Here is a 111655-nt window from a genome sequence, read left to right as displayed (position 1 = left end):
TGGCGGAGTGAACAGCTGCGGCACCGAAATCTCCAACCCGATGGCCAGCTTTTTCAGCGCATCATAGGTAGGCGACATCTGCCCGTTTTCGATCTTGCTGAGGGTCGAGCGCGCCAGCCCGGCCTGCGTGGCGGCCTGTTCCAGCGTCCAGTTTCGTGCCTTGCGCAGTTCGCGGACACGCACGCCAAGGTCCAGAGGTTCAACCTCTGCCTCAACACCGGATTCGCGGGCAATGCGGATTAGGGACTTGGGATCTTGCGAGCTCATGGCCTTTCTATAGGACCAGCCAGCCCGGCTTGCAACGCAGCAGACGCCGCGTTAGCCAGACAGCATGTTATCGATCTTTGATCAGGGGTCACCCGCGCCCTGCCCTGCGCCGTTCAATCTGGCCGCCCATGTGCTGCGTCATGCGGATCGCTTGCCGGACAAAACCGCCCTGTCGGTTCTGGGCGCAAACAACACGGATGATTGGAGTTACAGCCGGTTGAAACGCGCCGTTCTGGGAACGGGCGCCGGCCTGTTGCAGGCTGGTCTGACCCCCGGAGACATCGCGCTGATGCGGTTGGGAAACACCGTCGATTTCCCCATCGCTTACCTTGGTGCGATCGCGGTGGGAATCGTGCCGGTACCGACCTCGTCGCAACTGACCGAACCGGAAACGGCCCGCATCTTTTCCGATCTTTCCCCGTCTGCCATCCTGCGTGATCCATCAGTAGCTTGCGCTGCACATCCGCATCAGATCGACCTGTCAGCGCTGAAAGCGATGCGCGACCTGCCCGCCGCCGAATTTGAATTGGGTGATCCCGAGCGGCTGGCCTATGTGGTTTACACCTCGGGCACCTCGAGCAAACCGCGCGCGGTTGCCCATGCGCATCGTGCCATCTGGGCGCGGCAGATGATGGTGGATGGCTGGTATGGGCTGACGCAGAAGGATCGCCTCTGCCACGCCGGGGCGTTTAACTGGACCTACACGCTGGGCACGGGGTTGATGGATCCGTGGACCATCGGCGCGACGGCTCTGATTCCGGAACCCGGCACCGATCTCGCCGCGCTGCCCGGATTGCTAAGGCGCAACCGCGCCACGATTTTTGCCGCCGCACCCGGCGTGTTCCGCAAGATGCTGCAAGGCCCGGAACAGATCGATCTGCCAGATCTGCGTCATGGGCTTTGCGCCGGAGAAAAGCTGTCTCCGCAGTTACATACGCGCTGGCAGTCCGCCACCGGCACTGACCTGTTTGAGGCCTATGGAATGTCGGAATGCTCGACCTTCATCTCCTCCAGCCCGGCGCATCCCGCACGTGGTGAAGCGCTGGGGCAGCCACAACCCGGTCGCCGCGTTGCGATCCTTGGGCCCGACGGTCCCGTTCCACAAGGACAGGACGGAACCATTGCTATCCATCGATCTGACCCAGGCCTGATGCTGACCTATCTCAACGCACCGGATGAGGTCGCGCAGCGTATGCAGGGCGATTGGTTCCTGACCGGCGATCATGGGGCCATGGCCGTGGATGGGCAGATCACCTATCTGGGGCGGGGCGATGATATGATGAATGCAGGCGGCTATCGCGTCTCACCGGTAGAGGTCGAATCCGTCTTGTCCAACTATCCTGGCATCACACAGGTCGGCGCCGCAGCGGTTGAAGTCAAACCGGACACATTTGTGATAGCAGCCTTCTATACTGGGCCCCAAAGGCTGGACGAGGACACTTTGCGCGCCTATGTCCAAGCCAATCTGGCACGCTACAAACAACCGCGTGCCTTCGTTCACCTTCCTGAGTTGCCGACCGGCGGCAACGGCAAACTCCTGCGCCGCGCATTGCCGGCCTATTTCAAGGCGACCACCGAATGACCCAGACCGTCAAGCTTGATATCCTGTCCGATCCGATCTGCCCGTGGTGCTACATCGGCAAAACCCATCTGGACAAAGCCTTGGCAAAGGTGCCGGACCACCCCTTTGTAATTGAGTGGCACCCGTTCCAGTTGAACCCCGATATGCCCGACGCAGGCATGGATCGGCGCGAATATCTGGAACGGAAATTCGGCGGCAAGGACAGTGCGGTGCGCGCCTATGCACCCGTGGTTGAACATGCCGAGAATGCGGGCCTCAAAATCGACTTTGAGGGGATGAAGCGCACGCCAAACACGCTGGACGCACATCGCCTGATCCACTGGGCCGGGATCGAGGGAAAGCAGAACGCCGTCGTCGATGCACTGTTCGACGCTTACTTCGTTCAGGCCCGCGATATCGGCGACCCGGAGGTTCTGTCTGACATTGCCGACAGTGCGGGTATGGATGCGGCAGTGGTGCTGAAACTGTTGAAATCCGACGCCGACCGCGAAGATATCCGCAACCGCGATACCCATTCACGCGAAATGGGTGTTGGTTCTGTTCCGACCTTCATCGTTGCCAATCAACACGCCGTTCCAGGTGCTCAACCCCCTGAAATGTGGGAGAAAGTGATTGGCGAGATCATGTCTCAACTTGAGGCTTCCTCTGCATAGAAGCACAGAGCTCTGTGCAAAATTCCGGTCTGGCGCAACCTGATCTGCCGTGATAGCGCGAACAGGTAAGGAGCGCCCATGGCCAATCGCATGTCCCGAGGGGAATTCATTGCGCTGATCGCAATGATGTTCTCGACCATCGCCTTTTCCATCGACTCGATGCTGCCCGCCCTACCCGAGATCGGCGCGCAGCTCAGCCCGGATGATATCAACCGCGCGCAGTTGATCCTAACATCATTTGTGTTGGGCATGGGGGTCGGGACCTTCTTCACCGGCCCTCTGTCAGATGCGTTCGGGCGCAAGCCGGTGATTTATGGCGGCGTCGCGCTGTATATCGCAGCTTCTGCCGTGGCTTGGGCCAGTTCGTCGCTCGAGCTGGTTCTGGCCGCCCGCGTGGCGCAGGGCCTTGGCGCCGCAGGTCCGCGCGTAGTGGCGATGGCGATCATTCGCGATCTCTATTCCGGTCGGATCATGGCTCGGATCATCTCGATCGCAATGATGATCTTCACGCTGGTGCCTGCCGTCGCCCCCATGCTGGGCGCAGGCGTTATCGCCCTGTTCGGCTGGCGCAGCATCTTTGCCCTGTTCATTCTGTTCGCCGTGATCGTGTGCATCTGGATGGGCAGCCGCCTGCCCGAGTCGCTGGCGAAAGAAAACCGCCGCCCGTTCCGCCTGCCGCTGATGGTTACTGCCACGAAAGAGATGTTTGCCCACCCCACTGTGCGCCTCTCGATCCTGGTGCAGACCCTCTGCATGGGCATCTTGTTCACTATGTTGACCATGGTGCAGCCTGTTTATGACGTGATCCATGATCGCGCGGACAGCTTTCCGTTCTGGTTTGGGTTTGTGGCATTGATCTCAGGTTCTGCCAGTCTGCTGAACGCCGCGTTGGTGGTGCGTATTGGAATGCGCCGCATGGTGACATGGGCACTTGGGGGGCAAATCCTGATCACGGCGCTTGTGATCGTACTCAGCGCAATCCCCATGTCACCCAATGCGTCCTTCGCGTTATTTGTGGCATGGCAAACAACTGTTTTCTTCATGGCCGGTGTGACCATGGGCAATCTCAACGCCATCGCAATGGAGCCGATGGGCCATATCGCGGGCATGGCCGCTTCGGTGATTGGATCGGTCGCCACCGTGTTGGCCGCCGCCATTGCCGCCCCGATCGGGTTGCTGTTCGATGGCTCGATCACGCCTTTGACAATTGGCATTCTGACCATGTGTATCACGGCCTTTGGCCTGATGGTTCACATGGGTCGGATCGAAAACAGATTTCCGCCTGACCCTGTGCAGACAGGTTAAATCGCGGTACCCTGCTGCCAAATTCGGGGGAGCTTCTGCAATGAGCTATGATTATGATCTAGGCAGCCATACCTGTCCTGTGACCACGTCCTCAACCGAAGCGCAACAATGGTTCGACCGTGGTCTGGTCTGGACTTATGGCTACAATCACACTGAAGCGGTGGCATGTTTCGAAAAGGCTGTCACGCATGATCCCAATTGCGCCATGGCCCATTGGGGCGTCGCTTATGCTGCCGGGCCGAACTATAACCTGCCTTGGGATTTGCAGGATGACCGAGGGCGGCAAGAAGCGCTGGCTAAGGCTTACGATGCCACACGGCAAGCCTTAGCGCTGATGGATGGATGCACCGAAGTTGAAAAGGCGCTGATCCAGGCTCTGCCCGCTCGTTACCCGCAACGGGACCCGGTCGAGGATATGCATCGATGGGATTTCGACTTCGCCGACGCCATGCGCGCAGCCTTCGCCACCCAGCCAGAACATCTGGACCTACGCACGATCTACGTCGAATCCCTGCTGAATCTGACCCCCTGGAAAATGTGGGATCTGAGCACCGGCAAACCCGCCGACGGGGCCGCCACACTAGAGGCGCAAGAGGCGTTGGAATGGGCGATGGAAAATGATCCCGCCGCGATGTCTCATCCCGGCCTTCTGCATCTATACGTTCATCTGATGGAGATGTCGCCAACCCCGGAAAAAGCGCTGAAAGCAGGCGACGTGCTGCGCACGCTGGTCCCCGATGCCGGGCATCTGGTGCATATGCCCACCCATATCGATGTGCTTTGCGGGCACTATCAGAATGTGGTGCACTGGAACGAAAAAGCCTCGGTCGCTGATCTTAAGTATTATGAGCGCGAGGGCGCGTTCAACATCTATACCGGCTATCGCCAGCACAACTATCACTTCACCATCTATGGCGCGCTGTTTCTGGGCCAGATGGAGCCCGCACTGCACGCCAATCGGGGGCTTTGGGACACCACGCCCGAAGAAATGCTGCGCGTCGAAAGCCCGCCCATGGCAGATTTCTTCGAAAGCTACATGTCGATGGGCCCTCATATCCTGATCCGCTTTGGTCGCTGGGAAGAGGCCAAGGCGCTGGAGTTGCCCGAAGACCCCGACCTGTTCCGCACGCTGACGGCAACCACGCATTACGCCCGCGCGATTGCCCATGCCGCAACCGGCGATGTGGCGCAGGCCGAGGCCGAGGAACAGCTGTTCCTAAGCGCCAAAGCCTGCGTGCCCGAGGCGCGGCGGCTGCACAACAACCGCGTGATCGACCTGCTGGACGTGGCAACGGAAATGCTGCGCGGTGAGATCGAATATCGCAAAGGCAATTTCGAGATGGCATTTGCCCATCTACACCGTTCGGTCGAGCTGGACGACACCCTGCCCTATGATGAGCCGTGGGGCTGGATGCAGCCCACGCGCCACGCCCTTGGGGCCTTGCTGTTCGAACAGGGCCATTTGGCCGAGGCAGAAGCGGTTTATCGCGAAGATTTAGGTCTGGGCGGCAACCTCAGCCGCGCCTCGATCCACCCCGACAATGTCTGGAGCCTGAAGGGCCTGCATGACTGCCTGAAAGCACGCGGCGAGACGGTTGAGATCATACAGATCAAACAACGGCTTGACCTCGCACTAGCAAGGGCTGACGGTGCTGTCGGCGCATCTTGTTTCTGCGCCCAAGCCGCGATGAGAGCTGCTGAATGAAATCACTGATTTTTGCGCTGGCCGTCCTGATCTGCGGGCCAGCCTGGGCCGACCGCCAAAGCTTCCCCCCCGTGGATCAGGCTGGCAATGACCCGTCGCTCGCCGCGTTCCGAGAAGACCTTCTGACCAAAGTCGCCGCCCGCGATACCGAGGCCGTGATCGCCGCCGCCTGCCCGGATTTCTATATCAGCCACGGCACAGAAAGCGGCCCCGAAGCCTTTCGCGAAAGCCTGACGGTGCCGCCCGAAACTTTGGAGGAGGAATACCGGGATCAGGCCGACGATATGCGTGCGGAATATTGGTCCGCACTAGAGAACACTTTGTCCCAACCCGGTTACTTCGACGATCAGGGCGAGTTCTGGATGCCGCATCAATGGCAGATCAGCCTGCCCGCTACGCTGGACCCGTTTCTGGCCTATTTTGTCACCGGAGACCGGGTCACTCTGCGTCGTTCACCGGCACGAAGCGGGGCCATCGTGGATTTCATCAGCCACGAGGTCGTCCTGATCCCCGACTATCTGGAAGGGGCCGAATACCAGCTGGTGCGACTGACCGATGGCACATTCGGCTACATACACAGCGATTTTCTGTGGTCCATGGTCGGCTACCGGGCCGCTTTTGTGAAATCCGACGCAGGCAACTGGCAGCTTTGCACCTTTGTGACCGGCGACTAGACTTTCGCCTTTTTCTTCTGGGCCATTAATTTCTCGGCCAGATCGCGGGCAATGGCGAAGGCCCCCTTGATCTTGTCACTGTCCTTCTTCCAGTCGCGCCGCACAACGATCTTGTTGTCCTTGACCTTGGCTAGACCGCGCTGGTTCTGGATGAACTCGACCAACCCCTCAGGAGAGGCGTATTTGTCATTGTGGAACTGGATGGTCGCGCCTTTTGGCCCGCCGTCCAGCTTGGCAATCCCGGCCCGTTTGCACATAGCCTTGATCCGCACGACCAACATCAACGTGTTGACCTCTTTCGGCAATTTGCCAAAGCGGTCGATCAGTTCAGCCGCAAAGCCTTCCAGTTCGACCTTGGTCGAGAGCGACGACAGGCGACGATAGAGGCCCAGACGCACGTCCAGATCGGGCACGTAATCCTCGGGAATCAGGACCGGGACGCCCAGATTGATCTGCGGGGCCCACTGGTCGTCGGCATCCGACAGCCCCTCCATCTCACCCGCTTTGATCTTGGCGATCGCTTCTTCCAGCATAGACTGGTAGAGTTCATAGCCCACGTCGCGCATCTGGCCGGATTGTTCTTCGCCCAACAGGTTGCCAGCCCCGCGAATGTCGAGATCCTGAGAGGCCAGAGTGAAACCAGCCCCTAGCGTATCCAGAGAGCCCAGAACCCGCAGGCGTTTTTCGGCGGTAGCAGTCAGTTTCTGGCGCGGCTTGGTGGTCAGATAGGCATAGGCGCGGGTCTTCGACCGCCCCACCCGGCCGCGAATTTGATAAAGCTGCGCAAGGCCGAACATATCGGCTCGGTGCACGACCATCGTGTTGGCCGTCGGAATGTCGAGCCCGCTTTCCACAATCGTGGTGGCCAGAAGCACGTCGTATTTGCCATCATAAAACGCGTTCATCCGGTCGTCGAGTTCACCTGCCGCCATCTGCCCATGAGCGACGACGTAAGTCAGCTCTGGCAATTGCTCCTTTAGAAACTCTTCGATCTCCGGCAGGTCCGAGATGCGCGGCACCACGTAGAAGCTTTGCCCGCCGCGATAGTGCTCACGCAGCAGCGCCTCGCGGACCGTCACTGCGTCAAACTCGCTGACATAGGTGCGGATGGCCAGCCGGTCGATCGGAGGGGTTCCGATGATCGAAAGGTCCCGCACACCGGTCAGGGACAATTGCAGTGTTCGTGGGATCGGCGTGGCGGTCAGGGTCAGGACGTGGATGTCGCTGCGCAGTTGTTTTAGGCGTTCCTTGTGACCCACACCGAAATGCTGTTCTTCGTCAATGATCAGCAGGCCCAGATTGTTGAACCGAATACCCTTGGCCAGCAACGCATGGGTACCGATCACGATGTCCACTGTGCCACGTGCCATCCCATCGCGGGTTTGTTGCGCTTCCTTCGTTGAGACGAAACGTGACAATTGTCGCACCTCCAGAGGGAAGCCCCTGAACCGATCCTTGAACGACGCCGCGTGCTGGCGCGCCAGCAACGTTGTTGGCGCAACAACAGCCACCTGCACGCCTGACATGGCTGCGACAAAGGCCGCGCGCATGGCGACCTCAGTCTTGCCAAAGCCAACATCGCCGCAAATCAAACGGTCCATCGGCGCACCAGAATGCATGTCCTCCATCACCTCAGAAATCGCACGCAGCTGGTCGTCGGTTTCCTGATAGGGGAAGCGGGCACTGAATTCGTCCCACGCATGAGGTGGTGGGTCCATAACCGGCGCTTTGCGCAAGGCACGCTCAGCAGCAATGCGGATCAGCTTGTCCGCCATCTCGCGGATGCGTTCTTTCAGCTTGGCTTTCTTGGCCTGCCAAGCGCCACCACCCAGACGGTCCAGCAGGCCTTCGTCATGGCCGTATTTCGACAGCAGTTCGATGTTTTCAACCGGCAGATACAGCTTGGACTGTTCGGCATATTCCAGCAGCAGGCATTCATGGGCCGCACCGGCCGCCGTGACGACCTCCATCCCCATATAACGCCCGATGCCATGGTCCACATGCACGACCAGATCACCAGGGGACAGCGATTGGGTTTCGGTCAGGAAGTTCTCGGCCTTGCGCCGTTTCTTGGGTTGCCGGATCAAGCGGTCGCCCAGCACATCCTGCTCGGCGATCACCGTCAGGTCAGGGGTTTCGAACCCGTGTTCCAGCGCCCAGACCGCCAGATGCAGCCCACGCTTGCCGACGCGAGCGCCGACGGTGACCGGGATGGCCTCGGCCAAACCTTCATCCTCGATCAGGCCTGTCAGACGTTCACGCGCACCCTCGGAGTATGACGCGATCAGGACCGGGCCTTTGGTAAGCTTGTTGGTGATATGGCTAGCCAGAGCGCCAAATAGGCTAATGCTTTCCTGCTGGCGTTCCGGGGCAAAGTTGCGCCCAATCCGACCGCCTGCATCTATGACGCCCGGCCCGCTGGCCTGCGGCAGCGGGCTGAACTGCATCACCCGACGGTCGCCTACGACTTGCTCCCATTCCGCGTCGTCCAGATAGAGCAGTCCGGGCGGCGTCGGCTTGTAAACCGTATCCATGCGCGAGCGATTTTCCAGCGCCAGACGCCGGGTTTCATATTGGTCCTCAATCGAGTCCCAACGCGCCAACCGCGCCGGTGTGACCTGATCGTCCAGCGAGATGGTCGCGCCGGGCAGATAGTCGAACAAGGTCTCAAGCTTCTCGTGAAAGAACGGCAGCCAATGTTCGATGCCCTGATGTTTGCGGCCCGCGCTGACGGCTTCATAGAGCGGATCATCCGTACCCGCCGCGCCGAATTCGATGCGGTAGTTCTGACGGAACCGGGTAATGGCCGCCTCGTCCAGAATGACCTCGGACACCGGGGCGAGTTCCACCACCTCCAACTTCTCGGTCGTGCGTTGAGAGACCGGATCAAACCGGCGCGCGCCGTCCAGAACGTCTCCGAACAGGTCCAGACGCACGGGGCCGGATTCGCCTGGTGGGAAGATGTCGATGATGCCTCCACGTATGGCGTAGTCACCGGGCTCCATCACCGTCGGGCTTTGAGTGAACCCCATGCGCACCAGAAACTGCCGTAGTGCATCCTCATCTACCCGGTGGTTCACACGCGCCGTAAACGCAGCCTCGCGCAGCACATCACGCGCAGGCACCCGCTGAGTCGCGGCATTCAAGGTGGTCAACAGCACAAACCGGTCGGGCATCTGGTGCACCAAGGCGGCCAAGGTCGCCACCCGCGCCGCTGCGATATCGGCGTTGGGCGAGACGCGGTCATAGGGCAGACAATCCCATCCGGGAAACACAAAGACGGGCATATCGGGCGCAAAGAAGGCCAATGCGGCGCGCATCGCCTCCATCCGCTTGTCATCCCGGGCGACGTGACAGACCGGCCCGCCGGAACGCGCAATCTCGTTCAGCACAAGCTGCGCGTCATACCCTTCCGGGGCGCCGCCGACTGTCACGTGGTTCGGAGCCTTCATCGCCTTGCCTTTCAGATTTCGCTATCCCAGAACGCCAATCGAGAGGTTCTGATACATGCCCCAGAGCGAAGTGACCAGTATCGAGATCATGCCGATGATCTGCGTGTACAAGCGACATCGCGACAGAGTCTTTGCGACCCTGTCCATGGTCAATTCATGCTGCCGTAAGCGGCGGGCGTGAAAGATGTTAATCAGCGTGACGATGGCCATTGGAAACATCAAAAGGAATAGGGCCTGCGCAAACTCGACCCCATAGTAAAAGCCCATCGTCGCCATGCCGGTAAATACAAAGCAAACCAACGCCAGCATAATAACCCCGGACATTTCAAGGAAATAGAGTAAACGATTGGTGTTGATCCGCACGATATCCAGCAAGTCAACTTCGACCTGGCCACCAACCCGACGCGCGCGAACGACCAGATCATAGGGCACCCCCATCACCCAATGGCTGGCCGTCGACCATATCACTGCAAGGACGATCCAGAACCACAGATTCGAAAAGCTGCGCATGTCGATGAGTTCGAAGATCGAGGTGTACCAGTCCAAACCCAGCCCTTTATTCAAATCCTCAGGGGGTTCTATCGCAGCGGCGCGTTCATTGGTACCCTTGAGCCCTTGGCGAATTCATGCCACCCAATGCGGCAATGTTCAAGGAGCACGCGCCATGAAACCAACCATCGCCCCCTACCCTCTGACCCGCTTTCGTCGGGCGCGGCAATCTGGTGCAATCCGGGCTTTGGTGCGCGAAAGCACGCTGACCACAGATGATCTGATCTGGCCCGTCTTCGTGCGCGATGGTGAAGGGATCGAAGAACCTGTCCCGTCAATGCCTGGCGTCATGCGCCGTTCGGTCGATCTGATTGCGAAGGCAGCAGTTGAAGCGCAAGCGCTTGGTATCCCTGCGCTTTGCATTTTTCCCTATACTGACGCGACGCTGAAAACCGAAGACTGCGCCGAGGCCTGGAACCCTGACAACCTGTCGAACCGCGCCATCCGCGCGATCAAGGCTGCGGCGCCGGACATCGCAGTCATGACCGATGTGGCGCTGGATCCGTACAACATCAACGGCCATGACGGCTATGTGGTGGATGGCGAGATCGTGAATGATCAGACCATTGAGGCACTGGTCAAGATGACCCTCGCTCAGGCAGAGGCTGGGGCCGATATCATCGGGCCGTCAGACATGATGGATGGCCGGATCAGAGCGATGCGTACAGCGCTGGAGGACGCAGGCCACCACAACGTGATGATCCTCAGCTACGCCGCAAAATATGCCAGCGCCTTTTACGGGCCCTTCCGCGATGCGGTGGGCGCATCTGGTGCGCTGACGGGTGACAAGAAAACCTACCAGATGGACCCGGCCAATTCGAACGAAGCGATGCGCCTGATCGAACGCGATCTGACCGAAGGGGCCGATATGGTGATGATCAAGCCCGGCATGCCCTATCTGGATATCTGTCGGCGCGTGAAAGACACGTTTGGCGCACCGACCTATGCCTATCAGGTCTCGGGTGAATACGCGATGATCCAGGCGGCAGCGCAAAACGGGTGGATCGATGGAGACAAGGTGATGCTGGAAAGCTTGCTGGCGTTCAAACGTGCCGGATGTGATGGCATCCTGACTTATTTTGCCCCACAAGTCGCGCGCATCATGCAGGGCTAAAACCCCAGTTTGTCGCGGCATTTCGCCGATCTTCGCTGGACAGACTAAAGCTTTCCCGTGACATGACGCGGCAATCGGCGTATTCTTGCACATAAGATCGGGATCACCCGACATATCAGGCACATAATACAAGAGACAGGAAACATGAGCAGTTCCCAATCCCCCCGACTGAGCCGTCGCGGCTTTGCCTTTGGCATGGCCGGTCTTACCGTGACCGCCGCTTGCGGCAACGGTGTAGGCAACTCGAACGCTGCGACGATTGATGCGCGCGTCGATGCAACCTTGACCGAAATGTATAGCCGTTACCCCAATACGGTTGAAATTGCCAACAAAGCCAATGGCTTGCTGGTCATGCCTTTGATCACCGAAGCCGGGTTTGTCTTTGGCGGTGGATATGGCCGCGGCGCACTGCGCATCAATGATGCAACGGTTGATTACTACTCGGCCGTCAAGGGCACAGCGGGTCTGCAGATCGGGGCCCAGCAATACGCCCATGTGCTGTTCTTCATGACCGAAGACGCTCTGAATGATTTCCGCCGTTCCAGCGGTTGGACCGCCGGGGCCGATGTGGGTTATGTGGTCAGTGATCAGGGTGAATCCCTGTCGACCGACACCACAACGCTGCGTTCACCGGTTCTGGCCGCCGTCTTCGGGCAAGCCGGTCTGCAAATCGGTGCCACGGTCGAAGGCACCAAGTACACCCGCATCATTCCCTGAACCAGTTACACCACCCCCCTTGGCCAACCCCGTCGTGATATTTGCGGCGGGGTTTGTCTTTGTCCGGGTTTGACGCAAGTTCCCTCCGCGTTCCTCTTTCGGTTGAGGGTCCCATCCTTTAGTCTTTGCGCAAACAGAAACTGAACGGGTAAGTGGGGCAACTATGGGTCTTGTTTTTCGCTGGCTGGTGCGCATCACCTCAGGCCTGATCCTGCTGGTGCTTGCAGCGATAGGTTTGATCTATTACCTGGCTAGCCAGTCCCTGCCCGATTATGATCAAACCCTTGAAGTACAAGGGTTATCCTCCCCTGTTGAGATCGTACGGGATACCGCAAACGTCCCCCATATTCTTGGGGAAACGGACCCGGATGTGTTCTTTGGCCTGGGTTTTGCCCATGCTCAGGACCGCCTGTGGCAAATGACGGTCATGCGCCGCACCGCGCAGGGCCGTTTGTCCGAGATCTTCGGGGCCCGTACCGTGCCCATCGACAAGCTGCTGCGCCGCCTTGATTTGTATGGCTTGGCCCATCGTTCGTTGGATGCCCAGGATGACTATACCAAAGCCGCGTTGCGCGCTTATGCGGCAGGCGTCAACGCCCGTCTGAGCCAAATCAACGAAGACGCGCTGGGGCGCGGCGCGCCCGAGATGTTCCTGTTCAACGCGCCGGTGTCGCCCTGGCAACCGGGCGACAGCATCGCTGTGATCAAGCTGATGGGACTACAGCTTTCCGGCCACTTGCAAGACGAAGTTCTACGCGCCCGCACGTCGTTGATGTTGAACGACCCAGCACGCCTAGCTGACATCTTGCCGGACGTTCCGGGTGCCGGCATCGCAGCCTTGCCGGAGTATGCCGAGCTGTTCCCCGGCCTGCCCCGGTACGCGGCCGGCACCGAGATGCCCGATACGCCCCTGTCGCCCTTCCCGAAACGCGGGCTAGCGGGAGCCTCAAACGCCTGGGCCGCAGCGCTCGCACGTTCAGCCAGCGGCGGCACCCTATTGGCAAACGACCCGCATCTGGGGTTCACCGCGCCCGGCATCTGGTATCTGGCCCATTTGGGGCTGGAAAACGGTGGCGTGATAGGTGCTACGATCCCCGGCATTCCCGCCGTCATGAGCGGACGCAGCGATCAACTCGGTTGGGGCCTTACTTCGTCCTATCTGGACGATCAGGACCTGCATATCGAGCAATTGAACCCAGACAACCCGGAAGAATACCTGACACCCGACGGACACAAGGAATTCCGCACTCGCCCCTCGATCATTGAGATCAAAGACGAGGCGCCAATCACCCTGACCTTGCGCTGGACCGAGAATGGTCCTGTGCTGCCCGGCAGCCATTACGATCTTGAAACCGTGACACCACCAGGTCATGTCGTCTCCTTGTCGTGGACGGCGCTAAGCCCCAACGACACTTCAATGACCGCATCGATGGGTCTGATGAACGCGAACTCGGTATCAGAGGCCATCGAAACCGCCGAACTGTTTATCTCACCCTCGCAAAACCTGTCACTGGTCGACACGGACACCATTGGCATGAAGCTTATCGGTGCAATGCCCCAGCGCGCCCTGCGCAATCAAAGCAAGGGTCGCATCCCTACACCTGGCTGGATCGAGGCCAACCGATGGCAAGGCCGCCTGCCTTACGCCAATAACCCGGAATTTGTGTCTCCGGTCGGCGGGCTGTTGGGCAACACCAACAACAAGATCATCGACCGGCCCTTCCCCAACCATGTCTCATACGAATGGGGCGACACCCAGCGCGTCCATCGTTGGGAACGCCTGATGCAATCGCGCGAGGTTCACACCCGCGACAGCTTTATCGAAGCGCAACTGGACACGGTCAGCTTTACGGCGCGGTCACTGCTGCCCCTGATCGGGGCTGACCTGTGGTTTACCGGCGAATCCGCCCCCGAGGGGACGCCGGAACGTCAGCGCCAAATCGCTCTGTCCCTGTTGGCCGACTGGAATGGTGAGATGAATGAACATCTGCCCGAACCGCTGATTTACGCCGCCTGGCTGCGCGCGCTGCAGATCCGTTTGATCGCCGATGAGCTTGGCCCACTAGCCAGCGAATACAAACATGTCGAACCTTTGTTCATTGAACGTGTTTACCGCGATATCGACGGCGCCTCTGTCTGGTGTGATGTGCGCCAAAGTGCGCCGGTTGAAACCTGTACAGACATGGCGCGACTGGCGCTGGATGATGCCCTGATCTGGATCGCCGAGAACTATGGCCGCGCGCTGGAAACTCTGCGCTGGGGCAATGCCCATCAGGCAACCCACGACCACCCCGTTTTGGGAGAGGTGCCGGTGTTGCGCTATTTTGTGAACATCCGCCAATCGACCAGCGGAGGGGACAATACATTGCTGCGCGGTCGCACCTCGGGCGAAGGGCCCGACCCGTTCCAGAACGTGCACGGCGCAGGCTATCGCGGTGTCTATGACTTCGCCGATCCCGACAGTTCGGTCTTCATCACTTCGACCGGGCAATCCGGGCATTTCCTGTCACGCTACTACGATGATCAGGCACAGCTTTGGCGGCGCGGTGAATACATCCCGATGTCGCTGGATATCGATCTGGCCCGCGCCGCCGCCGTTGGTGTGACAAATCTGATCCCGCAATAATCCGCCCATTCGGCGACTCCCCGCCCTGTTTGGCGGGGCGTCATGGAACGATTGACGAATTTCCCCTACCATCCCGACACCGATCTTCTGGGACCAAGGGGGCAATCATGGCCAGCATTCGGGACGTCCTGAACAACCTTGCGCGCGACTATGCCATCGCCTGGAGCTCTGGCGACGCTGCTGCCGTTGCAGCTTATTTCGCGGCGGATTGCCAGATGGTGATCAACGGCGGCGAACCTTTGGAAGGCCGCGATGCGATTGCTTCGATGGCGCAAGACCTGTTTGCCGAGATCCCCGATCTTGACCTGAGATGCGATATGCTGCGATGGGCCGGGCCCCGGGCCCTATTCGTCTGGACGCTGGAAGGCAAACATACCGAAACAGGCAATGCGGTCGTGACCCGCGGGTGGGAGGAATGGGAGCTGGACCCAAGCCACAAGATACGGTCCTCAAGCTGGTGGTTTGATCTGGCAGAGTATCAAAAGCAAGTTGGTCGGGACGGGACCTAGAGCCCCGCGTATTGCGCGGCCTGCTTCTCGGTCCACAAGACGGTGATTTCAAACCCGTCTTCAGTTTGCTCTTCAGATCGAACCACATCCTGACGGAACAGCCAGGCGCGCTTGTCGCCCTCGGAAAAGCCCAGAGACAGCGTGATCTGATGGCGCACGCCTTGCAGTTTCCGCGCAATCTCGGCCAGCAACGGGTCGACCCCTTCGCCGGTCACAGCGGAGATTGCGAAAATCGCCGGATCACGCTCGGCCCGGGCCAGCGTGGCCTCTTTCTCGTCAGTCTCCAGCAGGTCGGTCTTGTTCCAGACCTCAAGCATCGGGCGCTCATCATCAACACCCAGCGCGGTCAGAATCGCCAGCACATCTTCGGCCTGCGCCTGCGAGTCGTCATGGCTGATATCACGCACATGCACGATCAGATCTGCGCCCAGCACCTCTTCCAGCGTGGCGCGGAAGGCAGCGACCAACTCCGTCGGTAGGTTCGAGATAAAGCCCACCGTGTCCGACAGGATCACTTCGGGTCCGTCAGGCAGAACAACCCGTCGCATGGTGGGGTCCAGCGTGGCGAACAGCATGTCCTTGGCCATCACCTCGGCCCCGGTCAGGCGGTTGAACAGCGTCGATTTACCCGCGTTGGTATAACCAACAAGGGCCACGATCGGGTACGGCACCTTGGCCCGCGCCGCGCGGTGCAGGGTTCGGGTTTTAACCACTTTCTGCAATTGGCGGCGCAGCCGGACCAGTTGCTCATCAATGGCGCGCCGGTCGGCCTCGATCTGCGTCTCACCCGGACCACCGACAAAGCCCAATCCGCCGCGCTGACGTTCAAGGTGGGTCCAGGCCCGCACAAGTCGCGTCCGCTGATAGCTGAGCGCCGCCATTTCGACCTGCAACACCCCTTCGCGGGTGCGGGCGCGATCGCTGAAGATTTCCAGGATCAAACCGGTCCGGTCGAGTATTTTAACCTTCCACGCCTTTTCCAGATTGCGTTGCTGCACCGGAGTCACCGGTCCGTCGATCAAAACCAGCTCGACCTCGGCGTCATGCAGCCGTTCGGCCAGTTCCTCGATCTTTCCACTGCCGAACAGCAGCCCGGGTTGGGCGCGTTGCAGACGCACGACCTCGGACCCGATCACATCCAGATCGGGCAATGCGGCAGCCAGTGCCACCGCCTCTTCCAGCGCCGGTTCGGGAACGCGGCGCTGTTCATCTGATTTGATTTCAGGATGCAGCACCCAGGCCCGGGTGCGCGCCCTTTCATGTTCCATCAAGAGGCGTCTTCGCCCTCATACAGGCTGATCGGCTGCGATGGCATGATCGTCGAAATCGCGTGTTTGTATACCAACTGCGACTGTCCGTCGCGGCGCAACAATACGCAGAAATTGTCAAACCAGGTGATCACACCCTGCAATTTTACACCGTTGATCAGGAAAATCGTGACCGGGACCTTTGCTTTCCGTACATTGTTCAGGAACGCGTCCTGAAGATTCTGTCTGTCCGAAGCCATATTTTATTAACTCGCCGTTGTTCTTGCTACGCGCTGCGGACCAACGCGCTCCCTCCGGGGGAGTATGGAGTGCTGCGCTCAGATATTCCAGATTAAAAATCAGGCAGTAACGCCGCAACCGCGCATTGGCTTAATCCCGCCAGAGCGACGGGGTGATCAACGCGATGATGGCCAAAGCCTCCAACCGGCCAATTACCATTGCGGCGCACAGGGTCAGTTTCGCCCCCGCCGACAGATCGATCAGGCGGATCGGCACGTCGGTCGCCAGTTCGATCAACGGCCCGGTTGTACTCAGCGCGGCAACGCTGAGAACCATGGCCTGTTCAAATCCCGCCCCCATTGCGGCAAGCAACAGGTTGAAAACCGCCAGCGTCAGGGCAAACAGCATCAGGAAGATCCACGCAATAAAGGCGCCGTCACTCTGGATCCGCCGATTGCCGCCATCGGCGCCGCTGACCGATGAGGGATGTATTAGGCGGTCGATCTCGCGCGCGCCATTCAGGTACAGCGCAAAAACCCGCAACAGTTTGACCCCACCGGCCGTTGTAGCCACGCCGCCGCCAACCAGCGCCAAACCCATTAGGATCAAGCCTGGTGTCCCCAGCCCTGAAATTTGCTGTGCATCATTCCAATTGGCACTTTCAAACCCGGCGGTTGTCAGAAAAGACAAAGCAGTAAACAACATACCCCATATAACGTGAAGGGCTTGCAAGGGCTCCATCTGGCCCCCGATTTCACTCACACCAGCCCAGACGCGAACAAAAAGCAAAACGGCAACCCCAAGCACGATCATCAGGCCAATCCTGAATTCCGGGTCTTTGTCCAAGCGCGAAAAGCCGCTTGTCGCTGTGTCTGTCGAGAAAGTCAGCCGGGACAAGGCGAAGAACAGGAACAGAAACAGGATCGCCTCACCCGTGAAACCGGCCTGTGCGCCTTCAAGACCACCCACAGGAGAGATACCAGAAGTCGCCATAATCGACATTGCGTGGCAAATGGCGGTCAGTTCCCGCTCTCCGGCGATCAACAACAGCACGCAGATTACGGCGGTCAGCCCGGCATAGATCGGCGTCAGGGTCATGGTCACTCGGATCAAACGACCGCGCGGATCAATCTTCTCACTTTGCGCCACGCCCGAGACCGGGCGTCCGGGTTGGCCCTGCGCCGTGACTTCGAACCCGCCCAACGACAAGGGTGCCAGGATCGCAGCAGCCGAAACCCACATTAGCAAGCCGCCCATCCACCCCACAAGTGCGCGCCAAAGATGCAGCGGAGCACTCAGGCGATCCGGATTTGGAAACAAATCGGCGCCGGTCGTCGTCAGCGCGCTGACCATATCGAAATAGGCGTTCAGAAAGGTTGTGTTGCCAAGCGCGTCGTGAAACGGGATCGCCAGAAAGATCGGCAGGATCGTAAAACATCCCAAAAGCACCGCCAACTGGCCCAATGTACCTCGCCGAGGCACTCGGTTGGACGCCGCCAATGCGATAGTCGCCACGAGAAACAGGCCCAAGAGACCGGAATACAAAAAAGACCGGGACGTGGCGTGGTCGTCCAGCACCAATGCAAAGATCGCGGGTATCCACATCGAAACCGAAACGCATCCCCAGATCAGCAGAAACAGCGGCAACCGCCGCAATACCCCGACCCGTTGTGATTTAACGCGCGCCATCAGAAGAAATCGATCGAGACCTGCATCAGCCGTTCCACCTCGGGCACATCCTTGGCCATGGCAAAGATGGCGACCACATCCTTTTCGTCGATCCGCAGACTGCCGGTGGGGCGCAACAGCTCATCGCCTTTGCGAATTGCTCCAACCAAAACGCCTTCAGGGAAATCAATGTCGCGCAGTTTCTGTCCGGCCATGGGCGAGGTCGATAGAACCTCGGCCTCGATCACCTCGGCCTCGGCATCGCCGATGGAATAGACCTGCCGCACCCGGCCATGGCGAATATGGCGCAGGATCGAGCTGACAGTTGTCGCGCGCGGATTAATATAGGCGTCAATGCCTAGCGGCCCCATCAAAGCCACCATCGACGGATCGTTGATCAGCGCAATCGCCAAGGCACAGCCCTCGGCCTTGGCGCGTACAGCCGCCAGCATATTGGTGCGATCGTCATCCGTGACGGCCAGCATCGCATCTGCACGGTCAATCCCGGCCTCTCTCAGCAGGTTCGAATCCAGCCCATCACCATTCAGAACAATCGTCCGTTCCAGCGCCTCGGCGGCCTTTTCAGCACAGTGACGATCACGTTCGATGATCTTCGCGCGAACACGGCTTTCACGCTCTTCTAAGGTATGTGCGACTTCCAGACCAACATTACCCCCGCCAACGATCACCACCCGGTCCTGGCGTTTCTGCGACTTGCCGAACACCTCCATCGTACGATCCACGTCTTGTACGCTGGCAAAGACATAGCATTCGTCGCCGACAAAAAGCTGATCCTCGGATTCCGGAGCGAACAATGTTCCTTCGCGCCGAACACCCACAACAATCGAACTCAGGGTCGAGAACAAATCCGTCAGCTGGCGCAGGGGCGTATTAACAATAGGGCAATCCTCTTCGATGCGGATGCCCAACAGCTGCGCCTTGCCGTCCATGAACATCTCGGTGTCAAAGGCCGACGGGGCCGACAGGCGACGCATGGCGGCGGCAGCCACCTCGCGTTCTGGGCTGATCACAACATCAATGGGTAGGTGATCGCGGCGGTATAGGTCGGAATGGATCGCTTCGAGATAAGATTTCGACCGCAACCGCGCGATCTTGCGCTGGATGGCGAAAACCGAATGAGCCATCTGACAGGTGACCATATTCACCTCGTCCGAGTGGGTCGCGGCGATGATCATATCGGCATCACGAGCCCCTGCCCGCTCCAGCACGTCAGGATAGCTGGCGAAACCTGCGATACCCTGAACATCCAGTGTCTCGGTCGCGCGGCGCACCAGATCAGGATTGTTATCCACCACGGTCACGTCGTTCAATTCGCCGGAAAGATGCCGTGCGATCTGCCAACCCACCTGACCCGCACCGCAAATGATGACCTTCATGTTTCTGGCCCTTCTGCCTGAAATCTTTGAATGACAGATGCCCCCGATACGGTCAATTGAATTGTCATCCCCACCGGTGTGGGGCAAGATAAGCACATGAAAACGCTTGGTCCCCTTATGATTTCACTGATGGCGCTGTCCGCCTGTGGACCGCTGTCACTGTATTATCAAGAGGGCGAAAGCGTCTCGCGCATGCAGACCGAGACTACGCAATGTCAGGTTCAGGCGCTCAAGGATGCGCCGGTTGCAAATCAAGTCCGGCAAGGGCCGCCAACCTATTGGCCGGGCAGAACATATTGCGATGGGCGTGGGTCCTGCTATCGCTCGCCCGGCTGGTGGGAGCCCGGTCAGATCTACACGGTCGACGTGAACAAGAACCTGCGCAACAAGGTCGAGGCACAATGCATGGCCCAAAAGGGCTATCGCCCTGTGAGCCTACCACCCTGCAAACGGGCTGTGAAATCAGGAGTTCCCGTGCAGCGCACGACGACATTGCCACCGCTGACAACACAATCCTGTTTCGTCAAATTCGATGACGGCTCGTTCCAGATCATTTCGCCCGGTCAATCAGGCTGACCCCCTGTTAGCGGCACGCCCGCGGGCCAGCGCCCAGTGCGCCAAGATGGCAAGGGCGTAAATCGCGATCACGCTTATCAGCATACCGGCCTCATCGACCCGCCACAGAACCGCTAGCAAAACCGGGGTACCCAGCAAATTGCCCGCATTGCCCATCTGCGCCATCGCCCCGTAACCGAGCGCCTGCGTTTCAGCGGTTTGGTTCAGAATTGGCACAGCCGCAAAGCTACCGCCTTGCACAAGGCCCAACACCGCAAACAGTGCGATACAAGCCAACTCCAACGGCAGACCGGCAAAAACGCCCAAGATAGACAGGATCGCAAGCGCAAACCCCAGATTAACCACCGCAACGCCGGACATCAGGTTTAGCAAAACCGGCACCGCAACCAGACTCAGCGCAATTCCGGCCAGCGGCATCAGACCCGCAACTGTCGCGCTGATGTCATCCGGCAAGCGCCCCGGCAGGATCGCCAGCAGTGAAACGAACGTCAGGGTGTAGAAAAACCAGCCTATTGCCGGCGCCGATACGAAGGGAGAGCGATAGGTGCGCAGATGTACTGCCCAAAGCTCTCGCCAAAGCCACGGTGAGGGCTCGTCTGTCTGTATGACTTTTAGCCTAAGGATCGGGATCAATGCCGCGATTGCGATCATCAGGATGCCATGCAACGCAAAGTAGACGGACAGGCCATAGTTTTCGACCAAGGGCAGCCCAAGCCAGGCATTCAGCGCAAAGGCCACGCCGAAGAAGGTGCTCCACAAAACCATGGCCATGTTGCGCGCTTTGCCGGTTGTGATCTGCGCAATCAAGGTTGGTGCCGCCACAACAATTGCCAAATGGGACAGGCCCTCGACAAACCGGCTGGCGAGCATGATCTCAAACCCCGGCCCCGTCGCCTGAAAGATCGAAAGTGCGCCACCAAGTACAAGGCCGAATATCAACAGTTTGATCGGCCCCACACGGCCCACGATTGACCCGGATACGGCGCCAAGAACAGCTCCAAGCAGGCTGATGATCGACAGCAGCCAACCCATGGTTTCGGCGTGATCGGGGTAGAGTTGCAATACTTCTGGGAATGGCACAGCAATCTTGGCAAACTGCGTCGCCGCACCCAACCCGGCCAGCCAAAGTAAGAGAACCTGAAACAGCTGAATCATAAGGCGCTTCTACAGCGCCTCGTCACGCCCGGGAACGCATAAATTATGCGGCCTGGCGCCGCGACCCGCTGACCAGCCGCACGGGCGTTCCATCCGACAGATACAGCCTTTCCCAAATGATCTCTCCGGCGCTGATGCGAATGCGATCATGCACAGCCTCGGAGGTCAGAAAGGACTTTGGGGTTGGTGTGTGGGCCTCCCACCACCCTTCCTGGTCCAGCTCAGCCTCGGCTTGCTGGATTTCCTCGGTTGCAAACTGCCAAAGTGACACGCCTAACAACGCGTTCTGGCTGGTTTTCCAGTCCCTTGCCCGGCTGGCGGAATAGGCAAGGCATCTATGGCTGGCTTCCTCGACCAGATGAAGGCAATCCGATGAGGTCTCAACCAGTCGTCGCAGGGCGCTGTCATCTACGCGCGTCGGTCCGAACGAAGCAAAGACCGCCTGCTGCGTTTCCGGTGGCGGGGTTTGTCCGCCTCGCTCCCATCGGGAAATGGTCGCCTGATCGACCTGCAACAACTCGGCCAGATGAGATTGCTTAAAGCCAACCGATTGCCGCAGGCGTTTCAGGCGCTTGCCGAAACCCGGATACGCGCAAGACCTCAGGCTGATACCACCCGGTTTTGACGGAACTGTATGCATTGACCCCTGCCTTATGTGACCAGCAGATCACTCTGCCGGTTCCGGCTCATCTATTTGCGCCACCCGTGCCCCGGACTTGTTCGAGGTTACAACACCTAGCGATTTCAGCTTGCGATGCAGGGCGCTGCGCTCCATCCCGACAAAACTGGCGGTGCGGCTGATATTGCCACCGAAGCGATTGATCTGAGTCAGCAGGTATTCCCGCTCGAACGCCTCACGCGCCTCGCGCAGCGGCAGGGTCGCCAGAGCACCCGACAGGACAACCCGGCCTGAATCCTCGGTTTTGTCTTCATCGCTTGGCAGCTCGCGCGCCTCAATCGGGCCGGTGCCATCACCAAGGATCAGAACACGTTCGATCAGGTTCTTCAACTGACGCACATTGCCGGGCCAGGTCATGGTTTGCAGCAGGGCTACGGCCTCTTCCGACAGCTCACGCATCGGCAAACCTTGGGTTTCATTGCACATTTCGATGAAATGCTGGGCCAGAACCGGAATATCCTCGCGCCGGTCTTCTAGCGAGGGCACGTCTACTGGCACAACGTTCAGACGGTGATACAGTTCTTCCCGGAACCGTTCGGCTGCGATCTCTTCGTCCAGATCCTTGTTGGTCGAGGATATGACGCGCAAATCCACCCTTACCTTGTCGCTGCCGCCGACACGCTGGAACTGCTGATCCACCAGCACACGCAGGATTTTGGACTGCGTGCCTAGGGGCATATCGGCGACCTCATCGAAGTAGACAACGCCACCATGGGCCTCTTCCAGCAAGCCCGATTCCACCCCGCGTTCAGAGCTTTCGCGCCCGAACAACACCTCTTCGACCCGCTCGGGCTCAATCCCGGCACAGTTGACCGTCACAAAAGGCGCATTGGCGCGGTTTGAATGCGCGTGGATATAGCGAGCCGCAATTTCCTTGCCCGACCCGGCCGGGCCGCTCAGCATCACGCGACCATTCGATTTTGTGACCTTGTCCAACTGGCCCTGCATCGCCCGGAACGAGGCGGATTTGCCGATCATGTCCGAGCTGCTGACTTCTTTGCGCTTGAGCGAAGCATTTTCGCGGCGCAGGCGAGAGGTCTCCATCGCGCGGCGGATCACCACCATCAACTGGTCGATGTTAAAGGGCTTTTCGATAAAGTCATACGCGCCCTGTTTGATCGCGGCGACGGCGATTTCGATATTGCCGTGACCGGAAATAATCACCACCGGCACATCCGGGTTGTCACGCTTTACAGCTTTCAGGATATCGATTCCGTCCATGCGACTGTCTTTCAGCCAGATATCCAGGATCAACAGCCCCGGCGGCTCAGAATTGATTGAAGACATGCACTCATCCGAGTTTGCCGCCAGCCGGGTGGAATAGCCTTCGTCCTCCAGAATGTCGGACACCAGTTCGCGAATATCGCGTTCGTCATCTACGATCAGAATGTCGCTCATCTTTGGCCTGCTTTCAGTTTGTTGGTTTTAGTCGCCTGTTTTTGTGGCGCTGAATTTGGTGGGAGGTTTGCTCCCGGCAAACGGATCACTGCCATTGCGCCGAAATGGTCCTGTCCGTCGAATACGGGCGCGTCTTCCAAAGTCAGCGCTCCGCCATGTTCTTCGATTATCTTCTTGACGATGGGCAGGCCCAGCCCGGTCCCTTCGTCGCGCGTGGTCACATAAGGCTCAAACAACCGCGCACGATCCTCAGGAAGGCCGATGCCATTGTCGGCAATCGTGACAATCGTTCCCGCATCATCCGTGGAAACAGCCACTTTGATCTGTGGCTTCAGATTCTCGGGTGCGCCTTTTTCTTTCAAGGTTCCAATGGCTTCGCCTGCGTTCTTGATCAAGTTTGTCAAAGCCTGATTCAACATGGTTGCATCCAGATCAGCCGTGATCGGCTGTTCCGGCAGATCTGCATCTATTTGCACATCCGGTTGCCCTGCCTGCTGCAGCAAAACGGCCTCGCGTACCAGAGCAACCACATCCTCCTGTCGCCGCTCTGGTTCCGGCATACGTGCAAATTTTGAGAACTCGTCAACAATGCGCCGTAGGTCATTGGTCTGTCGAACGATCACATCAGTCATCGATTCTAGGGTGTCGCAATCTGCCTCATCCAGTTTGGACGAGAACTTGCGCTTGATTCGTTCCGCGCTCAATTGAATCGGCGTCAGCGGGTTCTTGATCTCATGCGCGATGCGCCGGGCCACATCGCCCCAGGCGGCCATACGCTGGGCGCTGACCAGATCGGTGACATCGTCAAAGGCCACCACGTAGCCCTCAAGCGTACCATCCTCGCCCCGCCGCGTGGACATGCGCACAAGCAGGTTCTCCAACTGCCCTTTGCGGGTTACCTTGATCTCACCCTGTACGGCCTCTTGCCCGCCCTCTTTCAGGCTTTCAAACAGCGGCAGGAATTCGGGCACTGCGATACCGATCGACAGATGCTGTTCGCCCCGCGACCAGTCCAGCAGACGCTCGGCTGAGCGGTTTACGAAGGTTACATCGCCTTCGGGGTCAACACCCACAACGCCCGATGTGACCGAACTCAGCACGGAATCGAACAATCGGCGGCGGCTTTCGATCTGGCGTGTGTTTTCCAGCAGCGTATCGCGCTGGCCTTTAAGCTGCCGGGTCATCTGGTTAAAATACCTGCCCAGCATCGCAATTTCGTCGTCGCTGGCCTCTTCAATGACCTGTACGCTCAGGTCGCCGGCGCCGACGCGTTGCGCGGCTGTAGTCAGACGGCCGACAGGTCGCGACAGGCGTTCGGCAAACCACATGCCCAAAGACATCGCGGCAAGGATAAGGATCAGGGCAAACCCCAAATATAGAAGGCCAAAGTTGAAAAGCACCCTGCCGCGTTCGCTTTCAAGCTGCTGGTAGAACTGCGCCGTTTCCTTGGTATCGTCCAGCAGGGTCAGTAGCTGACCATCGACCTCACGGCTGACATAGAGGTATCGGTCCAGATAGGCCTGCAGCGGCACAAGCGCGCGGAATTCGTTGTTCTCCCAATCGGCGATAATCAACAGACCGGTATCAGCCGCTTCGACCATCTGCTCGGGCGTGGGTTTTTCGTAGCTGAACAGGTAGGATCGATCCCCGCGCGACCGGATTTCGCCGCTGCCATCGATCACGTAAGCCTCGCGCAGCCCCCGTTGGATTTGCGCCTGCCCCTGCGCCAGAACCTCACGCAATTCCGCGTCCGAGATATAGAAATCGCGGGCCCGCGCATTGTCCAGAAACAGCGCCAGAACAGCGGCATCCTGCGTCAGGCCCTGCCGGTGTTCCAGCTCATACGCCTCAGCCGCGGTAAGCGATGACCCGACAACCTGACGCACACGGTCCGAAAACCAGCCCTCAAGACCGATATTCACGGTCAGACCTGCGAAGATGGCAACCGTGACCGTCGGCACCAGCGCCAAGAGCGTAAACGCCCCGATAAGACGCAAATGCAGGCGAGACCCCGCCGATTTCGCGCGTCTGGCTGCGATTAGCGAGCCAAGCTGGCTGAGCACCAGGGCCGCCACGACAAGGACGTAAACAAGGTCGGCAAGCAGAATCAGGCGCAGGGTCGGAGCGGTCGCGCCCAGGTCAAAGGGACCAATGACCAGATAAGTCGCAAGCGCCAGCACTGGCCCTAGAAGAACCAGCCCCAAGGTGCCGAAATTGCGCAGTTTTCGGGATTTTCGCCATCGACTAATCGATGGGATAATCCCGCTCTGTGCTCGGGTTGCCACCGTCTGCCCTCATCCTGATGTGTCGCTTGTGCGACTGACCGCCATATGTCGTGGTCGTTTCCCCGGAGATACCCGGATGCCACGGCTTGTGTGGCGATATTACATCAGTTTGCGACGGCGTGTCACCTGAATATCGAGGTCTGTGATCTTTTTCCGCAGCGTATTTCGGTTAATCCCAAGCAAATCAGCGCATTTTGCCTGATTGCCACCGGTTGCCTCCAATGCGATTTCGATCAGCGGGGCCTCAACCTCACGCAATATGCGCTGATACAGGCCCGGAGGCGGCAGCATATTGCCGTGCAAATCAAAATACCGCCGCAGATGCCGTTCCACCGAGGTGGACAGCTTCTCGCGCTCGCCCCCACCGAGCACAGGTTCAGCCTCGGGCTGGCTGCCCAGTACCATCTCAACCTCGGCTTTTGAGATTTCATCGGCCCGGCTGGTCAGGCTAAGGCGGCGGACCGCGTTCTCTAACTGCCGCACATTGCCGGGCCATGAGTAGCGACGGATCAGTTCAACCGCATCCGGGCTGAGCCAGCGCTTAGTGCCGCTATCACGCTCTTCGCGGGCCAGAAAATGCTCGGCCAGCAAGGTGATATCATCCACGCGCTCGCGTAGGGCCGGTACGTGGATCGTCGCGCCGCATAGGCGGTAGTAAAGATCCTGCCGGATGCGACCACCTTCCATACCTTCGGCCAGATCCGACTGGCTCGTGGCCATGAAACGCGGCACGTGATCGCCGGGGGTGTCCATCATGCGCACGATGCGCGCCTGAAGCTCATCATCCAGATCGGCGATCTCATCAATCAACAGCGTACCTCCACGCACGCGCGCCATGACACGGGCGGGCCCCTCCAAATCACGCAGGTCTGCGGCTGTGGCGGTTACAAAGGGCAATGTACGACGATCTGAGAAGTCGTGAATTGCCCGCGCGATCAGGGATTTACCGGTTCCACTTTCACCAGAAATCATGACCGACAGATCGGTGTTCATCACACGTGCAACTAAACGATACAGAGACTGCATGACGGATGTGCGCCCGACCAGAGGCAACTCATCCGGGCGTTCATTTGCTTCTGCCTCGGGTTCCGATTGCAACCGCTGCTTTTGTTCCAGTGCGCGCGCGGTGCGTTTCATCAAATCGGGCAAATCGAAGGGTTTGGGCAGGTAGTCATAGGCATCCGCCTCAGCCGCCTGGATCGCAGTCATGATGGTATTCTGGGCCGATATCACAATCACCGGCAAACCGGGGCGGTCTAGCGCGATTTTCGGGAGCATTTCCAACCCGTTACCATCCGGCATGACGACATCCGAAATCACCACGTCCCCCTTGCCTTCACCTACCCATCGCATCAGCGTAGTCAGCGAAGAGGTGGCATGCACCTTGCATCCGGCCCGTGTCAGGGCCTGAGTCAGTACTGTTCGGATCGTGCGATCGTCATCTGCAACCAGAACGGTGCCATCCATCAGGTGCTCTCCTTCGTTATGCTCTCTGCCGGTGCGCGGCGCAGCGACAGTTTAAAAACAGTGCGTCCCGGAATGGAATCGGCCGAGATCCAGCCGCGATGGTCCGAGATGATCTTGCTGACCAGCGCCAGCCCTAAACCCGTTCCATTTTCCTTGCCCGAGACAAACGGGTCGAAAATGTCGCTGCGAATGTCCTCAGGCAGTCCGGGGCCATCATCGATGATCTCAATCTGCAGCGGCAACGAATGACCCGAGCCGTCACTACGACGCAGGCGGAACGAATGCTCGAAATAGGTGCGCAGACGAATCGTGCCACCATTCGGGCCAGCGGCCTCGGACGCGTTTTTCAACAGATTCAGAACCACTTGCAGGATTTGATCGGGATCACCATAGGCCAGCGGCAGCGATGGATCATAATCCTCGATAATGGTCATGTCCGCACCGAACCCCAGCAAGGCCGAACGGCGCGCGCGGTCCAGAACGTCGTGAATGTTGACCGGTTTGAAATCAGGTTGCTGCAGGTTTCCGAATTGCTCAACCTGCTCCAACAGCTTCACGATGCGGCGGCTTTCGGCCACGATAAGATCTGTGAGTTCAAGGTCTTGCGCTGAGATATTCATGCTAAGAAGCTGCGCCGCGCCGGTGATACCAGCCAGCGGATTCTTGATTTCATGCGCCAGCATCTCTGCCATACCAATGGCGGATTGCGCTGCTGACTTAACCGTGTTGCCACGTGTCATGCGCCCCGCTAATTCGCGTGGCGAGATAATCATGATCATTGATCCCGGATGCCCGACCAGCGGCGCGATCTGTAGTGCGCATTGCAGCGGTGCGCGGTTACCCGACCCGACATCGACATCATTGACGAACAGGGGCGTGCCTTGATGACGCGCGCGCAGGAACGCCTCTTCCAGCGGGGCATCCACGGCGATCTGGTCCCAGACCGGATGACCGATCACCGATTTGCGCGACGCGTTCAGGAAACCCTCGCCCGAGGAGTTCACATCGGAAATCCGATCCTCCTGGTCGATGATGAAGGCCGGAACAGGTAGCGAGTTCCAGATGCTTTGATCCGAATTCATGCCGCCACCTCGGTTGTGCAATCGAGCGCATCGCCAAGCAGGCGCAGCACCTCTTGCGTATCACGTGAGGTCAAAACAGCCCGGCGCAGGGGCGCGGGTGTACCGGCTTCATCCATGTACCAGCCCAGATGCTTCCGCGCGACGCGCAGGCCCAGGTCGGTGCCGTAGAATTCGAGCATGGCTTGATAATGCGCGCGCACCATCGCGACCAATTCAGCGCCTTTGGGGATTTCAGGTGCGTCGGTGCCGTAGATGTCATGGCATATCTGCGCCAGAAGCCAGGGTTTTCCCTGCGCACCCCGCCCGACCATCACGCCATCTGCGCCAGACTGATCCAGCGCCGTGCGGGCCGCTTTGGTATCAACAATATCGCCATTGGCGATGACGGGAATCGACACCGCCTGTTTCACCGCTCGGATCGCCTGCCAATCGGCGTGGCCTTTGTAGAACTGGCAGCGCGTGCGCCCATGTATCGTGACCATCTTGATACCCGCCCCTTCGGCCCGGCGCGCCACATCAGGCGCGTTCAGTAGCGCATCATCCCAGCCCAGCCGCGTTTTCAGGGTGACGGGTACATCGACCGCCTCAACCACCGCTTCGATCAGGGTCAGGGCATGATCTGGCGTTTTCAGAAGGGCCGAGCCGGAATAACCATTGGTCACCTTCTTGGCCGGGCAGCCCATGTTGATGTCGATCACCCGCGCGCCCCGATCGGCAACCTGACGGGCGGCCTCGGCCATCCAATGCGCCTCGCGCCCGGCAAGCTGTACGGCGGTGTTCTCGACATCCGCCGACAGTTCCGCCCGTTCGCGCACGCCAGGCTTGGCTTGCACCATCTCCTGGCTGGCGACCATTTCGCTGACGACCATGCCTGCGCCGAACCGCATCACCAGATCGCGGAACGGGCGATCCGTGATTCCAGCCATTGGTGCCAGCAGCACAGGCGGGTTCAGAGTTTTGTCAGCAAAATGCAGGGTCAACGTGCTTAATCCTTGAGCAGTTGGGGTTTTGATATCGAATCCGGGGCATATGAACAACAAAACGACCACCCACAAGCCTGCAAAATCATCACTCGCTTAATTTTTAGGCAGATTGACGCGGGTGATTGCCTCTGCATTCACCGCCCCCTAAACATTGGCCAAAATCAACGGAGCAAACGTCAGTATGACAACCGCCGCCATCATCGTTGCCGCCGGTCGCGGAACCCGCGCCGGAGGAGGCACGCCCAAGCAATGGCGCATGCTGGGCGGGCGCGTGGTAGCCGACTGGACGATCGACAGGTTTCGCACACAAGTCGAACAGATTGTACTCGTGCTATCACCCGACGATTCGGGGGCTTGGGAGGCTTATCGGGACAGTGATCTGATCCTCGCCCCGGGTGGCGCGGATCGAGCGACATCTGTCCGCAACGGGCTGGATGCGCTGGCAGACCGGGAAGTAAATTACGTTTTGATTCATGATGTTGCTCGCCCTTGCGTAGGTGCGGACGTCATTCAGAACGTGCTGCACGCGCTGAGCAAAAGCCAGGCTGCCGCACCCGGATTGGCCGTTACAGACGCGCTTTGGACCGGGGATGAGAGCACGGTTTCCGGAACGCGGGATCGAACAGGTCTGTTCGCGGCCCAAACGCCGCAGGGTTTTCACTATGATGCGATCACGGACGCTCATGCGGCCCATTCGGGCAGCGCAGCGGATGATGTCGAGGTCGCACGTGCCGCCGGGCTGGACGTGACCATCGTGCCGGGCGATCCGGACAATATCAAAATCACACGACCCGAGGATTTTGCCCGGGCAGAACGGATATTGGGGCTGAATATGGATGTAAGGCTGGGCAACGGCTATGACGTGCACCGGTTTGGTGACGGAGATCATGTGATCTTATGCGGTGTGAAAGTACCGCATGACCGGGGGTTGCAAGGTCATTCCGATGCTGATGTCGGCATGCACGCTGTGACGGATGCGATCTATGGCGCTTTGGCGCAGGGCGATATCGGCCAGCACTTCCCCCCTTCAGATCCGCAGTGGAAAGGGGCCGCCAGCGAGATTTTCCTGCGCCACGCTGTTGAGCTTGCCCAAACCATGGGTTACCGCATCTCGAACGTTGATTGTACTCTGGTCTGTGAATACCCAAAGATCGGTCCTCACGCTGAAAAGATGCGGGAAGAAATGTCCAGAATCATGGGATTGCGCGCCGATCAGGTCTCGGTCAAGGCAACCACGTCCGAGCGTCTGGGCTTTACCGGCCGTAGGGAGGGTATCGCGTCGCTCGCCACTGCATGTCTGGTGAAAGCATGAGCATCGCGCGTCTGATCGGAACCGTCTGTGGCGTTGGCTATCTGCGCCCTGCCCCCGGCACATGGGGATCGCTTGCGGCTCTGCCCCTGGTCTGGGTCCTACACGTTTTGGGCGGCTTCCCCCTGCTCGTCCTCGCGACACTCGTCGTTTTCATCGCAGGGCTGTGGGCCACAAAAGTGATGACCGCCGGGCAAGAGGATCACGACCCTTCCGAAATCGTGGTCGATGAGGTCGCGGGACAGTTCGTCGCGCTCTGGGCCATTTCCTATCCAAGCTGGGCACACGGGATCGAGATCACCGCGCTCTGGCCCGGTTGGGTCGCGGGCTTCCTGCTGTTCCGACTGTTCGACATCACCAAGCCCGGCCCGGTCGGCTGGGCCGATCGCAAAGGAGACGCGATGGGCGTGATGCTTGACGATGTAATCGCTGGGGTCTTTGCCGCCATCGGCGTCATGGTTCTGGCCGGGATCGCGCACGGAGTGTTGGGGCTATGACCGTCGCTGCTCTGCTCGATTTGGCCAAGGCGCGTGGCGTGATGATCGCCACTGCCGAAAGCTGCACGGGCGGTATGGTCGCCGCCGCGCTAACCGACATTCCCGGCAGCTCTGCGGTGGTCGAGCGTGGATTCGTCACCTACACCAACCGCGCCAAGCAGGAGATGCTGGGTGTCCAGGCCAAAACGTTGGAAGCCTATGGTGCAGTCTCAGAACAGGTCGCGCGCGAAATGGCCGAAGGCGCAGTGCGAAACTCTCAGGCGCAACTGGCCGTCTCGATCACCGGCATCGCGGGTCCCGGGGGGTCCGAATTCAAACCCGAGGGGCGTGTGTGTTTCGGGCTGGCTGGTGAGGGGCTGACCACCCACACCGAAACGGTGGAGTTCGGCGCACCCGGGCGCGACGCTGTGCGGCTGGCAGCGCGCGATCATGCGTTGGACCTGTTGCAAAACGCGCTCTCGAAATTCACCTAAATGGCATGGATGCCTTGGCGTCAATTGCGCCCCTTAGACCGATCAAACCGGTTGCACGGGCCACTCTGGGTCACATACACGCGGTGATTGGAACACGGGCTCGATCAGTCAGCAGACCGTGACCGGCCCGAAGACCCAAGCGGCCAAGCCCACCTTGGCCGCAAGGCCCGAAAGGGCAAAAAGCGGACCCCGCAAGGGTCCGCTTTTCTTTTGCCGCCCTCTCGACTCCGGCCTAAGGGACAGGCTATCAGCCCGCAACACTCTTTCAGCCCAGAGGTTTGCGCCATGATCCCCAGTTCTTTTCCTGACAGCACCGAAATCGCCCGCCTGACCGCGCGGATGCTGCTGGAGATCAAGGCTGTGCATTTCAATGCGCGCGAGCCGTTCACGCTGGCCTCTGGCCTGCCCAGCCCCACCTATATCGACTGCCGCAAGCTGATCTCATACCCGCGCATCCGCTCGACCCTGATGGATTTCCTGACGGTTACTGTTATGCGCGAGGCCGGGTTCGAGGCGTTCGACAATATCGCAGGTGGTGAAACGGCCGGCATCCCCTTTGCCGCCATGGTCGCCGAGCGGATGGGCCTGCCCATGACCTATGTGCGGAAGAAACCCAAAGGCTACGGCCGCAACGCCCGGATCGAAGGCGCGATGAGCGAAGGCGAGCGTGTACTGCTGGTCGAGGACCTGACCACTGATGGCGGGTCAAAGCTGTCCTTCGTCGATGCGATCCGCGAAACTGGTGCGACCTGCGGGCACACAGCAGTGATCTTCTACTATGGCATTTTCCCCGAGACCGAAAAGACACTGGGCGATCACGGCGTGAAGCTGCATTCGCTGTGCACTTGGTGGGATGTTCTGGCCGAAGCCAAGGCGCAAAAGGCCTTTGACGAAGAGACCCTTAGCGGCGTCGAAGCCTTCCTGAACGACCCGCGCGGGTGGCAGGACGCGCGCAAAACCACATAAGCTGCCTGTGAGCAGATTGGGGATAAGCCCAGAAGAATCGGCCATGCAGCCACGATATCTGGTGACTTTTCACTCAATTCATACATAATAGGCTGCGCATACACGGGCATCCAATCCGCCGGGAAAGTTATCCCTAGGCCTTACCGCAAGTTACCCACAGGTATTTCCAGATAGCTTGCGGCGGTGTTTCCTGTGTAAAACCTCCGAACGGGCAGCGGGGACAAGATGAACGAGATCAGCAGTATCGAGCAGGCAGCGGCACAGATTCAAAACGCCGAAACCATGCCGCATTCCATTGAGGCCGAACAGCAGCTTCTGGGTGCGATTCTGACCAATAATGATCTCTATGATCGGGTTGCCTCGATCATCGGGGCCGAGCATTTTTATGACCCGGTTCATGCGCGCATCTACGAGGTCGCGGCGACCCGCATCGCCAAGAATGCACTCGCCTCGCCCGTCACGCTGAAATCCTTCATGGCCGAAGATGAGGGCCTGAAAGAGCTTGGTGGCCCGGCCTATCTGGTCAAACTGGCCGGGGCCTCGATCAGTGCTTTTGCCGTCCACGACTACGCCCAAATGATCTATGACCTGGCCATCCGGCGCGAGCTGATCCGGTTGGGTCGAGATATCTCGGACAAGGCCGCGCGGGTTGATGTGTCCAGCGAGCCGAAGGAACAAATCGTCGAGGCCGAGCAGCAGCTGTATCAGCTGTCCGAGCAAGGCCAGACAGAACAGGGCTTTCAATCCTTCCTCAAGGCAGTCACCGAAGCCGTCAACGTCACCAACGAAGCATACCAGCGTGGGGGCGGGATGGCCGGCATCTCGACCGGTCTGGCCGATTTGGATAAGCAGCTGGGTGGCTTGCATCCTTCGGACCTGATCATTCTTGCCGGCCGTCCCTCTATGGGTAAAACCTCGCTTGCGACCAACGTGGCGTTTAACGTGGCCAAGGCCTATAAACGCGGCACCAAGCCTGATGGCAGCGAAGGCGCGATTGATGGCGGCGTGGTTGGGTTCTTCTCATTGGAAATGAGTGCCGAACAGCTTGCGGGCCGTGTTCTGGCCGAAGCTTCTGAAATTTCGTCTCACAAGATCCGTCAGGGCGACATGACCGAGGCCGAGTTCCGGCGCTTCGTGGATGCCGCCAAGGAACTGGAAGCCTGTCCGCTGTTCATCGACGACACCCCGGCGCTGCCCATCGCGCAGCTTGCCGCCCGCGCACGGCGGCTGAAACGAACCCACGGGCTGGACCTGCTGGTGATCGACTATCTGCAGCTGTGCCGGGGCATGTCGGACAACCGTGTTAACGAAATCGCCGAGATCTCGATGGGCATGAAGGCGATTGCCAAGGAGCTGAACATCCCGGTTATCGCCCTGTCCCAGCTGTCGCGCCAGGTTGAAAACCGCGATGACAAGCGCCCGCAACTGTCCGACCTGCGGGAATCGGGCTCGATCGAACAGGACGCCGACGTTGTGATGTTCGTGTTCCGCGAGGAATACTACAAGGAACGCGAAAAGCCCGGCGATCATGAGCTGGACAAGATGGAAGAGTGGAAGCAGGCCATGGAGCGCCTGCATGGCAAGGCCGAAGTGATCGTCGGCAAGCAACGCCACGGCCCCATCGGCACGGTCGAGCTGTCGTTCGAGGCCCAGTTCACCCGCTTTGGCAATCTCGTCAAACCCTGGCAACAGGGCGGCGAGATCGAAGGCTACTGACCCCTACCACAAGGCAGGATTGTTCAGCGCCGCAACGCAATGCGATGGCCCCATTAGCGAGGTCAGTTCGCGCCCGTCCAAAGATTGCCCCAGCCAACCATGCGGATAGCTGAGCCTCAGCGGTGGCTGCGCGATCTCTTCCGAAATGGCCATAAACCCGGTTTTGCCATAGTAGTTCGGATCACCATAGGTCAGCGCCACATCGACGCCGGAGTTGCGCAACTGATCCAGCCCGTATGTGATCAAAGCCTGCCCGATCCCCGATTTCTGCCGGTCCGTTCGCACCGCCATCGGTGACAGGATAAAGACATCTCGGCTGTCTTGCGGATAAGTGATCCGGGAAAACGCAACAGCGCCCACCAGTTCCATCTCTTGATACGCTGTGTATAGCATCACATCCGCCTCAGGCGTCCTGCTCAGCAAATCTTGCACAAACGCGCCGATCAGCGCACCTTCATCAGCGCCCTCCGAGGCTGAAAAGACGTCCTGAAACAGATCGACCACAGCCTGAGTATCTGATCCTTTACCGGTCGAAAACTCCATGATCCCCTCCGGGCATTGCATCTGCTTTGCCGCTAAAAACTGGAAGGCCGCACCTGAACAAAGCAGCGCGCCTTCGCGATCTCACATACCATGATCACAGCAACAAACTGCCAGAATTCACAAGAACTTGGCAAATTTCACCGGTTGCCGCGCATACAACGCTGAAACGGCGTCGCAAAAGCGTCATTCCCTCTTGACCTTATACGGCGCAATGTCATGAACAACGCCATGAGTACCGCACGACTGACAATCAATCTTCAGGCTCTTGCCAGCAACTGGCGGGCGCTGGATGCACAGACCGACGTTGAAACCGCCGCCGTGGTCAAGGCTGATGGCTATGGGCTGGGCGCTGGGCCGGTCAGCGATGCATTGGCCGAAGAAGGCGTGCGCAAGTTTTTCGTCGCGGTCGCCGAGGAGGGCGCAGCCGTGCGTCAGGCCATTGGGCCGGGGCCGCTGATCTGTGTGTTTTCCGGCCATATGGAGGGGGATGCGGACCTGCTGCGTGCCCATGACCTGACGCCCCTGATCAACTCACCCCAGCAGTTCCAGCGCCATATGCAGGCGCTACCAGATCATCCCTTTGGCATTCAGCTGGACAGCGGCATGAACCGCTTGGGTCTTGAACCGGCCGATTGGGCCGATCTGCGCCCAAAGGTCGAGGTGCTGAACCCGGTTGTCGTGATGTCTCATCTGGCGTGTTCGGACGAACCCGATCATCCGATGAACCAGCAACAGCTGAAGACCTTCCGGGAAATGACTGATGGCATAACCGCGCCGCGCTCGCTGGCGGCCACCGGTGGCACGCTTCTGGGGCCAGAGTTTCACTTTGACTTCTGCCGTCCAGGGATCGGCCTATACGGCGGGATGCCCTTTGCCGGGGCCAAACCGGTTGTCACGGTCGATCTGCCGGTGATCCAGGTGCGCGCGCTTGAGGTTGGCGAAACCGTTGGCTACGGCAACAGCTGGACCGCCCGACGCCCGTCGCGCATCGCAACGGTTGCAGCGGGCTATGCGGATGGCCTGCACCGCGCCATCGGTGGCGGGATCGACACATTTGCGGGCGATCAGCCCTGTCCCGTCGTGGGACGCATCTCAATGGACCTGATCACGGTCGATGTCACCGACCTGCCTGAGGGCCCGGAACGCTTGCGCATTCTGAACGGGCATCAAACGGTGGATGATCTGGCCGAGGCAGCGGGCACAATTGGCTATGAAATCCTGACCTCGATGGGTCGCCGGTATTCGCGGGGTTATGTGGAATGAACCCTGTCTTACTGCTCAGCGGATTGGGTCGCGCTGTCCTGACCGTGCTGGCCGCGTTTGGACGCGTGGCACTGTTTGCGCTGGACGCAATCTCTCATATCTTCCGCCCTCCGTTCTACCCGCGCGAATTCGCCATGGCGCTGCTGAATATCGGCTGGCTGTCCTTGCCCGTGGTCGGCCTGACTGCGATCTTCACCGGCGGTGCGCTGGCCCTGCAAATCTACGCCGGCGGCGCGCGTTTCAATGCCGAAGCTGTAGTGCCCCAGATCGTTGCTATCGGCATGGTGCGAGAGCTTGGGCCGGTGCTGGTCGGCCTGATGATCGCCGCCCGCGTGACCTCATCTATTGCGGCTGAAATCGCGACGATGAAAGTGACTGAACAGATTGACGCGCTGGTCACCCTGTCCACCCACCCGATGAAATACCTGACCGCCCCGCGCGTGCTGGCGGCGCTGATAACCGTGCCTGCCTTGGTTGCGGTTGGAGATATCATCGGCATCATGGGCGGCTACACCGTTGCCACGCAAAATCTGGGCTTCAACCCGGCGGCCTATCTCAAAAACACCGTGGATTTTCTTGAGGCCCGCGACATCTTCTCGTCCCTGGTCAAAGGGGCCGCCTTTGGCATGATCGCCGCCATCATGGGCTGCTATTACGGCATGTCCTCGGGCCGCGGTGCACAAGGCGTGGGCCGCGCCACCAAAGGCTCGGTCGAGGCCGCAGCCGTGCTGATCCTGGCCGCCAATTTCGTACTCACAGGGGTGTTCTTCTCGCTATGATCCGGATGGAGAACGTACATAAAGCCTTTGGCGACAACCGCGTCTTGCAAGGCATGGACCTTGAGATCCCCAAAGGCACCTCGATGGTCATCATCGGCGGCTCGGGCACCGGCAAGTCGGTGGCGCTGAAATGCATTCTGGGCCTGATCCAGCCCGACAGCGGCATGATCTATGTGGACGACAAAGACGCCACCAAGGGCGACCGAGATGCGTTTCTGGCACGGTTCGGCATGCTGTTTCAGGGCGCGGCGCTCTTTGACTCCCTGCCCGTCTGGCAAAACGTCGCCTTCCGCTTGCTGCGCGGTTCACTAAAACGCCCGGTGGACGAGGCGCGAGAGATCGCCATCGAGAAACTGCGCCGCGTGGGCCTGAAACCCGACGTGGCTGACCGCCTGCCCGCCGAACTGTCCGGCGGTATGCAAAAACGCGTCGGCCTCGCCCGCGCCATCGCCGCCGAGCCCGAGATCATCTTTTTTGACGAACCCACGACGGGTCTGGACCCGATCATGTCCGGCGTCATCAACGATCTGATCCGCGAAATCGTGACCGAGATGGGGGCAACCGCCATGACCATCACCCACGACATGAGCTCGGTCCGCGCCATTGCCGACAATGTGGCGATGCTGCATGGCGGGGTGATCCAGTGGACGGGGCCTGTGGCTCAGATGGATGCCTCGGGCGATCCGTATATGGAGCAATTCATCAGCGGCAGCGCTGACGGGCCGATTGAGGCGGTTCGGTGATGAATTCAGTTCAACTTTTTATCTTTTCATTGCCAGGAATCTACTTCAACTCGGTATTGATCGTCTGGTTCATCAGGATCTTCTCCATACATGGTTTGATTTTCTCTCCTGTTCGCGCATTCAATGTAATGAAACCAGTAATAAAAGCGTTTTTGTACGGCTTTGTTCCCGGTGCGTTGATCTCGAATGCTATCGCGTTCAGCCTGGAGACGGTAAATTTGCTCGTGACACTTCCAGCTGTTCTTGGTGTCGCAATTTCTGCCTTTGTACTTCACAAAGAGCTATTCAGAATAGCATCGAACGTCCGCAGAACTGCCATTTTGGTGGTAACATTCTTTGTGCTCATGGTGGTCTTGTTTGGGTGGAGTGCATTCAAACTTCAGCAAACTGGCGTGATATGACCCTCCGCCTCGCCACTCTCTCCCTCCTGATCCTCTACCCCATCGCGTGGTTTGCCCCGCTGATGCGCGCCGGCTTGCTTCCAATTTTCGGCCTCAGCGAGATCAGCGTCATCACCGGCCTCCAGTCCTTATGGAAATCCGACGTCTTCCTGGCGCTGGTCGTCACCATCTTCGCCCTCTTCGCCCCATATATCAAAACCATCGGCACCGCGCTGATTCAGTGGAACCTGCTGGACGCCCGCGTCCAGCCCGCGCTGAACATCCTCGGCAAGCTGGCCATGGCCGATATCTTCCTCATCGCGCTCTATATCACCCTGGCCAAAGGCATCTCTTACGCCACGATTGAGACCGCCTGGGGCCTCTACCTCTTCACCCTCTGCATCCTCGCCTCGCTCGTCTTGGGCCTGCTGACCGAACGTCAGGCAAAGGCCCAAACCTCTATCTGACACCCGGCGCGCATGCGCCCGCTGTGGGTGACGGCTCGCAGGGCCCGAACCCGCAGCGCGCCACCGGCGGAGATGAAAGCCCGCAAGGGCTTGAAGAACCGCCCATCCTCGGGCACCAAAGCGGAATGGCAAAACCAACTTTCTCTTGCTCGGCCTGCGGTGCGAGCTTCACCAAATGGTCCGGGCGTTGCGATGGCTGCGGTGAATGGAATACAATCACCCAGGACGTGCCGCTTTCGGCTGGCCCGGCCAAGAAATCCCTCGGCGGCAAGCGGGGACAGTCTGTCACGCTCACGGACTTGTCGACCGAGGAGACACCGCCACCCCGAACACTCAGCGGGGTGGACGAGTTGGACCGCGTCCTGGGCGGTGGTCTGGTACCCGCCTCAGCCCTGTTGGTGGGCGGCGATCCCGGTATCGGAAAATCCACCCTGTTGCTGCAGGCTGCTGCGCGCTTTGCCCGTGCAGGCGTCAAAACAATCTATGTCTCGGGCGAAGAAGCCAGTGCACAGGTCCGTATGCGCGCGCGGCGGCTGGGGCTGGAGGACGCGCCTGTTCAACTGGCTGCTGAAACCAACCTGCGCAATATCCTGACGACGTTGGAAACCGAAAAACCCGGCCTCGCCATTATCGACTCGATTCAGACCATGTGGGCCGACAATGTGGACAGCGCGCCCGGCTCGGTATCACAAGTCCGGGCCGCAGCGCATGAATTGACCACGTTTGCGAAACGACATGGCGTGTCGATTGTGATGGTGGGCCACGTCACTAAAGAAGGTCAGATCGCAGGGCCGCGCGTTGTCGAACACATGGTCGACACCGTGCTTTATTTCGAAGGCGAGCGCGGCCACCAGTTCCGCATCCTGCGCGCGGTCAAGAACCGCTTTGGCCCCGCTGATGAGATCGGCGTATTTGAAATGACGGGTAAAGGTCTGGCACAGGTCACCAACCCTTCGGCCCTGTTCCTGTCGGAACGCGGCGTACCCAGCCCTGGATCGGCTGTTTTTGCAGGGATCGAGGGCACACGGCCCGTATTGGTGGAACTTCAGGCCCTCGTGGCACCCTCCCCTCACTCCCAACCCCGCCGCACGGTTGTGGGCTGGGATAGCGGGCGACTGGCGATGATCCTCGCCGTGCTCGAAGCGCGCTGCGGCATCCCCTTTGCCGGGCTTGATGTCTATCTGAACGTCGCCGGAGGGCTGAAAGTCAGCGAACCCGCCGCCGATCTGGCGGTGGCCGCAGCTCTTCTGAGTGCACGCGAAGACTCAGCCCTGCCCGCTGACACCGTTGTTTTCGGAGAAATCTCGTTATCCGGGGCACTTAGACCGGCCCCGCAGACCGAAAATAGGTTGAAAGAAGCTCAAAAACTTGGTTTCACATCGGCAATTGCTCCGGCAGGTGGCAAAACCGGCACTGTGGCAGGTCTGACACTCACCCGACCCTCTGATTTGGTTGGGTTTGTTGGCGAAACCTTCGGAGCAGGTTAAAGTCGCGCCGCGAGGGGCAGAAAAAGAACAGGCGAGGGCCATGGAAGGTTTTACAATAATTGACGGGGTTGTGGCCCTGATCATCGTGCTGTCAGGCCTCTTGGCCTATTCGCGCGGGTTCATGCGCGAGGTTCTGGCCATCGCGGGCTGGGTCGCCGCTGCGGTCCTTGCGTTCATCTTTGCACCACAAGCCGTGCCTCTGGTCAAAGAAATCCCGGTTGTTGGAGATTTCCTGCGTGACAGCTGTGAATTGTCAGTGATCACAGGCTTTGCCGCTGTATTCGCCATCGCGCTGATCGTGGTCAGCATCTTCACACCCCTGTTTTCGTCGCTGGTGCAGCGTTCGGCTCTGGGTGGTTTGGATCAGGCGCTTGGCTTCTTCTTCGGCATCGCCCGCGGTATCCTGTTGGTGGCCATCGCCTTCTTTGTCTACGACACGGTCATGACCGGCCAGTCATATACGATTGTGGATGAAAGCCGATCGGCCAAGGTGTTCGAACAGTTCAGCACGCAGATCGAAGAGCAAAATCCCGAAGCCGCTTTGGGCTGGGTGACCGCACAGTATGAAGAGCTTGTCGGTAGCTGCACCTCGAATGCAGCCGCGCCTGCTGCGGAAAGCACTGGCAACTGATTACGAATAGACCCGCATCTAAGGAAGCCCGGCATCGTCCGGGCTTTTTTCATGGATCAGACAAAGCCTTCTCCGCCACACACGGTGCATCGGATCGTTTTTAATCCGAAACACCCTTCACACCGGCCGAAAATCGGTTTGCCATGAATTTCGCGGCCTTTGACGACCTGTCCGGCGCCGTTGCAAATCTGGCATGGTGCACGCCCCATACCGCGACACCGGTGGCACCGCCGCTTGGGTGTTTCTTCTTTCTTAGGCGGCGGCCTGTTCTGCCACATCACACCCCCTTGCCCGCTCAACAAGCGTGTTTTGATCCGGTTTCTACCATGTCAGCATAATTGCATTCATATGTCATCAGACTTACTGCGCGGTCGAGACAGCACAAATTTCACCTGCGGCATTGTGTAATTGTGATCCTTTGATGACAGGGGCGTCCTAAGGCAGTATGTGAGGGCCAACCCGCCACGGAATCGGAGCTGCCGGTCTTGTTCTTTGTGTTTTCATCTGCGTGCGTCGCATCGATGATTGGCCATTTGGCTTATGAAACACAGACAATCGCGCGCAAGATGCAGGTAGCATCCCCTTATCGATCCCGACAGTCGGTCAAACCTCTCGTCACAACGCCATAGGAATTGGAGCCCGTACATGTGTGGGATTTTGGGGATCGCAAGCCGGACACATGATGTGTTTGCGGAAATTTATGATGGCTTGCTGATGCTGCAACACCGGGGTCAGGATGCCTCGGGGATCGTCACATATAACGGTGAATTCTTCCGCGAGAAAAAGGCCAACGGTCTGGTCAAGGATGTCTTCAACGCCACGGATGCTGAAACCCTACTGGGTAAAGTCGGCATGGGGCATGTACGCTATCCAACCGCCGGTTCACTCAGCGCGGCTGAGGCGCAGCCCTTCTTCGTAAACGCGCCTTACGGGATCTATTTGGTCCATAATGGCAACATCACCAACACGGCTGAGCAGCGCGAAAAGGTCACGGGCAAATACAGCCGCCACCTGCGTACCACCTCGGATTCTGAAATCCTGCTGAACGTGCTGGCCGACAAGGTGGCCGACGCAATCAAGGTCAATGGCAATGTCGAACCCATTCGCAACATCTTTGCCGGGGTGAAGATGACAATGGAGCGGGTTCAGGGTGCCTATTCCGTGATCTGCCTGATCGCAGGTGTGGGCATGTTGGCTTTCCGTGACCCGTACGGCATCCGCCCGTTGTCTGTGGCCGTTCGTGAAACTGAAGGCGGCGGCAATGATTACGCCTTTGCCTCCGAAGACGTAGCCTTTGGCATCAACGGGTTCGACAAGCTGCGCGATCTGCGCGCGGGTGAGGCCATCCTGATTGATCTGGATGGCAACATGCATGAATTCCAGGCGGTCGAGGGCAAGCTGACGCCCTGTATCTTCGAGTATGTCTATCTGGCCCGCCCGGATTCGCTGTTGGATGGAGTATCCGTCTACAAAACCCAGATGCGCATGGGTCAAACACTGGCCAAGCAAATTCAGGACTCGGGGCTGGATATTGATCGGATCATTCCAGTACCGGACAGCGCCCGCCCTGTGGCGCTTGAGGCCGCGAAAATCACCGGCATCCCTTATCGCGAGGGTCTGGTCAAAAACCGTTATGTCGGCCGCACCTTCATCATGCCGGGTCAGGAAGAGCGACAGAAATCCGTGCGCCGCAAGCTAAATGCCATACCGCTGGAATTCAAAGACCACAATGTTCTGCTGATCGACGATTCAATCGTGCGCGGCAATACGATCAAGAAGATCGTACAGATGTGTCGTGAGGCCGGTGCCAAGAAAGTCTATATCGCCAGCGCGTCTCCTCCGGTCAAATACCCCAATGTCTACGGCATCGATATGCCCACAAAACATGAGCTGATCGCCAACGGCAAAGAGATCGAAGAGATTCGCGAAGAGTTGGGCGCAGATGCTCTGTTCTACCAGCATCTTGATGATCTGGTTTGGGCCGCCAAGGAAGGCAACCCCGAGATCGAGGCCTTCGATTGCTCGTGCTTCAACGGCGATTACATCACCGGCAGCGTCAGTGATGATTACCTCGACAGTCTGGAAAACAGCAGCCGTGTCAGTAAGAAGCGCGAGGATATGGAGGTTGTGGGCGGATCGTGGAACGGGGCCAAACTGGCCTCAGGCTAACCCGACGCTTCGAATCAGATGGGTTGGTTGAGACATCGCGTTTCGCGTTTTTCGCCAGCTCGCTATCATTCATGAAAACGTGACGCACGGACGTGATCGCGAAATCGTAGCGAATGCAAAGACTTCGCGAACCCTGAGTTTCATGTCAGGCCATGCGACGTTGCGGCAGTCTTTTGTTCCTTTCTGGCCTTTGTTAACCAACCCGCTGCTACCACTCACCAAAGGGGTTTGGGCCCTGCCCGACCGCAGCTTATGTCCAATGTCACCGTCAAAGGCGCGGCAACGCAAAAAGGCGCGCTCAAGAAAAACTCTGTGTCTGTGCTTGGGATTTTTGGTCCCAAGGCGGAATTGCGCGCGCTGATGCGAATGTCTTCTGGTCGCGTTAAAGAGGTGAAAACCGGCAGCCGCCTTGGATCGGGCACCATCGTGGCGATAGACGAGCACGGTGTGATGCTGCGACAAAGCGGCCAGACCCGGCGGATCGCGATCCCTGGGGGCTGACGCCTCTTGACGGCCTGCACGATGGGGTCCAAACCGCAGCCATGACCGATCAGACCAAAATCGCCCTCATCACCGGGGCCTCACGCGGGCTGGGCGCAGCCCTGGCCGAGGCGCTGGCCCCCGAATATCACATCGTCGCTGTTGCCCGTACGACCGGCGGGCTGGAAGAGCTGGACGATCGGATCAAGGCCAAGGGCGGATCTGCAACCCTGGCCCCGATGGACATCACTGATCCCAATGCCATGGCCACCCTATGCCGGGGAATACATGATCGCTGGGGCAAAGTGGATCTGTGGCTGCACACAGCCGTCCATAGCTCGGCCCTGACACCCGCGCATTTTGTCGACCCGAAAGAATGGGCCAAGGCGATGAACACAAACGCCAATGCCACTTCGGTCCTGATCCCCTATGTGACGCCTTTGCTGGGCGAGGCGGGTCATGCGGTGTTCTTTGATGACCCCAAAGCAGGCGAGAAGTTCTATGGCATCTATGGCGCCACCAAAGCCGCGCAAATGGCGCTGGCCCGCAGTTGGCAGGTCGAGACCGAACGCACCGGGCCGCGCGTTTCTATCGTGGAACCCGCGCCGATGCCCACCGCCGTACGGGCCCGGTTCCATCCCGGCGAAGATCGGGATGCTTTGACCAGCACCTCGGATGAGGCTGCGCGGATTGTGGCGCTGCTTTAAGAGAATGGCCCGTTCTGGGCCATGCCTCCGGCGGGGATATTTTTAGCCAGATGAAGCTGGGATCAGGCTATGTTGACGCCGGTGCGCCCTGCCAGATCGACGAAGAATTGCCAGGCGACGCGGCCCGAGCGCGCGCCTCGGGTGGCCTGCCATTCGATGGCTTCGGCACGTAGGGTTTCCGGGTCGACTGAAACCCCGTAGGCACCGCAGTAGCGGTCGATCATGGCCAGGTATTCATCCTGATCGCATGGGTGGAAGCCCAGCCACAGACCGAACCGGTCAGAAAGGGAGACCTTTTCTTCGACTGCTTCCGATGGGTTAATGGCGCTGGAACGTTCGTTTTCAATCATATCCCGCGGCATCAAGTGGCGGCGGTTTGAAGTGGCGTAAAACACTACGTTTTCAGGACGGCCTTCAATACCGCCATCCAGCACGGCCTTAAGCGACTTATAGTGCTGGTCATCGTGGCTGAACGACAGGTCATCGCAGAACAGGATGAACCGGTGCGGCGCCGCGCGCAGGTGGTTCAGCAAGCGCGCGACCGAGCCCATGTCTTCACGCTGCAATTCGACCAGTTTCAGGTTCGGATGACCGCCCTGAAGTGTGCCATGCACGGCCTTCACAAGACTGGATTTCCCCATCCCGCGCGCGCCCCAGAGCAGCGCGTTATTGGCTTTATAGCCTTCGGCAAAGCGACGGGTATTGTCCAGCAACGTATCGCGTGAGCGGTTGATCCCCACCAACAGGTCCAGATCGACCCGGTTGACCTGTGTGACAGGCTCTAACCGATCCGGGCCGACATGCCAGACAAAGGCGGGGGCCGCGTTGAAGTCCGGGGCAGCCAAGGGCGCAGGGGCCATGCGGTCCAGCGCGTCGGCGATACGGTTCAGGGCTTGGTCATCCATCGGGGCCTCCGGATCTTGATGTGGCGCTGTCAAACCATGATCCGGGCGATGCAACAAGGGCCTCAAACGAAAAAGGCGCGCCGAACCCGGCGCGCCTATCTTTGTCTTCAGAGCGGGTTATTTGCCGTCTTCCTCCTGAATGATCTCCTCATCCGCATCAGCCTCGTCATCATAGTAGCCATCGGCGCGCAGCTGTTCTTCGCGCTTCTTCTCGACACGGGCGACAAGGAAGATCGATATCTCGTAGAGGCCATAGACCACGACGAACAGGATGACCTGAGTGATCACGTCGGGAGGCGTGACCAGCGCCGCGAGTACCAAGATTGCGACGACCGCATATTTGCGGACGGAGCCAAGCCCTTCGGCGCTGACCAATCCGGCTTTGCCCATCAAGGTCAGCAACACGGGCAGCTGGAAGCAGAGACCGAAGGCCACGATGAACTTGATCGTCAGGTTCAGGTATTCCTGCGCCGAGCCCTGGAACACCACGCTGAGCGGTGCGGCTGTCGCTCCATCGGTTACCACCTCGCCCTCGGCTCCGAACTGCTGGAAGCCTAGAAAGAAATCATACGCCAAGGGCGTTACGACATAAAAAGCAAAGCTCGCGCCCAATAGAAACATGAACGGCGACGCGATCATGAACGGCAAAAACGCGTTCTTTTCGGTTCGGTAGAGCCCAGGAGCAACGAACCGCCACATCTGCATTCCGATATAGGGAAAGGCCAGGATGAACCCGCCCAACAGCGAAACCTTGATGGCAACAAAGAAGCCTTCTTGCGGCGAGATAAAAATCAGCCCGCAATCTTGTCCCCGCTCATTCAGCACCTCACACAACGGGTGCGTCAGGAAATTGAAGATCGGCGTGGCCACCGTGAAGCAGATGATCATACCGATCAGAAACGCCACAACGCAGTGGATCAGACGCGTGCGAAGCTCGGCCAAATGTTCGATCAATGGGGCTGAGCTGTCTTCGATTTCGTCGGTCTTGCTCATGTTTTGCCTTCAGTGTTCAAAGCGGCTTCGGCCTCTTCGGCCTTGGCCAAAGCATCTGCGGCTTCTTTGGCTTTGCGCTCGGCCGTCGCGCGCGCGCTTGTTGCCTGAATCTTCTTGGCTTGTTCGGCCCGTTCAGCGGCCAACTTGCCCGTCTCGCTCTCAGGATCGAACTTGGTGGGATCGATGCTCTTACCCAGATCCTGAGCCGCCTGTTTCACGCCATCCATTGCGGTATTCACCGGATTGGCGGCCGCATTCAAACCCTTTTTGATCTCGTTCACGCCTGCCTGGTCCGCAGCTTCGTTCATCGCACTGCTGAACTCGCGCGCCATACCGCGGGCCTTGCCAACCCAGCGGCCAACATTGCGAAACAACACGGGCAGGTCCTTGGGACCTACAACGATCAGCGCAACGATGCCGATGACCAGAAGCTCGGTCCAGCCCAGATCAAACATCTGCGCTTAGACCTTGTCTTTTTCGGTTTCCGGTGTGACGTCCTTGGCAACTTCGGCTGCATCCTGCTCCAGCTCGTCTGCGCCTTCCTTGACGCCTTTCTTGAACGACGTGATGCCTTTGCCAACTTCGCCCATCAGCGAACTGATCTTGCCACGACCAAACAGCACCAGCACCACAACAGCAATCAGCAGAAGGCCGGGAAGGCCGATATTATTGAGCATGTTTCTTCTCCTTTGACGTCGGCGCAGCACGCCGGGAATATGATCTGGTCTCGTGTTTACGCCCCAAACCCCCATCACAAAAAGGGGGCTTTCACGGTAGCGCCTCCAAAATCCGGTCCAAACATACGATTTTACAAGGCTCGCCTTTCACAACTGACAGGTATATGTCAGTTGTATGTGACTACAACAGCGATATCGCAACCTGGTCAACGGAGACTCACATGACCCATGTCGCAGAAATCGTTACTTTCACCTTGAACGACGGCACCTCGCCCGAGGCGTTTGTCGCGCTCAGCCAATCCACCGAAGCCTTTGTACGCACCGCCCCCGGATTTGCCCATCGCCAGCTCAGCCAGGGCGAGGACGGGCGCTGGACCGACTATGTGGTCTGGCAGGATATGCAGGCGGCGCAAAACGCTGCTGCGCAATTCCCGGAACAGGACTTTGCCCCCGCCCTGATGGCAGCCATCAACCCAGACAGCCTACAGATGCGGCATGAGAATGTACTATGGAACATGACCGCCTAGTCGCGGTCAGAATGGCGCGCCATGCGCCGCACTGATCGCCTGTTCGATATCATCCAGATCCTGCGCGACGGCAAACTGCACCGTGCGCAGGACATCGCGGACCGGCTTGAGGTGTCGGTCCGCACGATCTACCGCGATATGGACACGCTGGTGGCTTCTGGCGTTCCTGTCGAGGGAGAGCGCGGCGTGGGCTATATGGTGCGTGAGCAGATCACCCTGCCCCCCTTGAACCTGACCCCGTCCGAACTGGAGGCGCTGAATCTTGGCATGGCCATCGTCGCCGAAGCCGCCGACCCGGATCTCAAGGCAGCAGCCGAGTCCCTTGCCGAGAAGATCGACGCGGTCCTGCCTACACAAGTCGTAGCCGAGGCAGATGCCTGGAAATTCGCTGTCTACCCCTTCGCCGATGCCGCGCGCGGTTTGGCCCATATGGCCCCAATCCGTGCTGCGATCAAATCACGTCAGAAACTGCACCTGTCCTATCGCCGTATCGACGGCACGTTGACCGACCGCACGATCCGCCCCCTCCATATGGAATACTGGGGCCGCGTTTGGACATTGACCGCCTGGTGCGAGCTGCGCGATGGCTTTCGCGTTTTCCGTATTGACCTGATCAAAACGGTCACGCCCCAGCCCGAACTTTTCACGGATGAACCCGGCAAACGGCTTAGTGACTACGACCCCCAGGCGTGATCCCAGCTTCATCTGGCTAAAAATATCCCCGCCGGAGGCATGGCCCGGTACAGGCCATTTGATTCACTGCAGATAGGGCTCTGGGTCGACCGACTCGAACCCTTTGCGGACCTCGAAATGCACATAAGCATTATCCCCACCCCGCAACGCGGCAATCTGCTGTCCACGCTTGACCCGATCACCTTTCTTAACCGTGATATCGTCGACATTGGCATAGACGGTCAGCAAGTCGTTTTTGTGCTTGACCACAATGATCGGCACCTGATCCGCATCCGCAGTGATCGCGGCAACGGTTCCGGCATCGGCGGCCTTCACAGGTGTGCCCGGCGCAGCTGCGATGTCGATGCCCTCGTTCTTGCCCTTCTCATAGGTCCGAATGGTTTTGCCCGTCACCGGCAAGGCCAATGCGGAGCGGCTTGCGTTGCTGGGGGCCTCTGCTGTTACATCAGGGGCCTCCGGTGCTTCGCTGCGGGGTTCGACCTGTTCGTCCGGCAAGGGTTGCGTGGCGCTCGGGGGCGTTGGTGTTGGGGAGCCTTCTCCTGGCTGCGTAACATTGGTCGCACCCGCCGCTGGCGCTGCCGGAGCGGCCCCGCGAGGAGCTGGCTGGTTCTTGACCGGAATAAGAAGGTACTGACCCTCGCGGATTGCGAAATCCGGACCCAACCCGTTCCACTCGGCCAGCGATTCAACAGGTACTTGGTACAGACGCGAAATCGTATAGGCCGTCTCGCCCCGCTTCACCTTATGCTGAATTGGTTCGGGCCCGGTCGGCGTTGGTGCCGGGGCTGCCGCCGGTTTTGCAGGTTCCAGTGTCGTGGTCTGCACGCCGCCCGTTGCGGGGGCCTGATCGATGGCGGACCCGGCGATCGAGGCGATGTCGACCCCGCTGGCCGCACCCACCGAACGCGGCAGCGCGAGGATCTCACCCTCGCGCAGCGTGTCGGTGGTTTGCAGGCCGTTGAACCGTGACAGCTCACCCTCTGGCAGCCCAACTCGGGCAGCCACATCACGGACGGTATCGCCGCGCCGTGCTACGGCCACCTGATAATTCGGATAGGTGATGACACCACGCGCATCGGGCGTCGGGCGACTGGCGGTGGCGGATTGCGCCGCCCCTGTGGTCGAAAACCCGCCAATCTGACCGCGCAGGTCATAGTCCAGTGGTCCTTCGCACCCGGCCAATATGGCCAGTGCCGCCACCCCGGTCGCACAACGGCGCATTGCCGATTTGGAAACTGCTCTCATCACGTTTGCCCTCAACACCTGCCCCTGTTTTCCGGGGTTCCGGTGACCAAACTTTCAATACCTGTTATGTCTCATCCTTCCCGAGCCCCTCAAGCAGGGGTACGAAACGGACGGACGACAATTCGTTATAGTCCAGACCATCCTCGGTGCGCGTGACCTTGATCAACTGCTGCACCGCATCCGACTGTCCTACGGGTAGCACCATAATACCCCCGATTTTGAGCTGCGCCAAGAGCGGTCCCGGAGGGTCCTCTGCCGCGGCTGTCACAATGATCCGATCAAACGGGGCTTGTTCCGGCAAACCAAAGGATCCGTCCGACAGCATCGCGGTCACATTAGTCAATCCCATCTCGCGAAATAGCTGGCCGGTTTCATTCACCAAACGTCTGTGGCGTTCAACCGTATAGACCCGTCGGGCCAGTTTCGACAGAACCGCCGCCTGATAACCCGAGCCTGTCCCAACCTCCAGAACCGTATCGCGTGGGCGCACGTCCAACGCCTGCGTCATCAGCCCCACGACCGAGGGCTGGCTGATCGTTTGCCCACAGGCGATGGGCAGTGGCATATCCTCATAGGCACGATCCGCGAACAGCCCGGTGACAAAGCGGCCCCGATCCACCTGCTCCATCGCGGCCAGCACACGCGCATCCGTCACCCCCCGTTTGCGCAGGGCAAACAGGAATTGCATGACGGTTTCCGGGTCCAGTCCGCTCATTCGATCGACTTCAACGCCTCTAGCGCATCATAGGCCGTCAGATCCGCCCGCATCGGCGTGACTGAGATATATCCGGCCAGATTGGCCGCCGCATCGGTGCCCGGTTCGGTCGGTTTGTCCTGCGGCCCACCCCGGACCCACAGAAAACGCCGACCCGAAGGTGATGTCTGTGGCTCAACCGTATGGCGTGTCTCGCGTCTGAACCCTTGGGCACAGACCTGAACACCCAGAACCTCATCCGCAGGAACGGGCGGGAAATTCACATTGTAAAACAACCGGTAATCCGTCTGATCCGCGGGGTTGGCCGCCAATATCTTGCGCACCACATCGGTGCCGTGTCGTACGGCGGCCTCAAACGGATCGGCCAGATCCCGGTTGCGCGGGCCATAGTATTGCGACAAAGCAATCGCGGGTACACCCTGCAACGCCGCCTCCATCGCGCCGCCGATTGTGCCGGAATAGACGGTATTCTCGGCCGAGTTATTGCCCCGGTTGACGCCAGATAGCACCAGATCAGGCGGCGCGTCTTTCATCACGTCGTGCAGACCGGCCAATACGCAATCCGCAGGCGAGCCTTCGGCGGCATAGCGACGCTCGCCCAGCTTGGCCACCATGGTCGGATGCGTATAGCTGATGCAATGTCCGACGCCGGATTGTTCGAATGCCGGGGCCACGACCCAGACCTCGCCATCTGGCCCTGCCACTTCGGCAGCAATCGCTTCAAGCACCGTCAGACCCGGCGCGTTGATCCCGTCATCATTGGTTAGAAGTATACGCATCTGCCCGATAATCCCCACGTTTGGCCCTTGATAGACGGGCCCTTGCGTTGCGGCAAGCAAGGCGCGCACGCATTCTGAGGCTTTCGCGCACCACTTTGGCGGAAACTGAGCGTCAGAGAGGGAAAACGAAGCAGCGATCGCGGCGGATCGTCAGCCACATAACCCGCCCCGGATTGGGGACAAATACATTGGGCACCGTAGTTTTGAGGATCGAACCGTCGTAATCCATGCGAAACTCGACCAGGCTTTCATTGCCTAAAAAGCGGGCACGTTCAACAACGCCGCGCGCGGCAACCCCTTCGGTGGGCGTGGGCGATGGGCCTTTGCCATTGCGGTCGAAATCCAGCTTGATGTGCTGCGGGCGAAACACGATCTCGACCTCAGTGCCATCCGGAATGCCGGGGGCCAAGAACTGGCCAAACGGTGTTTCTGCCAGGGCGCCGTTCACATTGGACCGCAAGACATTGACATCGCTAAAGAAGGCCACCGCCTCTTTATCCGCGGGCCGGGTGTAAACGTTGTAGGGCGCACCTTGTTGCACGATCTTGCCCCGGCGCATCAGGGCAATCTCATCCGCCATCCGCATTGCTTCTTCGGGCTCATGTGTGACCAGCAATACCGCGGCGTCTTCCTCTTTCAGGATCGCCAGCGTTTCATCCCGGATACCGTCGCGCAACCGATTGTCGAGCCCCGAAAACGGCTCGTCCATCAGCATGATCCGGGGGCGCGGCGCCAGCGCACGGGCCAAGGCAACCCGTTGCTGCTCCCCCCCTGACAGCTGATGCGGGTAGCCATCGATAAAGCGCATCAGATCAACTTTGCGCAGCAGCTCTTCGACCCGGGCGCGTTTCTGGTCTTTGCTGCCGGTCAGGCCAAAGGCCACATTATTGGCGACGCTCAGATGCGGAAACAGCGCAAAGTCCTGAAACATTAGGCCAATTTCGCGCCGTTCCGGTGGCACCCGAAACACGGTATCGCAGATCAGCTTGCCATCGACGTAGATTTCGCCGGAATCCTGCATCTCGACCCCGGCAATCATCCGCAGCGTGGTTGATTTGCCGCAACCGGACGGCCCAAGCAGACACGTAACCTGCCCCGCCTGTACGCTGAGCGAGACGTCATCCACCACAACCCGCCCGTCGAACCGGCGGGTCATGTTGCGAATTTCCAAACGTGGTGGAGTTGCCTCTGCTGTCACCGATGACCCCGTAACCTTTCCCGATCAAAACCATCGGGCTTGGGCGGGGATAGCAACCCCGCCCCTTGGGCGCAAGGGATCAGCAGCAGCCGCCGGACGCGGGTGCAGCACCGGTTGCTTCAAACGGGCTTTCGCCGCCACAGCCTTCGAAAATGCCATAATGGGTCGAGAAATCGCCGATAAAGTCGAAATGGCGGGCAAAACGGGTGTCTTTCAGCATCATCCATGTGTTGCCACAAACCGGGAAGACCTTGCCAGTTTCAATGGCGTGATGGTCATCCAGTTCGAACAGATGGGGCGCGTTGGGGATGGTGCCTTTGTAGATCACGGCCTGACCGTAATCTTCGCAGGCGGGCTCCAGCGCGGGCAGCTTGAACAAACGATATGTGGCCGACAGGAAGTTCAACGGGGCGACGCGTTCTTCGAGCACCGGGTTTTCGATGGTCAGGGGCCGATGTGTCACGCGGCGCGGATCACCAAAGCCCGCCTTACGCGATATCGACAGAAAGTCGTTCCAGTACAAAGCGCCAGAGAGGCATTCACCATACAGAACCTCATCCTCGGCCATTGCTTGTGGGATACGGCGGTCTGCATAAACGTCCGAGAAATACATCTCGCCACCTTCTTTCAGCAGCCTATGCGCGCCGCGTAATACGGCCTCTTTATCAGTCGCCAGATTGATCACGCAGTTCGACACGATGATATCGAAAGAACCCGGTTCCAGATCCAACTTATCCAGTTTTTCGATATAGCCGTGGTGGAATTCAACATTGCTGGTGGCATAGCCAAAGACCTTGGCGTGGTAGTCCTGATGCGCGCGAGCTACTTCCAGCTGTTCCTGGGTCATATCGACGCCGACGACGCGTCCGCTCTCACCCACCATCGCCGACAGGGCATAAACATCCCGGCCAGCACCACAACCCAGATCAAGGATGCTCATCCCTTCAAGGTCAAGCGGCGCGATCAGGCCGCAGCCGTAGTAGCGGGTCAGCACTTCATCGTGCAGTTTCGATAGGATTTTCTTCAGATGATCCGGCATGTCATCGGGGGTGCAGCAGGCATTGGTCTGCAAATCCGCACTGCTTTGCAGCACTTCGCCATAGTAGTTCTGCACCGATTCATGATTCATCGCGGATGTCCTCTGTTCGATATCTGCTTAGCAGCTAGTGCAACTTTTCGGACCGGGCAATTCACCCGGCCCAATTTGACAAAACTGTGCGATATCTCAGCCCAGCAGGTCGAAATCAACACCCGCCCGCACCTTGCCATTCACCTGAATCTCAAGCCGATGTGCACCGGGAACAAGCTGGAACGTGCTGGCGTTGGCCTTGAGCTTGTGACGCTTTTCCAAACGCAACGCCCCGTCCTTCAGCGCAGCTTGTTTCAGCTTGTGCACCTTGGCTGAGGTCTTCCCTCCAGGCCTTTGAAAGTGAATAATATAATCCACAAGAACCGGCTGCGCGCCCTGACCCTTCATGTCTACTAAAAACTCCAGCGCTTCTCCAATCCGGGCCTCTGCCAAGAGCTCGATACCAATGGCCAGTTCGGCGTCAGGATCATAGCCCAGCATGGCCATCGCGCCCGGATGTCCAGCCTTTACAAGGCCACGCAGCGTGTGTCCGATCATCCAGTCCAGCTCATCCGCGTTCTGCCTGCCCGCCCCTTGCCAGGCCTTGAGCTGCGCCAGAACCAGATCGGGCTGTTTCTTTGAGATATCGTTCAGATGGTTGGCAACCGAGCGGGTGACATAGCGTGTTTTGTCGCCATGCAACCGATCAAGCAAAGGCATAGGATCATTCAGCTCCAACCCAATCGCCTGCCCCCAAGGTAGGCGTGGCCGCGTGCCTTCGCTGACCAATCGGCGGACATGATAGCTGTCATGCGCGCACCAGTCCTGCATCCGGTTCAGAACCAGATCGGGCCAACGGTTCAGAAACGGACGGATCGCCCATTCCATTGAAAACCTTTGGGTTAGTTCCTCAAACAGATCCAGAGCATCCTCCGGCGCGTCCAGCCCAATCGCGACCACCCATTCGCCGAGCGGTGCAAAGATGAAATCCCCGAAATCATCATCCGTTTTGGTCGGGTCCAAAGGCGGTGGCAGCGCGCGCAGGATCACGGGCGCGACCTCGGGCAGTGTACCCGGCAGGGCCGATTGCAGACAATCTGCAATCCAAGTCATGCGCTCTTTCAGCTCCAGCTCGGTGAGGCGAGACATCACCTGCCCATGAAAGGCATCCGCATCAAAAGACGGGTCCGCCTGGGCAAAAAGCCCGGCCAGATACCGGGTTTTCTCATCATTAAACAGCTGATCTTTCAGGGAATATCCTTGTGACATGGCTACATCGTCAAATTGGTTGCACCACCATCCAACAGGATGTTCTGCCCAACGATAAACCCGGCCTGTTGCGAGCACAGAAAGGCGCAGGTGGCCCCAAACTCGGCCCGGGTACCATACCGGCGCGCTGGGATTGTTGCGGCCCGCGCAGCCCGCGCTTCGTCGATCGAAATGCTCTGTTGTGCCGCCACACCACTATCGAGCGAGTCCGCCCGGTCGGTTGCATGAATACCCGGCAGCAGGTTGTTGATGTTGACCCCATGAGGAGCCACCTGCCGCGCCGTTCCCGCCACGTAACCGGTTAGACCAGTACGCGCCGCATTCGACAGGCCAAGCACGGCAATCGGTGCGCGCACGGATTGCGAGGTGATATTAACCACCCTGCCCCAGCCTTTGTCCATCATCGCAGGCAACAGCGCTTTCATGAAGGCAATCGGCGTCAGCATATTCGCATCCAGCGCCTTGATGAAATCATCGCGGTCCCAATCCGACCACATACCGGGCGGAGGACCCCCGGCATTGTTGACCAGAATATCAACGCCTTGCGCCGTGTCGATCACCTGAGCCTGCCCCTCCGCGGAGGTCACATCACAGGCGACGGCCTGCACATCAACGCCATATGCAGAACGCAACCGCGCAGCTTCGGCCTCCAGCGCATCAACCCCACGCGCATTCATCACCAGATCGACACCGGCCTCGGCCAGCGCCTCGGCGCATCCCAGGCCCAGCCCCTTGCTGCTGGCGCACACCAAAGCACGTTTTCCTCGAATTCCCAGGTCCATTCACTTCCCCTTTTCGCATCGACCAGCGGTGTCACATAGATTCAGCGCGAAAAGCTCACGCTTTTTCAAGCGATTTCAGTATCTCAGACAATGCGTTGAGTTCAGCGCTCTCGCCTGTCCAATCACCCTGCTGATACAGATTTTGCACAACCTCCGCACACTGCGTACTGCTACATGCATCAACGTCAGCCAGCTTCGCTTCATGATCGGCAAGATAAGTCTCGCGGGTATTCAGATGCGCAAGGCGCATATCCAGACTATTGCGCACATCTGGCGTCAGATCTGTCGAGTATACTTTCAGAAACAAACCCAATTCACTGATCAGTTGCTCAGTCGCCCGACGAGCTGAGCGCACCGACCGCAAAATCTGTTTGCGCGCTGAGTCCCTAAGCTCTCCGGTGCTTTGCAGGGCGTGTACAGATTTCGAAACTCGGGCATCGACCGTCGCGATACGGCGTTGCAGCAGGGTGCTTTTCTTCACCAGATCATCGGCATCCGCCGAAAGACGCTGAGCCTTAGTCATCAGCCTATCACGGTCGCTTCCATCCCGCTGAGACCCCGCCGAAGTCGAGCCATCGCGCGATAAACCCGGACGGTCCGGAGGGCCGTGACCCGGATGGGCAAGCACAACATCCGATTGATGGGCAACTAATATGATAACCGCCATGAATGCCATTGCCAGTTTATTGAAAACACTGCTCATTTCCAGGCTCGGTCCTCGATGATCTGATCTGTTTAGCCAACAGGCTAGCGCACGCAACAATGAAGTTCGGCATCAACAGATCAGAAATGTCGCCCATCGTCAGTAGAAAAACTCCTCCCTCACGATTTTTCCATTCGCAACGTGATAAATCGCCACTTCACGCATATCGAAGCTTTCATCGGTTTCCTTTACTTTGCCCTGGACTTCGAAGACTACGGCAAAACGGTCTTCACCATGCAGGAATGGATCGCTCACTGACGCGCCCGACACCTCGTGGGCGTTTTCCCACCAGTCATGCTTGCCGCCAATGCCATCGAGGCCCTGCGTTTCGCGGCCCATGCCTTGCATATCTTGTGCTTCGACGGATACGGCATCAGGCGCATAAAGCTTGGTCAGGTTTTCCTTAGCCCTGTTCTCTCGGCAGCCTGCAACCAGTTCGTCAGCAATATCTTTCAAATTCATCGCTCAGCTCCATCATTTTGTTCACTATTTGTTCTTTTTGCCACAAGCAGCCGATTCGCACCACCCCGTTTGTCTTGCCTCGGCGGGTTTCCCCGCCTATACGCGCGCTTATGCTTGATACCGCCTCGAACCAACCTACCCTGCCGCCCGAGATCGCTCGTCGTCGGACATTCGCCATCATCTCGCACCCCGATGCGGGCAAAACGACGCTGACCGAGAAGTTCCTTCTGTACGGCGGTGCGATCCAGATGGCGGGACAGGTGCGCGCCAAGGGTGAGGCGCGGCGCACGCGGTCGGACTTCATGCAAATGGAGAAAGATCGCGGCATCTCGGTGTCCGCCTCGGCGATGTCGTTCGACTATGGGAATTTCCGGTTCAATCTGGTGGACACCCCTGGTCACAGCGATTTCTCGGAAGATACCTATCGCACGCTGACCGCGGTGGATGCCGCCGTGATGGTGATTGACGGTGCAAAAGGTGTGGAAAGCCAGACGCAGAAACTGTTCGAGGTCTGCCGCCTGCGCGATCTGCCGATCCTGACCTTCTGTAACAAGATGGACCGCGAAAGCCGCGATACGTTCGAGATCATCGACGAAATTCAGGAAATGCTGGCCATCGACGTCACGCCCGCCGCCTGGCCGATTGGCGTGGGTCGGGATTTCATCGGCTGCTATGATATGCTGCGCGACCGGCTGGAACTGATGGACCGCGCAGATCGTAACAAAGTGGCTGAAAGCATCCAGATCGACGGGCTGGATGATCCCAAGCTGGCCGAGCACGTGCCCGAACATCTGCTGGAGAAACTGCTGGAAGAGGTCGAGATGGCGCGAGAACTGCTGCCCGCGCTGGACCCGCAGGCCGTTCTGGAAGGCCATATGACCCCGATCTGGTTCGGTTCGGCCATCAATTCGTTCGGTGTGAAGGAATTGATGGAAGGCATCGGCGCTTATGGCCCGCAGCCGCAGGTTCAATCCGCTGAACCGCGCCAGATCGCACCCGATGAAAAGAAAGTCGCCGGGTTTGTTTTCAAGGTACAGGCCAATATGGACCCCAAGCACCGCGACCGTGTGGCCTTTGTGCGCATGGCCTCGGGGCACTTCAAGCGCGGTATGAAATTGACCCATGTGCGGTCGAAAAAGCCTATCGCAATCTCGAACCCGGTTCTGTTCCTGGCCTCCGACCGGGAACTGGCCGAAGAAGCCTGGGCCGGCGATATTATCGGCATCCCGAACCACGGACAGCTGCGCATTGGCGATACGCTGACCGAAGGCGAAGCGATCCGCGTGACCGGCATCCCCTCTTTCGCGCCGGAACTGTTGCAGACCGTCCGTCCGGGCGATCCGATGAAGGCCAAGCATCTGGAAAAAGCCCTGATGCAGTTTGCCGAAGAAGGCGCGGCCAAGGTGTTCAAACCCTCGATCGGATCGGGCTTTATCGTGGGCGTGGTCGGCGCGCTGCAGTTCGAAGTGCTGGCCAGCCGGATTGAGATGGAGTACGGCCTGCCAGTGCGGTTCGAAGCGTCTCAGTTCACCTCGGCCCGTTGGGTCAGCGGTGAGAAACTTGAGGTCGAGAAATTCGTCAACGCCAACAAGCAGCACATCGCCCATGACCATGATGGCGACATCGTCTATCTGACGCGTCTTCAATGGGATATCGACCGCGTCGTGCGCGACTATCCGGCGCTGAACCTGACGGCCACCAAGGAGATGATGGTTTAAGGGAAAGGGTTGATTGCACAGCAGACTCAGGCTGTGCAATCTTGCGGGCATGAGCGATGACGATCTGACCTTTCCCCGCGGACTGCCCGATATGCTGGATGGCTATGACAAGCGCCGTACCCCGTTCGAATTCGGCGCGAACTCGCTGCCCCCGCCGGAGGCAGACCTTGAGGCACTGGCCGCACAAACCGTTCCGCCAAGCGCAACGGAACTGCCACCCTTGGATATTCAGACCTCATGGGATCGTAAGCGGGTGAAAATCGCCGAAGAGTTCATCGGACAGTCTGAGCTTGCCTTTCTGAACGCGCAACTGGTTGCAAATCTGCGCAAACGGTCATTTCCACGCCACGCCCCGGATCTTTTTCAGCGGCTCTGGGCTGAACAGTCCGCACATCTTCTGTCTGTGCTGGACCTGCGCTGGCTGGTTTCCTCGGTCCAGACCTTTGCCGATCACGGCCAGACCCCAACACAGCGCGAAGTCGGGCAAGCTCTGCGCATGTTGTTTGGATTGATGAAGATTTACGAATACGAACGCCTGTTTTCCGGCACGGCGCCAGAAACCCCCTATGGATCGCGCAACAAGGTCCACAAACCCTTACCCCTGCAGATGAAATCCTTCTCGCTGGATTCTGGCGGGCTGGATACCAATCTGATGGCGCCGGTTTGGACCAAGGCCCTGAATGACCCTACAATCGCGCCCCTTGCCGATCATTTGTTTAGCACGTTAAACGCCGATCCCGGCACCGTGTTTCGCCGGTTAAAACACATGCGCAACCGGCGCGCGACGCTGCGGTCCCGCACATGACCCGTTGGGGCATTGTCTCGATGGTCCGTGGCCGGGCCGAGGATATCCTCGGCTTTGCGGCGCATCACCTCGATCTGGGGGTCGACCGGCTTTATGTATTTCTGGACGAGCCGAACCCGGTTGCCTTTCAGGCGCTCAGCCAGCATCCCAAGGTGCAGGTGCAATCGTGCGATGAGGCATTCTGGTCAAAACGCACGCGCGGACGCCCGGATAAGCACCAGATTCGCCAGACCTTTATCGCGACCCATACCTATCGACGTGCGGATTTGGACTGGATGGCCCATATCGATGTGGATGAGTTTTTGTGGACGTCAGAGCCCGTCGCGGATGTGCTGGCTACAGTCCCGCAAGATATCCCGGCGGTCCGCGTGCGGCCGTCAGAGGCGATATCAGGCGGTGATGACCTGTATAAGGCGCATATCCCTAAAAGCCCCACCCGCGAGGCGCTTGTGCAAGAGATCTACCCAACATACGGCGCCTTTGTGCTGGGCGGGTTCCTGAGTCATGTGCAGGGAAAGTTGATCGTGCGTACAGGGCTGGAAAACCTCAGCTTTCGGATACACAACCTGTTTCAGAACAAGAAACTACTACCCTGCAAGCACGAACAGCCTCAGTTTGAACTCTGCCACCGTCACGCACCGGATTGGGAACACTGGATCGCGCACTATGAATTTCGGATGACCAGAGGGTCTTATCAGCCCGGCATGTCGCCCAACGTGCCGCGCGAAAAAGGTGGCTTGAACAAGAATGAGTTGTTCAGCTGGATCAAGGATGAACAAGGCATGGACGGTCTGCGCGCCTTCTATGCCGAGATCAGCGGTCAGGACCCTGACGTGCGCACGCGGTTGGAACGTTACGGCCTGATCCGGCACAGGCCATTGAACCTGAGCCAGAAAATCGCAGAACATTTCCCCGGAAGTGGCTGAATTGTTGCGTAGAATCCCGCATTGACGCCTTGCATGTGTGACAGGCTGGTCTTTGTTTGACCCTGACCTACCTTTTTGTTATGTCCGCGCCCAAGCCGAAATGCGCAAAAAGCGCATGGCCATCCGGGCCCGGCACTTTTCAGACGCGCGGGCCAGGTCTAGTGTCCGCATGAACCGGACATACATGACAAAGTTTAACGAACTGAACCTGAACCCCAAGGTCCTCAAAGCCATTGAGGAAGCTGGATATGAAACCCCCACCCCGATCCAAGAGGGCGCGATTCCACCTGCGCTCGAAGGACGCGACGTTCTGGGGATCGCGCAAACCGGCACGGGTAAAACCGCCAGCTTCACGCTGCCTATGATCACATTGCTGGCCCGTGGTCGCGCCCGCGCGCGGATGCCACGGTCACTAGTGCTGTGTCCGACGCGCGAATTGGCCGCGCAGGTGGCCGAGAATTTCGACACTTACACCAAGCATCTGAAGCTGACCAAAGCGCTGTTGATCGGTGGTGTCAGCTTCAAAGAGCAAGAGGCGCTGATTGACCGCGGCGTAGACGTTCTGATCGCGACGCCGGGCCGTCTACTGGACCATTTCGAACGCGGCAAGCTGCTGCTGACCGGCGTTCAGATCATGGTCGTGGATGAGGCCGACCGGATGCTGGATATGGGGTTCATCCCCGATATCGAACGCATCTTCTCGCTCACGCCGTTCACCCGCCAGACGTTGTTCTTTTCGGCCACCATGGCCTCCGAGATTGAACGCATCACCGACACGTTCCTATCGGCCCCCGCCCGGGTCGAGGTTGCGCGCCAAGCGACCGCATCCGAAACGATCGAACAGGGCGTTGTCATGTTCAAAGGTGGCCGCCGGGATCGTGAAGCAAGCCAAAAACGCAACTTATTGCGCGCACTGATCGACGCCGAGGGTGAAAAATGCACCAACGCGATCATATTCTGCAATCGGAAGACAGATGTCGATATCTGCGCGAAATCGCTGAAGAAATACGGCTATGATGCCGCCGCTATCCATGGCGATCTGGATCAGTCGCAGCGGATGAAAACACTGGACGGGTTTCGCGACGGATCATTGCGTCTGCTGGTTGCCTCGGACGTCGCTGCACGCGGCCTCGACGTTCCGGCCGTCAGCCATGTGTTCAATTTCGACGTCCCCGGCCATCCCGAGGATTACGTGCACCGGATCGGCCGCACTGGTCGCGCCGGGCGCGAAGGCAAGGCAATCACGATCTGCTCAGGCCGGGACGAAAAGGCTCTGGTTGCGATTGAAAAGTTGATCCAGAAGGAAATTCCCCGGCTCGACAATCCGATTAAGGAAGATCCCAAGCCGGAGGCCGCCAAGCCTGAGAAAAAGGCCAAGCCCACGGACGATAGAAAATACGACCGCAGCAAGGACGAGCGCAAACAGGACAAGCCCGCCAAGGGTCGTGGTCGCCGGGACGACAATGGCCCCAAGATTGTCGGCATGGGCGACCACCTGCCCAGCTTCATCGCGCTCAGTTTCGACGAACGCCGCGCCAGCTAGATCGCCAGCACCAGCGCCAGTATTGAGGCGCCCAACAATCCCATCCCGGCGATTTCGCGCCGGGTGATGGTCTCGCGGAAGAACAGGATTGAGGCCAAAAGGCTGAGGATCAGCTCCACCTGCCCGAGTGCTTTGACATAAGCCGCGTTTTGCAACGTAAACGCCAGAAACCAGCAGAACGACCCGCCAAGGCTGGTCAGCCCGACGAATACGCCTGTGGATCGGGTTTGCCAGACTGCCAGCAATTCGGCCCGGTCGCGCCACAGCAGCCACAGCCCCATGCTGAGAAACTGGAAGGTGACCACGGCTGCCAGAGTGATCAGGGCACGGAACCATGCATCAATGTCGCCAAGCTCCAACGATGCGCCGCGATAGCTGACGGCTGAGAACGCAAACAACACACCGGACCCAAGCCCAAGCTGCGAGGCACGGTTGGTCAGATGGCGCCACCACGTGCCGCCTCCGCCCGGTGTTTTGGACAGCAAAAGAACCGCCAACAATCCCAACAGGATTGCGCCAAGCGCCCCGGCTGAAACCTTATCCCCAAGGATCAGAAATCCGACGATTGCCGTTTGAATCACTTCGGTTTTCTTGAAAGTGATCCCAACCGCGAAATTGCGTTGTTTAAACAGGGCCACTACGCAGATCGTCGCCAATATCTGCGCCGTTCCACCTATGGCAACGAACAGCCAGAACTGGGCGGTCAGCGGTGGCACTGCGGCTTGCGTCACCCACAGTGCTGCGGCCAGCCCCAGAACCACCAGCGGCATCGAATAGGCAAACCGCGCAAAAGTTGCACCAGCGGCGGATAGTTTCACGCTGCTGAGCGACTTTTGAAGCATGAACCGCACCGTCTGGAATGAGGCGGCGGCGATGGTGACGGGAATCCATAAACTCATGGCTCCCCTTCTGTCGTGGAATCAGGGCTTTGGCCAGAGCGGATGGGCCACCGGATCTTTCGCCCGCCAGAAGTATTCTTTGAAAATCTGCGCGTATGAGCGATAGACATAGGCTTCGTTGCAAGCCTGATATCGGTCTTTCCCTGCCTGATAGAGTGCAGGCAGACGGTACCATGGGGCCGAAGGGTTCATGTGATGAACAACGTGCAGGTTGTTGTTCAAAAACAGAAAGGCTAGCAGCCCGCGGTCTTCGACAATCACCGTCCGAGCGCGAGATTTCTCATGCGCACGGTGTTCCAGAAAGGTCCGGATTTTGACCAGACCCAGCCCGATATAGGCTGATAGAACAAAGGCCCAGATCGGCGTCGCCGATTGCGCGACCACCCACAAAACAACCGCGACGCCGGGGATATGCAGTGCCCAAGCCAGAAGAATCGCGCGATCCCCTCGGATCATCCCATGCCATTCATCGCGTAGAAACATCACTTGTCCGATTGCGGGGCCCAGCACGATCCGGCCCAGAAGCGTGTTGTTGGCCACAAACAGCCGCTTTTGCCACCACGACAGTCGCGCCCAAACTTTCGGATCCAGATAGTTCGTTTCGGGGTCGTCATAGGGGTCGGTCAGGTTGGCATCCTGATGATGCGCCAGATGCAGATCGCGGAAGCGGTTGAACGGGATGAACAAAGTCAGCGGCAGGGCCATCAGCGCCTCGTTCAGCCATCTGGCGCGGAATGGGTGCCCGTGCAACGCCTCATGCGTCAGCGAGGAATGCAAGGCAGCAACCAGACCCAAGGCCGGGATGGCGAGCCATAGGGACCAGGCCGCAAGCCAGAACAGACCGGCCAGCCATGCGGCGTAACAGGCTAAGATCAGGGCGAATGTCCCCCATTCGGGCGATTGGGGCCGTGTTGGTTCAGCCATTGCGGCCCCACGCGATTCCAGCCCAGACCCGTTCATAGGCAACATACAGCGTCAAACCGATGGCCGTATTGATCAGCGCCAACGCACCGCCAACCGCCACTGACCCAGTGGCAATCAGACCAACCAAAGTCATGACCGCCAACCCCAACGCATTCCAAATCAGTGCCTTCACGACCGACCTTTGCCGCGTCTCCATTCCGGACCCCGTTTTTATTGTTCTCACAAAAGCGTTACCTACGGGGTGGCCTGTTGGGAATTCTGAATATGATTAACAAAATTCATCAAATGTGATATTTTCAAACACATGGATGAAAAACTCGACAAACGCGTGCGCGCTGCGCAGTTTCGCCTACGCTTGGCCCGCGCGATGGAAGACCGCCAAACCAGCCAAAGCGCCCTGGCCCGCAGCATTGGCGTGGACCGGTCTACCGTCTCGCAACTGCTGGCGGATGACGGCGCGCGCCTGCCCAATGCCCATGTGATTGGTGGCTGCGCAGCAGCACTGGGGGTTTCGGCCGATTGGCTTCTCAGCCTATCAGACCGACCCGAAAGCGCGGCGGAACTGTTGGCCGGGTCCCTCAGCATGACAGAGGCCCCGCGCGCATTGGTGGATGAGCGGATTTTCCAATGGCATCAAGAGGCTGCGGGCTACAAGATCCGCTATGTCCCGGCCACCCTGCCCGATATGCTCAAGACCCGCGCCGTGCTGGAATGGGAATACGCCCCGCATCTGGGCCGCACGGCGGATCAGGCAATTGGGGCCTCCGAGGATCGGCTAACATGGATGCGCAGTGCGCAATCGGACTATGAGATCGCAATGCCCTTATTCGAAATCCGCAGCTTTGCCCTTGGTGAAGGCTATTACGAAGGCCTACCGCTGGAAGTTCGGCTGGAGCAGATCGACCATCTTCTGGCCTTGTGCGAACAGCTCTACCCGCGTCTGCGGATCTATCTGTTTGATGCAAAACGCTTGTATTCTGCACCGGTGACGATCTTTGGCCCGCTGTTGTGCGTCTTCTATGCCGGCAGCCACTATATGGCGTTCCGCGACCGGGACCGGATCGAGGTGTTTACCCGCCATTTCGACACGCTGATCCGCGAAGCCGATATGACCGCCCGTCATTTCCCCCAGCATCTATGCGAATTGCGGGCCGAAGCTGAACAGACAACCGCTTAAGGGAATCCCCCAATCGTGCGATCCGACTGGCCGTGTAGTATAGTACCCGCGCGAACCCTCAGACATTCCACGGAGGATGACCGAAATGGACGCACTCAAAACAGCGCAATATGCACGTGCCTTGTACTCGGTTCATGGAGACCGGGCCGAGGCGGAAGCCGCTCAAAAGATGCGCGAATCTGAAGCTGCCGGAAACGCCCAGCAAGCCAAAGACTGGCAAGCCGTCCGCAGCACGATCCGCCAGATCAGAGGCCCGAATCAAGGCTGACCCAAGTCAGAGTTTCGGGTCGGGATTGACCGTATGTCCGTCCACGGCGATGACCTGACCCGAAACCAGCCGTGCCGCATCCGAGGCCAGAAATACCGCCATATCAGCAATATCCCGCGCTTCAACAAAACGACCCATCGAGGTGCCCGAAGCATAGCCCTCGTAGACCTGATCGCGCGTCATGCCCTTGGCGGCGGCCTCGCGCTGCAAGACCCCTTCCATGCGTGGACCTTCGACAGAACCGGGGCAGATCACGTTACAGCGTATACCGTGCGGGCCAAGCTCCATCGCCAGCGTCTTACCCAATCCAACCATGGCCCATTTCGCGGCAGCATAGGGCGAACGGTTCGGATAGCCATACTGTCCAGCCGTCGATGACGTGATCAAAACAGCCCCATGCGCTTGTTTCTTGAGCATCGGAACGGCGTATTTCGAACACAAAAACGCCCCTTCAAGATTGACCGAAAGACAATTTTTCCAATCACTTAAAGACACATCCTCAACCAAGGCCGTTGGCCCGGCAACACCTGCGTTAGCACAGAGGACATCCAGCCCGCCCCACGCCTTGGTAATCTGGTCGAACAAATCAGCCACCTGCGCCTCATCCGAGACATCGGTTTTGCATGTCTGCCAGTTCTCCGGGCAGCTATTCAGCGCCGCATCGTCGATATCGACAACCCAGACCCGCGCCCCTGCGGCATCAAACGCCTCGGCCATCGCGCGCCCGACGCCCGAGGCACCCGCCGTGATCAGAACCCGCTGCGTCATACGGGTTTCCGGATCGCGGCACCTGCCCCCTCGGGATAAGGCAGATCGGCTTGCGCCTGGGTAATCCGTGCCATCGCATCCTCGATCTGATCCGAAGGTGCTGAGGGGCGTCGTGTTTCAAGGTCGACATGCAACAGGAAACTCTCGCCCGTCGCCAAAAGCTTGTCGCCCTCATACATGCTGTGGAACACGTGCAGTTTCTTGCCTTGACCCAACAGCATCTGAGTACGCACTTCGATCCGGGCTCCGGCATGGGTTTCGTCCAGATACCGGATATGGTTCTCGGCGGTGAAGTAGCTTCCGCCCGAGGTGATGTACTCCATGTCACATCCGATGATTTCCATGAAGCGGTCCGTGGCGGCGGCAAACGCCTCCAGATACTTCGCCTCATTCATATGGCCGTTATAGTCGGTCCAGTCCAAAGGAACCGCGCGCGACAGGGTCAGGATCGGCTGGCTCAGGTCAGCCTGATCCAGTGTCGGCAAAGCACCGGGTTTCAGCGCCGCGTCGTGCTGGTTTAGAACGGCCCCCGCGCCGTAATTTTGCGCCTTAAGCGAGCGCATCATGCCGACAAGGTTGTTGTCGCGGATACGTTCCAGCTCGCGGATCGAATGCATTCCGGATTGCGCATCCGACTGATCTGCGATCAGATCGACCAGTTCATCTGTGAACTCGGGCACATCCATCAGTTTGGTCCAAGGCCATTTCAGCGCGGGCCCAAACTGCGCCATGAAGTGCCGCATGCCAGCTTCGCCACCTGCCACGCGATAGGTCTCGAATAGTCCCATTTGCGCCCAGCGAATGCCAAAGCCCATGCGGATGGCCTCGTCGATCTCTTCGGTTGTGGCGATACCATCCTTGACCAGCCACAGCGCCTCGCGCCAGACCGCCTCCAGGAAACGATCCGCGATATGCGCGTCGATCTCTTTTCTGACATGCAGCGGGAAGAATCCGACCGATGTCAGTACATCCTTGGCCTTGGAAACCATCTCGGGCGGGTTCTTGTCGGTGGGCACCAGTTCGATCAATGGCAGCAGATAGACCGGGTTGAACGGATGCGTCACCACGATCTGCTCGGGGCGCAAGGCGTCGTCCTGCAATTCCGAGGGTTTGAACCCGCTGGTCGACGAGCCGATGATCGCCTCAGGATCACAGGCCTCTTGTAGGCTTTTGTAAACCTTCAGCTTAAGGTCCAGCCGCTCTGGCACGCTCTCTTGAATCCAAGTGGCATCCCGAACAGCCTCCGCAATGTCCGCATGAAACGTCAGCGCGCCTTCAGGTGGCAGCGGCACATCGCTCAGCCCCGGCAACGAGCGCCGTGCATTGTCCAGAACCTCACCGATTTTACGCTCGGCCTCGGGGTCCGGGTCAAACACACGCACGTCCCAGCCATTCAGCAAGAACCGCGCGGCCCAGCCGCCGCCAATAACTCCGCCACCAATGATCGCTGCGGTTTTCATTGCCCTGTCCTCCAAATTTCCCGCCGGGTTCGCACCCCGAACCCGGCCGCGCCCGACCCTCCCCACGGGAGGGCGCATTCGCACCCTCCTAGGATCGGTCGCGGCCTGGTGTTGTACCTACTTCGTCACCGGTGCCCGTTTCACCAGCCCTAACTTCTCACGCACTTCTTCAGGTCCAATCACCCGTGCGCCCATATTTTCGATGATCGACCCGGCCCGTTCGACCAACTGCCAGTTCTCAGCCAACACACCCTTCTCGAGCCACAGATTATCTTCCAACCCGACACGCACATTTCCGCCCGCCAAAACCGAGGCCGCCACATACGCCATCTCGTTCCGACCCAGCGAGAAGGCGCTGAAGGTCCAGTCATCAGGGACGTTGTTCACCATCGCCATGAAGGTGTTCAGATCATCCGGCGCGCCCCAAGGCACGCCCATACACAGTTGCACCAGAGCATTCGGCTCCAGAACACCCTCTTTCACCAACTGCTTGGCAAACCAGAGATGGCCGGTATCAAAGGCTTCGATCTCGGGCTTCACACCCAGATCGGTCATCATCCGCCCCATTGCCCGCAGCGCGCCGGGCGTGTTGGTCATGACATAGTCTGCTTCGGCAAAATTCATGGTACCGCAGTCCAAAGTGCAAATCTCGGGCAAACATTCAGCCACATGCGCGACCCGTTCACTCGCACCCACCAGATCGGTTCCGGCCTCTGCCAAAGGCAGCGGAGTCTCAACACCGCCAAACACCATATCACCACCCATACCCGCAGTCAGGTTCAGAACGGCATCAACCTCGGCATCCCGGATGCGGTCCGTCACCTCGCGATACAGCGCCAGATCGCGTGAAGGCGCACCGGTCTCGGGATCGCGCACATGGCAATGCACCACTGCGGCCCCCGCCTTGGCCGCCGCAATCGCGCTCTCGGCAATCTGCTTGGGCGAGCGCGGCACATGCGGGCTGCGATCCTGCGTTCCGCCCGAACCGGTTACAGCACAGGTGATAAAGACCTCGCGGTTCATTTCCAAAGGCATGTTGTTTTCCCCACGTTATACCGGGTTTCACGCCAGGTTTTCCCCAGACTTCTCCCCGGTTATCGATTTGCGTTGCGCGCAAGTCTGGCGCAGCTTTGGAAAAATACTTGCCAGAATACGAATCGAACTTGATGAAATCCGCAAAAAACATCCTGGAACCTGAGCATCGTGCCCTGAAAACAGCGGTGCTGGTGCTGGACGAATGCAACACGCTCAGCTTTGCCTCGGCTGTCGATCCGATGCGCGCGGCAAACCGACTGGCGGACCGGCCTGCTTTTGACTGGGACTATGTGACCGCAACATCGGACCCTGCGATGCTGACCAGCGCGCTGCACGTCCCGGGCACCCCGTTGGCCCGCCTGCAAAGCTGCGATCTGATGATCGTTGTGGCCGGGTTCCAACTGGCTCGCCATGCGACACCCAGCCTGCTGGCCGGTCTGCGTCGCATCGCAGGCACCGGCGCGGCTATGGCCGGGATTGATGGCGGGCCGTGGCTGCTGGCCGAGGCTGGCCTTCTGAATGGTCACGCCGCCACGACCCACTGGGAAGACCTGGACAATTTCGCCGCGCGCTTCCCCGACATCGATGTCCGCCCCGACCGTTTCACCGTGTCGGGCAATCGCCTGACATCCGGCGGTGCAATCCCGGCGGTCGAGATGATGCTGCACATCATCGCAGCACGCCATGGCGCTGGTTTCGCCGCTCGGGTCTCGGGCCTGTTCCTCTATGAGGGCGCACCCGAACCAACCAAACCGCAAAGCCGCACCGGCGCCCCGCACCGCCATACCCCGCTGACGTCAAAAGCAAACGGCCTGATGCAGGCCTCGCTGGATGATCCGCTGCCGCTTGCCTACATAGCTGATCAGCTGGGCACCAGCCCGCGCACGCTGCAACAACAGTTCCGCCTGCGCCTGAACACCACGCCGCAGGATCACTATCTGCAATTGCGGCTGGCCGAGGCGCGCCGTCTGGTCACCGACACCGACATGCCGCTGATGGATGTGGCACTGGCGACCGGCTTCGCCTCGCAATCCAGCTTTGCCCGCGCTTTCCGCACCGCCCACGGCCTCTCGGCCCGCGACCTCAGGCACGAGCGCACCCCTCACACCCATCACTGACCGGATCCCCTTCATCTGGCCCAAAATACCTCGGGGGAGGCGCGCGGAACGCGCGGCGGGGGCAGCGCCCCCTAAAACGGCATGGGATGCGCGCGATGGGCCTGCCCGATTTCCTTCAGAACCTCTGATGACAGCACGAGGTTGTCACCGGCCAGAATATGTTCCAACTGCGTCACAGTGGTGGCACCAAAAATGGCCGACATCATAAAGGGCCGGGTCCGGCACCAGGCCAGCGCCATATGGGTCGGGTCCAACCCATGGGTCGATGCCACCTCAAGATAGGCCGCCACAGCGTCGTAAACCCGATCCGAGTCGCGTCCACCCAGTTCGGGCGAGATCGACTTACGCGATCCTTCGGGCACCGCGCCGCCTTGATACTTGCCGGTCAGCAATCCGGTGGCCAGCGGCGAAAACGCCATGAGACCCACATCCTCATGCATACTCAGCTCGGCCATATCGGTGTCGAAATGCCGGCACAGCAGTGAGTATTCATTCTGCACCGACGCCACACGCGGCGCGCCCATCTGCTCGGACAACCGCAACCACTGCGCCGTGCCCCAGGCGCTTTCATTCGACAGACCGAAAGCCCGGATGTTGCCCTTGTCAACCTGCGCCTGCAGCGCCTCAAGACAGCCCCGCATGTTCTCCAGCACCTCATCGGTGTTGTGGCCCGAGGGGGCGTAGTTCCAGTCCTGACGGAACATGTAACTGCCCCGATTGGGCCAGTGAAACTGATAGAGGTCGATATAGTCGGTCTGCAACCGCCGCAGCGATCCCTCGATTGCCTCGGGAATGGTCTGCGCCGAAATCGGCGCTCCGTCCCGGGCATGGGCAAAGCCAGCACCCGAATGCTTGGTGGCAAGCACATAGTCACCCCGTCGCGCGGCATTTGCGGCGTTCCAGTTCCCCAATATCTCTTCGGTTCGGCCCACCGTTTCCTTTGAGATCGGGTTGACCGGGTACATCTCGGCCGCGTCAACAAAGTTGATCCCCGCCCCCAGCGCCAGATCCATCTGCGCATGCGCCTCGGCTTCCGAGGTCTGGGTTCCAAAGGTCATCGTTCCCAGACACAGGTCAGACACCATGATGCCGCTGCGGCCCAAAGGCTTCATTTCCATCCGTCACTCTCCTGATTTCTAAACCAGCCGCGCGCTAAGCCTCGGCTTTCTTTTCCCAACGGCCCGATTCCTCGGACCAATATTGCGCCGAACAGCCCGCCTGCGTCAGGGTTTTCCACTGGCCGCGCGCATGTTGCACGGCCTGATCGTCATTGCCATCAAACAGGATACAGACCCGCTCCAGCGCGGCAACCTCATCCGGGGCCACTTCGGCCCCGTCCACCGACATCACACATGTCGCCTCGTTGCTCGTCTGCATGTCCGAGGTCAGCAGGATCGGCTGCATCGCATCATGCGGACCACCCGAGCGGCCATGGGGCAAGAACCCCTCCTCGGGGCCCAGCCACAGCTTTTCGTCCAGCCAATCCAGCCGGGCAGGATCAGTGCCCCGCACCGCAATCCGCCACCCGGCCTGCCGCGCCTTATCCAGCAGCACTGGTAAAGTCTGCTCAAGCGGCCTTTGGGTCAGGTGGTAGAAATAGACGGCGCCCATGGTCTACTCGAAATTGTCCTGCACAAAGCGGCTGAGCGCACGGACACCCCAGCCGGTGGCCCCTTTCGGAGCGTAGGAGGTCTCGGACGCGACCGAGGCCACCCCGGCGATGTCCAGATGAATCCACGGCGTGTCATCCTTGACGAACCGCTGCAGGAACTGCGCCGCCGTGATCGAGCCCGCAGGCCGCCCGCCCACATTCTTCATATCCGCGATGCGCGATTTCAGCAGCTTGTCATAGGCATCGCCCAACGGCATCCGCCATGCGCCTTCATCTTCGGCCTTGGCCGATTTCAGGAAGGCGTTACAGAAGGTGTCGTTGTTCGAGAACACACCGGCATTCTCATGCCCCAGCCCGATGATGATCGCACCCGTCAAAGTGGCCAAATCGATCATGCCAACAGGCGCGAACCGTTCCTGCGCGTACCACATGACGTCACATAGAACCAAACGCCCCTCGGCGTCGGTGTTGATGATCTCGACCGTGTCGCCCTTCATCGATTTGACCACATCACCCGGTCGCGTGGCATTGCCCGAGGGCATGTTTTCAACCAGACCTACAAGCCCCACAACATTGGCCTTGGCTTTGCGTTTGGCCAGCGCGCGCATGGTGCCCGCGACAACACCCGCACCGCCCATATCCATGGTCATGTCTTCCATGCCGCCAGCAGGCTTGAGCGAGATACCACCGGTATCGAACACAACACCTTTGCCGACCAGGGCCAGCGGCGCATCATCCTTGTCGCCGCCATTCCACTGCATCACCACCACTTTGGACGGGCTGTCCGAGCCCTGCCCCACGCAAAGCAAAGTACGCATGCCCAGTTCAGCCAGCTTGTCTTCGTCCAGCACTTCGACCTCAAGGCCCAGCGATGTCATCTCATCCAGACGGGCGGCAAATTCACTGGTGGTCAGGACATTCGCAGGTTCATTGGTAAGGTCACGGGTCATCCGCACCCCATCCGCAACCGCATACATCGGTGCAAACTGGGCCTCGGCCTCTTCAGGCTTGTTGCAAGAGATTGTGACCGAGCCCGCGGCGTCGCTATCGTTTGTTTTATGCGCATCAAAATCATAGCTGCGCAGGGCGATCCCCATCGCCAGATCCTCGGCCCGTGCCTGATTGCCTGCCATCACCAGCATCTCGCGCCCGCCCGCCAGTTTGGCCAACGCGGCACCGGCCTTGCGCGCCTCATCCGCGTCGGGGCGGCGAGGCAGGACCAGAACATCCAGAGCCTCGGCAGCCATTCCAACCGGCCAAGCCAGCGAGATAACATCGCCGGTTTTTGCCTTGCCAAACGCATCGCTTTCAACAAGCCGGGCAACGGCCCCTTTGGTCAGGCGATTGGCGCGTCGGGCTGCCGGGCTCATCTTGCGGTCCGCAGGAACCACGATGGCAACGCGCCCTTCGGCCTGCGCCATGACTTCCACGTCAAAGGCTTGAAAACGGATTGGGACTAGACTGCTCATTGCGCGCTCCTGAAACTGTGTTCCCCAAGACCTAGCCCGCGCCGCCCGGCTTGACCAGATAGCAGTTTTCCCTGACCACCATTTGCATTATGGTCCCCCAAAAATATCCGGCAGGCTCGGGGGAGACGACAGTGGCACGACAGCGCAGGCATAGACCGTCGCGCATGGGTTTATGCAAGGGCAATATTGACCTGAGCGCCAACGCTGCAAACCCTGCGGGGTCGCGCTTGTGATTTTGGATCGCTATTTCGCTCGCCGCTTCATGCAGAGTTTTCTGGTCATTGGGGGCATCTTTCTGACCCTGATGATTCTGATCGACTTGATCGAACAAGTGCGCCGGTTCGACGAGGTTGATCTGTCTTTTGGCCGCTTGTTGCAGCTGACCTTGCTGAACACACCTGCCGCGATCAGCGAAATGCTGCCCCTGCTGGTGATCCTGGCAACCATAGCGCTGTTTGTCGGGTTGGCGCGCACCTCGGAACTGGTGGTAACCCGCGCGACTGGCCGATCCGGCATACGCGCGCTGGTAGCGCCGGTCTTGCTGGCGCTTGTGATCGGGGCCCTAGCCGTGACGCTTCTGAACCCGATCGCAGCAGCTACCTCTGAAGAGTACAACCGCCTTTCTGATTCCTATCGAAACAATGGCAGCTCAGCGCTGTCGATCAGCGGCGAGGGTCTTTGGCTGCGCCAAAGCACCGAGACGGGCCAGGCCGTGATACACGCGCGCGGCACAGCAAATGGCGATGAGTTGAAATTGAGCGATGTGACCATCGTTTCATTCAACCCGGACGGAAAACCAACACAACAGATTGCCGCTGAACAGGCCCGATTGATCGATGGCAGCTGGGTCCTAAGCAATGCTAAAGTCTGGAACCTTGAAGACGGCCAGAACCCCGAGACACACTCGGTTGAGCATGCTCAGCTTGACCTTCCGACGACGCTGACCCGCCAACGTATTCTGGATACGCTGGGGCAGCAGGATTCTGTGTCGGTCTACGATTTGCCCCAATTGATAGCGGACCTGCGCGAGGCCGGCTTCTCGACCAAACAATATGAGGTCTGGCTACAAGTCCAACTGGCCCGCCCGTTCTTTTTGGTTTCGATGGTTCTGATCGGCGCAGCCTTTACCATGCGCCATGTACGCTTCGGCGGCACCGGCGTTGCGGTTCTGACCGCGGTATTGTTGGGGTTTGCCATTTATTTCGTGCGCAACTTTGCGCAAATACTCGGGGAAAACGGACAATTGCCCATCTACGTCGCCGCCTGGGCACCGCCCGTTGCTGCCATCTTTCTGTCGCTCGGCTTGTTGCTACATGCGGAGGACGGCTGATGCCGCGCATTCTGTCTGCGCTGATGGCGAGCGCCCTGGCTGTCACGGCCCCTGCTGCGCTGCTGGCTCAAACTGCGCCAGCACCTGCGACCAATCAGGCCACCCAACAGGATGAGCCCGCCCTGTTGGTCGCGGATAAGATATTCATCACGCCCGAACGCGTGCTGGTCGCCGAAGGCAATGTCGAGGCGTTTCAGGGCGATGCCAAGGTCAGCGCGCAGCGCATCACCTTTGACCGCGAAACCGGAAAACTGTCGCTTGAGGGACCCATTCGGATCGATCAGGGCGGGCGGACAACCTTGCTGGCAGATTCAGCCGAGCTGGATGATGGCTTGCAAAACGGGTTGCTGATCGGTGCGCGTATGGTATTCGATCAGCAGGTTCAGGTCGCCTCGGTTCAGGCGCGGCGCGCCTCGGGGCGCTACACACAGTTCAGCAAGGTCGCGGCCACCTCCTGCCATGTTTGTGCAAATGGCAAACCTCCGCTTTGGCAAATCCGGGCGCGCAAAGTGACCCATGATCAGCTAGAGCGGCAGCTTTACTTTGAAGGCGCGCAGCTGCGCGTGCTGGACTACCCGGTCTTCTATTTTCCATATCTGCGCCTGCCCGACCCGACGCTTGAACGCGCGACCGGGTTTCTGGCACCATCCTTCCGCAGAACCTCACAGCTGGGTCTGGGTCTGCAAGTGCCATACTTCATCAAGCTGGGCGACAACAAGGACCTGACGCTGACACCGTTTGTCTCGGCCAGCACCCGAACGCTGGGCTATCGCTATCGGCAAGCCTTCGTGAACGGACGCATCCAGTTCGAAGGTGCCTATACCCGCGATGATGTGCAGCGCGATCAGGATCGTGGCTATCTGTTTGCCAACGGCTTCTTCAATCTCAGGAATGACTTCCGGCTGACATTCGACCTCAAGACCACCTCGGACGATGCCTATCTGGCGGATTACGGCCTGCCCGATCTCGACCGGCTGCGCAGTGAGATCGCGCTGACCCGGATCAAGCGCGACACCGCCTTCAGGACCAGCCTGATCCACTATAAAACACTACGCGACAGTGAGGAACAGGATGAGATCCCCTCGCGCGTGTTTGACCTGAACTACGAGAAGCGGTTCTTCCCAAACACGGTCGGCGGCGAAATGCGGCTTGGCTTTGTGGCTCATGCCCATGAACGCACCAGTGACGAGAATGTTGTCGGGCGCGATATCGCGCGCGCGACGTTTGATGCGGAATGGCTGCGCAGCTGGACCTTTGCATCGGGGCTGCGCGCGGATGCCCAGATCGGCGCTGCAATTGATACGTTTAACATCCGTAATGACGACGCATTTCCCAGCAACGTCACGCGCACCACGCCCCGCGCGGCGCTGACCCTGCGCTATCCCATGACACGGCGCGAGCAAACCGGTGCGACCCAGTTTCTGGAACCAATCGTGCAATTCGGCTGGACCGATGTTTCGGACACGGATGTTCCGAACGATGAAAGCACCTTTCAGGAATTCGATCAGGGCAATCTGTTGTCCCTGTCCCGCTTTCCGGCCGAAGATCAGCGCGAAGACGGGGCAACAGCGGTGGTTGGCGTCAATTGGGCGCGTTACAAATCGAACGGATGGCAGGCCTTGGCCACAATCGGTCAGGTCTTTCGCGCCGATGCTGACCCGAATTTCAACCTGACCTCGGGCCTGCAGGGTACCAAATCCGATCTGCTGGTGGCTGGCCAGATTAAAACCGCCAATGGCTGGTCGCTGGCCGGGCGCGGCTTGATCGAAAGCGATTTCAGTTTTACACGCGCCGAGCTGCGCGGCGCCTGGACAGGCGAGTTCAGCGCAATATCAGGCAGCTATGTCTGGCAAGAGCCTGATCCGGCTGAAAATCTGGATGAAGAAGTGTCCGAGATCTGGTTGCGCGGGCGGCACCAAATCGATCAGAACTGGCTGACGCGTGCTTCGGCCCGCTACGATCTTGCCAATTCCGAACCCATCCGCCTGGGGCTGGGTGTGACTTATCAGAACGAATGCGTTCAGTTTAACATGTCCGTAAACAGACGCTTTACCTCAACAACGACTATTGAGCCTTCGACCGAATTCGGGTTTACCGTTACGCTGACAGGATATGCCGTTGAAGGCGGCGGAAAGACGTACAAGAGAAAATGCAGTTGATTTCAGGTTTCTTCAGGTTTCTCCGGGGCGGATGCGCCCGTTCGATCTCATCGGCGTTGGCTGCCGTTGTTTTGGCAGTCTCTGTCCCGCAGGCCAGTGCGCAAAGCCTGTTTTCCCCTGCGATCCGCGTCAATCAGGATATCATCACCTGGTTTGAGCTTGAGCAACGGCTGGAGTTCCTGAACGCGCTGGGTGTGCCGGGTGGAACCGAGGCAGAAGTGCGTCAGGCCCTAATCGACGACCGCCTGCGCCAGCAAGCCATGCGCGAGGCTGGCGTTCAGGCCGCGCCTGAAGATGTCCAGGTGGGTATTGACCAGCTCGCCGCCCGCGGCCAGTTCAGCACTGAACAGTTCCTGCAACTGCTCAGCGAAGCCGGTATCGAGCCTGAAACCGTTCGTGATTTTGTTGCGGATCAATTGTCATGGCGCGACTATATCAGCGCACGCTTCCTGTCGCAGGCCCGCCCCAGCGAAGACGAGATCAACCGGGCCCTTGGTCAATCCGGTGGTGGTGGTCTGCAGGTTCTGCTCTCCGAAATCATTATCCCGGTGAATCAGCAAACCGTTGCTCAGGCGGAGCGGCTGGCAGAAGAAATCTCGCGCCTTGAAGGGTATGACGCCTTCTCGGCAGCGGCAGCGCAATATTCAGCCGCTGACACCCGCAACAATGGCGGTCGTCTGGACTGGTTGAACATCAGTAACCTACCGCCCGCGCTGCAACCCGTGCTTCTGGGCCTCAAAAACGGTGAGATAACGGAACCACTGACCTTGCCGAACGCCATTGCGCTGTTCCAGATGCGCGGCGTGCGCGAAGTCGCAGCTGGCGCCCCCAGCTATTCGAAGATCGATTATGCAATCTACTACTTGCCTGGTGGTCGCAGTGCGGACGCGCTGGCGCAGGCCGCGCGCCTGAGCGAAGAGATTGACACCTGCGATGATCTTTATGGCATTGCCAAAGGACAACCCGCCGACGTGTTGGAGCGGACCGAAGCCGCCCCCTCCGATATCCCGCGCGATATCGCCGTTGAACTGGCCAAGCTGGACCGGAACGAAGTATCGACTACCCTGACCCGCAACAACGGTCAAACGCTGGTGTTTCTGATGCTGTGCAACCGCACCCGCGATCTGGGTGAAGATACCTCGCGCGTCGACGTGGCCAACGCCCTGACACAGCAGCGCTTGCAAGCCTTCTCAGAAAGCCTTCTGGAACAGCTACGCGCCGACGCCACTATCGTCGAGCAATGATTGCGCCCATCGCGCTCAGCTGTGGCGACCCGGCTGGAATAGGTCCGGAGATCGCCGCCAAAGCCTGGGCAGAGCTGCGCGATGACTGCCCGTTTTTCCTGATTGGCGATGCCACCCATCTGCCCCCAGGTACGCCCTTAGCCCGGATCACCGATCCGGCTGACGCGCTGGACGCAAGCGCCCAAACATTGCCCGTTCTGCACGTGGATTTCCCGGTCTCCAACATCCCGGGCCAACCGGAACCGGCCAATGCGCCCTCGGTCATTGACGCAATCGAGCGCGGCGTTTCTTTGGCTCAATCGGGCGCGGCCTCGGCCCTCTGTACGGCGCCTATCAACAAAAAAGCGCTGATCGACGGGGCCGATTTCGCCTACCCCGGCCATACCGAGTTTCTCGCCGCTCTGGCCGGGCGCCAACATGTGGTGATGATGCTGGCCAGCGCGCAGCTGCGCGTCGTGCCGGCCACGATCCACATCCCGCTCGCGCGTGTGCCACAGGAACTGACACCAGATTTGCTGACCCAAACCATCGCGCTGACCGCGCAAGGCCTGCAACAGCAGTTCGGCATCACACATCCCCGGATCGCCGTCGCGGGGCTGAACCCGCACGCAGGCGAAGGCGGCAAGATGGGCACAGAGGAGCTGGACTGGATCGCCCCGCTGCTGAAAGGCTTAGACAGCCCCGATTACACCGTCACCGGCCCGCACCCGGCGGATACGCTGTTCCACGCCGCCGCCCGCGCCCGTTATGACGCCGCTATCGCCATGTATCACGATCAGGCCCTGATCCCGATCAAAACACTGGATTTCGACCGGGGCGTGAATGTCACGCTGGGCCTGCCTTTCATCCGCACCTCGCCCGATCATGGCACCGCACTGGATATCGCCGGGCAAGGCATCGCCAATCCCACCAGCCTGATTGAGGCCCTGAAACTCGCCCAACGCATGGCACAAAGCTCTTGATCCTTCACCTAGCTAAAAATATCCCCGCCGGAGGCAAAAAACGTCTGGCGCTGTCCCATCAATCCGCGCGACTGTAACCGGATCATGAGCGCTATCGACACCCTGCCTCCGCTGCGCGAGGTCATCGCCACCCACCAGCTTTCAGCCCGCAAATCGCTGGGCCAGAACTTCTTGCTCGACCTCAACCTGACCGCCAAGATTGCGCGTCAGGCCGGGGATCTGACCCAATGCGATGTGCTGGAAATCGGCCCCGGCCCCGGCGGCCTGACCCGGGGGTTGCTTTCTGAGGGCGCGCGCAAGGTGGTTGCGGTGGAAAAAGACACGCGCTGTATCGCAGCGCTGAACGACATCGCCGCCGCCTATCCCGGCCAGCTTGAGGTGATCAACGGCGACGCGCTGGAAATCGACCCGCTCGAACACCTGACCCCTCCGATCCGCATCGCCGCCAACCTGCCCTATAATGTAGGCACCGAGCTTCTGGTTCGCTGGCTTACGCCACCCCAATGGCCACCCTTCTGGCAAAGCCTGACCCTGATGTTCCAACGCGAAGTGGCCGAACGCATCGTCGCCCAACCGGGCAATAAAGCCTATGGCCGCCTCGCCATCCTGGCTCAATGGCGGGCCGAGGCTCGCATTGCCATGTCCCTGCCCCCTGGCGCGTTCACGCCACCACCCAAGGTCTCCAGCGCCGTGGTCCACCTGAGTGCCCTGCCCGAACCGCGCTACCCCGCAGACGCCGCAACCCTTTCCCGCGTTGTCGCAGCAGCGTTCAACCAACGCCGCAAAATGCTGCGCGCTTCTCTGAAAGGTGTGGCCCTGGATATCGAAGACCGCCTGATCGCCGCCGGGATCAAACCCACCGAACGCGCAGAACAAGTGCCGTTGGAGGCGTTTTGTGCCTTGGCCCGGGAAATCTGTAAAGGCTGACAATGAGAACCTGACTTGTAAGGTCACGCGAACTCGAAAACCGGTCTTTTCATTCGTCGGGGAATGGACATACACCGACACGCATATTTCCGCTGAGCAAGATAAAGCAGCCATTTACGTCGCTGTGACAAAGGCTGACGTTTCAAGGGACTTAGTCGCTCTTTGAGCGCACCAAGGTGCGTTCTGCCCGAGCGAAACTAATAGTTTTCAAACGTTTCCTCATAGGGCACGCCAACGGCCCGTATTTTATCAACCAACCAAGACAGGCTGACGCCGGAGTATGACCTGAGTTGGATCGGATCCCGCGCGTGGAAATGCACCCAATACTGACGCACATCCATGTCTTCTTGTTTTTGAATGGTCTTGAGTTCTATCCGCTTGATCTCAGCTAACGATGCGGCAAAACCTTCCTCTTTGCCATGTGCGTGATCAGGGACCTGCCAAAGCAGATCGTGGTCGGTAAGCCGGAAATGCCACTCGCCCGTCGTTGACCGCGCGCGCAGCGCAAAGACCAGTTCCTTCAACAGCCTGTAAATCCCGGTGCCTATCATTATAGCGCCGAAAAAGGACCAAACGGTCCAGGCTTCGATTGTGTCAATATCGAGTGATTGGATCTTGTCTTCAGACAGCAGCCGTACCCCAAACCAGATTAGACCCACGGCAAACAAAGGAGCTATGATGAGCCGTGTTCGGTTTCTTCCCCGAACGGATTGACGCACATCGAAATATGGCTTGTCTTCGGCAATTTCTATCACTCTGCCCCCAAGGATGGATTATGAGAACGGCACAGGCGCCATCCTGCGGAAATGCGCATAAACTCTCAATACGCGACGGCCCTGCTGTCAAAGCTTTCCCGACGTTCAAACGCGCTGCGGCTTGCGTTGATTTCGGCCCGGCAGCACCCGCAGCTGGTAGCATTATCAGAATGTTAACATCCAACAAAAAAGCCCTGCGTTTAACGGCAGGGCTTTTTCGGATTTTGTCGCTAACTCACTCCGCCGCTTCGGGCGTGTCGCCGCCGTTTGCCGCTGGCTCATCGCCGGTTTCAGCCGCTGGCTTTGGCTTGCGTTGACGCGGGCGACGCGGGGCTTTTTCCTTGCGCTCTTTCGGCTCAGGGGCTTCGGCATCACTACCTTGATTTTCAGGTGTTTCCACCAGACCCGATTCCGGAGAAGCTGCGGGCGCGTCAAAACCCATGACATCGGGCTGAGGTGCCTCGGCAGGGTCCGCCTGACGGGCCGCTTCGCGTTCCTGGCGTTCGGCGCGTTCGCGATCTCGCTCGGCCTGACGTTCGCGATTCTGGCGTTCCTGCTCTTCGCGGCGGGCTTCGATTTCACGCTGCGCTTCGCTCAACATGCGCAGATAATGCTCCGCGTGCTGCTGAAAGTTCTCGGCGGCAACCCGGTCGTTGGACAGCTGCGCATCGCGCGCCAACTGGTTGTATTTGTCAATGATCTGCTGCGGGGTGCCGCGCACTTTGCCTTCGGGGCCCGAGCTGTCAAAAACACGGTTAACGACGTTACCGCCGGAAGGACGATTGCGGTTATTCTTGGCCCGCGAACGGGATTTGGAAGATCTCATCTTACTTTTCGTCAGCCTTATAAATACGCTGTCGATCAACCCCGTTTTTGCACTGCTCTTAGGCGTTTGCCGCGACGGGATCTCGACTTTTTGGGCTTGGCGTCAGGGGTGCGCTGCAACAGCGTCAACCTCGCCGACTAATCCTGAGTAAGCATGTCCAGCACCGGCAGACAAGAGGATTCTCAGAAATTTCGCAGGTTTTTTACATAAACCGGCGTTTTTCGGCCTCAGTTTCAGGTTTTCATGCTGGCAAACGGGCTCCGACCACGCGGTCACGGCCGTCCAGATCGGGGATAATGCGGATGTCAGACAGGCCAGACGCATCAAACAACGCTGAAACCTGTTGGGCCTGTGTCGGACCAATCTCAACCAGAATGCGCCCGCCGGGCAGCAGAAAGTCGGGCGCATCCGCTGCGATATGGCGATAGGCGTTCAGCCCGTCACCTTCATCGGTCAGCGCCATCCGGGGTTCATGTTCGCGCACTTCGGGCGACAGCCCGGTCATTTCGGAGAGCGATATATAGGGGGGGTTGGACACGATCAGATCAAACTTACCCTCAATGGCTGAAAACCAGTTGGACCGGAGCACGTCCACCCGATCCTGCACCTTGTGCTGTACGGCGTTGGCGCTGGTTTGCAGGCAGGCGGACTCACTTAGATCGACCCCAACGCCCGAGGCGCTGGCGCGTTCGGCCAATAGCGTGATCAGAATGCAACCAGAACCAACTCCAAGATCCAGAACATGATCAAAAGGCTCGCTCAGCGCGGCTTCGATCAGCGCTTCGGTCTCGGGGCGCGGGTCCAGCACATCGCGGCTGACACGGAACCGACGACCATAGAATTCACGTTCGCCCAGCAGATGGGAAACCGGCACACGGATCGCGCGGAGTGAGATCAACTGATCATAGCGCTCGGCGATATCGGGCGCTAACTCTTCGGGCGCAATCAGCGTCACGCGGCTGGCTTCGATTCGGGCGGCGTGCGCCAGCAAAACACGGGCATCGCGGGCCGGATCGTCCACACCCGCCGCGCGCAGACGCGCCGTTGCGGCCACCATGGCCTGCGCTGCCGTTTGCGCGCCGGTCATTGCGCCATCTCGGCCAGCAGTCGGGCCTGATCATCAGCCGTTAGCGCGTCGATCACTTCGTCCAGATCACCCTGCATCACCTGATCCAGCTTATAAAGCGTCAGATTGATGCGGTGGTCGGTCATGCGCCCCTGCGGGAAGTTATAGGTTCTGATCCGCTCAGACCTGTCCCCCGACCCCACCTGACTGGCCCGATCGGCCGAGCGTTCGCTGTCGATGCGCTGGCGTTCCAGATCGTACAGGCGTGTCTTCAGCACCTGCATCGCGATTTCACGGTTGCGGTGCTGGGATTTCTCTGAGCTGGTCACAACCAAACCGGTCGGCAAATGGGTGATCCGCACTGCCGAGTCGGTCGTGTTGACGTGCTGCCCGCCCGCGCCCGAAGATCGCATCGTGTCGATGCGGATATCATTGGCGTCGATCTGGATGTCCACATCCTCAGCCTCGGGCAAAACAGCAACCGTGGCGGCAGAGGTATGAATACGCCCGCCACTTTCGGTTTCGGGCACGCGCTGAACGCGGTGCACGCCGGATTCGTATTTCATCCGCGCAAAGACGTTGTCGCCCTTGATATGGGCCACCACCTCTTTGATCCCGCCGAGGTCCGAGGCCTGTTCCTCGATGATCTCAAACCGCCACCCATGTGCTTCGGCATAGCGTTGATACATCCGCAGAAGGTCTCCGGCGAACAGCGCGGCTTCATCCCCCCCCGTACCCGGGCGGATTTCCAGCATCGCAGGGCGCGCATCTGCCGCGTCCTTGGGCAACAAGGCCAGTTGCAGCGCATGTTCGGCCTCGGGGATGCGTGCCTTCAGTTCTGGAATTTCTTCTTCGGCCAGCTCTTTCATATCCGGGTCGGCCAGCATCACCTCGGCCTCGGCCAAATCCGCCACCAGCTGTCGCCATCCCATGATCTGATCGACCACTGGTTTTAGGTCGGAATACTCCTTCGCCAAGGCTGCAATATCCCCGCCCGAGGCACCATCGGCCATGGCCGCTTCGAGGTATTGGAATCGCTGGGTTATCTGCTCAAGGCGTTCTTCGGGGATCATCCCGGCGGTGTCTATCATCCGGGGGCTTTGGTCAAGGGCCTGCCGTGTGCTAAGCTGCCCTGCATGAAGGGGTTGGTTTTCGTTCTATCGCTGCTCGCCGCGCCCGCAATGGCCGATTATGTCGGACCTGACGGCAAGGTGAGGGATTGCTATTGCACCGACAAAGCGGGGTCACGCGTGGAGCTGGGCGAAATGATTTGCCTACAGGTCGATGGCCGCATGTTCATGGCCCAATGCCAGATGTCGCTGAACGTGCCCATGTGGCGCGAGGTGCAGGAGGGGTGTTTGTCCTCGGGTTTGCATCCAGAATGGCCGAACATCGTACCTTTACCGTTCGACGAGTTCGACTCTTGATCCTCAAAGCTCATTCCAAGAAGTCACCGCCGTCTTTTCGCCAAACAAACGCTCCCAGAGCAAAACAAAGGCTGCGAAAGCAAATCCACCCAAGATGCACATTCCTAGAACGACGATGCTGCCCACAGGTCGACATAACCACCAATGAAGCAGGCAAATATACCCGTTCATGGTAAGCCCAAAGCCCATCGAGTAATAGATAAACTGGCCAATGTTTGACATGTACGGCAAAGGTCTTGGCTGAAGGCCAAGCTTTCGCGCAATACTAAAGCCTATGGGTAATGTGTGCGATTGTTTGAAACCCAATACCCCTAGTTCGTCAAACGCTCTGCAAAGTTTTTCTTTATAGTCGCTCATTCAGGTTTCACGGCTCTAGATAATTATGTTTTCAATAACTTATATCTGCTTCAACCAGCCATCAACGCGGGCCTTGTTCACCCCGAAATCCTTGCGGCCAAAGCGCAAGCGACCATGGATTCGCAACGCGTCTCCGTCCTGCTGGATTGTGGTATAATCAGGAAAGCCAAACACCTTAGTGCGGGTGATGTAGGTGACCATCCCTTCGCTCACCGAGCCGGCCAGAACGCGGGTACGCGGCGTTGCACGAGCGACGTTGTCAAAGCGTGCCAACCCATCTGGACCGGTCTCGACAATCCGAACTACTCCACCCGGCAGATCTCTCTCCGCGCCTTGAGGGGCCACGTGCCAGTGTGCAGCGTCTGAGGGGGCAAGCCGGATATAGGCGCCCATAGCAACGCCCATCGCAATCAATACCCAAAGTACTATCTTCATCTGTCCACTCAATCCATTTGCGTCCAGCCTATCGGCATGGCGCATCGGTCACACCCCTACCGCGACGTCACGCCCGGCAGAATGCACAGTAACTCAAACAACAGATTTGCTGCCGTCAGTGCTGTATTCCCAGAGGGGTCATAGGGTGGCGAAACCTCGACCAGATCACATCCCACCACATTGATGCCCTGCAACGCATGAATCAGCTGTAGCGCCTGTGGTGTGGTCAGCCCCCCGATCTCGGGCGTGCCGGTTCCGGGGGCATAGGCCGGGTCCAGGCTGTCGATATCATAGGTGATATAGACCGGATGATCCTCGACCGTTTTGCGGATTTGCGATCCGATCTGGGTCAGGTTCTGTTGCCACACCTCCCAAGCCGGGAACTGGCGAAAGCCCCAGCCCTTGGCCTCGGTAAAGTCAGTGGCGGCATAGCCTGATCCGCGAATTCCGATCTGAAAGGTCTTGTCGGGGACGATCAGCCCCTCTTCGTAGGCGCGGCGGAAGACGGTGCCGTGGGTCTCGCGCTCGCCAAACATCTCATCATTTACATCCGCATGGGCATCCACGTGGACCAGCGCCACCGGCCCGTGTTTCGCGGCAATCGCCCTTAGGATCGGCAGGGTGATAGAATGATCGCCACCCATAGCGACAGGGGTCACGCCCTGAGCCAGTATTCCGTTATAACTGTCTTTGATGATCTTCAGGCTTTCAGACAGCGAGAATGTGTTGATCGCCAGATCGCCGATATCCGCAATCTGCATGCTGTCAAACGGGGCGGCCGTTGTGGCCATGTTATAGGGTCGGATCATCGCGCTTTCGCTACGGATTTGCTTGGGCCCGAACCGCGTGCCCGACCGCCACGAGGTCCCGATATCCATCGGTATCCCCAACACCGCCACATCCAGCCCCGACAGCGAGGTCGCCTGCGGCAGCCGCATGAACGTGTTCGGCCCGGAAAACCGCGCCAGATCGTTGCCGCTAATGGGTTGATTGTATTCAGTCATGCGCGTTTGGGTCCCATCCCGTCCATTCACTTGCTTAAGCACATACCGGAAGTATGGCTAATCATCGGTTAACGCGCGCCGTTGCACGTTTACTTTTTGTCAGCCATAAGCCTGTTCCACCCCAGCAGGCAAATAATCTGCGTCGCCACGTGGGCCCCGGCAATCGCCGTTGCTCCAGACGTGTCGTAGGGCGGAGAGACCTCGACCACATCCCCGCCCTTGATGTTAATCCCGGCAATATCCCGCAAAATGATCTGTGTCTGGATTGAGGTCAGACCACCCCAGACCGGCGTTCCAGTGCCGGGGGCAAAGGCAGGGTCCAGACCGTCGATATCGAAACTCAGATAGACGGGGCTGTCGCCAAGGATACCCTTGATCTTCTGCGCCACGGCGGCAGGTCCGGATTCGTACACCTCACGCGCGTCAATGATGTTGACGCCCAGAGTATCCTCGTTGCTGGTACGGATACCCACCTGAACCGAACGTTTCGGGTCCACGATCCCCGATTTCACCGCCTTGTAAAACATGGTCCCATGATCGACGCGGGACATATCATCGTCCGCCCAGGTATCCGTATGCGCATCGAACTGCAGCAGGGACATGGGCCCGTATTTCTCGGCATAGGCTTTCAGGATCGGAAAGCTGATATAATGATCGCCACCCAAGGTGACCGAGGCCACGTCAGCCGCCAGAATCGTGCGGATATGATCGGTCAGCGTGTCCGGAAAGGCCGGAATATTGGCGTAGTCATAGGCCATATCGCCATAGTCGACGATCGCCAACTCGCTCAGCGCGTCAAAGGGCCAACCATAGGGTGCATCGGGCGATTGCAGCGCGCTGGCCTCGCGGATCGCGCGGGGGCCAAGCCTTGTGCCGGGGCGGTTCGTCACCGCTTGGTCAAAGGGCACGCCGGTGACAGCGATATCCACACCATTCAGATCCTTGGTGTAAAGCCGCCGCAGAAACGACGTCGCGCCGCCAAAGGTGTTCTCATAGGACAAGCCCTTGAGGTCGGGGTTGGTAAAGGCCTCATCGACCTGATGTTTTGCGTCTTCCAGTGCCATGTCTTGTACCCTCAGCCCAGCGGCTGCGCCTTTTCCACGATCCGGGCAAAGAACGAGGCCCCGACCGGCGCGATATCGTCGTTGAAGTTGTATTTCGGGTGATGCAACCCGGCGCCCTCACCCTGACCCAGAAACAGATACGCCCCCGGACGCGCCTGCAGCATGTATGAGAAATCCTCGGCCCCCATATCGCGGCCCATATTGTCGACAACGCGGTCCTCACCTGAGACCTCGCGCGCCACATCTGCGGCAAAGGCCGTTTTCTCGGCGTCATTGATCGTCGCCGGATAGCCAATCTGATAGTCTAACGTCGCCTCAACCCCATAAGAGGCCGCCTGCCCCGCCACGATCTGCCCCATCCGCTCCATCACCATCTTCTGCACCGACGGGTCAAAGGTGCGGACTGTGCCGTTCAGATAGGCGGTATCCGGGATTACGTTGTTTACGGTTCCGGCATGGATCTGTGTGACCGAGACCACCAGATCCTCGACCGCGTAGTGGTTTCGGCTGACGATGGTCTGGATCGCCTGTGCGATCCCACAGGCCGCCATCACCGGGTCCTTGGTCTGATGCGGCAATGCGCCATGACCGCCGACCCCCTGTACATGAATCTCAAACGTATCGACCGCGGCCATGATCGGTCCGGCCGTGGTGTAAAACGCGCCTTCGGGGTTTCCGGGATCGTTGTGGATGCCATAGACCTGAGAGATATCGAACCGATCCATGATGCCCTCCTGCACCATCACATCGGCGCCGCCGCCCTCTTCCTCGGCCGGTTGAAAGATCAGCGCCACACGGCCTGCGAAATTCCGTGTTTCGGCCAGATAGCGCGCGGCCCCCAGCAGCATTGTCGTGTGCCCGTCATGGCCGCAGGCATGCATCTTGCCGGGGTTTTTCGAGGCGTATTCAACCCCCGTTTCCTCGGGGATTGGCAGAGCGTCCATATCCGCGCGCAAGCCGATGGTTGGCCCGTCCCCCTGCCCGTTGATGATCGCCACCATCCCGGTCTTGGCGATCCCTTCATGCAGCTCATCGACGCCAAACTCGCGCAGGCGCTCGGCAACAAAAGCGGCTGTCTCGTAGCATTCGAACTCCAGTTCAGGGATCGTATGCAGGTGCTGGCGCCACTTGGCCATATCGGCGGCAAAATCGGCAATGCGGTTGACGACGGGCATCTGGGGTGGACTCCTGATCGGGACTGCGGAATGGATGCATCTGACACCGGAACGAAAGGGTTCGCAATGGCTGAAAATCCTCTGATCCATGACAGCGATGCGGGTATCGAGCGCCTGCTGGAAATCATGCGCCGTTTGCGCGACCCGGAGTCTGGCTGCCCCTGGGATATTGAACAGGATTTTTCGACCATCGCGCCCTACACGATCGAGGAAGCCTACGAGGTCGCCGATGCCATCGAGCGTGAGGCCTACGATGAGCTGAAGGGAGAACTTGGCGACCTTCTATTCCAATCCGTTTTCCACGCGCAAATGGCTGAGGAAGCAGGGCATTTCACCTTTCAGGACATCGTGCGCACCATGTCCGACAAAATGGTCGCCCGTCATCCGCATGTGTTCGGCGACGAATCGCGTGAAAAGTCCGCCGACCAGCAAACCAAGGATTGGGAAACCATCAAAGCTGCCGAACGTGCGGGCAAGGAACAGAAAGGCGCGCTGGATGGTGTGGCCGCCAACCTGCCCGCCCTTCTGCGGGCCCAAAAACTGCAAAAACGCGCTGCCCGCGTGGGATTTGACTGGCCCGATGCCAGCCATGTGCTTGCCAAAATCACCGAAGAGGCTGCCGAACTGGAAGAGGCGCGCGACAGTATGGATGCAGATGCGCTCGAGGATGAGTTTGGCGATCTGTTATTCGTCATGGTGAATCTGGGCCGTCATTTGGGCATCGAGGCTGAAACCGCGCTGCGTCGCACCAATGCCAAATTCACCCGTCGCTTTGAGAAGGTCGAGGCACGGCTAGCTAACCGTGGCAGAACGCCGTCACAAAGCGATCTGGCCGAGATGGATGCGCTGTGGGATGAGGTGAAAACCGAAGAACACCGCGCCAACGGCAAAGTTCTGCCTCCGGATGCCAAGACCGGGGCCTGAATCCGCTGGACAAGCGCAGTGACACTTGCGAGTGTCCGCGCTTCAAGACACCGGAGGCACAATGGCACCGCGCAAGATCATCATCGACACCGACCCCGGACAGGACGACGCCGTCGCCATTCTGCTGGCCCTGGCCAGCCCGGAAGAGATCGAGGTTCTAGGCATCATCGCCGTCGCCGGAAACGTGCCGCTGGAGCTGACGGCCAAAAACGCCCGCATCGTGTGTGAACTGGCAGGGCGCACGGATATACCCGTCTATGCTGGATGCGACCGCCCGCTGAAACGCCCGCTGGTCACCGCCGAACATGTCCACGGCAAAACCGGGCTGGACGGCCCTGTTCTGCCGGACCCGCAGATGCCTCTGGCCGAGGGGCACGGCGTGGAGTTCATCATCGAAACCCTGCGCGCGCAGGAGCCCGGTACGGTGACGCTCTGCCCGTTGGGGCCGCTGACCAATATCGCCACGGCCTTTCAGAACGCACCGGATATCATCGACCGGGTGCAGGAGATCGTCCTGATGGGCGGCGCGTATTTTGAGGTTGGGAACATAACACCAGCCGCCGAATTTAACATTTATGTCGACCCAGAAGCTGCTGAAATCGTGTTTAAATCCGGTGTTCATGTTGTTGTGATGCCGCTGGATGTCACACATGATGCACTGGTCACGCCCCATCGCAACGATGCGTTCCGCGCGCTCGGCAGCAAGGTGGGCCATGCGGTGGCCGAGATGACCGATTTCTTCGAACGGTTCGACAAGGAAAAATACGGATCAGAAGGTGCGCCGCTGCACGACCCGTGCGTGACCGCCTATCTGATCCAACCAGAGCTGTTCTCGGGTCGTCATATCAATGTTGAGATCGAAACCCAGTCTGAGCTGACCTTGGGTATGACCGTCGCGGACTGGTGGGGCGTAACCGACCGTACACCAAACGCCATGTTCATGGGCGACGTGGACGCGCATGGCTTTTTCACGCTTCTGACGGAAAGGCTGGCCCGTCTATGACCGCCGCGCTCCGCCTGGCCCGCCCCGAGGATCTGGATCGCCTGATGACGTTGGTTTCGGCCTTCCATGGCGAAGAGGGTATTGAACAGGACGACCAGAAACGCCGCATTGCGCTAACCCCGTTGCTGGACGGCATTCCACATGGATGTGTTTACCTGATCGGCCCGGGCCGCGCTCCGTTGGGCTACGTCATCCTGACCTTCGGCTGGTCGGTCGAGTTTGGCGGCATGGATGCGTTTGTAGATGAGATTTACATTCGCCCTGCCGTTCGTGGCCGAGGCATCGCAACCGAGGTTCTGCTGGAGCTGCCCAAAGCCCTGGCCGGAGCTGGTCTGACCGCCCTGCATCTTGAGGTCGACCGCACGAATGAGGCAGCGCAAAAGCTATATCTGCGCACCGGCTTCAAAGCGCGTGAGCGGTACATGCTAATGAGCAAGATTCTCTGAGCGCTCAACTCTTTGCATTCCGAACCCCTTGTGTCCGCACGGCCCAGCTTTCAGGGCTATAGTGGTTGTTTTTGATCCATCTTTCCCCGTGACCGCGGCTCTCTCTGACATTTAGACAGCGCGGCACAATCAAAAGCAGACATTTAAAGGGATACGCAGATGGAACAATTGATCGGACAATTGATCGGCGGCGCAATTGGCGGCTCGGGTGGCGGCAAGATCGTCAAAGGCTCGGATATGGGTAATCTGGGCAACATGCTCGCCGGGGCCGTGGGCGGCGTTGGCGGTGGCCAGTTGCTAAGCGGCCTAATGGGTGCTGGCGGCGCGGCGGCAGGCGGTATGGATATTGGTGCGCTTGCTGCAAACTTTGTCGGCGGTGGGATCGCCGGGCTGGTTGTTCAAGTCGTTGTCGGCATGATCATTAAGAAGATCAAGGGCTAACACCTTTTGCGCCAGCAAAAACGGGGGCGAGAGGCCCCCGTTTTTTTTTGTTTATTTCAGGATCGACGCGCCCGCGTATTCGGCAACTTCGCCCAGAGATTCCTCGATGCGGATCAACTGGTTGTACTTGGCCAACCGGTCCGACCGCGCCAACGAGCCGGTTTTGATCTGACCACAATTCGTTGCAACTGCCAGATCGGCAATCGTGGCGTCCTCGGTTTCGCCCGAGCGGTGCGACATCACGTTGGTGTACCGCGCGCGGTGGGCCATATCGACGGCGCGCAGCGTTTCGGTCAGCGACCCGATCTGGTTCACCTTGACCAGCATCGAGTTCGCACAGCCGCGCTCGATCCCTTCGGCCAGACGAGCCGGATTGGTCACGAACAGGTCGTCTCCCACCAGTTGCACCTTGTCGCCAATCGCGTCGGTCAGCGCCTTCCAGCCATCCCAGTCATCCTCAGACATGCCGTCTTCGATTGAAATGATCGGATAGTCATCGACCAGCGCCGCCAGATAGGCCGCGTTTTCCTCGGATGTCAGGGTCGTGCCCTCGCCCGCCAGAACATATTTGCCGTCTTTGAAGTATTCAGTTGCCGCGCAATCCAGTGCCAGATGGATTTCCTCACCCGGCTTGTACCCCGCCTTTTCAATGGATTTCAGGATGAAATCCAAGGCTTCGCGGGTGGATGCGATGTTCGGGGCAAAACCGCCCTCATCACCCACACCCGTGGCCAGACCCGCAGATGAGAGCTCTTTCTTCAGTGTGTGGAACACCTCAGAGCCCATGCGCACCGCCTCGCGGATATTCGTGGCCGAGGTCGGCATGATCATGAATTCCTGAATGTCGATTGGGTTATCGGCATGTTCGCCGCCATTGATGATGTTCATCATCGGCACCGGCAGCACGCGCGCCGAGGTGCCGCCGACATAGCGGTACAGGGGCTGCGTGGTGAAATCCGCCGCGGCCTTCGCGGTCGCCAGCGAGACACCCAGTATCGCGTTTGCGCCCAAACGGCCTTTGTTTTCCGTCCCGTCCAACTCGATCATCGCCTGGTCGATGGCCACCTGCTCGGTCGCGTCAAACCCAACCAGTTCTTCGGCGATTTCACCGTTCACCGCAGCGACGGCTTCCAGCACACCCTTGCCCATGTAGCGCGCCTTGTCGCCGTCACGCTTTTCGACCGCCTCATAAGCTCCAGTCGATGCGCCCGAAGGGACTGCCGCACGGCCCATGGTGCCGTCTTCCAGAATCACGTCCACTTCGACCGTCGGGTTGCCCCGGCTGTCAAGAATTTCACGTGCATGGATGTCGATGATGGTGCTCATGAGGCCCGTCCCTGTGGCTGAAATCAGTTGCACGCCTCATAGCAGCAACCAGCAAAAAGTAAACCTATCACGTTACCGCTAACACCCATATTCTCTGGCCTTTAGGGCTAACAGTTTGCTGTTTGCGCCAACAAGCGATCAGGCTGGAACCATCTGCCGCGCCAGCCGACGCTCACGGACAAAGGTGTAAAGGCCCGAACCGATGATCAGCGTGGCGCCTGCCAGGGTCAGTGCATCCGGGCGCTCGCTGAACATCAAACTGCCTGCGATCATCGAGAACACAAGACGGGTATAGCGGAAAGGCATCATGGCCGACGCCTCACCCACACGCATCGCTGCCACGATACCGTAATACCCCAACATGCTGAACACAAAGGCGGCCACGTACGGCAAAACCTGAGCCGATTGCACCGGAGCATAGATTTGCCCTGTGGTCAGCATCAACACGGCACCGGCAATGATGGCAGCGAAATAGGCCTGCATCGCAACCACGGTCGAGGCGACACGAACGTCCAGCCTGCGGGTGATCAGATCACGCGCGGCAATCAGAAAGACAGTTGCAACAACCAGCAGGGTTTCGGGCTGGAACCCCTCCAGCCCCGGGCGGATGATCATCAGAACGCCGATGAATCCGACGCCAATGGCGCTCCAACGGCGCCAGCCTACCTGCTCGCCCAGAAACAGCGCGGCCCCCATCGTCACCGCCAAGGGCAGCGCCTGAAACACCGCTGCCACCGTTGACAGATCGATCAGAGACAGTGCGGTCACGAACAACACCGCGCCCAGCCCCTCAGAGGCCGCACGCGCAAGCGGCAAGAGCCCCCATGCTGCCGGATCAAAGATCCGCTTACGCGATGCGACCGAAAAGATGGCAAAGCTGCCACCACAGACGATGCCCAGCGCAATCAAGATCTGCCCGGTCGGCACGTTGGCTGACAGGTGTTTGATAAACATATCTTCGATTGCAAAAGCTGCCATCGACCCGATAAGCAGCAAGATGCCGTTTACGTTGTTCATGCGCGTTTCCATTGGATCGGACCGCAAACCAGCAGGCCCAATGGTCACCAGAACCGAAACGCCTGCGACGCTGCAAGCAAAATTGCTTCAATTTTCAATGAATTCCCGTGCGCCGACCAATTGCTTTTTGTGATATGTCAGTCTTTGTCCAACGGCACACCATAAAGTTCCAGCCGATGGCCTTTAAGCTTGTAGCCCAGCTTGGCAGCGATTTTTTCCTGCAGAACCTCGATCTCGGGATCGACAAATTCAATCACCTCGCCCGATTGCATGTCGATCAGATGATCATGGTGATCACGTTCTGCATCTTCATAGCGGGCGCGCCCGTCACCGAACTCAAGCCGTTCGAGAATCCCCGCCTCTTCAAACAGCTTGACGGTGCGGTACACCGTGGCGATCGAAATACCGGAATCCAGCGCAGAGGCACGGGCATACAGCTCTTCCACATCGGGGTGATCGGCGCTCTGTTCCAGCACCTGCGCGATGATGCGTCGCTGGCCTGTCATGCGCAGGCCCTTGGTCTCACAACGCGAGATAATCGTATCCGACATGATGCCCCTCAGCCGCTTCTTGGGTTGCTGTCATAACCGGTCTGATCGCCCAGCGCTACAGGGATTCGACGACCCAGGTTGAGATCATACCGCGCGCTGTAAATCTGCCCAGATCGGCAAATGATCCGAGGCGATATGGGCTGGGCGATCCTGATGCGCCCCGTGATCCAGTGCCGTGATCCCCTGCCCCAAGGCGATCCGATCCAGTGCACCCAGCGGCTGCGCCGCCGGAAAGCTGGCGACCGGTGGCAAAAACCGCATCTCGGGCACCAGCTTGTCCAGCACGGGCTGGCGTGACCATTCGTTGAAATCCCCGGCCCATACGGTGGGCATTTCATCCAGCCCGTCATCACACCGTCGGATATGCGTGATCTGCTGACGCCGGGACGCAGGCAGCAACCCCAGATGCAGGCCCATCACCCGCAGCGGCCCGATCTGTGTGTCGAATTCAACCCGAACAGCGCCGCGCGGCTCGAACCCCGGCAACTCGTGGTGATCTGTTGTGCGGACCGAGATCTGGTCGCCCCGCCAGATCACCGCATTGCCATGCCAGCCCAGACTGCCCGCTCCGCCCAGATCAACGATCTGCCAGCCAGCTTCATCCAGCATGAAATGCGGTAAAGCGGCAGGGCGCGGTGGCAGGCGTTTGTCGGCCTCCTGCAGCACAACGATATCCGCTTGCATCCCGTCAAGGACCTGCATGATCCGCTGCGGCTGACGTCGGAAATCCAGCCCGACGCATTTCTGGATATTGTAACTGGCAAGACGCAAGGTCTGGGCTGAAGTCATGATCGCAGTCTAAGCAGCTGAGCAAACGGTCATTTTATGTAGCGACAAAGCCAGACGCGAAACAAGCCCGCGCTGCTCATGTCCCGCAGAACGTTGCCTGAACAACCTCACTGGATGTCGGGGGCCGCATCAGGTCTGCCGCCTCGGGCTGATCCTCATAAGGCTGCGCCAGAACCGTGTTCAGTCGATGGAACGGGGCATAATCGCCCTTTACAGCGGCCTCGATCATCTGCTCCACGCGATGATTGCGCGGAATGAAAGCCGGGTTCGCGGCGATCATCACCACTCGTGGATCGTCTTCCCTATCCAGTCGCGCGGTCCAACCGTCCGCCCAGCCGTCAAAGGCGCTTGGATCGGTGAACTGGTCTCGCGCAGCATTGCCCGCCAAAGCACGGAACGTATTGGTGAAATCCGCCTGGTTTTCAGCCATGCGCTTCAACAGGTCAGAGATCAGGTCTTGATCCGCCTCTTCCGCGCGCGTCAGGCCGATCTTAGCCCGGAACCGCGTCAGCCATTGCTCCTGCAACAGATCAGGCATCGCATGCACAATCTCGGTCGCCTCTTCCACGGCGGCCTCTTTATCTTCCATCTGCTGGATCAGAGCGGTCGCCAGCTGCGCCAAGTTCCACACGGCGATATCCGGTTGGTTGGAATAGGCATAGCGCCCCATCCGGTCAATCGAGCTATAGACGGTATTGGGGTGATAGCTGTCCATGAAGGCGCAAGGGCCATAATCAATGGTCTCACCGGCTATCGAGGAATTGTCGGTGTTCATCACCCCGTGAATAAACCCAACGCTCATCCAATGCGCAATCAGCCGCGCCTGCGCATCGCGCACCCCGCGCAGCAGGCCCATCGGCCCGTCGGCCTGCGGGTAGTGGCGTTCGATGGCATAGTCGGTCAGCCGTCGCAGGTTTTCCAACTGCCCACGCGCCGCAAACACCTGAAACGTGCCCACCCGCAGATGGCTACGGGCCACGCGGGTCAAAACCGCACCCGGCATCGCCACTTCGCGATAGACAGGCTCACCTGTTTCCACGGCCGCCAGTGCCCGGGTGGTTGACACGCCCAGCGCATGCATCGCCTCTGACACCACATATTCGCGCAGAACCGGCCCCAACCAGGCGCGCCCATCCCCCCGCCGCGAAAACGGCGTAGGCCCCGAGCCCTTGAGTTGGATATCCCGCCGCACGCCATCGGCCCCAATGGTCTCACCCAGCAACACGGCGCGCCCATCGCCCAGTTGCGGATTATAAGTCCCAAACTGATGCCCGGAATAGAGCTGCGCCAAGGGTTCTGCCCCATTTGGCAGCGCATTTCCGGCAAAGACTTCGGCCATTTCTTGCGCTTCGCCGGGCGATATCCGCAGCAGTCGCGCCAGATCTTCGTTGAACGCGATCAGCGTTGGTGCCCGCACGGGCACAGGCGCTTGCCGAGAAAAGAACGCATCGGGCAAACGGGCGTAACTGTTGTCAAACGGGATCGTCAGGGTCATGTCGCAAACATATGAGCTGCGCCGACAATTGCCATAGCAGATCGCGCGCGCCCGTGCATAATCCAGACAGAAACGCCGAGGATACCATGACCGCCGACGACATCATCACCCACCTGAACCTGCAGCGCCATCCAGAAGGCGGCTGGTTCAAGGAAACTTGGCGCGCCGATAATCCCGGCCGCGCCACAGGCACCTGTATCTACTTTCTACTGCAAGCCGGAGAGAACAGCCATTGGCACCGCGTCGACGCCACCGAAATCTGGCTCTACCACTCCGGTGCGCCGCTGATCCTGTCCCTCAGCGAAACGGATCAGGGTCCGGCCACCGATCACCTGCTGACCCCCGACCTGACCGCAGGTGCGCCGCAGTTGATCGTGCCCAAAGACCATTGGCAAGCCGCGCGCAGCACTGGCGATTTCACTTTGGTCAGCTGTACCGTTTCACCGGGGTTCGAGTTCGAAGGCTTCGAACTGGCCGCGCCCGGGTTCGACATTCCAAAGGCGTGATCTGATGGACCACCGCGCCCTGATCGCAGCGATCCCGACCCAGACCAAAGAGCAACTGCAGCAAAGGTCTGATCGCGCAGGGCTGCGCCAGCTGGCGCTCTATGCCGCTTTGCTGGGGGTGAGCTCAGCTGGGATCGCGGCGCAGGTCCCGCTCTGGCCGCTCTTGCTGATCCCCCAGGGGCTGCTGCTGGTGTTCCTCTTCACGCTCAGCCACGAATGCACCCACAAAACCCCGTTCAAATCCAGCTGGATCAATGAAGCGGTCGGACATCTGGTCTCGGTGCCGATCATCCTGCCCTTCACATGGTTTCGATATTTCCATCTGGCCCACCACAAATGGACAAACCACCCCGAAAATGACCCGGAACTTGCAGGCAAACCCCGCCCTGAGGATTGGACTAGCCTGCTCCTTTATCTCAGCGGCTGGCCCTATTGGCTCGGGATGGTCAAAACACTGATGCACAATGCGAGGGGGAGGATCGACGCCCCCTATCTGCCCGCACGCCAAAATGGCGCGATCCGCACCGAAGCCCGCATTCTGCTGGGGCTCTATGCGCTGGCGATATTCAGCCTGTTCTTCACGCCAATCCTGCTCTGGCTCTGGATTTTACCGGTGCTGATCTGCCAGCCAGCGCTGCGCCTCTATCTGCTGGCCGAGCATGGCCTCTGCCCGCCCGTGGCCGACATGCTGGAAAACTCGCGCACCACATTCACCAACCGGATCATCCGGTTTCTGGCCTGGAACATGCCCTATCACGCAGAACATCACGCCTTTCCGAACGTGCCCTTCTACCAACTTCCCGCGCTTCACAGCTGGGCCAAAACCCACCTGAAATCCACATCAAACGGCTATACCGAATTCACCAGAGAATACGCCCGAAGCCTCAATTCCTAGGATCCAGTCTTCATCTGGCCACAAATATCCCGGGGGAGTCGCACAGCGACGGGGGCAGAGCCCCCTACTCCTTGCTGCGGGACTTTAGCAGCAGGCTGATCAGGGGAACCAGCACCGCAGTGAGTGACCCCAGAGGATTCGTACCGATACCCTTGACCGCGCGCGCAACATCGCGCGCCTCGGTCGCCAGTTCCTCCAGTTCATCTTCAATATCTGCTATCGCCATATCCCGAACTTCTACTGCCGGCGCGACCTCGTCTTCGACATTCGATCGCCGCGCAATCAGGACAAGCAAGCCAGCAAGCGCAAGATTGCCGAGCGACAGTACCGCAGCCGCCCCTGCGGGCGACGTCACCTCTTTCAGGGCCAGAAACAGAGCGACATCCAATAAAACGAGGGCAGACAAGGCCGATATTCCCGCCAGCACCATCAAAATGGTCTGTTGACGCATGACAGCCAAACGGCGACGCGCGATCAGATGCTCGGTTCGGTAGATCGTCACCAGATTTCTGCTCAATCTGCTCATCGCGTCCCTCCTAACCCTGTGCCCGTCCGACCACGTAGCCAAGCGAAAAGGCAATCACGAGCGCCGCAATCGGATAGTCTTTCTGCAAGCGGCCGAACTCCTCGACCACATCCTCGCCCAGCGATTGCGCCTTGCTCAGATCGATCCCGTGATCGGTCAGTAGTTTTCGGATTTCATCCGACGTTTTGACCGGTTCGCTCTGATCTTCGGGTTCTGGGTCTGATCCGGTCTTTGCCTCCAACTCGGCATTGCGTTTTCGCAGCGTATCCAGTTCGGCTTCAAGCTCGGCTTTTGTGGCCATTCTACCTTGCCTCTATTGCATGGGTCCCACCCAACCGTCGCACAATGAGCTGTTTTTTTGAACTGTTTTCCGGTCGCGCTTCAGCCCGTGCTTCGCGCCGAGACCGTGCTGACAACGCCGCCGCCCACCAAAACCGGAACCCCCGTGGTTCCCGGGCATGAGGTCGGCAAACCGCGCGCCACCCGCACAGCGAGATAGGCGAAGGCCTGCGCCTCTAACATATCGCCATCCAGACCCACCGCTTCGACCGGTTCGACCGGGCAATCCAGCGCAACCCGCAACATCTCCATCAAGACCGGATTGTGCCGCCCACCCCCGGTGACCAGCAGCCGTGTCGGTGGCTTGGGGCAATGATCCATCCCCTGCACCACCCCGGCGGCGCACATACCTGTCAGGGTTGCTACTGCGTCAGCGTCGCTGAGTTCCTGAACCAGTCCGATCATCTCGGCAAAGTCATTCCGATCCAGCGATTTCGGCGGCATTTTGCTAAAAAACGGCTCCTCCAGAAACAACTCCAGTGCGCCATTTTCAACAATACCCTCTCGTGCTAGTGCCCCGTCTCGATCCATCGGCAGGCCAAGTCGAGCCTGCATCAGATCATCAACTGGGGCGTTTGCAGGCCCGGTATCAAAGGCCAGCAAAGCGCCCGGCATCTCTGGACCGTCGAAGTTGGGGTCGACATAGGTCAAATTGCCCACACCCCCCAAGTTAAGGAAACACAGGGGCGCATCCGCGCCGATCCATTTGGCACAGGCAAAGTGATAGAACGGGGCAAGTGGCGCCCCCTCACCCCCCATTGATACATCATCGCTGCGGAAGTCCCAGACCACCGGAACGCCCAGCGCCTGCGCCAACCCACGCCCATCGCCCACCTGAAGCGTGCCACGTCCGCGCGGTTCATGCGCTAGGGTCTGACCGTGTACACCGATCAGATCAATCTCATCGAACTCAGACAACGCCTCGGCATGGGCCACTGTTACCAGCTCCGCCGCTGCATCAACCTCGGGGCCATGCCACTTGCCCAGTGCGGCGCGCAACACCGCGCGCTCCGCCTCAGAATAAGCGCGATAGCCGCTTTCACCGAACCCAAAGATTCTGTGCCCATCCGTTTCGACGACCGCCGTATCCACCCCGTCCAGCGAGGTGCCCGACATCGCACCCAGCGCGCGGATCGGTTCGTTTGTTCTTATGGTTCGGCGCACCTGCTGCTCTCCTGCCCAAGGGTTAGATGCTGCAGCGACACTGCCCGCTTTTCGAAACCCAAGGCAAGGTGAATACCCGTGCTGACGGCGTTTTTCGACCTGCGCGACCTGAGTTCAACACCCTGAACTGGCGCGGAGGTTGAGCAAATTTCATTCTCATGCCAGCATTATGTCTTCGCACGACACCGGCTTTGCAAACAAACATGGCGCAAAAACAGGTACCAAAGGACGTCCAGGCGGTCGAAAGCCGCAATTATCAACTGATCTTCTGGTCCGGGTCTTTGTCCACGATTGGTGGTCAGTTGGTGAACCCGCGCCTTGTTCTGCCCTTCCTATACCTGGCTTTGGGGGCGCCCGCCTTTGTTGCGGGGCTGCTGTTGCCGTTTGTCACTGGCGCACGGTTGATCGCTGAAATCTTTGTTTCGCCGCTGATCAACCGCATTACCCGTGCAAAGGTTGCCGTCTATATCCCGAACCTGCTGACCGGAGCGATTCTGGCCCTCGTCGCGCTGTTTGCGACCAACCTGTCGCAAGCCATGGTCATTTTATTGTTCCTGCTGACAGCGATCATCATGGGCCTGTGTCAAGGCATCACCAGCCTTGGGACGAGCCAGATTTATGGCACCTCGGTCCCCGAGGCGAAACGCAACCGAATGGTGTTTGCACAGGCTACAATATCAGGTGTGCTTGCGATCATCGTGGTGTGGGCGACCAAAGACCTGTTGGCCTCGGACCAGCCGATGCAACGGCATATCGTGGTCATGTGGTGCGGCGTGATCGCGATGTTTGCAGCCGGAATCAGCTTTGCCGGTGTGCAGCTGTTTGAGGATGAAATCAAACCTCCGCCAAAACCGGTGAAAAAGCCAAAGCCGCTGAAAGAACTGGCAACTGGTTTTGAAACCGGAATGGCCATGCCGTGGTATCGCAAATTCCTGATTGCGCGGCTGCTGTTCGTCTCGGTCGAACTGGCCATGCCATTCTACACGATCCACGCCGCGACCTATCATATCGGCACCAAACACTCGCTCAGCTATTTCGTGATCGGCGCCAGCGCTGGTGTGGTCATCGGCTCGCTGCTCTGGGGTTGGCTGAGTGGTCGCGTTTCAGTCAAACATGTGATGTGGCTGGGCTGCCTGACATCGACACTCTCGGCGATCGCAGCGCTTGGGCTCACGATGATGGGCTATGCGTCCAATGTCTGGATCTACGCCTTTGTCATTCTGCTTTTATCATTGGGTGGCAACGGCGTGATCTATGGCCGCTACCTGTATCTGATCGAAATGACCGGAGAGAAAGAGCGCCCCTATCTGGTCGCGTTGGGCGATGTGACGGCGGGCCTGTTCGGGATTGCCTTTGCCGCAGGTCTCGGAGCAGTGGCACACCTGCACGACCCGGTAACGCCTATCATCGCATTGGCCATTTTGAACGTCTGCGCGATGCTCTATGCATTCACACTGCCCACCACCCCGGCCAAAGGCATGGCACCCACTCAATAGGCCGCCATTTCTTGCGAATTGGTGCCTTTCCCTTACCCCATCTGCCGCCTATACAGTGCCCCGCAACATAAACCCAAAGGGCAAACCATGACCTACCACCCCAAATCGGATTTCATCGCCACGATGATCGAGCGCGGCTTTCTGGCTGACTGCACCGATTATCAGGGCCTTGACGACGCGCTGATCTCTGGGGTGCAGACGGCTTACATCGGCTATGACGCCACGGCGCAGTCTTTGCACGTGGGGCACCTGATGAACATCATGGTGCTGCGCTGGCTGCAAAAGACTGGGCATAAACCGATCACCCTGATGGGCGGCGGCACCACCAAGGTGGGCGATCCATCGTTCCGCTCGGATGAGCGCCCCCTGCTGGGCCCAGAACAGATCGACGCCAATATCGCAGGCATGAAACAGGTGTTCTCGAAATACCTGTCTTACGATGACAGCGAGACCGGCGCGCTGATGCTGAACAATGCCGAATGGCTCGACAGCCTGAACTACCTCGATTTCCTGCGCGATATCGGGCGGCATTTTTCGGTCAACCGGATGCTGAGCTTTGAATCGGTGAAATCCCGGCTGGACCGTGAGCAATCGCTGTCATTCCTCGAATTCAACTACATGATCCTGCAGGCCTATGACTTCCTCGAATTGAACCGCCGCTACGGCTGTGTTCTGCAGATGGGCGGCTCGGATCAATGGGGAAACATCGTCAACGGTATCGACCTGACCCGCCGCGTGCTGGATCACGAGATCTATGGCCTGACCACGCCCTTGCTGACCACCAGCGACGGGCGCAAAATGGGCAAATCACAGGGCGGTGCTGTCTGGCTGAACGGCGATATGCTGTCGGCGTATGAGTTCTGGCAATTCTGGCGCAACACGACCGACGCAGATGTGGGCCGGTTCCTGAAAATCTTCACCGAATTGCCTGTGGACGAATGCGACCGTCTAGCCGCACTGGAAGGGTCCGAGATCAACGAGGCCAAAATCCGCCTCGCCAACGAGGTCACAACCCTCCTGCACGGGTCTGAGGCCGCCGCAACTGCCGAGGCCACCGCCCGCGAAGTGTTCGAAAAAGGCGGAATAGGTGATGATCTGCCGACCCTGACCCTGTCGGGCGATGATCTGCCCGTTTCGATTGTGCAACTGATCGTCAAATCCGGCCTCGCCAAATCCGGTAAGGAGGCCAAACGCCTGATCGCCGAAAGCGGTGCCAAATTGGACGATGCGCCGCTGACAGATGCCGGTTTGATGATCGATGCGGTTACCCTGTCCTCGCCCATCAAACTCAGCGCGGGCAAGAAACGGCACGCGCTGGTGCAGCTGGGATGAACTGACACCGGCGAGAACATGAAGACAAACGGCCACCATCTGGTGGCCGTTTTTTGTTCTTGTGTCATTGTAAAGCCAAGTAGTTTAGCGTTTTCCTTTACCGCCGCCCTTGCCACCACCTTTACCGTCACCGCCTTTTCCGTTTCCGGAACCATTGCCCTGACCGTTGTTATTGCCGTTGTTGCCAGAGCCCGGTCCAGAGCCATTGTTGTTTCCACCGCCGTTACCGGGGTTTCCGGCATTCCCGTTGCCATTGCCGGGACCATCGCCGCCTTTGCCGCCACCTTTGCCACCGCCCTTGCCAGGGCCATCGCCACCTTTGCCGGGACCGTTTCCGCCACCGTTACCGGGGTTATCGCCACCACCATCGCCAGGACCGTCACCGCCGCCGTTACCAGGACCGTCACCGCTGCCGTTACCGGGATCGCCACCGCCATCACCGGGGCCGTCTCCGCCACCGTTTCCGGGATCGCCGGGGCCATCTCCACCGCCATTGCCGGGATCATTACCACCGCCGTTGCCCGGTCCCTGGCCGCCACCACCGGCACTGCCACCATCACCGTTTTCACCCGCACCCGGCGCGCCTTGTGATGGACGATCCGAACTGCGGTCTTCTCCGCGATTGCTGGTCGGGTCAGAGATCGACGCCGTTGGCAAATCCGTCAACAAGGCTGCAAGACCCGGGCACATGGCGCCGGTATTCTGCAAGGTCGTCTCAAAATCCGCGCGCCTTTGCAGTTGCTTCAGAAAACTCGGCGTTACCTGTGAACAGGCGCAGAGTGCGGCGTAATCTCCGTTATTGGCAGCCGTGCGGGCGGTTTTCCAGTTACAGACTTCTGTTGCGGCAGCCGCGCTACCTGCCATCAGAATTCCAACAAATGGCATAACTGCAAATGCGCCCAGTTTAACTTTGGTACTCGTTAACATTACTGATCCTCCTGACCTAGAAACACCCGAACATGTCAGGTTATTCGATCAGCAGATGGTGGCGGTCCGTAAATGCCGGATGAGCGAAAACTGAAGATTTGTTAACGTAGGGTCAGCTGACACCATAGCTCAGAGAGGCAGCGTCAATTTTCTGGACAGATCCGGCCTCATCCCGTTATTGAACGTATGTTCAGAAAAATTGGAGGGCTGCCATGAACCTGTCAAATACCGCTGCCATCGTCACCGGGGGCGCCTCTGGCCTTGGCGAAGCGACCGCCCGCCATTTCGCGGATCAAGGCGCACAGGTCACTATTCTGGACCGGGATCAGGATCGCGGCGCACAGGTCGCCCGCGAGATCGGAGGCCATTTTGCACAGACCGATGTGACCGAGGAAAGCTCGGTCTCGGCAGCCATTGCCGCCGCAATGGAGAATATGGGTCGGATAAATGCTGCGGTGAATTGCGCAGGTATCGCCTATGGCATCAAAACCGTGGGCCGGGACGGTCCGCACCCACTGGACGCTTTCCAGCGTACCATCGACATCAATCTGGTTGGCACCTTCAACGTCTCGCGCCTTGCGGCTGCTGAGATGGCAAGAAATGAGCCCGAACCGGATGGCGCGCGCGGCGTGATCATCAACACGGCGTCAATTGCGGCCTTTGACGGGCAGAAGGGCCAGGCGGCCTATGCCGCGTCCAAAGGCGGAGTGGTCGGGATGACCCTACCGATGGCGCGCGATCTGGCCTCATCCGGTATCCGGGTCATGGCCATCGCGCCGGGTATTTTCATGACACCGATGCTGGCGGGCCTGCCCGAAGATGTGCAGCAACAACTGGCTGCTGACGTCCCCAACCCGGCCCGTCTGGGCGATCCAAAGGAATACGCCCGACTGGCCGGTTTCATCGTCGAGATGGGGTATCTGAACGGAGAGGTCATTCGCATCGACGGTGCGCTGCGGATGCGGTAACTCTGCCCCATGACCGAACGCGAGAAAATGCAGGCTGGTGCGTGGTATTGCTGCCTCGACCCCGAGCTCGACGCCCTGCGCGCCACGGCACGGCGCGCGGTTCACGCACATAACTCGTGCGATCCTGATGCACGCGGCAACATGGACCCGGCGCTGCATGCACTGCTGGGTGATCCGGGTTCCGGTTGCTATGTCGAGGCACCGTTTCACTGCGCCTATGGCCTCAATATCCACCTGGGCAAACGGGTCTATTTCAATGCAGGCTGCGTGGTTCTGGATACAGCACGGGTGCAGATCGGCGATGACACGATGTTCGGGCCTCAGGCGCAAATCTATTGCGCGCAACACGCCAAAGACCCGGCAGAGCGTGCCCGTGGGCTGGAAATCGCGTTGCCGGTGACTATCGGCAACAACGTCTGGGTCGGCGGCAGCGCCCTTATTCTGCCCGGAGTGACAATCGGCGATAACGCCATCGTCGGCGCGGGTGCTGTGGTCACAAAGGATGTAGCCGCCGCTAAAACCGTAGTCGGAAACCCTGCACGGCCTCTCTGACGATGCTCAGATTAAAACACGGTTTTGCCCCCAATCGGCAAGTGCCTCAATCACAGGACCCAACGCTTGCCCCTTGGGTGTAAGGCTGTATTCGACCTTGGGCGGTACCTCCGGGTAGACTTCGCGATGCACGATTCCATCAGCCTCCAACTCACGCAGTTGTTTGGTCAGGCTGCGCTGGGTCACGGTTCCCAAAGCGCGTGATAACGCACTAAATCGCATGGTTCCGCCCAACAGATGATAGATCACCAAGCCCTTCCATTTGCCCGAGATTTGTTCCAGCCCCGCCTCAACCGGGCAACCGCCGCTGCAATCATATCTTTCGAACCGATTCATATTTGGCCTTTTGTTTTTACAGTATACAAACTGTGCCTACCTACACATATTGTGCGTTCTTGCGTAGTTGACGTGTATGTCACATATCCGTGGTCATCACAAAAATCACCCATAGGATACACCATGGCCTTGACTATTCTCGCCCAGATCACCGCCAATCCCGGCAAGGAAGACCTTGTGCGCACTGAGTTGGAAAAGCTGATCCCGATCACGCGTGGTGAAGAGGGTTGCAAGCAATACGACCTGCATATCGACACAACCAATCCCGGTTTCTTTGTCTTTTACGAAAACTGGGAATCTCGCGAGCTATGGCAGACCCACATGAATGCTCCGCACCTCTCCGCCTATATGGAGGCGACTGAGGGCAGTGTTGCTGATTTCGTCCTGAAAGAGATGACGCGGATTGGTTAACTGCTCAAAAGAAAAAGCCCGAGGTCAAAGAGCCTCGGGCTGCGCGCGAACAGGGTAAATGCGTTCGTTAAGCGGTTAACCCGCTTCGGCCTTTTCTTCCAGCGCCAGCCACTCTTCCTCAGCCGAGGCCAGCTTTTCCTGCCGTTCGACCAAGGCGTCAGTTGCTTTCTGGAACTTGACCGGCTCGCGGGTGAACAGTTCGGGATCGGACATCAATTCTTCCAGCTTCGAAATCTCGGCCTCAAGCCGTGCAATCTCGGCTGGCAGTTTCTCAAGCCGGTGTTTTTCTGAGAATGACAGGCCTGTTTTCGGCTTTGCCTCTTGCTTTATCTTTGGCTTTGAAGCTTTTGCTTTTTCTTCCTTTTTCTCAGGCACGTCGCCACGCTGCGCAATGTAATCTGACCATCCTCCGGCATAGACCGTCGCCCGCCCGTCGCCTTCCATGGCAATGGTTGTCGTCGCGACGCGATCCAGAAAATCCCGGTCGTGGCTGACCAGTAGAACAGTGCCGTCATACTCGTCCAGCAGCTCCTGCAGCAAATCCAGTGTTTCCACGTCCAGATCGTTGGTTGGTTCGTCCAACACCAAAAGGTTCGAGGATTTGGCCATTAGTTTGGCCAGCAGCAACCGCGCTTTCTCGCCCCCGGACAGAGATTTAACGGCGGCGCGGGCCTGTTGTTCGTCGAACAGGAATTCCTTCAGGTACCCCACCACATGTTTGGGCTGCCCGCCCGCCATCACCTGATCGGCCTTGCCAGAGACCCGCATTTCGGGATCGCCGGTCAGGCTGTCCCACAGGGTCATCTCCGGGTCCAATTGCGCGCGGGCTTGGTCGAATACGGCCACCTCAAGATTGGTGCCCAAGGCGACAGAGCCCTCATCCGTTGGTTCCTGCCCCAATAGCATTTTCAGCAGGGTGGTCTTGCCCACACCGTTGGGGCCCACAAACGCGACGCGGTCGCCGCGTTGCACCAGCAGATCAAAGTTTCGCACAATCTGCTGAGTGCCAAAAGATTTGGCCAACCCCTTGGCTTCAATCACCTTTCGGCCGGATTTTGGCCCAGCCTCAAGCGTCATCGCAGCAGAGCCCTGGCGCTTGATCTGCGCTGCCTTCTCGGCCCGCAAGGCCTGCAGTGCCCGCACCCGGCCCTGATTGCGCTTACGCCGAGCGCTGATCCCTTCGACGGCCCATTTGGCCTCGGATTTGATCAAACGGTTCAGCTTGTGGCGCTGCTGATCCTCTTCTTCCCAGATCTTGTCGCGCCAGGCTTCAAACGCTTCAAAACCCTGCTCCTGTCGCCGCACGGCACCGCGATCGATCCACAGTGTCGCCTTGGTCAAAGCGCGCAAAAACGCGCGGTCATGCGAGATCAGCACAAAAGCTGCACGAGTTGACCCCAATTCGCGTTCCAGCCAGGCGATGGCTTCGATATCCAGATGGTTGGTCGGCTCGTCCAATAACATCAAATCCGGTGCTTCGGCCATCAGCTTGGCCAAAGCTGCCCGCCGCCGCTCACCGCCCGAGGCGGTTTCGACGGCACGGTCGGGATCAAACTTCAGCCCCTCGCCCGCGCGTTCCACCTTGTACAGCTCGCCGGGCTCCAACCCGCTGCAGGCATAATCGCCCAGCGTCGCAAACCCCTCCATTCCGGGGTCTTGTTCCATATACCCAACGGATTTGCCGGGGGGTACGATGATCTCGCCCTGATCCGCCTCAACCAGACCGGCCATCACCTTCATCAATGTGGATTTGCCCGACCCGTTCCGCCCCACAAGCGCCACGCGGTCGCCGGGCTGAACCACCAGATCAAGCTCGGAAAATACCGGATCACCCCCGAAGGTCAGGGAAATGTCAGACATCTGCAACAAAGGAATTCTCGCCATGCCCGCCAGCTAAACCGGCAGGCACAAGGCGTCAACGCCCCGGCTTCACCTTTTCGGAAATACCCGACCTAACCGGCCACCGCGCGCAGCAGACGTTTCCGCGCCGGAGGAATCGACCCAATTTCCAGCCCGGTGAACACATGCAGCGTATTCATATGCCGGTCGACCACCGCATGATCGCTGACCCAGCCGCCCATCATCAGATAAGTGCGCAACAAGGGCGGCATCCGCAGCATCGCCTTTTTCGCATCCGGTCTTCGCCGCAACCGGGCAGCAAAGCGGAAGACATCCGGCGCTTTGACCCGAGGCAACCACCGTTTCGGGGCCAGATGGCGGTGTTTCAGCATCGCAAACGCATCCAGATAATGCACGGTCTCGGTTCCAGCAAATGAGGAGCAGCCAAACAGCATCTCGACCTGATTCTGGTCAACAAAGGCGGTCATGGCACCCCACGCGACGCGCAGAATATCCGGATCGGTCCAGTCCGGATGGATACAGAATCGCCCCATCTCGACCATGCGGCCATCGAAATCTTCGAGGCTGGAGAGGTCATAGAACTGGGCAGAATAGCTGCGCCCGATATCTGCACCATTTGACATGGTCAGCATCCGAAAACAGCAAACCAGCTGCCCATCGGCCTGCAAATCCTCGACCAGAACATGGGCGCAGGCGGCATCAAACGCGTCGGTATCGATCTGATCCGTTCCAAAGGCCAAGGTCCTCAGGCGCTGCGCTGCTTTCAGATCATCGGCACTTTGCGCCAGTCGCGCTTGATAGCGTCCCTTGCTTAACAAGACGGCATTGGTCATCGTCGCTTCCTCCGCGCTTGCGGACCGGATTTCTGAACTACGCTCCCGTTACCACAGAAGATGTGACCGTCATGTGAAGCAGACAAGACGGTCAGCGATATTATTCGGACGCACCCGGAATGTTCGCCGGGTTGAAGTTGCCGATATTGCCAAGCAGCTGACGCAGGAAGCCTGTGTCGCTGACGCTGGATTCGGTCACACGGCGTTCCAGCGGAATCACAAGCCCGTCTTCAAGCCCGAATCTTTCGATATTCCGGACCACGCCGCGCTGATCAAAGCTGATCGCGACCAGCTCTCGCGAAACGACCTCGGGCCGTTTGGGACCGTAGTGGCGCACGCGCGAGCGCACATAATAGAAGCCAGAATCGTTCACGACCCCGGATATGCCGGGGGCGCCGATGGCCTCGGTCACACTGTCGCGCGTGTCGGTCCCGACCTTGATTTCGGCCAGTTCATCCGCAGGCGGCACATAACCGTGATTCCTGAAAATCGGCGTACAGGCGGTAATCGCAGTAAGGCAGGCAAGGAACGCAACTGTTCGCATCGCCGATTTCGACCTGTTTCCAACCATCAACTTGCTCACCCTCTTGCCTTGGCCTCTTGCGGCTTCTATCCGATTACAGAAACCGCAGCCGCGGTTCAACACATAGAAAGGCTCAGGACATGGGCAACGTTACATCCCTGCGGGTGGCCGACCTGCCCCAGAACACCGCAACCTCGTTTGAGCTACGCCCGGAAAAGGACGCGCTGGAGGCTATCAAACAGGATTTGGGCCTGCTTGGGCTGCGCAAACTTAGCTTTGCAGGGCAAGTGCGCGCCGATGGCAAGCGCGACTGGGTCCTGACCGGCACATTGGGTGCAACGGTGATTCAGCCCTGCGTCGTGACGCTGGAACCAGTGACAACCCGGATCGATGTGCCCGTCTCACGCCTGTATGTGGCCGACTGGTTAGATCCGGATGAACCGGAATTCGAAATCCCGGAAGGCGACGAGACCGAGCCGCTTGGGGCCGAGATCGACCCCGAGATCGTGATGATCGAGGCGCTGTCGCTGGCCCTGCCCCAGTATCCCCGCAAGGACGGCGCTGAACTGGATCAGGCCGACTACACTGAACCAGGTAAACAGGCGATGACCGATGAAGATGCCAAACCCTTTGCGGGGTTGGCCGGATTGCGGGATGCGCTGAAAAAAGACGAGTGACAGAGCCTTGATTTCCTGTCATAGCAGGCGGTCAGAAAAATCGCTTGATCATGACGAGAATCGCAGTATTTTCGCGCGCTCAACGGATTTTGGGTTGGACATTGCCGGGCTGGTTCCCTAAATGCGCGTCAAACCACGATAAAACGAAATATGAAACCCGGTCGGCAGCGAATCTGCTGGCCCACAGTCAGACAAAGGTTGAGACCATGGCCGTCCAACAGAACAAAGTTTCCAAGTCGCGTCGCAACAACCGCCGCGCACACGACGCTCTGGTTGCTGCGAACCCGAACGAATGCCCGAACTGCGGTGAACTGCGCCGCCCGCACCACGTCTGTGGCGCATGTGGCCACTATGATGACCGTGAGGTGATCGCACAGGCCGACGAAATCGACCTGGACGAAGACGCGGCCTAAGCCTGATTGAACGCTGGCCCAGGAATGACTGAACAGCCCACGCACGCCGAACGGATCACCATCTCGGTTGACGCTATGGGTGGGGACGCGGGTCCCGCAGTTGTTGTTGCAGGCCTTGCGCGATCGGCAAAGAAAAACCCCAATATCGGGTTTCTGCTGCATGGTCCCAAAGACACGCTGCGCAAGCTCGTAGCGAAACGGCGCGTCCTGGATGGGCGCGTCGATTTTCGTGATTGCCCAGACGTGGTCACGATGGAAGATAAGCCCAGCCAGGTTGTGCGCAACGGCAAACAGACGTCGATGTGGTCGACACTGGAAGCCGTGCGCCAGGGTGAAGCACACGGGGCGGTTTCGTGCGGCAACACCGGTGCCCTGATGGCGCTGTCGATGATGCGCCTGCGCAAATTGCCGGGGGTAAACCGTCCGGCGATTGCGATCCTTTGGCCTTCGCGCAATCCTCAGGGCTTCAACGTGATGCTGGATGTGGGCGCCGATGTCCGAGCCGATGCCAAGGACCTGCTGCAATATGCGCTGATGGGGGCCTCTTACGCCCGCAACGGGATGGCGCTGAACCGTCCCCGGATCGGCCTGCTGAACGTGGGCACCGAGGAACATAAAGGCCGGGCCGAGTTGAAAGAGGCGCATTCCCTGATCGCCGATTTTGCCGATCCCGCAAACTTCGATTTTGTGGGCTTTGTCGAAGGCAGCGATATCCCCGGTGACAAGGCAGATGTGATCATAACCGACGGGTTTACCGGTAATGTCGCCATCAAGACAGGTGAAGGCACCGCCAGCCTGATCGGTGATCTGCTGCGGCAGGCGTTCAAATATACGCCTCTTTCACGTCTTGCATCGGTTTTGGCAATTACTTCGTTGCGGCGTTTGAAGAAGCGTATCGATCCTCGACAAGTTAACGGCGGGGTGTTCCTTGGCCTGAATGGCACAGTCGTGAAATCGCATGGAGGTGCGGACGCAACCGGTGTTTCGGCAGCAGTCAAACTGGCCTTTACACTAGCCGAGTCGGGATTTGCCGAAAAATTGGCCGCACGGGTTGCATCAACAGCCCAGCTTGCACAAGATGCCGCCCATGCCGCGCCGCAGGCGGAAGAATAACAAAGAAGGCAGTACCCAAGAATGGCAGGCCGTTCAGTCGTTGTAGGTGTGGGGCATTATTTGCCCGAACGTATCGTCCCGAATTCCGAGTTCGAACGAACCTTGGATACGTCGGACGAATGGATCCGAACGCGCTCCGGTATCGAACGCCGCCACTTTGCAGCCGAAGGGGAAACGACCTCGGATATGGCCACCAAAGCTGCCGAGGCCGCCCTGGCCGATGCGGGTCTATCGGTTGATGATATCGATGCCATCGTGCTTGCAACCTCAACCGCTGATCTGACCTTTCCGTCTGCTGCCACGATGGTGCAGTCTCGCTTGGGCATGACGAGAGGATTTGCCTTTGACGTACAGGCGGTCTGTGCCGGATTCGTCTATGCGATGACCAATGCCAATGCGCTGATCCTGTCGGATCAGGCAAAACGGGTTCTGGTGATCGGGGCCGAGACATTCTCTCGAATCATGGACTGGTCGGACCGGTCAACCTGTGTGCTTTTTGGCGATGGCGCAGGTGCGTTGATCCTGGAACGGCAGGACGGCAATGGCACCTCCGACGATCGCGGGATTCTGGCCACCGATCTGAACTCGGACGGGCGCTACAAGGATCTGCTCTATGTCGATGGTGGGGTGTCGACCCAGACCACCGGCTATCTGCGAATGAAGGGCAACCAATTGTTCCGACAAGCGGTTGAGCGTTTGACCTCAACCGCCGAAACCTGTTTGGAAAAAGTTGGGCTGAAACATGAAGATGTGGATTGGATCGTGCCGCATCAGGCCAATATCCGCATCATTCAGGGCACCGCCAAGAAACTGGGTGTGCCAATGGATCACGTTGTTGTCACCCTACAGGATCACGGCAACACTTCGGCGGCCTCGATTCCCTTGGCCATGTCCGTGGCCAAGCAGCGTGGGCAGTTCAAACCGGGCGATTTGCTGGTGACCGAGGCGATCGGTGGCGGTTTGGCCTGGGGATCGGTCCTTTTGCGCTGGTAACAAGCGCATTCCGGCTTACACAGCCGCACGCAATTCATTGATATTGACAGTGAATTTGCCCTGACCCTATGGTTTGGTAGCAACAGGGGAAAAAACATGGGCGACAAAACACTGACCCGAATGGATCTGAGCGAGGCCGTCTTTCGCGAGGTTGGCTTGTCACGCAATGAAAGCGCACAGCTGGTCGAAAGCGTTCTGAACCACATGTCCGATGCGCTTGTGCGTGGCGAACAGGTCAAGATTTCGTCTTTTGGCACCTTCAGCGTTCGGGACAAAACCGCCCGTATCGGTCGCAACCCTAAAACCGGCGAAGAGGTTCCTATTCAACCCCGCCGCGTTCTTACCTTCCGCCCGTCGCATCTGATGAAGGATCGCGTCGCCGCCGGGAATCGCAAATAACGCCGGAGCTCTGCGGACATGAGCAAATCCCCCGACGCATTTCGCACGATCTCTGAAGTTGCGGATTGGCTCGGTGTACAGGCCCATGTTCTGCGATTCTGGGAAAGTCGGTTTACTCAGGTCAAACCCGTCAAACGCGCCGGAGGTCGGCGTTATTATCGCCCGAACGATATGCTATTGCTGGGCGGCATCAAGAAACTGTTGCATGAAGATGGGGTGACGATCAAAGGTGTTCAGCGGATTTTGCGCGAACGCGGCGTTGCCCATGTCATCGGGCTGTCCCATGGGCTGGACGAAACACCCGTGGATGAACCCCAAACTTCTGACGACACTGTCGTCCCCTTCTCAGCTGCGCCTGCATCTGAACAAATCGATATGGACCTTGATGCGCCAGCTGCCCCCCCTGAGGGCGCACCCGCAGAACCGCTGCCCGCTCCCGAGCCGCAAGAACCGGTGCTCGATACGGCACCTCTTACAGGTGGCCTGACGTCATTGGTCTGGAATCGTACCGAATTTGACGCCGATCTTCTGAACAAAATCGCACCCATCGCACGGGACCTGCGCAGCTGGCTGGACCGGGTCGAAGCCAACACGGCGGGATAGGAAAAAGGCATTGTTTTCCTCTTGCCCCTGCCGGGAATTTCTTTATGAACACTCCAACGTCGGGCTATGGCGCAGCCTGGTAGCGCGTCCGTCTGGGGGACGGAAGGTCGCAGGTTCGAGTCCTGCTAGCCCGACCATATCACACCGACGTTTGTGGCACATTGGCCAGATCCCGCTCTGGCATCAGGGGGGATCGGAATGACAGGTGTATGCCCAAACCAGCAGATCGAGGCGATGATCGCGCGCGGTGAGATCACTGCCACACCGGATGTCGTCCCTGCTCAGGTGCAGCCGGCCAGCCTTGATCTACGTTTGGGAACAGTGGCTTACCGGGTTCGCGCATCCTTTTTAGCTGGTGAAACCCGATCCGTCGCTGACCGTCTGACC

Annotated in this window: 117 protein-coding genes and 1 tRNA gene (2 of these 118 cut by a window edge); 59 read left to right on the top strand and 59 right to left on the bottom strand. The window is 59.0% G+C overall.

Annotated elements, in window-relative coordinates; genetic code table 11:
* On the bottom strand, window positions 1–267 hold the 5' end (the start) of the coding sequence (locus ACR0DH_RS03145) for a helix-turn-helix domain-containing protein (protein ID WP_480547094.1). It extends 357 nt beyond the left edge of the window; the window shows 267 of its 624 coding nt (coding positions 1–267); its start codon is at window positions 265–267; its stop codon lies beyond the left edge, outside the window.
* Between the two features lie 64 nt (window positions 268–331).
* Here ACR0DH_RS03145 and ACR0DH_RS03140 point away from each other — a divergent pair, with 64 nt between their 5' ends.
* The 5 genes from ACR0DH_RS03140 (at window position 332) to ACR0DH_RS03120 (ending at window position 6186) form a co-directional block, all read left to right on the top strand.
* Entirely contained in the window at window positions 332–1849 is a 1518-nt protein-coding gene (locus ACR0DH_RS03140; RefSeq protein WP_480547092.1) for a class I adenylate-forming enzyme family protein, read from the top strand.
* Window positions 1846–2502 (top strand): DsbA family oxidoreductase, encoded by a 657-nt coding sequence (locus tag ACR0DH_RS03135; RefSeq protein WP_480547090.1) that lies wholly within the window; start codon window positions 1846–1848, stop codon window positions 2500–2502. The genes ACR0DH_RS03140 and ACR0DH_RS03135 overlap by 4 nt, the downstream gene beginning before the upstream one ends.
* Before the next feature lie 78 nt (window positions 2503–2580).
* Window positions 2581–3807, top strand: a complete 1227-nt coding sequence (locus tag ACR0DH_RS03130) for a multidrug effflux MFS transporter (protein ID WP_480547088.1) — start codon at window positions 2581–2583, stop codon at window positions 3805–3807.
* Between the two features lie 40 nt (window positions 3808–3847).
* On the top strand, window positions 3848–5512 hold the full coding sequence (locus ACR0DH_RS03125; protein ID WP_480547086.1) for a tetratricopeptide repeat protein: 1665 nt from the start codon (window positions 3848–3850) through the stop codon (window positions 5510–5512).
* Window positions 5509–6186, top strand: a complete 678-nt coding sequence (locus tag ACR0DH_RS03120; protein ID WP_480547084.1) for an SH3 domain-containing protein — start codon at window positions 5509–5511, stop codon at window positions 6184–6186. The genes ACR0DH_RS03125 and ACR0DH_RS03120 overlap by 4 nt, the downstream gene beginning before the upstream one ends.
* Here the strand turns inward: ACR0DH_RS03120 and mfd are convergent.
* Window positions 6183–9638, bottom strand: coding sequence for a transcription-repair coupling factor (gene mfd, locus ACR0DH_RS03115; RefSeq protein ID WP_480547082.1), 3456 nt, complete (start codon window positions 9636–9638; stop codon window positions 6183–6185). The genes ACR0DH_RS03120 and mfd overlap by 4 nt on opposite strands.
* 21 nt (window positions 9639–9659) lie before the next feature.
* Window positions 9660–10184: a component of SufBCD complex gene (locus ACR0DH_RS03110; protein WP_170530313.1), complete on the bottom strand. Its 525-nt coding sequence runs from the start codon at window positions 10182–10184 to the stop codon at window positions 9660–9662.
* 118 nt (window positions 10185–10302) lie between these two features.
* On the opposite strand from ACR0DH_RS03110, the gene hemB reads away from it, so the two are divergent.
* The 4 genes from hemB (at window position 10303) to ACR0DH_RS03090 (ending at window position 15153) form a co-directional block, all read left to right on the top strand.
* The gene (gene hemB / locus ACR0DH_RS03105) at window positions 10303–11301 is read left to right on the top strand and encodes a porphobilinogen synthase (RefSeq protein ID WP_480542756.1); all 999 of its coding nucleotides are present in this window, start codon (window positions 10303–10305) and stop codon (window positions 11299–11301) included.
* A gap of 144 nt (window positions 11302–11445) precedes the next feature.
* The gene (locus ACR0DH_RS03100; protein WP_480542754.1) at window positions 11446–12018 is read left to right on the top strand and encodes a lipid-binding SYLF domain-containing protein; all 573 of its coding nucleotides are present in this window, start codon (window positions 11446–11448) and stop codon (window positions 12016–12018) included.
* A 163-nt stretch (window positions 12019–12181) separates the two neighbouring features.
* Window positions 12182–14644 (top strand): penicillin acylase family protein, encoded by a 2463-nt coding sequence (locus ACR0DH_RS03095; RefSeq protein ID WP_480547080.1) that lies wholly within the window; start codon window positions 12182–12184, stop codon window positions 14642–14644.
* A gap of 107 nt (window positions 14645–14751) precedes the next feature.
* The gene (locus tag ACR0DH_RS03090; RefSeq protein ID WP_480547078.1) at window positions 14752–15153 is read left to right on the top strand and encodes a nuclear transport factor 2 family protein; all 402 of its coding nucleotides are present in this window, start codon (window positions 14752–14754) and stop codon (window positions 15151–15153) included.
* Here ACR0DH_RS03090 and hflX read toward each other — a convergent pair.
* The 4 genes from hflX to trkA form a co-directional block, all read right to left on the bottom strand.
* On the bottom strand, window positions 15150–16421 hold the full coding sequence (gene hflX, locus ACR0DH_RS03085) for a GTPase HflX (protein WP_480547076.1): 1272 nt from the start codon (window positions 16419–16421) through the stop codon (window positions 15150–15152). The two genes, ACR0DH_RS03090 and hflX, sit on opposite strands and share 4 nt — an antisense overlap.
* Window positions 16421–16660 (bottom strand): RNA chaperone Hfq, encoded by a 240-nt coding sequence (gene hfq, locus ACR0DH_RS03080; protein WP_010440340.1) that lies wholly within the window; start codon window positions 16658–16660, stop codon window positions 16421–16423. The genes hflX and hfq overlap by 1 nt, the downstream gene beginning before the upstream one ends.
* Before the next feature lie 130 nt (window positions 16661–16790).
* Window positions 16791–18329 carry a TrkH family potassium uptake protein gene (locus ACR0DH_RS03075; protein ID WP_480547074.1) on the bottom strand — a complete coding sequence of 513 codons (1539 nt, stop codon included), beginning with the start codon at window positions 18327–18329 and terminating at the stop codon, window positions 16791–16793.
* The gene (trkA, locus tag ACR0DH_RS03070) at window positions 18329–19705 is read right to left on the bottom strand and encodes a Trk system potassium transporter TrkA (RefSeq protein ID WP_480547072.1); all 1377 of its coding nucleotides are present in this window, start codon (window positions 19703–19705) and stop codon (window positions 18329–18331) included. The genes ACR0DH_RS03075 and trkA overlap by 1 nt, the downstream gene beginning before the upstream one ends.
* A gap of 96 nt (window positions 19706–19801) precedes the next feature.
* Between trkA and ACR0DH_RS03065 the strand changes: the two genes are divergently transcribed.
* A complete protein-coding gene (locus ACR0DH_RS03065) occupies window positions 19802–20281 on the top strand; it encodes a hypothetical protein (RefSeq protein WP_480542742.1) in 480 nt (159 codons plus the stop codon).
* Here ACR0DH_RS03065 and ACR0DH_RS03060 read toward each other — a convergent pair.
* From ACR0DH_RS03060 to dusB, 7 genes are all read right to left on the bottom strand, one after another.
* On the bottom strand, window positions 20273–21436 hold the full coding sequence (locus ACR0DH_RS03060; protein WP_480547070.1) for an MFS transporter: 1164 nt from the start codon (window positions 21434–21436) through the stop codon (window positions 20273–20275). The genes ACR0DH_RS03065 and ACR0DH_RS03060 overlap by 9 nt on opposite strands.
* Window positions 21437–21479: 43 nt before the next feature.
* A complete protein-coding gene (locus ACR0DH_RS03055; RefSeq protein ID WP_480547068.1) occupies window positions 21480–22076 on the bottom strand; it encodes a helix-turn-helix domain-containing protein in 597 nt (198 codons plus the stop codon).
* Window positions 22077–22103: 27 nt separating this feature from the next.
* A complete protein-coding gene (ntrX, locus tag ACR0DH_RS03050) occupies window positions 22104–23513 on the bottom strand; it encodes a nitrogen assimilation response regulator NtrX (RefSeq protein WP_170530335.1) in 1410 nt (469 codons plus the stop codon).
* A complete protein-coding gene (locus ACR0DH_RS03045) occupies window positions 23510–25798 on the bottom strand; it encodes a sensor histidine kinase NtrY-like (protein WP_480547066.1) in 2289 nt (762 codons plus the stop codon). Before ACR0DH_RS03045 ends, ntrX begins: the two co-directional genes overlap by 4 nt.
* A 99-nt stretch (window positions 25799–25897) precedes the next feature.
* A complete protein-coding gene (locus tag ACR0DH_RS03040) occupies window positions 25898–27265 on the bottom strand; it encodes a sigma-54-dependent transcriptional regulator (protein ID WP_170530339.1) in 1368 nt (455 codons plus the stop codon).
* Entirely contained in the window at window positions 27265–28347 is a 1083-nt protein-coding gene (locus ACR0DH_RS03035) for a two-component system sensor histidine kinase NtrB (RefSeq protein ID WP_480547064.1), read from the bottom strand. The genes ACR0DH_RS03040 and ACR0DH_RS03035 overlap by 1 nt, the downstream gene beginning before the upstream one ends.
* The gene (gene dusB, locus ACR0DH_RS03030) at window positions 28344–29327 is read right to left on the bottom strand and encodes a tRNA dihydrouridine synthase DusB (RefSeq protein WP_480542731.1); all 984 of its coding nucleotides are present in this window, start codon (window positions 29325–29327) and stop codon (window positions 28344–28346) included. Before dusB ends, ACR0DH_RS03035 begins: the two co-directional genes overlap by 4 nt.
* Window positions 29328–29511: 184 nt before the next feature.
* On the opposite strand from dusB, the gene ACR0DH_RS03025 reads away from it, so the two are divergent.
* The 5 genes from ACR0DH_RS03025 to ACR0DH_RS03005 all read left to right on the top strand — a co-directional run bounded on the left by ACR0DH_RS03025 (window position 29512) and on the right by ACR0DH_RS03005 (window position 34291).
* Window positions 29512–30642, top strand: coding sequence for a bifunctional 2-C-methyl-D-erythritol 4-phosphate cytidylyltransferase/2-C-methyl-D-erythritol 2,4-cyclodiphosphate synthase (locus ACR0DH_RS03025; protein WP_480547062.1), 1131 nt, complete (start codon window positions 29512–29514; stop codon window positions 30640–30642).
* Window positions 30639–31136 carry a phosphatidylglycerophosphatase A family protein gene (locus ACR0DH_RS03020; RefSeq protein WP_480547060.1) on the top strand — a complete coding sequence of 166 codons (498 nt, stop codon included), beginning with the start codon at window positions 30639–30641 and terminating at the stop codon, window positions 31134–31136. Before ACR0DH_RS03025 ends, ACR0DH_RS03020 begins: the two co-directional genes overlap by 4 nt.
* Window positions 31133–31609 carry a CinA family protein gene (locus tag ACR0DH_RS03015; protein ID WP_480547058.1) on the top strand — a complete coding sequence of 159 codons (477 nt, stop codon included), beginning with the start codon at window positions 31133–31135 and terminating at the stop codon, window positions 31607–31609. The genes ACR0DH_RS03020 and ACR0DH_RS03015 overlap by 4 nt, the downstream gene beginning before the upstream one ends.
* Window positions 31610–31894: 285 nt before the next feature.
* Complete coding sequence (locus tag ACR0DH_RS03010; protein WP_480547056.1) at window positions 31895–32575, top strand: orotate phosphoribosyltransferase; 681 nt, start codon at window positions 31895–31897, stop codon at window positions 32573–32575.
* Between the two features lie 225 nt (window positions 32576–32800).
* A complete protein-coding gene (locus tag ACR0DH_RS03005; protein WP_480547054.1) occupies window positions 32801–34291 on the top strand; it encodes a replicative DNA helicase in 1491 nt (496 codons plus the stop codon).
* Between the two features lie 3 nt (window positions 34292–34294).
* Here the strand turns inward: ACR0DH_RS03005 and ACR0DH_RS03000 are convergent, their stop codons facing one another.
* The gene (locus tag ACR0DH_RS03000) at window positions 34295–34834 is read right to left on the bottom strand and encodes a GNAT family N-acetyltransferase (RefSeq protein ID WP_480547052.1); all 540 of its coding nucleotides are present in this window, start codon (window positions 34832–34834) and stop codon (window positions 34295–34297) included.
* Window positions 34835–35062: 228 nt separating this feature from the next.
* Here ACR0DH_RS03000 and alr point away from each other — a divergent pair, with 228 nt between their 5' ends.
* The 10 genes from alr to ACR0DH_RS02950 all read left to right on the top strand — a co-directional run bounded on the left by alr (window position 35063) and on the right by ACR0DH_RS02950 (window position 43940).
* A complete protein-coding gene (alr, locus tag ACR0DH_RS02995; protein ID WP_480547050.1) occupies window positions 35063–36097 on the top strand; it encodes an alanine racemase in 1035 nt (344 codons plus the stop codon).
* Complete coding sequence (locus tag ACR0DH_RS02990) at window positions 36094–36876, top strand: MlaE family ABC transporter permease (RefSeq protein ID WP_480547048.1); 783 nt, start codon at window positions 36094–36096, stop codon at window positions 36874–36876. The genes alr and ACR0DH_RS02990 overlap by 4 nt, the downstream gene beginning before the upstream one ends.
* Window positions 36873–37619 (top strand): ABC transporter ATP-binding protein, encoded by a 747-nt coding sequence (locus ACR0DH_RS02985; protein ID WP_480547046.1) that lies wholly within the window; start codon window positions 36873–36875, stop codon window positions 37617–37619. Before ACR0DH_RS02990 ends, ACR0DH_RS02985 begins: the two co-directional genes overlap by 4 nt.
* Window positions 37619–38020 (top strand): hypothetical protein, encoded by a 402-nt coding sequence (locus ACR0DH_RS02980; RefSeq protein ID WP_480547044.1) that lies wholly within the window; start codon window positions 37619–37621, stop codon window positions 38018–38020. The genes ACR0DH_RS02985 and ACR0DH_RS02980 overlap by 1 nt, the downstream gene beginning before the upstream one ends.
* A complete protein-coding gene (locus ACR0DH_RS02975; RefSeq protein ID WP_480547042.1) occupies window positions 38017–38466 on the top strand; it encodes a paraquat-inducible protein A in 450 nt (149 codons plus the stop codon). The genes ACR0DH_RS02980 and ACR0DH_RS02975 overlap by 4 nt, the downstream gene beginning before the upstream one ends.
* Window positions 38467–38591: 125 nt before the next feature.
* Window positions 38592–39953, top strand: coding sequence for a DNA repair protein RadA (gene radA, locus ACR0DH_RS02970; protein ID WP_480547308.1), 1362 nt, complete (start codon window positions 38592–38594; stop codon window positions 39951–39953).
* A gap of 40 nt (window positions 39954–39993) precedes the next feature.
* Entirely contained in the window at window positions 39994–40584 is a 591-nt protein-coding gene (locus ACR0DH_RS02965) for a CvpA family protein (protein ID WP_480542710.1), read from the top strand.
* A 645-nt stretch (window positions 40585–41229) separates the two neighbouring features.
* Window positions 41230–42753, top strand: coding sequence for an amidophosphoribosyltransferase (gene purF / locus ACR0DH_RS02960; protein ID WP_480497799.1), 1524 nt, complete (start codon window positions 41230–41232; stop codon window positions 42751–42753).
* A gap of 252 nt (window positions 42754–43005) precedes the next feature.
* Entirely contained in the window at window positions 43006–43254 is a 249-nt protein-coding gene (locus ACR0DH_RS02955; protein WP_480547040.1) for a hypothetical protein, read from the top strand.
* Between the two features lie 41 nt (window positions 43255–43295).
* Window positions 43296–43940, top strand: coding sequence for an SDR family NAD(P)-dependent oxidoreductase (locus ACR0DH_RS02950; RefSeq protein ID WP_480547038.1), 645 nt, complete (start codon window positions 43296–43298; stop codon window positions 43938–43940).
* 62 nt (window positions 43941–44002) lie between these two features.
* Here ACR0DH_RS02950 and ACR0DH_RS02945 read toward each other — a convergent pair whose 3' ends face one another.
* From ACR0DH_RS02945 to ACR0DH_RS02930, 4 genes are all read right to left on the bottom strand, one after another.
* Complete coding sequence (locus ACR0DH_RS02945; protein WP_480547036.1) at window positions 44003–44845, bottom strand: ATP-binding protein; 843 nt, start codon at window positions 44843–44845, stop codon at window positions 44003–44005.
* Between the two features lie 117 nt (window positions 44846–44962).
* Window positions 44963–45838 carry a twin-arginine translocase subunit TatC gene (gene tatC / locus ACR0DH_RS02940; RefSeq protein WP_480547034.1) on the bottom strand — a complete coding sequence of 292 codons (876 nt, stop codon included), beginning with the start codon at window positions 45836–45838 and terminating at the stop codon, window positions 44963–44965.
* The gene (gene tatB / locus ACR0DH_RS02935; protein ID WP_170530390.1) at window positions 45835–46293 is read right to left on the bottom strand and encodes a Sec-independent protein translocase protein TatB; all 459 of its coding nucleotides are present in this window, start codon (window positions 46291–46293) and stop codon (window positions 45835–45837) included. The genes tatC and tatB overlap by 4 nt, the downstream gene beginning before the upstream one ends.
* Window positions 46294–46299: 6 nt before the next feature.
* Window positions 46300–46515 (bottom strand): twin-arginine translocase TatA/TatE family subunit, encoded by a 216-nt coding sequence (locus tag ACR0DH_RS02930; protein WP_170373887.1) that lies wholly within the window; start codon window positions 46513–46515, stop codon window positions 46300–46302.
* A 221-nt stretch (window positions 46516–46736) separates the two neighbouring features.
* On the opposite strand from ACR0DH_RS02930, the gene ACR0DH_RS02925 reads away from it, so the two are divergent.
* Both ACR0DH_RS02925 and ACR0DH_RS02920 read left to right on the top strand, forming a co-directional pair.
* Window positions 46737–47042 (top strand): hypothetical protein, encoded by a 306-nt coding sequence (locus ACR0DH_RS02925; protein WP_480547032.1) that lies wholly within the window; start codon window positions 46737–46739, stop codon window positions 47040–47042.
* 21 nt (window positions 47043–47063) lie between these two features.
* The gene (locus ACR0DH_RS02920) at window positions 47064–47735 is read left to right on the top strand and encodes a helix-turn-helix transcriptional regulator (protein WP_480547030.1); all 672 of its coding nucleotides are present in this window, start codon (window positions 47064–47066) and stop codon (window positions 47733–47735) included.
* Window positions 47736–47798: 63 nt separating this feature from the next.
* On the opposite strand, the gene ACR0DH_RS02915 is transcribed toward ACR0DH_RS02920, so the two are convergent.
* From ACR0DH_RS02915 to ACR0DH_RS02875, 9 genes are all read right to left on the bottom strand, one after another.
* Entirely contained in the window at window positions 47799–48980 is a 1182-nt protein-coding gene (locus ACR0DH_RS02915) for a peptidoglycan DD-metalloendopeptidase family protein (RefSeq protein ID WP_480547028.1), read from the bottom strand.
* Window positions 48981–49044: 64 nt separating this feature from the next.
* A complete protein-coding gene (locus ACR0DH_RS02910) occupies window positions 49045–49695 on the bottom strand; it encodes a protein-L-isoaspartate(D-aspartate) O-methyltransferase (protein WP_353006871.1) in 651 nt (216 codons plus the stop codon).
* Window positions 49692–50474 carry a 5'/3'-nucleotidase SurE gene (gene surE / locus ACR0DH_RS02905; RefSeq protein WP_480547026.1) on the bottom strand — a complete coding sequence of 261 codons (783 nt, stop codon included), beginning with the start codon at window positions 50472–50474 and terminating at the stop codon, window positions 49692–49694. Before surE ends, ACR0DH_RS02910 begins: the two co-directional genes overlap by 4 nt.
* Window positions 50475–50586: 112 nt before the next feature.
* Window positions 50587–51630, bottom strand: coding sequence for an ABC transporter ATP-binding protein (locus ACR0DH_RS02900; RefSeq protein WP_480547024.1), 1044 nt, complete (start codon window positions 51628–51630; stop codon window positions 50587–50589).
* Window positions 51631–51751: 121 nt separating this feature from the next.
* Window positions 51752–52801, bottom strand: coding sequence for a methyltransferase domain-containing protein (locus tag ACR0DH_RS02895; protein ID WP_480547022.1), 1050 nt, complete (start codon window positions 52799–52801; stop codon window positions 51752–51754).
* Between the two features lie 96 nt (window positions 52802–52897).
* Complete coding sequence (locus ACR0DH_RS02890) at window positions 52898–54010, bottom strand: hypothetical protein (protein ID WP_480547020.1); 1113 nt, start codon at window positions 54008–54010, stop codon at window positions 52898–52900.
* A gap of 2 nt (window positions 54011–54012) precedes the next feature.
* Window positions 54013–54792, bottom strand: a complete 780-nt coding sequence (locus tag ACR0DH_RS02885) for an SDR family oxidoreductase (RefSeq protein WP_480547018.1) — start codon at window positions 54790–54792, stop codon at window positions 54013–54015.
* 55 nt (window positions 54793–54847) lie between these two features.
* Entirely contained in the window at window positions 54848–55495 is a 648-nt protein-coding gene (locus ACR0DH_RS02880; protein WP_480547016.1) for a hypothetical protein, read from the bottom strand.
* Between the two features lie 99 nt (window positions 55496–55594).
* Window positions 55595–55957 (bottom strand): SnoaL-like domain-containing protein, encoded by a 363-nt coding sequence (locus ACR0DH_RS02875; protein ID WP_480547014.1) that lies wholly within the window; start codon window positions 55955–55957, stop codon window positions 55595–55597.
* 110 nt (window positions 55958–56067) lie between these two features.
* Between ACR0DH_RS02875 and ACR0DH_RS02870 the strand changes: the two genes are divergently transcribed.
* The 4 genes from ACR0DH_RS02870 to ACR0DH_RS02855 all read left to right on the top strand — a co-directional run bounded on the left by ACR0DH_RS02870 (window position 56068) and on the right by ACR0DH_RS02855 (window position 60949).
* Window positions 56068–57675 (top strand): peptide chain release factor 3, encoded by a 1608-nt coding sequence (locus tag ACR0DH_RS02870; protein WP_480547012.1) that lies wholly within the window; start codon window positions 56068–56070, stop codon window positions 57673–57675.
* 49 nt (window positions 57676–57724) lie between these two features.
* The gene (locus tag ACR0DH_RS02865; protein ID WP_480852334.1) at window positions 57725–58480 is read left to right on the top strand and encodes a hypothetical protein; all 756 of its coding nucleotides are present in this window, start codon (window positions 57725–57727) and stop codon (window positions 58478–58480) included.
* On the top strand, window positions 58477–59406 hold the full coding sequence (locus ACR0DH_RS02860; protein WP_480547008.1) for a glycosyltransferase family 2 protein: 930 nt from the start codon (window positions 58477–58479) through the stop codon (window positions 59404–59406). Before ACR0DH_RS02865 ends, ACR0DH_RS02860 begins: the two co-directional genes overlap by 4 nt.
* A gap of 184 nt (window positions 59407–59590) precedes the next feature.
* On the top strand, window positions 59591–60949 hold the full coding sequence (locus tag ACR0DH_RS02855) for a DEAD/DEAH box helicase (RefSeq protein ID WP_480547006.1): 1359 nt from the start codon (window positions 59591–59593) through the stop codon (window positions 60947–60949).
* Here ACR0DH_RS02855 and ACR0DH_RS02850 read toward each other — a convergent pair.
* Genes ACR0DH_RS02850 through ACR0DH_RS02840 form a run of 3 tightly spaced genes read right to left on the bottom strand, consistent with a single transcriptional unit; the run spans window position 60946 to window position 62968 of the window.
* Window positions 60946–61848 carry an EamA family transporter gene (locus ACR0DH_RS02850; protein WP_480547004.1) on the bottom strand — a complete coding sequence of 301 codons (903 nt, stop codon included), beginning with the start codon at window positions 61846–61848 and terminating at the stop codon, window positions 60946–60948. The genes ACR0DH_RS02855 and ACR0DH_RS02850 overlap by 4 nt on opposite strands.
* A 21-nt stretch (window positions 61849–61869) precedes the next feature.
* Window positions 61870–62772, bottom strand: coding sequence for a fatty acid desaturase (locus tag ACR0DH_RS02845; RefSeq protein ID WP_480547003.1), 903 nt, complete (start codon window positions 62770–62772; stop codon window positions 61870–61872).
* Window positions 62765–62968 (bottom strand): DUF2061 domain-containing protein, encoded by a 204-nt coding sequence (locus ACR0DH_RS02840; protein WP_480547001.1) that lies wholly within the window; start codon window positions 62966–62968, stop codon window positions 62765–62767. The genes ACR0DH_RS02845 and ACR0DH_RS02840 overlap by 8 nt, the downstream gene beginning before the upstream one ends.
* 108 nt (window positions 62969–63076) lie before the next feature.
* On the opposite strand from ACR0DH_RS02840, the gene ACR0DH_RS02835 reads away from it, so the two are divergent.
* Window positions 63077–63949, top strand: coding sequence for a helix-turn-helix domain-containing protein (locus tag ACR0DH_RS02835; RefSeq protein WP_480546999.1), 873 nt, complete (start codon window positions 63077–63079; stop codon window positions 63947–63949).
* An 85-nt stretch (window positions 63950–64034) separates the two neighbouring features.
* Window positions 64035–64217 (top strand): hypothetical protein, encoded by a 183-nt coding sequence (locus ACR0DH_RS02830; protein WP_353006831.1) that lies wholly within the window; start codon window positions 64035–64037, stop codon window positions 64215–64217.
* Between the two features lie 6 nt (window positions 64218–64223).
* Here ACR0DH_RS02830 and ACR0DH_RS02825 read toward each other — a convergent pair whose 3' ends face one another.
* The 3 genes from ACR0DH_RS02825 to bcoG all read right to left on the bottom strand — a co-directional run bounded on the left by ACR0DH_RS02825 (window position 64224) and on the right by bcoG (window position 67480).
* Window positions 64224–64985: an SDR family oxidoreductase gene (locus tag ACR0DH_RS02825; protein WP_480546997.1), complete on the bottom strand. Its 762-nt coding sequence runs from the start codon at window positions 64983–64985 to the stop codon at window positions 64224–64226.
* A complete protein-coding gene (locus ACR0DH_RS02820; RefSeq protein WP_480546996.1) occupies window positions 64982–66445 on the bottom strand; it encodes a carnitine 3-dehydrogenase in 1464 nt (487 codons plus the stop codon). The genes ACR0DH_RS02825 and ACR0DH_RS02820 overlap by 4 nt, the downstream gene beginning before the upstream one ends.
* Before the next feature lie 117 nt (window positions 66446–66562).
* Entirely contained in the window at window positions 66563–67480 is a 918-nt protein-coding gene (gene bcoG, locus ACR0DH_RS02815) for a 3-dehydrocarnitine:acetyl-CoA trimethylamine transferase BcoG (protein WP_480542661.1), read from the bottom strand.
* A 131-nt stretch (window positions 67481–67611) separates the two neighbouring features.
* Here bcoG and ACR0DH_RS02810 point away from each other — a divergent pair, with 131 nt between their 5' ends.
* A complete protein-coding gene (locus ACR0DH_RS02810) occupies window positions 67612–68598 on the top strand; it encodes a GlxA family transcriptional regulator (protein WP_480546994.1) in 987 nt (328 codons plus the stop codon).
* Window positions 68599–68669: 71 nt separating this feature from the next.
* Here ACR0DH_RS02810 and ACR0DH_RS02805 read toward each other — a convergent pair whose 3' ends face one another.
* From ACR0DH_RS02805 to ACR0DH_RS02795, 3 genes are read right to left on the bottom strand one after another with little or no spacing between them, the layout of a single operon-like run.
* Window positions 68670–69716 carry an aldo/keto reductase gene (locus ACR0DH_RS02805; protein WP_480546992.1) on the bottom strand — a complete coding sequence of 349 codons (1047 nt, stop codon included), beginning with the start codon at window positions 69714–69716 and terminating at the stop codon, window positions 68670–68672.
* A gap of 34 nt (window positions 69717–69750) precedes the next feature.
* The gene (locus tag ACR0DH_RS02800) at window positions 69751–70209 is read right to left on the bottom strand and encodes a DNA polymerase III subunit chi (RefSeq protein WP_480546990.1); all 459 of its coding nucleotides are present in this window, start codon (window positions 70207–70209) and stop codon (window positions 69751–69753) included.
* Between the two features lie 3 nt (window positions 70210–70212).
* Window positions 70213–71679 carry a leucyl aminopeptidase gene (locus ACR0DH_RS02795; protein ID WP_480546988.1) on the bottom strand — a complete coding sequence of 489 codons (1467 nt, stop codon included), beginning with the start codon at window positions 71677–71679 and terminating at the stop codon, window positions 70213–70215.
* 229 nt (window positions 71680–71908) lie between these two features.
* Between ACR0DH_RS02795 and lptG the strand changes: the two genes are divergently transcribed.
* The 5 genes from lptG (at window position 71909) to rsmA (ending at window position 78301) form a co-directional block, all read left to right on the top strand.
* A complete protein-coding gene (lptG, locus tag ACR0DH_RS02790) occupies window positions 71909–73009 on the top strand; it encodes an LPS export ABC transporter permease LptG (protein WP_480546986.1) in 1101 nt (366 codons plus the stop codon).
* Window positions 73009–75168, top strand: coding sequence for an LPS-assembly protein LptD (locus tag ACR0DH_RS02785; protein WP_480546984.1), 2160 nt, complete (start codon window positions 73009–73011; stop codon window positions 75166–75168). The genes lptG and ACR0DH_RS02785 overlap by 1 nt, the downstream gene beginning before the upstream one ends.
* Window positions 75159–76412, top strand: coding sequence for a peptidylprolyl isomerase (locus ACR0DH_RS02780; protein WP_480546983.1), 1254 nt, complete (start codon window positions 75159–75161; stop codon window positions 76410–76412). The genes ACR0DH_RS02785 and ACR0DH_RS02780 overlap by 10 nt, the downstream gene beginning before the upstream one ends.
* Entirely contained in the window at window positions 76409–77374 is a 966-nt protein-coding gene (pdxA, locus tag ACR0DH_RS02775; RefSeq protein WP_480546981.1) for a 4-hydroxythreonine-4-phosphate dehydrogenase PdxA, read from the top strand. Before ACR0DH_RS02780 ends, pdxA begins: the two co-directional genes overlap by 4 nt.
* An 84-nt stretch (window positions 77375–77458) precedes the next feature.
* The gene (rsmA, locus tag ACR0DH_RS02770) at window positions 77459–78301 is read left to right on the top strand and encodes a 16S rRNA (adenine(1518)-N(6)/adenine(1519)-N(6))-dimethyltransferase RsmA (protein ID WP_480546979.1); all 843 of its coding nucleotides are present in this window, start codon (window positions 77459–77461) and stop codon (window positions 78299–78301) included.
* Between the two features lie 197 nt (window positions 78302–78498).
* Here rsmA and ACR0DH_RS02765 read toward each other — a convergent pair whose 3' ends face one another.
* The 4 genes from ACR0DH_RS02765 to prfA form a co-directional block, all read right to left on the bottom strand.
* Window positions 78499–79056: a hypothetical protein gene (locus ACR0DH_RS02765; protein WP_480546977.1), complete on the bottom strand. Its 558-nt coding sequence runs from the start codon at window positions 79054–79056 to the stop codon at window positions 78499–78501.
* Between the two features lie 235 nt (window positions 79057–79291).
* The gene (locus ACR0DH_RS02760; protein ID WP_480542643.1) at window positions 79292–79882 is read right to left on the bottom strand and encodes a DUF4167 domain-containing protein; all 591 of its coding nucleotides are present in this window, start codon (window positions 79880–79882) and stop codon (window positions 79292–79294) included.
* Between the two features lie 241 nt (window positions 79883–80123).
* A complete protein-coding gene (gene prmC / locus ACR0DH_RS02755; protein ID WP_480546975.1) occupies window positions 80124–80969 on the bottom strand; it encodes a peptide chain release factor N(5)-glutamine methyltransferase in 846 nt (281 codons plus the stop codon).
* On the bottom strand, window positions 80966–82021 hold the full coding sequence (prfA, locus tag ACR0DH_RS02750) for a peptide chain release factor 1 (protein ID WP_480547306.1): 1056 nt from the start codon (window positions 82019–82021) through the stop codon (window positions 80966–80968). The genes prmC and prfA overlap by 4 nt, the downstream gene beginning before the upstream one ends.
* 63 nt (window positions 82022–82084) lie before the next feature.
* Between prfA and ACR0DH_RS02745 the strand changes: the two genes are divergently transcribed.
* Entirely contained in the window at window positions 82085–82375 is a 291-nt protein-coding gene (locus tag ACR0DH_RS02745) for a hypothetical protein (protein WP_480546973.1), read from the top strand.
* Between the two features lie 3 nt (window positions 82376–82378).
* Here the strand turns inward: ACR0DH_RS02745 and ACR0DH_RS02740 are convergent, their stop codons facing one another.
* The 5 genes from ACR0DH_RS02740 to ACR0DH_RS02720 form a co-directional block, all read right to left on the bottom strand.
* Window positions 82379–82732 carry a DUF6404 family protein gene (locus tag ACR0DH_RS02740; RefSeq protein WP_480546972.1) on the bottom strand — a complete coding sequence of 118 codons (354 nt, stop codon included), beginning with the start codon at window positions 82730–82732 and terminating at the stop codon, window positions 82379–82381.
* Between the two features lie 39 nt (window positions 82733–82771).
* Entirely contained in the window at window positions 82772–83167 is a 396-nt protein-coding gene (locus ACR0DH_RS02735) for a DUF1499 domain-containing protein (protein ID WP_480546970.1), read from the bottom strand.
* Window positions 83168–83223: 56 nt separating this feature from the next.
* The gene (gene speB / locus ACR0DH_RS02730; protein WP_480546968.1) at window positions 83224–84171 is read right to left on the bottom strand and encodes an agmatinase; all 948 of its coding nucleotides are present in this window, start codon (window positions 84169–84171) and stop codon (window positions 83224–83226) included.
* Between the two features lie 89 nt (window positions 84172–84260).
* Window positions 84261–85235: an agmatinase gene (gene speB / locus ACR0DH_RS02725; protein ID WP_480546966.1), complete on the bottom strand. Its 975-nt coding sequence runs from the start codon at window positions 85233–85235 to the stop codon at window positions 84261–84263.
* Window positions 85236–85246: 11 nt separating this feature from the next.
* Window positions 85247–86410 carry a M20 aminoacylase family protein gene (locus ACR0DH_RS02720; RefSeq protein WP_480546964.1) on the bottom strand — a complete coding sequence of 388 codons (1164 nt, stop codon included), beginning with the start codon at window positions 86408–86410 and terminating at the stop codon, window positions 85247–85249.
* A gap of 66 nt (window positions 86411–86476) precedes the next feature.
* Here ACR0DH_RS02720 and mazG point away from each other — a divergent pair, with 66 nt between their 5' ends.
* The 4 genes from mazG (at window position 86477) to ACR0DH_RS02700 (ending at window position 89224) form a co-directional block, all read left to right on the top strand.
* On the top strand, window positions 86477–87334 hold the full coding sequence (gene mazG / locus ACR0DH_RS02715) for a nucleoside triphosphate pyrophosphohydrolase (protein ID WP_480547304.1): 858 nt from the start codon (window positions 86477–86479) through the stop codon (window positions 87332–87334).
* Window positions 87335–87395: 61 nt separating this feature from the next.
* Complete coding sequence (locus ACR0DH_RS02710) at window positions 87396–88337, top strand: nucleoside hydrolase (RefSeq protein ID WP_480546962.1); 942 nt, start codon at window positions 87396–87398, stop codon at window positions 88335–88337.
* A complete protein-coding gene (locus ACR0DH_RS02705) occupies window positions 88334–88783 on the top strand; it encodes a GNAT family N-acetyltransferase (protein WP_480546960.1) in 450 nt (149 codons plus the stop codon). Before ACR0DH_RS02710 ends, ACR0DH_RS02705 begins: the two co-directional genes overlap by 4 nt.
* Window positions 88784–88942: 159 nt before the next feature.
* The gene (locus ACR0DH_RS02700) at window positions 88943–89224 is read left to right on the top strand and encodes a hypothetical protein (protein WP_480542627.1); all 282 of its coding nucleotides are present in this window, start codon (window positions 88943–88945) and stop codon (window positions 89222–89224) included.
* A gap of 51 nt (window positions 89225–89275) precedes the next feature.
* Here ACR0DH_RS02700 and eno read toward each other — a convergent pair whose 3' ends face one another.
* The 5 genes from eno to ACR0DH_RS02675 all read right to left on the bottom strand — a co-directional run bounded on the left by eno (window position 89276) and on the right by ACR0DH_RS02675 (window position 94402).
* Window positions 89276–90550, bottom strand: a complete 1275-nt coding sequence (gene eno / locus ACR0DH_RS02695) for a phosphopyruvate hydratase (protein WP_480546958.1) — start codon at window positions 90548–90550, stop codon at window positions 89276–89278.
* Between the two features lie 138 nt (window positions 90551–90688).
* A complete protein-coding gene (locus ACR0DH_RS02690) occupies window positions 90689–91567 on the bottom strand; it encodes a DMT family transporter (RefSeq protein WP_480546956.1) in 879 nt (292 codons plus the stop codon).
* Between the two features lie 137 nt (window positions 91568–91704).
* On the bottom strand, window positions 91705–92118 hold the full coding sequence (locus ACR0DH_RS02685; protein WP_480546954.1) for a Fur family transcriptional regulator: 414 nt from the start codon (window positions 92116–92118) through the stop codon (window positions 91705–91707).
* An 84-nt stretch (window positions 92119–92202) separates the two neighbouring features.
* On the bottom strand, window positions 92203–92907 hold the full coding sequence (locus tag ACR0DH_RS02680; protein ID WP_480546952.1) for an endonuclease/exonuclease/phosphatase family protein: 705 nt from the start codon (window positions 92905–92907) through the stop codon (window positions 92203–92205).
* Window positions 92908–92983: 76 nt separating this feature from the next.
* The gene (locus tag ACR0DH_RS02675) at window positions 92984–94402 is read right to left on the bottom strand and encodes a protein adenylyltransferase SelO (RefSeq protein ID WP_480546950.1); all 1419 of its coding nucleotides are present in this window, start codon (window positions 94400–94402) and stop codon (window positions 92984–92986) included.
* Between the two features lie 86 nt (window positions 94403–94488).
* Between ACR0DH_RS02675 and ACR0DH_RS02670 the strand changes: the two genes are divergently transcribed.
* Both ACR0DH_RS02670 and ACR0DH_RS02665 read left to right on the top strand, forming a co-directional pair.
* Entirely contained in the window at window positions 94489–94908 is a 420-nt protein-coding gene (locus tag ACR0DH_RS02670) for a cupin domain-containing protein (protein ID WP_480542616.1), read from the top strand.
* Window positions 94909–94912: 4 nt separating this feature from the next.
* Complete coding sequence (locus ACR0DH_RS02665) at window positions 94913–95803, top strand: fatty acid desaturase (protein ID WP_480546948.1); 891 nt, start codon at window positions 94913–94915, stop codon at window positions 95801–95803.
* Window positions 95804–95867: 64 nt separating this feature from the next.
* Here the strand turns inward: ACR0DH_RS02665 and ACR0DH_RS02660 are convergent, their stop codons facing one another.
* From ACR0DH_RS02660 to ACR0DH_RS02650, 3 genes are all read right to left on the bottom strand, one after another.
* On the bottom strand, window positions 95868–96329 hold the full coding sequence (locus ACR0DH_RS02660) for a hypothetical protein (RefSeq protein ID WP_480546946.1): 462 nt from the start codon (window positions 96327–96329) through the stop codon (window positions 95868–95870).
* Window positions 96330–96339: 10 nt separating this feature from the next.
* Window positions 96340–96630, bottom strand: coding sequence for a hypothetical protein (locus tag ACR0DH_RS02655; RefSeq protein WP_480546944.1), 291 nt, complete (start codon window positions 96628–96630; stop codon window positions 96340–96342).
* An 80-nt stretch (window positions 96631–96710) separates the two neighbouring features.
* Window positions 96711–97784, bottom strand: a complete 1074-nt coding sequence (locus tag ACR0DH_RS02650) for an anhydro-N-acetylmuramic acid kinase (RefSeq protein ID WP_480547302.1) — start codon at window positions 97782–97784, stop codon at window positions 96711–96713.
* Window positions 97785–98035: 251 nt separating this feature from the next.
* On the opposite strand from ACR0DH_RS02650, the gene ACR0DH_RS02645 reads away from it, so the two are divergent.
* Together ACR0DH_RS02645 and tyrS are read left to right on the top strand one after the other, a co-directional pair.
* Complete coding sequence (locus tag ACR0DH_RS02645; RefSeq protein ID WP_480546942.1) at window positions 98036–99328, top strand: MFS transporter; 1293 nt, start codon at window positions 98036–98038, stop codon at window positions 99326–99328.
* A gap of 87 nt (window positions 99329–99415) precedes the next feature.
* Entirely contained in the window at window positions 99416–100660 is a 1245-nt protein-coding gene (gene tyrS, locus ACR0DH_RS02640; protein ID WP_480546940.1) for a tyrosine--tRNA ligase, read from the top strand.
* An 84-nt stretch (window positions 100661–100744) separates the two neighbouring features.
* On the opposite strand, the gene ACR0DH_RS02635 is transcribed toward tyrS, so the two are convergent.
* Entirely contained in the window at window positions 100745–101587 is an 843-nt protein-coding gene (locus tag ACR0DH_RS02635; RefSeq protein WP_480546938.1) for a hypothetical protein, read from the bottom strand.
* Between the two features lie 212 nt (window positions 101588–101799).
* On the opposite strand from ACR0DH_RS02635, the gene ACR0DH_RS02630 reads away from it, so the two are divergent.
* Both ACR0DH_RS02630 and ACR0DH_RS02625 read left to right on the top strand, forming a co-directional pair.
* On the top strand, window positions 101800–102555 hold the full coding sequence (locus ACR0DH_RS02630) for an SDR family NAD(P)-dependent oxidoreductase (protein WP_480546936.1): 756 nt from the start codon (window positions 101800–101802) through the stop codon (window positions 102553–102555).
* A gap of 9 nt (window positions 102556–102564) precedes the next feature.
* Window positions 102565–103107: a sugar O-acetyltransferase gene (locus ACR0DH_RS02625; RefSeq protein ID WP_480546934.1), complete on the top strand. Its 543-nt coding sequence runs from the start codon at window positions 102565–102567 to the stop codon at window positions 103105–103107.
* A 6-nt stretch (window positions 103108–103113) separates the two neighbouring features.
* Here ACR0DH_RS02625 and ACR0DH_RS02620 read toward each other — a convergent pair whose 3' ends face one another.
* Window positions 103114–103443 carry a winged helix-turn-helix transcriptional regulator gene (locus ACR0DH_RS02620; RefSeq protein WP_480546932.1) on the bottom strand — a complete coding sequence of 110 codons (330 nt, stop codon included), beginning with the start codon at window positions 103441–103443 and terminating at the stop codon, window positions 103114–103116.
* Window positions 103444–103566: 123 nt separating this feature from the next.
* Here ACR0DH_RS02620 and ACR0DH_RS02615 point away from each other — a divergent pair, with 123 nt between their 5' ends.
* Complete coding sequence (locus tag ACR0DH_RS02615) at window positions 103567–103854, top strand: putative quinol monooxygenase (RefSeq protein WP_480546930.1); 288 nt, start codon at window positions 103567–103569, stop codon at window positions 103852–103854.
* A 75-nt stretch (window positions 103855–103929) separates the two neighbouring features.
* On the opposite strand, the gene ACR0DH_RS02610 is transcribed toward ACR0DH_RS02615, so the two are convergent.
* The 3 genes from ACR0DH_RS02610 to ACR0DH_RS02600 all read right to left on the bottom strand — a co-directional run bounded on the left by ACR0DH_RS02610 (window position 103930) and on the right by ACR0DH_RS02600 (window position 107118).
* Window positions 103930–105738, bottom strand: a complete 1809-nt coding sequence (locus ACR0DH_RS02610) for an ABC-F family ATP-binding cassette domain-containing protein (RefSeq protein WP_480546928.1) — start codon at window positions 105736–105738, stop codon at window positions 103930–103932.
* A 68-nt stretch (window positions 105739–105806) separates the two neighbouring features.
* On the bottom strand, window positions 105807–106547 hold the full coding sequence (locus ACR0DH_RS02605; protein WP_480546926.1) for a GNAT family N-acetyltransferase: 741 nt from the start codon (window positions 106545–106547) through the stop codon (window positions 105807–105809).
* A 100-nt stretch (window positions 106548–106647) separates the two neighbouring features.
* A complete protein-coding gene (locus tag ACR0DH_RS02600; protein WP_170530501.1) occupies window positions 106648–107118 on the bottom strand; it encodes an outer membrane protein assembly factor BamE domain-containing protein in 471 nt (156 codons plus the stop codon).
* Window positions 107119–107210: 92 nt separating this feature from the next.
* On the opposite strand from ACR0DH_RS02600, the gene ACR0DH_RS02595 reads away from it, so the two are divergent.
* The 8 genes from ACR0DH_RS02595 to ACR0DH_RS02560 all read left to right on the top strand — a co-directional run.
* A complete protein-coding gene (locus tag ACR0DH_RS02595; protein ID WP_480546924.1) occupies window positions 107211–107747 on the top strand; it encodes a YceD family protein in 537 nt (178 codons plus the stop codon).
* 206 nt (window positions 107748–107953) lie between these two features.
* Window positions 107954–108160, top strand: coding sequence for a 50S ribosomal protein L32 (rpmF, locus tag ACR0DH_RS02590; protein ID WP_480542586.1), 207 nt, complete (start codon window positions 107954–107956; stop codon window positions 108158–108160).
* 24 nt (window positions 108161–108184) lie between these two features.
* Window positions 108185–109273 (top strand): phosphate acyltransferase PlsX, encoded by a 1089-nt coding sequence (plsX, locus tag ACR0DH_RS02585; RefSeq protein ID WP_480546922.1) that lies wholly within the window; start codon window positions 108185–108187, stop codon window positions 109271–109273.
* Window positions 109274–109294: 21 nt separating this feature from the next.
* The gene (locus ACR0DH_RS02580; protein WP_353006724.1) at window positions 109295–110266 is read left to right on the top strand and encodes a beta-ketoacyl-ACP synthase III; all 972 of its coding nucleotides are present in this window, start codon (window positions 109295–109297) and stop codon (window positions 110264–110266) included.
* Window positions 110267–110362: 96 nt separating this feature from the next.
* Window positions 110363–110665, top strand: a complete 303-nt coding sequence (gene ihfA / locus ACR0DH_RS02575; protein WP_008755922.1) for an integration host factor subunit alpha — start codon at window positions 110363–110365, stop codon at window positions 110663–110665.
* A gap of 18 nt (window positions 110666–110683) precedes the next feature.
* Window positions 110684–111268: a MerR family transcriptional regulator gene (locus ACR0DH_RS02570; protein WP_480542582.1), complete on the top strand. Its 585-nt coding sequence runs from the start codon at window positions 110684–110686 to the stop codon at window positions 111266–111268.
* Between the two features lie 60 nt (window positions 111269–111328).
* A tRNA-Pro gene (locus tag ACR0DH_RS02565) sits at window positions 111329–111405 on the top strand.
* Window positions 111406–111466: 61 nt separating this feature from the next.
* Window positions 111467–111655, top strand: partial view of a 2'-deoxycytidine 5'-triphosphate deaminase gene (locus tag ACR0DH_RS02560; RefSeq protein ID WP_480546920.1) — the 5' portion only. The gene runs 891 nt beyond the window's last position; only the first 189 of its 1080 coding nucleotides appear in the window; the start codon lies at window positions 111467–111469; the stop codon falls past the right edge of the window.

It is taken from the genome of Ruegeria sp. I1 (assembly GCF_056532675.1).
Note: the sequence above shows the minus strand (reverse complement) of the source record. Positions and strands in the feature narration are given on the sequence as shown.

Bases quoted from the DNA above. Each gene is read 5' to 3' on its own strand.
- purF (WP_480497799.1), top strand. From the start codon at position 41,230: ATGTGTGGGATTTTGGGGATCGCAAGCCGGACACATGATGTGTTTGCG.
- ACR0DH_RS02955 (WP_480547040.1), top strand. From the start codon at position 43,006: ATGTCCAATGTCACCGTCAAAGGCGCGGCAACGCAAAAAGGCGCGCTC.
- ACR0DH_RS02720 (WP_480546964.1), bottom strand. From the start codon at position 86,410: ATGCCCGTCGTCAACCGCATTGCCGATTTTGCCGCCGATATGGCCAAG.
- ACR0DH_RS02860 (WP_480547008.1), top strand. From the start codon at position 58,477: ATGACCCGTTGGGGCATTGTCTCGATGGTCCGTGGCCGGGCCGAGGAT.
- ACR0DH_RS02630 (WP_480546936.1), top strand. From the start codon at position 101,800: ATGAACCTGTCAAATACCGCTGCCATCGTCACCGGGGGCGCCTCTGGC.
- ACR0DH_RS02965 (WP_480542710.1), top strand. From the start codon at position 39,994: ATGGAAGGTTTTACAATAATTGACGGGGTTGTGGCCCTGATCATCGTG.
- tatC (WP_480547034.1), bottom strand. From the start codon at position 45,838: ATGAGCAAGACCGACGAAATCGAAGACAGCTCAGCCCCATTGATCGAA.
- ACR0DH_RS02835 (WP_480546999.1), top strand. From the start codon at position 63,077: ATGGATGAAAAACTCGACAAACGCGTGCGCGCTGCGCAGTTTCGCCTA.
- ACR0DH_RS02825 (WP_480546997.1), bottom strand. From the start codon at position 64,985: ATGACGCAGCGGGTTCTGATCACGGCGGGTGCCTCGGGCGTCGGGCGC.
- ACR0DH_RS02875 (WP_480547014.1), bottom strand. From the start codon at position 55,957: ATGAATTTGAAAGATATTGCTGACGAACTGGTTGCAGGCTGCCGAGAG.
- ACR0DH_RS02705 (WP_480546960.1), top strand. From the start codon at position 88,334: ATGACCGCCGCGCTCCGCCTGGCCCGCCCCGAGGATCTGGATCGCCTG.
- ACR0DH_RS02785 (WP_480546984.1), top strand. From the start codon at position 73,009: ATGCCGCGCATTCTGTCTGCGCTGATGGCGAGCGCCCTGGCTGTCACG.
- ACR0DH_RS02855 (WP_480547006.1), top strand. From the start codon at position 59,591: ATGACAAAGTTTAACGAACTGAACCTGAACCCCAAGGTCCTCAAAGCC.
- ACR0DH_RS02850 (WP_480547004.1), bottom strand. From the start codon at position 61,848: ATGAGTTTATGGATTCCCGTCACCATCGCCGCCGCCTCATTCCAGACG.
- ACR0DH_RS03120 (WP_480547084.1), top strand. From the start codon at position 5,509: ATGAAATCACTGATTTTTGCGCTGGCCGTCCTGATCTGCGGGCCAGCC.
- ACR0DH_RS03125 (WP_480547086.1), top strand. From the start codon at position 3,848: ATGAGCTATGATTATGATCTAGGCAGCCATACCTGTCCTGTGACCACG.
- ACR0DH_RS02645 (WP_480546942.1), top strand. From the start codon at position 98,036: ATGGCGCAAAAACAGGTACCAAAGGACGTCCAGGCGGTCGAAAGCCGC.
- ACR0DH_RS02920 (WP_480547030.1), top strand. From the start codon at position 47,064: ATGCGCCGCACTGATCGCCTGTTCGATATCATCCAGATCCTGCGCGAC.
- hflX (WP_480547076.1), bottom strand. From the start codon at position 16,421: ATGGAACATGAAAGGGCGCGCACCCGGGCCTGGGTGCTGCATCCTGAA.
- ACR0DH_RS03010 (WP_480547056.1), top strand. From the start codon at position 31,895: ATGATCCCCAGTTCTTTTCCTGACAGCACCGAAATCGCCCGCCTGACC.
- ACR0DH_RS02895 (WP_480547022.1), bottom strand. From the start codon at position 52,801: ATGAATCATGAATCGGTGCAGAACTACTATGGCGAAGTGCTGCAAAGC.
- rsmA (WP_480546979.1), top strand. From the start codon at position 77,459: ATGAGCGCTATCGACACCCTGCCTCCGCTGCGCGAGGTCATCGCCACC.
- eno (WP_480546958.1), bottom strand. From the start codon at position 90,550: ATGAGCACCATCATCGACATCCATGCACGTGAAATTCTTGACAGCCGG.
- ACR0DH_RS02610 (WP_480546928.1), bottom strand. From the start codon at position 105,738: ATGGCGAGAATTCCTTTGTTGCAGATGTCTGACATTTCCCTGACCTTC.
- ACR0DH_RS02925 (WP_480547032.1), top strand. From the start codon at position 46,737: ATGACCCATGTCGCAGAAATCGTTACTTTCACCTTGAACGACGGCACC.
- ACR0DH_RS03035 (WP_480547064.1), bottom strand. From the start codon at position 28,347: ATGAATTCGGATCAAAGCATCTGGAACTCGCTACCTGTTCCGGCCTTC.
- speB (WP_480546966.1), bottom strand. From the start codon at position 85,235: ATGGCACTGGAAGACGCAAAACATCAGGTCGATGAGGCCTTTACCAAC.
- bcoG (WP_480542661.1), bottom strand. From the start codon at position 67,480: ATGCCTTTGGAAATGAACCGCGAGGTCTTTATCACCTGTGCTGTAACC.
- ACR0DH_RS02740 (WP_480546972.1), bottom strand. From the start codon at position 82,732: ATGAGCGACTATAAAGAAAAACTTTGCAGAGCGTTTGACGAACTAGGG.
- rpmF (WP_480542586.1), top strand. From the start codon at position 107,954: ATGGCCGTCCAACAGAACAAAGTTTCCAAGTCGCGTCGCAACAACCGC.
- ACR0DH_RS03100 (WP_480542754.1), top strand. From the start codon at position 11,446: ATGAGCAGTTCCCAATCCCCCCGACTGAGCCGTCGCGGCTTTGCCTTT.
- ACR0DH_RS03015 (WP_480547058.1), top strand. From the start codon at position 31,133: ATGACCGTCGCTGCTCTGCTCGATTTGGCCAAGGCGCGTGGCGTGATG.
- ACR0DH_RS02830 (WP_353006831.1), top strand. From the start codon at position 64,035: ATGGACGCACTCAAAACAGCGCAATATGCACGTGCCTTGTACTCGGTT.
- ntrX (WP_170530335.1), bottom strand. From the start codon at position 23,513: ATGAGCGACATTCTGATCGTAGATGACGAACGCGATATTCGCGAACTG.
- prfA (WP_480547306.1), bottom strand. From the start codon at position 82,021: ATGATCCCCGAAGAACGCCTTGAGCAGATAACCCAGCGATTCCAATAC.
- ACR0DH_RS02660 (WP_480546946.1), bottom strand. From the start codon at position 96,329: ATGAGCAGATTGAGCAGAAATCTGGTGACGATCTACCGAACCGAGCAT.
- ACR0DH_RS02945 (WP_480547036.1), bottom strand. From the start codon at position 44,845: ATGGATGACCAAGCCCTGAACCGTATCGCCGACGCGCTGGACCGCATG.
- ACR0DH_RS02990 (WP_480547048.1), top strand. From the start codon at position 36,094: ATGAACCCTGTCTTACTGCTCAGCGGATTGGGTCGCGCTGTCCTGACC.
- ACR0DH_RS02735 (WP_480546970.1), bottom strand. From the start codon at position 83,167: ATGAAGATAGTACTTTGGGTATTGATTGCGATGGGCGTTGCTATGGGC.
- prmC (WP_480546975.1), bottom strand. From the start codon at position 80,969: ATGACCGGCGCGCAAACGGCAGCGCAGGCCATGGTGGCCGCAACGGCG.
- ACR0DH_RS03090 (WP_480547078.1), top strand. From the start codon at position 14,752: ATGGCCAGCATTCGGGACGTCCTGAACAACCTTGCGCGCGACTATGCC.
- ACR0DH_RS02980 (WP_480547044.1), top strand. From the start codon at position 37,619: ATGAATTCAGTTCAACTTTTTATCTTTTCATTGCCAGGAATCTACTTC.
- ACR0DH_RS03065 (WP_480542742.1), top strand. From the start codon at position 19,802: ATGAAAACGCTTGGTCCCCTTATGATTTCACTGATGGCGCTGTCCGCC.
- ACR0DH_RS02915 (WP_480547028.1), bottom strand. From the start codon at position 48,980: ATGAGAGCAGTTTCCAAATCGGCAATGCGCCGTTGTGCGACCGGGGTG.
- ACR0DH_RS03000 (WP_480547052.1), bottom strand. From the start codon at position 34,834: ATGGAGTTTTCGACCGGTAAAGGATCAGATACTCAGGCTGTGGTCGAT.
- ACR0DH_RS03005 (WP_480547054.1), top strand. From the start codon at position 32,801: ATGAACGAGATCAGCAGTATCGAGCAGGCAGCGGCACAGATTCAAAAC.
- ACR0DH_RS02910 (WP_353006871.1), bottom strand. From the start codon at position 49,695: ATGAGCGGACTGGACCCGGAAACCGTCATGCAATTCCTGTTTGCCCTG.
- ACR0DH_RS02800 (WP_480546990.1), bottom strand. From the start codon at position 70,209: ATGGGCGCCGTCTATTTCTACCACCTGACCCAAAGGCCGCTTGAGCAG.
- ACR0DH_RS02685 (WP_480546954.1), bottom strand. From the start codon at position 92,118: ATGTCGGATACGATTATCTCGCGTTGTGAGACCAAGGGCCTGCGCATG.
- ihfA (WP_008755922.1), top strand. From the start codon at position 110,363: ATGGGCGACAAAACACTGACCCGAATGGATCTGAGCGAGGCCGTCTTT.
- ACR0DH_RS03140 (WP_480547092.1), top strand. From the start codon at position 332: ATGTTATCGATCTTTGATCAGGGGTCACCCGCGCCCTGCCCTGCGCCG.
- ACR0DH_RS02975 (WP_480547042.1), top strand. From the start codon at position 38,017: ATGACCCTCCGCCTCGCCACTCTCTCCCTCCTGATCCTCTACCCCATC.
- ACR0DH_RS02580 (WP_353006724.1), top strand. From the start codon at position 109,295: ATGGCAGGCCGTTCAGTCGTTGTAGGTGTGGGGCATTATTTGCCCGAA.
- ACR0DH_RS03075 (WP_480547074.1), bottom strand. From the start codon at position 18,329: ATGGCGCGCGTTAAATCACAACGGGTCGGGGTATTGCGGCGGTTGCCG.
- ACR0DH_RS02635 (WP_480546938.1), bottom strand. From the start codon at position 101,587: ATGTTAACGAGTACCAAAGTTAAACTGGGCGCATTTGCAGTTATGCCA.
- ACR0DH_RS02690 (WP_480546956.1), bottom strand. From the start codon at position 91,567: ATGAACAACGTAAACGGCATCTTGCTGCTTATCGGGTCGATGGCAGCT.
- ACR0DH_RS02865 (WP_480852334.1), top strand. From the start codon at position 57,725: ATGAGCGATGACGATCTGACCTTTCCCCGCGGACTGCCCGATATGCTG.
- ACR0DH_RS02625 (WP_480546934.1), top strand. From the start codon at position 102,565: ATGACCGAACGCGAGAAAATGCAGGCTGGTGCGTGGTATTGCTGCCTC.
- hemB (WP_480542756.1), top strand. From the start codon at position 10,303: ATGAAACCAACCATCGCCCCCTACCCTCTGACCCGCTTTCGTCGGGCG.
- ACR0DH_RS02810 (WP_480546994.1), top strand. From the start codon at position 67,612: ATGAAATCCGCAAAAAACATCCTGGAACCTGAGCATCGTGCCCTGAAA.
- ACR0DH_RS03135 (WP_480547090.1), top strand. From the start codon at position 1,846: ATGACCCAGACCGTCAAGCTTGATATCCTGTCCGATCCGATCTGCCCG.
- ACR0DH_RS02985 (WP_480547046.1), top strand. From the start codon at position 36,873: ATGATCCGGATGGAGAACGTACATAAAGCCTTTGGCGACAACCGCGTC.
- tatB (WP_170530390.1), bottom strand. From the start codon at position 46,293: ATGTTTGATCTGGGCTGGACCGAGCTTCTGGTCATCGGCATCGTTGCG.
- ACR0DH_RS02880 (WP_480547016.1), bottom strand. From the start codon at position 55,495: ATGAGCAGTGTTTTCAATAAACTGGCAATGGCATTCATGGCGGTTATC.
- trkA (WP_480547072.1), bottom strand. From the start codon at position 19,705: ATGAAGGTCATCATTTGCGGTGCGGGTCAGGTGGGTTGGCAGATCGCA.
- ACR0DH_RS02665 (WP_480546948.1), top strand. From the start codon at position 94,913: ATGGACCACCGCGCCCTGATCGCAGCGATCCCGACCCAGACCAAAGAG.
- ACR0DH_RS02870 (WP_480547012.1), top strand. From the start codon at position 56,068: ATGCTTGATACCGCCTCGAACCAACCTACCCTGCCGCCCGAGATCGCT.
- ACR0DH_RS03020 (WP_480547060.1), top strand. From the start codon at position 30,639: ATGAGCATCGCGCGTCTGATCGGAACCGTCTGTGGCGTTGGCTATCTG.
- ACR0DH_RS02675 (WP_480546950.1), bottom strand. From the start codon at position 94,402: ATGACCCTGACGATCCCGTTTGACAACAGTTACGCCCGTTTGCCCGAT.
- radA (WP_480547308.1), top strand. From the start codon at position 38,592: ATGGCAAAACCAACTTTCTCTTGCTCGGCCTGCGGTGCGAGCTTCACC.
- ACR0DH_RS02680 (WP_480546952.1), bottom strand. From the start codon at position 92,907: ATGACTTCAGCCCAGACCTTGCGTCTTGCCAGTTACAATATCCAGAAA.
- ACR0DH_RS02615 (WP_480546930.1), top strand. From the start codon at position 103,567: ATGGCCTTGACTATTCTCGCCCAGATCACCGCCAATCCCGGCAAGGAA.
- ACR0DH_RS02780 (WP_480546983.1), top strand. From the start codon at position 75,159: ATGCAGTTGATTTCAGGTTTCTTCAGGTTTCTCCGGGGCGGATGCGCC.
- ACR0DH_RS03130 (WP_480547088.1), top strand. From the start codon at position 2,581: ATGGCCAATCGCATGTCCCGAGGGGAATTCATTGCGCTGATCGCAATG.
- ACR0DH_RS03060 (WP_480547070.1), bottom strand. From the start codon at position 21,436: ATGATTCAGCTGTTTCAGGTTCTCTTACTTTGGCTGGCCGGGTTGGGT.
- ACR0DH_RS02655 (WP_480546944.1), bottom strand. From the start codon at position 96,630: ATGGCCACAAAAGCCGAGCTTGAAGCCGAACTGGATACGCTGCGAAAA.
- ACR0DH_RS02605 (WP_480546926.1), bottom strand. From the start codon at position 106,547: ATGACCAATGCCGTCTTGTTAAGCAAGGGACGCTATCAAGCGCGACTG.
- ACR0DH_RS02885 (WP_480547018.1), bottom strand. From the start codon at position 54,792: ATGGACCTGGGAATTCGAGGAAAACGTGCTTTGGTGTGCGCCAGCAGC.
- ACR0DH_RS02700 (WP_480542627.1), top strand. From the start codon at position 88,943: ATGGAACAATTGATCGGACAATTGATCGGCGGCGCAATTGGCGGCTCG.
- ACR0DH_RS02795 (WP_480546988.1), bottom strand. From the start codon at position 71,679: ATGAGCAGTCTAGTCCCAATCCGTTTTCAAGCCTTTGACGTGGAAGTC.
- ACR0DH_RS02595 (WP_480546924.1), top strand. From the start codon at position 107,211: ATGGGCAACGTTACATCCCTGCGGGTGGCCGACCTGCCCCAGAACACC.
- tyrS (WP_480546940.1), top strand. From the start codon at position 99,416: ATGACCTACCACCCCAAATCGGATTTCATCGCCACGATGATCGAGCGC.
- ACR0DH_RS02650 (WP_480547302.1), bottom strand. From the start codon at position 97,784: ATGTCGGGCACCTCGCTGGACGGGGTGGATACGGCGGTCGTCGAAACG.
- alr (WP_480547050.1), top strand. From the start codon at position 35,063: ATGAGTACCGCACGACTGACAATCAATCTTCAGGCTCTTGCCAGCAAC.
- ACR0DH_RS02820 (WP_480546996.1), bottom strand. From the start codon at position 66,445: ATGAAAACCGCAGCGATCATTGGTGGCGGAGTTATTGGCGGCGGCTGG.
- mazG (WP_480547304.1), top strand. From the start codon at position 86,477: ATGGCTGAAAATCCTCTGATCCATGACAGCGATGCGGGTATCGAGCGC.
- ACR0DH_RS03095 (WP_480547080.1), top strand. From the start codon at position 12,182: ATGGGTCTTGTTTTTCGCTGGCTGGTGCGCATCACCTCAGGCCTGATC.
- ACR0DH_RS03055 (WP_480547068.1), bottom strand. From the start codon at position 22,076: ATGCATACAGTTCCGTCAAAACCGGGTGGTATCAGCCTGAGGTCTTGC.
- ACR0DH_RS02760 (WP_480542643.1), bottom strand. From the start codon at position 79,882: ATGAGATCTTCCAAATCCCGTTCGCGGGCCAAGAATAACCGCAATCGT.
- ACR0DH_RS02845 (WP_480547003.1), bottom strand. From the start codon at position 62,772: ATGGCTGAACCAACACGGCCCCAATCGCCCGAATGGGGGACATTCGCC.
- ACR0DH_RS02570 (WP_480542582.1), top strand. From the start codon at position 110,684: ATGAGCAAATCCCCCGACGCATTTCGCACGATCTCTGAAGTTGCGGAT.
- ACR0DH_RS03025 (WP_480547062.1), top strand. From the start codon at position 29,512: ATGACAACCGCCGCCATCATCGTTGCCGCCGGTCGCGGAACCCGCGCC.
- pdxA (WP_480546981.1), top strand. From the start codon at position 76,409: ATGATTGCGCCCATCGCGCTCAGCTGTGGCGACCCGGCTGGAATAGGT.
- ACR0DH_RS02840 (WP_480547001.1), bottom strand. From the start codon at position 62,968: ATGGAGACGCGGCAAAGGTCGGTCGTGAAGGCACTGATTTGGAATGCG.
- ACR0DH_RS02670 (WP_480542616.1), top strand. From the start codon at position 94,489: ATGACCGCCGACGACATCATCACCCACCTGAACCTGCAGCGCCATCCA.
- speB (WP_480546968.1), bottom strand. From the start codon at position 84,171: ATGACTGAATACAATCAACCCATTAGCGGCAACGATCTGGCGCGGTTT.
- ACR0DH_RS02930 (WP_170373887.1), bottom strand. From the start codon at position 46,515: ATGCTCAATAATATCGGCCTTCCCGGCCTTCTGCTGATTGCTGTTGTG.
- ACR0DH_RS03040 (WP_170530339.1), bottom strand. From the start codon at position 27,265: ATGGATGGCACCGTTCTGGTTGCAGATGACGATCGCACGATCCGAACA.
- plsX (WP_480546922.1), top strand. From the start codon at position 108,185: ATGACTGAACAGCCCACGCACGCCGAACGGATCACCATCTCGGTTGAC.
- hfq (WP_010440340.1), bottom strand. From the start codon at position 16,660: ATGGCTTCGGACAGACAGAATCTTCAGGACGCGTTCCTGAACAATGTA.
- surE (WP_480547026.1), bottom strand. From the start codon at position 50,474: ATGCGTATACTTCTAACCAATGATGACGGGATCAACGCGCCGGGTCTG.
- ACR0DH_RS02950 (WP_480547038.1), top strand. From the start codon at position 43,296: ATGACCGATCAGACCAAAATCGCCCTCATCACCGGGGCCTCACGCGGG.
- ACR0DH_RS02600 (WP_170530501.1), bottom strand. From the start codon at position 107,118: ATGGTTGGAAACAGGTCGAAATCGGCGATGCGAACAGTTGCGTTCCTT.
- ACR0DH_RS02710 (WP_480546962.1), top strand. From the start codon at position 87,396: ATGGCACCGCGCAAGATCATCATCGACACCGACCCCGGACAGGACGAC.
- mfd (WP_480547082.1), bottom strand. From the start codon at position 9,638: ATGAAGGCTCCGAACCACGTGACAGTCGGCGGCGCCCCGGAAGGGTAT.
- ACR0DH_RS02620 (WP_480546932.1), bottom strand. From the start codon at position 103,443: ATGAATCGGTTCGAAAGATATGATTGCAGCGGCGGTTGCCCGGTTGAG.
- ACR0DH_RS02805 (WP_480546992.1), bottom strand. From the start codon at position 69,716: ATGGAAATGAAGCCTTTGGGCCGCAGCGGCATCATGGTGTCTGACCTG.
- ACR0DH_RS02745 (WP_480546973.1), top strand. From the start codon at position 82,085: ATGAAGGGGTTGGTTTTCGTTCTATCGCTGCTCGCCGCGCCCGCAATG.
- ACR0DH_RS02900 (WP_480547024.1), bottom strand. From the start codon at position 51,630: ATGACCCGCCGGTTCGACGGGCGGGTTGTGGTGGATGACGTCTCGCTC.
- ACR0DH_RS02890 (WP_480547020.1), bottom strand. From the start codon at position 54,010: ATGTCACAAGGATATTCCCTGAAAGATCAGCTGTTTAATGATGAGAAA.